Below are 115343 nucleotides of genomic sequence, written 5' to 3'. Positions count from 1 at the left end.
ACGCCAGAATTAATGCCATTGCCTATCGCGATGTCTCACCGCATCGCGCGTCGTTTGTCCGAAGTACGTAAAGATGGTACGCTTGATTATCTTCGTCCAGACGGTAAAACACAGGTGACGGTAGAATATCAGGATAATAAGCCTGTACGTATCGATGCGATCGTAGTATCCACTCAGCACGCAGAAGAAATTACGCTGGAGCAGATTCAAAAGGATATTCGTGAGCATGTTATTGCTCCTGTAGTGCCAGCGGATCTGTTGGATGCAGAAACAAAATACTTTATCAACCCAACTGGACGCTTTGTTATTGGTGGTCCTCAAGGGGATGCAGGTCTGACAGGTCGTAAAATCATCGTAGATACATATGGTGGTTATGCTCGTCATGGCGGCGGTGCTTTCTCAGGCAAAGATCCTACAAAAGTAGACCGTTCCGCAGCCTATGCTGCTCGTTATGTAGCAAAAAATATCGTTGCTGCGGGTCTTGCTGATAAATGTGAGATTCAGCTTGCTTATGCGATTGGTGTAGCTACGCCAGTATCGATCAATGTGGATACGTATGGCACAGGTAAAGTAAGTGAGGATAAACTGGTAGAATTGATCCGCAAGCATTTTGACCTGCGTCCTGCGGGTATCATTCGTATGCTGGATCTGCGTCGTCCAATTTATCGTCAGACAGCAGCTTATGGTCATTTTGGTCGTACCGATCTGGATGTGCCATGGGAGAGCACTGATAAAGCAGAGCTGCTGAGAACTGAAGCAGGTCTGTAAACTAGCGTTAAGGCAGAAGGTTACAATATTTTAGCTTGAGTGCGTAATGTGGGATTATACATTTGAATTCTATGTTACGAGATCATGCTGTGAGACTAAACGTTAGTCTTGTATAAGCTTGATTGATATAAGATAGTATGTATATGTTTGTACGGAAAACGTATCGTATACAAATCTACAATCATTATATCGATCGTAGCGATGCAATTAAATAGTTAGCGAGATGAATCATGGTATGATCCATGTTATACATCATTCCTACACACTAGCCGCCTGCAATATGCAGAGCGGCTTTTTGTGCAAGATACTATGATTGGTAAGGGTATAGTATAAAGCGTATACTATAAGGGTGAAAAACAGTGTATGATCATGCAAAACGAAATGTATAAAAACATATGCTAACCGTAACTTTTGTGCTAAAGAGTAGTCTAATTGTATAAGGTATTTTCATTGATGAATACGTAGGTTAGTCGCATATACAAACAAGCACCACACAGGCAGCTGGTAGTGATCCAGACTGCTCAAGGAATTTTAAGGATAGGGGCGTTTTATTAATGACTGGCAAAACAAAAACAATGCGCAGATGGATTGTATTCACTCTCGCAGGTACACTTTGGATTCAGCCTGTAGTGGAGTTGGGACTTCCAGCAAGCTCATTGTTGGCAACGCAAACAGCAGCGGCAGCATCGACCACCAAATTGGATGAAAGCTACATTACGTCCGGTGCCAAATTGCTGCAATATCGATATAAGACAACACGTTCTGGCAGAAGCGTTAATGTTCTAGCGGATGTCGTTCGAGTGGATTTGCAAAATCCTTATGTAAATCTCGATGTGATGACAGGTAAGGGTGGTAAATTTACGACCCGTCAATCGGTTGAAGGCATGGCGCAGGAGACCAAAGCAGTTGCGGGCGTGAATGGCGACTATTTCAATACAAGTGCAGAGGGCGTACCGATGGGAGCGCAGGTATCTGACGGTGTGCTGATGTCGAGTCCTTCGCAGTTAACAGGAATGTATGCATTTGGCGTGACGAAGAGCGGAACGCCGATGATCGAGCAATTTACATTTGAAGGTAAGGTGACGGCTCAGGATGGCTCAACCTTTGACCTAGCTGGTATTAATCAGGCCTCCTATATGACAGAGCCGGATAAAACCTACAGTCACATGAATAAAATGTATATTTATACTGATGCCTGGAAAGCGACAGAACGTCCAGCAAATAGCTCAACCACGCCAACAGAGGTGTTGGTAGAGAACGGCGTGATCACACAGATCTCTGCAAATAAAACGATTCAGGAAGCGGTGCCTACAGGTGCATATATTTTGCGTGCGCATGGAACAGCTGCGAAATACATTCAGCAGCATATGGCAGTCGGGCAAAAGGTGACAACCGATTATTCCCTACGGGTCAAATCAACTGGTAAAACGGTAGACCCGTCCGATCTGAAAATGATGATCGGTGGTCATACCATTCTGGTTGATGGCGGCAAGCCATCCTCGTTTTCTCGTAGTGTAAGCTCCATCGGTGGTAACCGTGCACGTACAGCTGTCGGTTATTCTCAGGATGGACGCTATGCGTATGTCATTGCTGTGGAGGATAATGACAATAGCGCAGGGATGTCGCTGTCTGAGCTGCAAGACTTTATGACATCGATCGGTGTATGGAAGGGTCTAAATCTCGATGGCGGTGGTTCAACGACGCTCGTAAGCCGTCCGCTTGGTGAAGATAAGGCTACACTGGCGTTTGAGACGGAATATGGCGGTACAACCCAGCGTAGTGTAGTAAATGGACTAGGTGTATACACAACAGCGCCTCAAGGCAGTGTGAAGGGCTTTAGTATTAGCGGTCCAAAGCAGCTATTACTTGGTCAAACAGCAACCTATTCGGCGAAGGGCTATGACACGTACTATAACCCGATCAAAAACGATGCAATCAAGCCAACCTGGAAAGCAGGCAATAGCAATATTAAATGGACAGGTGACCAGTTCCAGGCTGTAAAATCAGGTACTGCTAAGGTTACAGCGACAAGCAATGGTATCAGCACAAGTATGAATGTAGAGGTTGTAGGCGCAGAAGCGATTCAAAGTCTGACACCAGCCAGCAAAACCGCTTCATTACAAGCAGGAACAACGATTTCTGTACCGGTAACGGCGACATTGAAAAATGGTTCTAGTCTCACGATTGCGCCTGAAATGCTAAACTGGCAGTTCGTCGGCTTTAAAGGTACAGTTAAAGGTGATCAATTGACGATTAACTCGGTCGACAAGGATGCTACAGTGGGCTATGCGATTGCTCGCTATGATGGCTTTAGTACGATGATCGTACTGGGCACAGGTGGCGCACAGGCAAGCACATGGGAAGATTTCGAAAATACTGGCTACGATATTAGCTTCCTGGGCAATCCAAGCAATGTTACAGGCTCGGCTAGTATTGTACAGGGCGCAGATGATCATGCAAGCTCCAAAGTATTGCAGCTAAGCTATGATATGACAGCTGGAACAGCGAAGAAGTATGCTTACGCGCAATTCAACGGAACCTCCGGTAAAGCATTGACAGCAGGCTCGTCATCAATGTCCCTCGATGTATACAGCGATCAGAGCTATAACTGGCTGCGTGGCGAGGTTGCAGATGCAAATGGCAAAACCGTCTATATTGATATTGCCAAGAGTCTGAACTGGAAGGGCTGGAAGACACTCAATGTGGATCTGTCCGGACTGAATATTGCGTATCCAGCCAAGCTTAAACGTCTGTATGTGGTGAATGTAGAGGAGGGTCAGGATGAACGTGCAGCGACAGGCATGATCCAGATTGATAATATCAAGCTGACCGGTGCAACACAGGCGCCAAGCTTTACGAATCCAACGGGATCACTGGCGATGACAGTAGGCAAGAAGACCGCGACGTTGAATGGTCAGGCGCAATCGATTGATGCAGCGCCAATGCTCAAAGATAGTGCCACGTATATTCCGGTAAAATACATCGTAGATGCTTTTGGTGGACAGGCAAACTGGGATCAATCCAATCAACGAGTGACGATTTTACGTGCAGGACAATTGATCGATTTGACAGTTGGACAAAAAAATTATGTACAAAATGGTCGTTTGCAGAGTTCATCGGTTGCACCAGTTATTGTTTCGGGCAGGACTTTAGTCCCTCTTAGACTCGTATCTGAGCAGCTTGGATTGAATGTAAAATGGGATCAAACAACCAAGACGATTACTATCCAATCATGATAAGTTATAATATGATATAAAAGTATCATATAAATGACTTACAGAAATGGAGAAGATCAAGTGGAGTTCCACGCTGATGCGATAGATCACGTCATTAAGAACGCAACAAATGTAATGGAAAACAGCAAATATCAGATCTTCGAGATTTTGGACACTTCGCGGCGTGAGCTGTTGTCCCTGAATACTGAGCTTGAACTGGTATTGCGCGAGACAGCGGAGACGATCGAGAAGGTAGACAAGCTTGAGGTCGGTTATCGCAGTTCCCGAATCAGACTCACTGAAGTAAGTCGTGACTTTGTGCGGTATAATGAAGAAGATATCAAACAAGCCTACGAGAAGGCGACTCAGCTACAGCTTGATCTGATGATATATCGGGAAAAGGAAATGTATTTGAAGGCACGCCGTGACGATTTGCAGAAGCGAGTGAAAAACGTAGAAAACTCCATTGAGCGAGCTGAAACGATTGGCTCGCAAATGGGAGTTGTGCTCGAATATTTATCGGGTGAGCTGAATCAGGTCACCCGTATTATTGAATCTGCTAAAAATCGTCAGCTGATTGGCCTCAAAATTATTTTGGCGCAAGAGGATGAACGCAAGCGCATTTCCCGTGAAATTCATGATGGCCCTGCACAATTACTGGCAAATCTAGTTCTTAGGACCGAAATTGTAGAAAGAATGATCGCAAAGCAGGATTATGCGATGGTACGGGACGAAATAATAGATTTGAAGGGACAGGTGCGTTCCAGCCTGGAAGAAATGAGAAAAGTCATTTTCAATTTAAGACCTATGGCCCTCGATGATCTGGGGCTTATTCCAACTCTGCGGAAGTATGTGCAGGATTATGAGGAAAAAACTCGAATCCGTTCTATTTTTGAAACCAGAGGCAAGGAATACCGGCTCAGTTCCGCGATGGAGGCTGCCATCTACCGCCTGGTACAGGAGGCACTGACCAACGCAGCAAAACATGCCGAACCGACATATGTTACTGTCATCATTACGTTTCAGGCTCAGATTGTGAAGCTGACCGTAGAAGACAACGGCAAAGGCTTTAATCTGGAAAAGGTAGATCAGCGTACCAAAGACCATAATAACTTCGGTCTGATTGGCATGCGCGAACGAGTCGAATTGCTTGACGGCAGAATGGAAATTGAATCTGCTGAAAATCAGGGGACAAAAATTGTCATTCATATTCCAACGAATGTGGAAAAGTGAAAGGAGTAACAGGATGGAAAACCATGATTACGGCTCTAAAAAAATTAAAATACTGCTGGCCGATGATCATCAACTGTTCCGCGAAGGGCTAAAGCGCATCCTCAATATGGAGGATGATCTGGAGGTCATTGGCGAATGTGGAGATGGTATTCAGGTACTGGAGTTCTGCAATCATACTCCACCGGAAGTTGTATTGATGGATATCAATATGCCAGTTGAGAACGGGGTAGAAGCGACTGAGAAGCTACGCGAGCTTTTCCCTGACATTAAGGTTATCATTCTGTCGATTCATGATGATGAAAGCTATGTGTTTGAGACACTGCGCAAAGGCGCTTCGGGCTATCTGCTCAAAGACATGGAGGCAGAGTCTCTTGTTAATGCGATCCGCTCTGTAGTGGAAGGGCATGCTTACATCCATCCAAAAGTAACAGGGAAGCTCATTCAGCAGCTTCGCCGGATGACGTATGTAAACGAAACAGGCACGCTGGCTGATAACAATAATAACGGCGACACTGGTGTAAAATTTGTAGCCGGTGATGATAATCCACTGACACGACGCGAGGCTGAAGTGCTGCGTCTGATGGCAGAGGGCAAGAGCAACAAAATGATTGGTGAATACCTGTTCATTAGTGAGAAAACGGTTAAAAACCACGTGAGTAGCATTTTGCAAAAAATGGAGGTTGATGATCGTACACAAGCGGTTATCAACTCGATCAAGCATGGCTGGGTTACACTGTAACTCGAATTTTGATCTGAACTAGACGTGAGTGATATACTACAATAGTAAAGTCAAAGTGAAGCACACTTTCCCTCAAACGGATAAGTGTGCTTTTTTGTTTTGCGTACTTTATTATGACTGAACGTATCTAGCTTTATACGTAGAGCTTTTTAAAGTCCTATTCAGGAGCATATAGCGTAAAACAAACATACATCATAACGAGAGTAGACTATCCATTGCATTCATAGTATAGATTGGAGGAAATAGAGTGAAGGTAGATTTATATGCGACAGAGCATGAACAGGGCTGGAGACTACATGTATCGCTGGATATGCGTATTGATAGCTTATGGTGGACAGCTACAAATAAAAGAGGCTATTCATGTCGAAGCTTATGGCATATCGTTAGTGACTTGCCAGTGGGCTGGGCATTTGCTTGCGTACGCCATTTTAATGGTCGCTTACAGCATCAAAAAGAAGCAACTCATCCAGCCACATCCTTTGAGCAGAATAATAAAAGACATTATACCAGCGCAGCAGAAGCTACTATTGTAAATGCTTCTGCGATGATCGAGCAGATCAGACAGTGGTTGAGTGAATACATAACAGCAAGACAGTCCATTGCTAACGAGTTCTACAGTAGAGGTCATTCTTTCCTAACATCTTCAGTTGGCCCATTCGCCTCTTCCAAGTCTGCGCCGACAAGCACGCAATTACAGCTCGTCTTTCCATGTACATTATGGACGAGAGAAAGAGGCTGGACGGGCAGCGGTCAATATGTGCTATCGAATCAGGGAGGAGGCCAGCTTCAAGGCGATGTGCAGCAGATCGATCGTAAAAAGCAGCTCACCTGTGGAGCGATCGCGCTTACAGGCTTATTAAATGGTCGTTCGTTACTATTACCAGAACTGCATCATTTGATGGATGAACAGCAATCACCTTATACAGCAGGCTGGAGAAGCTATCTACAGCTAGCCTATCTGCAAAAGCATATTCGTTTGCTGGATAGTGTGTATGTTAGCAGTGAAGCCTCAACGGAGGATCAACAATCGGATAATAGCTGGTCTTTCTTGAATGCAGTTAAACATAGTATCGGATTATCTTCCCATCAGCATACAGCTTGTCGTCGCTGCGGAAGTACAAGCATTCGCTATACCTCGTGTGCAGGCTGCGGCTCGTCTGCCTGTGGATATTGCGAGGAATGCTTAATGATGGGCAGAAGCCGTGAATGCGGGCTATTATTGCAATCTGTCCGTCCACCTATTGCTGACCGAATAACGGAGCAAACAGAGCAGAAAAGGATCAGCCAGCGCAATGTAGCACAGCCATCGCGAACGGCACATGCACTTTTTGTAGTGGCGCCATTTGCTGCGCAATCGGCTAGTGCAGGTTTGCAGGGGAAACAGCAGAGTTCTCTACAGAGTTCTCTAGCATGTACAGAAGGAAAAAAGGATATACAGGCGCATTGGGGATTGAGTAATGCACAGACAGCCGCAGCTTTGCAGGCTCTCTCATTTTTACAGACAAAGGTGGAGGATGTTGCATCTCCGCAACTAACCCCGTCATTACTATGGCAGATAAGCAAAGCCTACTGGCACAGATGCCAAGCGACTTTAATGGAAGCAAAGGGTCATTTACAGCGGGGTTCAGATGATTCTACGAAGAGAACGAGAGCGAGTACAACGGAAATGTATCAAGAACACATTATAAACGATCCGTCTGCATACTCTACTTCCCATTCCTATTCTATAGAAGATGTTGATTCACCAGGTATTCAAGATGGTCTTAGGCAAATGGACAAGCTGCCACGCTCACGTCGATTTTTACTGTGGGCGGTGACTGGAGCTGGGAAGACAGAGATGATTTTCCCATTGATCGATTATATGCTTCAAAAAAAGCAACATGTTTTAATCGCAACACCAAGGCGTGATGTGGTGCTGGAGCTGGCTCCGCGACTACGACAGGCATTTCCAAGTGAGCAGGTCGTTGCTTTATATGGTGGGAGTGACGAGCAATGGACACAAGGAGCGATTACGATTGCTACAACACACCAGCTACTACGGTATCATGCTGCATTTGATCTCGTGATTATTGATGAGATTGATGCGTTCCCGTATGATGGAAATCCAATGCTAGCCTATGGAGCCTATACAGCCTGTCGTCCAGACGGGAAGTTTGTCTATTTATCTGCTACTCCCTCAGACGCGCTAAAACGGGCGATTCGTCAAGGACGACTGGCACATGCGAAGGTACCTGTACGTTTTCATGGGCATCCTTTACCTGTTCCTAAGCGCATGAAGACGCCATCCTTTGTAAGCTGGTATGGTAGCGGCAAGCTTCCTATAGAACTACTACAGCAGGTACAGCATTCGATTGAACGAGGCGCACAGCTATTTTGGTTTATGCCACGTATCGCATGGATTGAGCCGATGGTGACATTGTTAAAAGAGCATTTTCCCATGCTTCATATTGCCGGTACTTCTTCCGAGGATGAACAGCGTGCTCAGAAAGTAGTACAATTTCGCGAGCGCCGGATTCGTATTCTCGTAACGACTACGATATTAGAGCGTGGTGTGACGGTTCCCGGGAGCGATGTATACATTATTGATGCACATGACCATGTATATCATGCGTCTGCGCTTATTCAGATGGCAGGTCGAGCGGGTAGATCCAAGCAAGATCCGGCGGGAAAAGTTATCTTTACCGCATCTGAATACGGTCGTAGCCAGAAGCAGGCGATTGGACAGATTCGTTTAATGAACCGCATTGCACGTAAACAGAACTATATTGTATCGTCTGTGGAAAGGAACTGAGTCGATGAGTCACTTTCTTCATGCATCCAGTTGGAGCAAGCTATGGCGTTATCTGTACCCTCACCATCAGCAGTGTATCAGCTGTGCCCATACGATTATAGGCTTATCCGTTTATGAGGGGCTTTGCCATGCATGCGCTAGCCGTATTCCATGGATTATGAAGCCGCAGTGCAGGGTATGTGGACGAAGCATTCATTGTGAGGATTGTCAGCGGCAGGTAATGCAGCACCGTGGTTTTTTGCTTAATCGTAGTGCTGTTCGTTACAATACTGATATTCGTAGCTGGCTAGCAGCATATAAATATAGAGGTAATGAGCGGTATGAAGCTGTATTTGGGCAGCTAATGGTGGAGGGCTACTATCGTTTACAGGCGGAGCTAAGCACTCATTTCGGGTGTGAATGGTTTCCTGCCTGGATTACATCTGTACCAGCAAGCACGAATCGATTACAGGAACGCGGCTTTGATCAGGCAGCGCAGATGGCTCGGTGGCTGGCAGCGGATATAAAATTGCCGTATCTACCCTTATTAGAGCGTACCAGGCAAACGATGAAGCAAAGCGAGCAAGGAAGACAGGAACGCATTCGTAGTATGGCAGGAGTTTTTTCCTATTCGACTATGGCTGGCTCGCTTGTGCATGATGTGCTACAACGACATCATGAACCGTATGGATATAGAAATAGGATATCTTCCTATATAGCTGCTCCAGCTGTTCCTATGCAGGCATCATCGCTACAAACTAATCAGTCGCTTCGAGTATCTGGTCAGCTGGAGGATGAACGAAACGCTAATCGGGTGATTCCGATCCTGCTAATTGATGACATTTATACAACGGGAAGTACCATTCATAACTGTGCATTAGCCTTACATGAATTAGGCGCTCAATGTCGTGTACAATTTCAGGTGATCTCGCTTACCTGTGCACGCTCCTAATGCTCATATTACTAAATCAACGATCTATATGCTAAATACGCTGAAGGTAAAGCCAGATTGTTCATTAATATGACCTAATCATAAGCAAATTGTTAACAAAACGCTTAATTTATTAAGTAATGCTAACAAAATGCGTGTTTGTTTACGATATAAATAAAGACATCTTCATTTAAATAACCTTAGAGCTTGGACAACATAGATGGGATAACACTTACAGGAGGCGAGCAGTTTATGAATTTAGGAAATTGTCCTCAATGCGGGAAACTGTATGTACTTAATCTAAAAGGCATGTGCAGCGATTGTATCAAGGATATTGAAAGACAATATGAAGACTGTAATCACTATTTAAAAGAGAACAGAGGAACTACAATTACGGAATTGTCCGAAGTAACAGGAGTATCGATCAAGCAGATTACAACCTTCATTCGAGAAGGACGAATCTCCATCGCGAATGCACCAAATATGGGATATGCATGCGAGGTGTGCGGAACGCTTATTCGAGAAGGCAATATGTGTGATTCCTGTCGTTCGCGTTTAACAAAAGATATTCGTAACGCATATAACGATGGGGATGCTGGCAAAAGTAATCAAGCGGAGAAGACGCAGGGGGCCTATAGAATTGTCGACAAATTCCGGGATAACTAGGAACACTTCCTATTCCTAGTCAAATAACGACAATTCCTAGTACATTTTGAGTGTTAAAACTTGCATAGCTGTGCAGGTCTGGGACTTAAGGAACGAAAAAAATTACTACACAATTAACCACTTTAAGACTATAAAAATTAAGGAAAAAGTGGTCGATAATCTTAGTAACAACAATTCGGTTGCCTTAATGATACCAGGAAATGCAATATTCCGAATATCACCCAACATTCCTGTTATCTCAAAAAGGACTTCCTAATTTTGAAAAGACGATCTATCTTCCCGAAGCAAATGACTCTAAGGAGTAGGAACTCTTTCTCAAATTTACTAAGGAGTGTGTAAAAAACCATGAAAATTAACGATACACAACGTGTAGGCGCTGTTAACCCATACCAACGTACAAACGAAGCAAAGGCCGTAACTGGCGAAAAGAAAACAAGCCGTAAGGACGAAGTGTCCATCTCTCCAGAAGCTATGGAAATGCTGCAAGCGAACACTGCACAAGCAACTGCTGATGCAGAGCGCGCTCAAAAAATTCAAAGTCTGAAAGAGCAGGTAGCTGCAGGCACATACAAAGTCGACGCTGGTGCGCTGGCTGACAAGCTCCTGCCTTTCCTAAAAGGAACGGGGAATTAATAAATGAATGGAACTGTGCAGCCGCTGGTGGCTAAGCTAAATGAACTGAATGATAGCCATCTGCAATTAATCGAACTGGGCGAAAGCAAAAAGCGGGCCGTTATTGACAATCAAATCAATGAATTGATTGCCGTCATGAATCAGGAATCCAAGCTGGCCAAACTGGTTGAGCAATTGGAAAATGAGCGCGAGCAGCTCGTTTACGAATTCCTGCTGGAACGGGGCATCAAGTCCAAGCTGCGGCTTAATCTGACTGAGCTGGCGCGGCTGGTGTTTGATCCCGATGAGAAGCAGCAGTTGCTTGACGCTCGCTCTACGCTGTTCGATACACTGCAACGGTTCCAGCAACTTAATGACCTGAACAAACAGTTGATTCAACAGGCTTTGGAATACGTAGACTTTTCATTGGAAATGATGGCGCTTGTTCCAGAACAGGAAGCGACCTATCAACATCCGGCTGAGAAAGCTTACGGTTTTACTCGTTCCGGATTGTTTGATACAAGAGGCTAATATTTAGGAGGTTCCTATGACATCAACATTTCATTCCATTGAAACGGCTCGCCGGAGTCTGGCTACAAATACAACGTCACTGAGCACTGTCTCTCACAATATTGCTAATGCCAATACAGCAGGATACTCGCGCCAGGTGGTACATACCAGTGCCACGAATCCATTGGAAGCCGTGGCTTTTCGTAATTCGACAAACTCCGGACAACTGGGTACAGGCGTCGAGGCTACTTCGATCAAGCGTGTGCGTTCGATGTTTTTGGATACACAATATCGCGGTGAGAATTCTTCACTTGGAAGCTGGACAGTACGTTCAGACACCCTGGGCAAGCTGGAAAAAGTAATTAACGAGCCTTCCGATACAGGGATGCAGACCGTAATGAATAAGTTCTGGAGTGCATGGTCAAACCTGAGTAAAGATCCTCAGAGCACGACTAACCAGAAGGTCTTGAAAGAAACGACACTGGCATTAACTGATGCAATGAATCAGACCAGCCAGCAGCTGGATGCATTGAGCACGGATCTGACCTCCAGTGTCTCGTTGGATGTATCCACAGTAAACTCCTTGTTAAATACAGTAGGCACCTTAAACCAGAATATTATGAAGATCGAAGCACAGGGCAATGATGCGAATGACCTTCGCGATCAGCGCGATTATGCGATCGATCAGATTTCTAAATATGGTAATGTCACTGTGACTGAGCTGAATACAGGCTATCAAGTGAACTTTGGCGGTCAACAGGTCATTACTGGCGGTACCGTTACTCCTCTTACAGCTGCTGGCGTACAGACAGCATTTGAGGGTGGAACGTTGAACAGCGGAGAAATGTATGGTCTTATGTATTCCCGTGATGTTCATGTTGCAGGTCAAAAAGCACAGCTCGATCAGCTGGCGAATACACTCGCTAACGGCGAATTCAATGTCACATTGCCAGCCGGCTCAGTTATTCCAGAAGGAACCGTGTTAAACGGTGTAACCTACTCGGATGCCGCTGGTAATCGTACGTTAACGTCCGATCTGACCACAACCGTTAAAGGGATTAATGGTCTGCACAAGCTGGGCTACAATAGCTCCAGCCAGCAGGGCGGAGATTTCTTTGGTACGACAGATAATAGCGGCACGATTACAGCCGGCAATATTACACTGAACAAATCGTTACAGGATGATCCAAGTAAAATTGCATTCTCTTTGCGTACTTCCGGTAAAGGCAGTGATGAAAAGGTCGTAGCTGGTAACGGCGGACTTGCTCTGATCATGTCTGAATTGAAGGGTACAAAAATGGACTTTGGTGGAGTTGCGCCAACGACAGTTCAGGATTATTTTAACGGTATTGTCGGTCAGCTGGGTGTAAGCTCACAGGAAGCGAGCCGTCAAACAGATAACTCGCAGACACTTACAGATCAAGTGGAAGCGAACCGTCAGTCGGTAAGCGGCGTATCCCTTGATGAAGAGATGTCTGATCTTATCAAGTTTCAGCACGCCTATACTGCATCTTCCCGTTTCATGACTACGATGGATCAGTTGCTCGAACGTTTGATTAACAGCACAGGTCGTGTTGGACTCTGATAAATGAGGAGTAGATAATAATGGCAATTCGTATTACTTCAAATATGGTGTCCAATCAGACACTTAGCAACCTGAACAAAAATAGAAACACGATGAGTGACCTGAGCATGCAATCCTCTACAGGTCGCAAAATCAATAAAGCATCGGATGATCCAGTAGGAACAACGTATGCGCTCCGCTACCGTGCGGAGCTGGCTGCTACAGATCAATATAAATCGAATACAGACGCTGCACAAAGCTGGCTTGATTATTCGGACACTCTCATGCAACAATCAACAGATGTGATGAAACGTGTAAAAGAGTTAACGATTCAAGCGAGTACTGGTACAACAGATGGTAGTGGCCTAAAAGCGATTAAAGATGAATTAGATGAATTAAAAAAGCAACTGGCTGATGTGGGTAATAGTCAGTTGACTGGAAGATATGTTTTTAATGGCGAAAAGTTCGACGAAAGACCGTATCAATTGGATTCCAGTACAACAAAGTATTCAGATGTAGTCACGGATACTGGAAAAGTTACTTATGGAATCAGTGAGCAAATTTCTATTGGTGTTAGTACCGATGGTAATGAGTTTTTTGGTAAACCAGCAGAAAAAGATAATGCCTTCGCTATCCTCGAACGTTTATCGAGTGCTATTGACAATGTAATGACTACTGGAACTAGAGACTACTCAGCTATTAGTGGTGAATTGGAAAATATCGATTCACGTGCAAATGCGATGGGTGCGGTTCGATCAGAGGTTGGTGCAAAAACGAACCGTGTAGAGCTCGTTAGTAGTCGTTTGGATGAGCGTGAACTCAATGTTACCGATCTGCAATCTAAAGTAGAAGATGCTGATATTTCAGAAGTTATGATAAAAGCAACAACAGCACAAACGATTTATCAAGCAGCTCTGCAGACATCAGCATCAACAATGAAGTTGTCACTCGTCAACTTTTTGAATTAAAATAATAATATTCCATTATCTATTCTCAATGGGTAGTTGATGATGTATATTTGCATTATTGGTAATTAAAAGTACAAAGAAACAGTAGCTTTTTCTCAACCAAGAGGATGATTGGATATTTTTTAAAAGTATTATATATGTTTTAAATAACAAATTTAAAAGACTATGGACTACCTCTGTCCGTAGTCTTTTCTTGAAACTAGGGAGGAATTCATATCATGTCTGATTCACAACTTAATCCGTCTTCGATGTCTGATCAGAATGAGCACGTATTTACATTTGCTAAGGGGATTCCCGGATTCCCGGAAATTACTAGTTATACGTATACTCAACAGGTAGGTTCATTTAGCATTTTACAGCCTGTAGATCAGCCAGAGATTAGTTTTATTTTGTTAGATCCCTTTGCTTATTTCCCACAGTATGAAGTTGAAATTCCGGAAGATGTGATTGGAGAACTGCAAATCACAAATGAAGAGAAAGTAGTTGTACGCAATATTGTGTCTTGGAATAAATTACCGCAGCATCGTGCGGTTAATTTGGTCGCGCCAATTATTTTCAACTTAGATACAATGCAGGCGAAGCAAATTATTTTGCAAAATACAGATTATACGATTCGTCATCCACTGCAACCGAATAAGACAGAGGGGGATGAAGGCTAATGCTCGTTCTATCACGCAAAAAAGGCGAATCTATCATTATCGATGATCAAATCGAGGTGACTATTTTATCTACTGATGCAGATACGATCAAAATTGGAATTAGTGCTCCTAAAAACATAGATATTTATCGCAAAGAAGTTTATCATGCTATTCAGTTAAGCAACCAAAGTGCTGCGGTTAATGCCGAGTTGATTAAAGATTTCCTAAGTGAGAAGCAAGATGAAGGTAAATAATCGATAGATCTTATTATAAAATTAATTAAAAATTAGAAAAAGCTATAAAATAAACAGAGCCTAGCGTCGATATATATTTTAGAGCGGTACAGGTAATGAGTTTTATACGATTGCTTGTTAGTAGCTCAACCACCACATGGATGTGGGATAACTAACTTCAGGGAGGAAATAACAATGATTATCAATCACAACATTCCAGCGTTGAACACACAACGCAACTTGAATCTGAACAGTGCTTCAGCAAGCAAAAACATGGAGAAACTGTCTTCGGGTCTGCGTATCAACCGTGCAGCGGATGATGCAGCGGGACTGTCGATCTCCGAGAAAATGCGTGGACAGATTCGTGGTCTGGAACAAGCACAACGTAACGTGCAAGATGGTATCTCTTTTGCACAAACAGCAGAGGGTGCGATGAACGAAGTCAGCTCCATGCTGGGACGTATGAAAGAACTGAACGTACAAAAGTTGAACGGTACGTACAGCTCTGGCGACAAATCGAACATCAATGCTGAGTTGAAACAACTGGGTACGCAGATCGATAAGATCATGAGTAACACTACGTTCAACGGTATTCACATCACAAGTAGCGTTAAAGTTCAAGCTGACGATAAGTCTTTCTCTATCACAGTAACTGGTATCTCCACTACTGGCTTTAAAGGCTTGAGCGCAGGTACTGCACTTAGTGATATCAGCACTGCAATCGAGAAAGTAGCAACACAACGTGCGAACTTGGGTGCGGTACAAAACCGTCTGGAATACACGTCCAACAACTTAGGAACAACAGTAGAGAACCTGACAGCATCCGAATCCCGTATTCGTGATACTGACATGGCGAAAGAAATGGTAGCACTGTCCAAAAACAACATTTTGGTACAAGCAGCGCAATCGATGCTTTCCCAGGCAAACTCTTCACCACAGGGCGTTCTGTCCTTGCTGCGTTAATCTTCAAATTAAGTACTTCGGAAAAGACTCTGATCAGATCAGAGTCTTTTTCTATTGGATAAATGTATATGCAATAAATATTTAAGATTTAGCGCTACAAATTGAAAATAGCTATAACAAAGTAGAATCGGATATACGATATATATAGTAGAGCAGGACAAAGGATTATGAAATAATGGATTCTTCGAACTAGCTCAGCCACCACAAGGATGTGGGGAAAACCATTTCAGGGAGGAAATAACAATGATTATCAATCACAACATTCCAGCGTTGAACACACAACGCAACTTGAATCTGAACAGTGCTTCGGCAAGCAAAAACATGGAGAAACTGTCTTCGGGTCTGCGTATCAACCGTGCAGCGGATGATGCAGCGGGACTGTCGATCTCCGAGAAAATGCGTGGACAGATTCGTGGTCTGGAACAAGCACAACGTAACGTACAAGACGGTATCTCTTTCGCACAAACAGCAGAGGGTGCGATGAACGAAGTCAGCTCCATGCTGGGACGTATGAAAGAACTGAACGTACAAAAGCTGAACGGTACGTACAGCACGGGCGACAAATCGAACATCAATGCCGAGTTGAAACAACTGGGTACACAGATCGATAAGATCATGAGTAACACTACGTTCAACGGTATTCACATCACAAGTAGCGTTAAGGTTCAAGCCGACGATAAGTCCTTCTCTATTGATGTATCGGGTATCTCCACTAGTGGATTCAAAGGCTTGAGTGCAGGTACTTCTTTGACTAACATCAGCACTGCAATCGAGAAAGTAGCAAAACAACGTGCGAACTTGGGTGCGGTACAAAACCGTCTGGAATACACGTCCAACAACCTGGGAACAACAGTAGAGAACCTGACAGCATCCGAATCCCGTATTCGTGATACTGACATGGCGAAAGAAATGGTAGCACTGTCCAAAAACAACATTTTGGTACAAGCAGCGCAATCGATGCTTTCCCAAGCAAACTCTTCGCCACAGGGCGTTCTGTCCTTGCTGCGTTAATCTTCAAATTAAGTACTTCGGAAAAGACTCTGATCAGATCAGAGTCTTTTTCTATTGGATAAATGTATATGCAATAAATATTTAAGATTTAGCGCTACAAATTGAAAATAGCTATAACAAAGTAGAATCGGATATACGATATATATAGTAGAGCAGGACAAAGGATTATGAAATGATGGATTCTTCGAACTAGCTCAGCCACCACAAGGATGTGGGGAAAACCATTTCAGGGAGGAAATAACAATGATTATCAATCACAATATTCCAGCGTTGAACACACAACGCAACTTGAATCTGAACAGTGCTTCAGCAAGCAAAAACATGGAGAAACTGTCTTCGGGTCTGCGTATCAACCGTGCAGCGGATGATGCAGCGGGACTGTCGATCTCCGAGAAAATGCGTGGACAGATTCGTGGTCTGGAACAAGCACAACGTAACGTACAAGATGGTATCTCCTTTGCACAAACAGCAGAGGGTGCGATGAACGAAGTCAGCTCCATGCTGGGACGTATGAAAGAACTGAACGTACAAAAGCTGAACGGTACGTACAGCTCTGGCGACAAATCGAACATCAATGCCGAGTTGAAACAACTGGGTACACAGATCGATAAGATCATGAGTAACACTACGTTCAATGGTATCAAAATCACAAGTAGCGTTAAAGTTCAAGCCGACGATAAAGCATTCTCTATCACGGTATCCGGTATTAGCAGAACGGGCTTCTCTGGCTTAAATGCAAGCAGCACACTGACTAATATTAGTAATGCGATTGAAAAAGTATCCACACAACGTGCGAACTTGGGTGCGGTACAAAACCGTCTGGAATACACGTCCAACAACCTGGGAACAACAGTAGAGAACCTGACAGCATCCGAATCCCGTATTCGTGATACTGACATGGCGAAAGAAATGGTAGCACTGTCCAAAAACAACATTTTGGTACAAGCAGCGCAATCGATGCTTTCCCAAGCAAACTCTTCGCCACAGGGCGTTCTGTCCTTACTGCGTTAATTGTAACTTAGGTAGGTTTGCGAAAGACCCTGATTTTATCAGGGTCTTTTTGCTTATTTTAGGCGATAAAAGTTAAAGAAAGTATGGTAATAACCGATAATAGAAGTACATAGTTTATTTCTAGTATAATTTTTGCACCTAACATCCATAACGAATAATATTTTGAAACTTTAAGGAGGATATGAAATGAATCCTATTAACAATGCAATTAGTATTGCATCAACAAATTCATACTCCAACTCTCTAAAAGACAATACATCTAAAAATACAGACACCCCTGCTGAGCTGATTGCTGCTGCAAATACAGGCCCTCAGAAGATGGCTGATTCTCAAGTCATCCTACAAGAGTTTCAAAAAACGTTCAATGCTATTCAAGGACCCGCCAGATCTTTAGAAATTTCAATGCACGAAGAAACACACTCTATTATGATCAAAGTGAAAAATAAAGATACAGGCGAGCTAATTCGTGAAGCTCCTCCAGAAAAAGTTTTAGATGCTTTAGCGAAGCTTATGGAAATTACTGGCCTAATTGTCGATAAAAAAGTATAAGGGGATGAAAAAATGGCAGTTACAAGAATCTCGGGTTTAGCAAGTGGCTTGGATATTGATGCTACAGTCAAAAAATTAATGACAGCGGAAAGAATACCACTGGATAAGCTGAATCAACAGCGACAGCTCGTCTCATGGAAGCAAGAGGGGTATCGCGATGTCAGCTCACAGCTGGTTACTTTTCTAAATGATAAGCTTTCTAATTTGAGTTTGAGCGCTTCAATTAATGCTCAAAAAACATCAATTACTGGAGATACGTCATCTGTTTCTGCAACGGCTAACGGAGCTGCTGGTGGATCAACAATGAATGTTAAAGTTTCTCAATTGGCTACAGCAACGACTGTCATTTCTAGTGGTAGCTTAGATGCTAGTGGTGCAAAAGACGGTAAGGGCGGTAAAGACGGTTCATTACTTAAAATGTCAGACGTTACAGGTGGCGACGGTTCTGTCTCCATTTCGATAGGTAGTGGAACGGCTATAAACATTGATTATAAAGCAACCGATAGTGTAAATGACTTTGTACAGAAGATTAATATGAGCAAAGCAGGCGTCACAGCAATTTACGATTCCGGTAGTGGCACGATGTCAATTACTAGCAACTCTACAGGAAGCAGTGCTGTTACTTTAAAGGGAAATGCTTTTGAAAAATTCAAAATCGCAAGCGAAGTTACAAATCAAAGCGATACTAGCACTGCTGTTGGTACAGCTACAATCGGTAAGGATGCCAAAGTAAATATTAATGGATTAGATATGACACAGTCATCCAACCAATTTACCATTAATGGAGTTCAATTGACGTTAAACAGCGTTTCGCCGACTAATCAATCCTCGCAAATTACAGTAACCAGTGATAATGATAAGCTTGTAAGCTCAGTACAGAGCTTTGTGGATGCATATAATAGTGTGCTTTCTTTAATGAATGGTAAGGTAGGAGAAGAACGCTATAACAAATATCAACCACTAACCGATGAACAGAAAAAAGATATGAGTTCTGATGAAATTAAGTTGTGGGAAAGCAAAGCTAAAAGTGGTATGTTAAAAAATGACAGTATACTGGAGCAAACGATCTCCAATATGCGTACTGCTATGGTGCAGGGAGTAACATTGCCCGATGGGAAAAAAATCAGCTTTGCACAATTAGGAATTTCTACGGGGACGTACGAGACAAAAGGAAAGCTCTTCCTGGATACCGATAAGCTAAAGTCAGCGCTCGACACCAACCCTAATATTGTGAATGATTTCTTTGGTACTAATAATGCTGCAAGCACTCAAAATAATAAATTCACTGAAAACGACGGCGTTATTGCTAAAATGAAAAAAGTAACTCGTTCAGCGTTGGAGAATATGGCAAGTACAGCAGGTACTTCTAAAGTGAGCAGTGATACGAATGCTGCATTTTTAGTTAACAGTTTGCTTGGTACTCAATTAACCTCACTAGATCGTCAAATCAGTGATATGACTAGTCGGATCAACGATAAAGAGACGAATTACTACAAAAAATTCACTGCGATGGAAAGCGCTATGAACCGATACAATAATCAGGCATCGTCACTTGCGAGTTTTAGATAGTAATAAGGGGGCAATAAAGTGATTCAATCACCTTATCAAAAATATCAACAGGCACAGACACAGACTGCTTCTAAGCCAAAATTGCTTATTATGTTATATGACGGCGCTATTCGTTTTGTGAAAGCTGGAATGGAAGGCATTGAAGAAAAAAATTACGAAAAAGCTAATAATAATTTGTGTAAAGCTCAAGCTATTATTCATGAATTAATATCAGCTCTGAATTTTGATTTTCCAATCGCTCAGGATCTTCTTGTTATCTATGAATATGTGCTGCATTGTCTCATTGAAGCAAATATCAAAAAAGATATGAAGCTTACACAAGAAGTATTAGAGCATTTAAGTGAACTTCGTGAAAGCTGGCTACAAGTCAGTAAGCTTCCCGAAGCAGTTACAGGTACGTGATGAGTAAAGTGGATGAAACGATGTCTACTCTCCTTGCTGAGTTAAAGCAACTGACTATCGACTTAGTAAGTCGTCTCTCTTTTGCTAGTGAAGAAGAACTGATCGATTTTGTTGATCAACGCGGGCAGATCATTGAAAGAATGGAAAGTTATCGTTCTTCTGTAAATGATCAAGATCAACTTGTTTTAAAAGAACTAGCCGATATGGATCCTTTGATTCTACAAAAAATGAATCAGTTTAAAGAAGAAGCAGGAAACTGGTTAGAAAGACAAGGAGCTATTAAAGTTCAAAAGAATGCATATCATCAAAACTTTGTGACAGATAGCTTTTTTGTTGATCATCGTAACTAATTAAAAATCCACCTGTATACCAGCTACAGGTGGATTTTTCTGTTAAAATATTCATTACAATCTATATGATTCCGATATATTAGGTATGAACCACAATATTAAATATGATAGGTGGTATGATAGTGTCGATGTTAGAATTGAATCTAAGAGCTTTGCAGGAACGATTTCCTCATGTTTCTAATAAGTTACTTGTTCGTGATAAAGAAGTAGACGCGCCTCAGTTTTATACTGAAGCATGGGAAAAAGATATAGCATGGCTTGAAGCTGTTAAAGGTTCAGTAGAAGAATTGAACATTATCTTTGTTTATGGATTTGGACAGGGATTGGGAATTGCAGATTTATTAGAGATGTATCCTGATCGCTGGTTATTTATTTATGAAGAAGATGAACAATCTTTCCTCAATTCCATGGAGAAGTATGACTTTCGAGAATTGATAAATCATCCGAATATACAGTGGGTTTCTGTAGGTGAGAATCAGCTGAACATGTTATTTTATCTAGTATGTAGCTATATGCAGCAAGAAATGGCATTTGTAGCTTTGAGACACTATTTGGATCATCACTATGATGTATTAAAAGAAGTGCAAGATAAATTCAAAGAATATAATCTCGTATTTCAATCTAACAAAAGCACACAGGAACATTTTCAACAAAGATGGATTGAAAATAGCTTATATCAGATTGACGGGATGCTATCAACGCCACCAATTGAAAGATTTATCGATCGATTACCTGATTCTACAGCCATAGTAACGGGTTCAGGACCTTCTTTGCAAAAAGATATTGAATGGCTTAAAAAAATAAAGCCCCATGCTTTAATTATTGCAGCAGGTTCTAGCGTGCAAGCATTGGTGAAAAATGGTATTACTCCTCATATGGTTGTTTTAATGGATGGGGGCGAAATAAACAATAAAGTTTTCCAAAACCCTGAAACACTGCAGCCACCTTTATTGTTTACTTCTTCGGCTTACTATGAAATATCGAATCAGAAGCAAGATAATAAATTATTCGCTATTATGCGAAATGATCAAATTTCACAGTATTATATGGGTTTAGAGCAAGAGCAACTAGTTATTTCTTCTACTCCAACTGTTACAGGAACAGCGATGCAGGTTGCTATTCGCTTAGGTGCGCGGAGAATCATTATGATGGGACAGGATTTGTCTTTCCCTAATGATCAGTTTTATGCTGAAGGCGTGCTTCACTCCGATGCTGATATTATTGAATCTAGTATTAGAAATGCTCCATATGAAGTATTAAATGTACATGGAGGTCATAACCGAACGAATTCTAGCTTCCTTTTTATGAAAAATGCTCTGGAAGAATTGGTAGCAGCTTTTTCTGAAGTAGAATTTATCAACTCTACAAGAGATGGAGCAGCGATTGAAGGAGCAAATTGGAAGCCGATTGAAGAAGTATATGATATGCTCAAAACAAATAATGTTGAACCTAATGTAATTGAGGATATGATTAAGACAGAAAATAATGTTTATGATGGTCAAAAGGCTCAGATGGTAAAACAAAAAATTGTTATGAACAAAAACGATTTGATTATTTTAAAGAATGAGATTAAAGAGATTCAAAAAATGATTAATAAAATTCAAGAACTAAGCCGGACAAAACCGACTAAAGCACAAAAATCACTTGAAACAATTGAGCAATCATGGGGTGAGATCGTTAATCGGGATTGGTTTGAAACAGTATACGATACTATTCTTCCACAGAAGATGGTTCAATTTGATCAGCAATTACCTCAAATTGTTACGGAACGAAACTTAATTCAAAAATCCAATTTAATCTATCAACATCTAGGACATCTATTGAACGAGATTAATTTAAAAATTCCATATCTGGATGAATTATTTGAGAAAGCAATTCAAAGAATTGACAATTTAATTATACAGAGGAATGATAAAAGTGCAGACAGGATTCTATAAAGATAAAAAAATTTTAATTACAGGTGGAACCGGAACTATTGGAGTTCATCTTATCAAAAAATTACTTTTAGATGAGCCTCAAGTTATCCGTGTATTTAGCAGAGATGAATATAAACAATATGAACTGAGTCTGGCTTTAAAAGATCAAAGCTCTAAATTGCGTTTCCTGATTGGAGATGTTCGTGACTACCAAAGGTTGCTGCGCGCTATGGAAGATATTGATTATGTGTTTCATCTAGCTGCAATGAAACATGTACCTTTTTGTGAATATAATCCATTTGAAGCTGTACAAACCAATGTACTGGGTACTCAAAATATAATTCAAGCTTCCATTACGAACAATGTAAAAAGAGTATTATTTACTAGTACAGATAAAGCAATTTCGCCAACAAATACGTATGGAGCTACAAAGTTAACAGGAGAGCGTCTCATAGCTGCGGCAGAATCACAAAAAGGTTCAACACAGACCATATTTTCAGCCGTACGTTTTGGGAATGTAATGGGTTCGAGAGGTTCAGTTATTCCTCTATTTAAACAACAAGTTCTGGATCAAAAGTCTATTACTATTACTGATCCTAATATGCTTCGATATATGATGACTCCTAGCCAAGCTATTAATCTGATTTTAAAAGCGAACGAAATGGCTACAGGCGGAGAAGTATTTGTTCTTAAAATGCCTGTCGTGCGCATCGGCGATTTGGCAAATGCTCTGATTGAGCAAGCAGTAGAAAAGTATGATCTTACGCATCAAACAGAAATCCAGTATGTTGGCCTTCGTCCAGGTGAAAAGCAATTTGAAGAGCTTATGACTATGGATGAGCGTACTATTGCTGAAGAAAATGAAGATATGTACACCATCCCTTCTAGCTTCAAGCATCAATCTCATTTAGAGCGTCGTGAACCTCTTGATTTGCCAATGATTCCTGTAAGTGCGGAAGTTATAAAGCAATGGTTAAGAGAAGAAGAACTTATCTGAACTAAAAAGTTGTTCTTTGTAAAGGAGTTATGACGTTGGAATTCATTCCATTACATGAGGATCATTTAGAGCAGGTATTACGTTGGCGTATGCAACCTTGGGTGACACGCTATATGTTTACGGATTTGAAAGCAACAACAACAGTAGCCGACCAAAAAAAATGGTTTGAGCAAATTAGTCAGGATGACACACAACGTTATTGGATGATTTTAGCAAAAGGAAGACAGGTCGGTATTGTTTCTATTAATGATATCGATTATAAGAATCAGCGTTGTAGCTGGGCTTTTTATATTGGTGAGCAGGATGTCAGCATGTTAAGTATGTTGCTTGCTCCATATATATACCGATATGTGTTTGAAGTGTTAAAATTCAACAAAATAATCGGTGAAGTTATGGCTGATAATACTTCAGTTCGTAAAATGCATGCAAGATATGGATGCCAGGAAGCTGGTTGTTTGCGTGATCATATTTATAAATACGAAGATTTTCATGATGTGTACATTTATGAATTGCTTGCAAAGGAATGGTTTGCTAACAAAAGCAAGTATGGAAACAGAATGCTTGGCCTAGAATAATTAAATTGTAGGTATATAGTGGAGGATCAAGTATGAAAATGATCGTAATTATTCAGGCGAGAATGGGATCTACTCGATTGCCTGGTAAAGTACTGATGCCACTTGGTGATAGCTGTATTTTAAATTATGTTGTACAGCGGTGCAGTAAAATAAATCGGGTTGATCACATTATTGTGGCAACGTCAAATCTACAGCAAGATGATCCACTAGCAGCTTGGTGTAAAGAGCATCGAGTAACCTGTTATCGCGGATCAGAAACTGATGTACTTGCTCGTTACTATGAATGTGCACGTGAATATGAACCCGATTATGTTATTCGTGTCACTTCGGACTGTCCATTTGTAGATTATAATTTGGCTAATGAATCGGTACAACTTATGCTACAACAACCAGCAGATATTATCGTGAACAAACAACAAGAGAAACTTACGCGTGGTCTCGCTATTGAGCTGTTCACATTTGCTACACTTCAATGGATGTATGAATATACGACCGCTGAGCGCCATCGCGAACATGTTACGTATTATGCGTATGAACATAGCGAACGTTTTAAATATAGTATGCTGGATTTACCGTCAAAGCTCCTTCATCCGGAGCTACGTTTGACGGTAGATACACCTGAAGATTATGAGGTGTGTCGTCTGTTAGCAAGTGAGTTTAAGGAAAGTCTTGAGCTGCCTGCACAGGATATTATCGATTACTTGTTAACAAGACCTGATATTTATTCAATCAACGCTCATATTCAGCAAAAACCAGTTGTATAACATTAGAAGATATACATGAATGGTGCATTGGCTTGAAGCAGGAGGAGAAAATGTACAATATTGCTATTCGAGTAGATGCTTCGGTGCAAATTGGTATTGGTCATGTAATGCGTTGTTTAACACTTGCTCAAATGCTGAAACAATCACTTGATAGCCATATTATTTTTGTATGTGCGGAAGGTTTACCAGGCAAGGTGAATATAGCGATTCGTGAAGCAGGCCATGATCTGATATTGATATCAGCCCTTAAATCCATAAAAGTGGATTGGAATGAAGATGCACGTCAAACGATACAGCAACTTTGTAACTATAAGATACACTGGCTCATTGTTGACCATTACCAACTGGATTATCGCTGGGAGCAAATGTTGAAGCAGCATGTTAACCATATTTTGGTTATCGACGATCTTGCTAACCGAAAACATGATTGTACAGCATTAATTGATCAAAACCTTCATCCGGCGATGAATGAGCGATATAATAAGTGGGTACCGATGCAATGCCGTCTTTTTTTGGGGCCTGCTAATCTTTTGTTGCGCTCAGAATTTGCAAAGTTGCGTCAGCATCGCCAAACTGTTACGAAATTTCAGCATATTTTGCTTAATTTTGGCGGCAGTGATCCTACTCATGAAACCAAAAAATGGTTAAAGGTTTTATTAGATTATCCAACGATTATAAAGCAAGTCCATTTACACGTTGTGGCTGGACCAGCTAATACAGAAAAAGAAGTTATTCAGCAGTTGTGTATGTTATTTCCAAAAGCTGATTATTACGACCAGGCAGATATGGCAGCACTATTACTTGGGATGGACGCAGCGATTGGCGCCGGAGGCATTACCATGTGGGAACGATGCTTTATGGGTGTTCCTTCTGCTGTGATTAGTGTGGCTGATAATCAGCTAGAGTCAGTGTATGAAGCTGAGCGTTTAAAGTTGATTTGGAATTTGGGTAAAAGTGAATGTATAGAAGAGGAAAAGTTTATCGGATGGTTAAAAACAATCATGAATGATTTGAAACTACTTCGTATCTATCAACATCGTTGTTTAAATTATATGTCGTCTGCGCAGGCAGATATACATCCTGTAGTCGAATATATCAAGGGGGAACTGTAATGGAATTTCAAATCGGGGAACGATGGATCGGAAAAAATCATAAACCATTTATTATAGCTGAAATGTCCGGTAATCATAATCAATCATTAGAGCGTGCACTTCAAATTGTAGAGGCTGCTGCCGCATCTGGTGTGGATGCATTGAAGCTGCAAACCTACACAGCAGATACGATGACACTCGATATTCACGAAGGGGACTTTTTCATCGAGGATGCGAACAATCTGTGGAAGGGAAGCTCTCTATACAACCTATATCAGGAGGCATACACACCCTGGGAGTGGCACGAAACGATCTTTAAGCGCTGTGCTGAGCTGGGAATTCTTGTATTTAGCACACCTTTTGATGAAACAGCGGTTGATTTTCTGGAAAGCCTGAATGTTCCAGCTTACAAAATTGCTTCATTTGAAAATACAGATATTCAGCTTATTCGCAAAGTGGCAGCTACTGGAAAGCCTATGATTATCTCTACTGGAATGGCATCCATCGCAGAACTGGATGAAACGGTACGCGAGGCACGTCAGCACGGTTGTAAGGAGCTTGTATTATTGAAGTGTACGAGTACTTATCCAGCAACACCGGAGAATACAAATATTTTGACACTTCCCCATATGGAGCAGCTATTTGGATGTCCAGTGGGCATGTCAGATCATACGATGGGCGTCGGTGTATCCGTTGCAAGTATAGCGCTGGGTGCTACTGTGATCGAGAAGCACTTCACCCTGCGGCGTGCAGATGGTGGGGTTGATGCTACATTCTCGATGGAGCCAGAAGAAATGAAGTCGCTGGTTGTGGAAACAGAGCGCGCCTGGCAGGCACTTGGGCAGATTCGCTACGGAGCAACAGAGCGCGAGCAAGCTTCGCTCAAGCATCGTCGATCATTATATATTTCGCAGGATCTCAAAGCAGGCGATGTACTGACGCGTAATAATGTTAAAGCCATCCGACCCGGTCTGGGCTTGCCTACGAAATATCTGGATCAATTGCTTGGTCGTACCGTAACAGGTGATATTGCCAAAGGAACACCTTTGACATGGGAGGTTATATAATTGGAACAGGCACGTATTCTTTTAACAGGTGGAGCAGGTTTTATCGGACGCTGGGTAGCGAAAAGTCTACTTGATCAGGGGCATCAGGTATGGATACTGGATGATCTATCGAATGGTCGAGAATCGAATATTCAAGAGCATATGGAGCATCCGAATTTTCAGCAGTTTATTAAAGGAACGATTTTGGACGAGAAATTGTTGGCTGATCTTTTTGAAAAGCATCGGTTTACGATCTGCTATCATCTGGGAGCATCTATCAATGTGCAGGATTCGATTGATGATCCAAGAACAACATTCAATAATGACACGCTGGGAACTTTCTATATTTTGGAGCAGTGTCGTCAATATGCAACAAAGGTTGTGTTTATGAGCACCTGTATGGTCTATGATCGCTGTAATGATACGACAGGTATTCATGAAGGCCATCCGACAAAGCCAGCTTCTCCATATGCTGGCGCCAAGGTGGCAGCTGAAAATATGGTACTGTCTTACTATTATGCGTATGAATTGCCGACGGTCGTTATTCGTCCGTTTAATACCTACGGACCTTTTCAGAAAACCGGTGGCGAAGGTGGCGTAGTTGCTATTTTCTTAAAGAATGATCTGGATGGAAATGTACTTAACATTTATGGTGACGGGACACAAACGCGTGATCTGCTATATGTAGAGGACTGTGCACGCTTTGTCGTGGCAGCAGGCTTCAGTGATGAAGTAAATGGTGAGATTGTGAATGCTGGGCTTGGCAGAGACATCACGATCAACGATCTTGCACTGCAAATTACAGGCGATGCTGCTCGCATCAAGCATGTAGAGCATATTCATCCACAAAGTGAAATTCCAAAGCTACTGTGTGATTCTAGCAAAGCTGAGCGCTTATTAGGCTGGAAGCCAGAGGTATCTCTGGAAGAAGGAATTGCTCGTACGAGAGAATGGATTCGCCAGGGTGGATTAAACACTAACTCGTAAGCAGAAGGGACGGGTCGATATGGATCATAGTCATGATGCTCCAGCATCTTTAAAAAGAGATGCCATGCTGCCCTATGGACAGCAATGGCTGGATGATGCGGATATTGAAGCGGTTGTAAATGTACTGCGAGGTGACTTTATTACTCAGGGTCCATCGATTCTTGCATTTGAACAGAAGGTAGCTGATTATGCTGGCACCACCTATGCGGTAGCATTTACTAATGGTACAGCTGCTTTGCATGGAGCGTGTTTTGCAGCTAACATCGGGCCGGGCGATGAAGTAATCACTACTCCGCTTACGTTTATTGCAAGCAGCAATTGTGTCTTATATCAGGGAGGAACGCCAGTATTTGTGGATGTTGATCCACACACATACAATATTGATCCTGATCACATTGAGCAGCATATTAATGAGAAGACGCGAGCTATTATTGGCGTCGATTTTACAGGACAGCCTATCCAGGCAGATCGTATCAAGCAGCTTGCCGACACACATAATCTGGTATTTATTGAAGATGCTGCGCACTCACTGGGAGCAGAATATAAAGGGATTAAGATTGGGAAATGGGCACATATGACGATGTTCAGCTTTCATCCGGTTAAGCATGTGACTAGCGGTGAGGGTGGGATCATTGTTACAGATGACGAGCACTATTATCGCAAATTGCTGCACTTCCGTAATCATGGAATGACCCGAGATCCGGCTGAATTACAGCGTAATGATGGCCCATGGTATTATGAAATGCAATCTCTGGGCTATAATTACCGTATGACTGATTTGCAAGCGGCACTGGGTGCTTCGCAGATGGATAAGCTGGATTCATTTATTGAACGCCGCCGTGCAATTGTGGAGCAATACAACCATGAGCTGGCAGGGCTGGAGGGGGTTGTACTCCCTTATCAGGCGCCGGAAGCTCATTCCAGCTGGCATTTGTATGTAATTCGCTGGGAGCCGGAATACTTCTCCGTATCACGTCGAGAGTTGTTTGAACAATTCAGAGCTATGAATATCGGAGTGAATGTGCATTATATTCCTGTTTATTTGCAGCCTTATTATCAGGAAAAAGGGTACCGCCAGGGGCTGTGTCCCGTAGCCGAGCATTACTATGATACCTGTATCACATTACCACTGTTCCCGAAAATGACAGATGAAGATGTAAAGGATGTTTGCAATATTGTACGTTCTGTTTACGAGCAAAATCGAATAAATCGCTAAGGATGCGGAGGGACAATAATGAATAACGAACAAAAGCTAAAAGCAGCATTTATTGAAGCATTGGGCCTGAACGAAAGCACCAATGTGGAAGCATTAACCTATAACAGTATTCCAGAATGGGATTCGATCGCGCATATGGCGCTCGTCGCACAACTGGATGATCAATTTGATATCATGCTAGATACAGATGATATTATCGACATCAGCTCTTTTGAAAAGGCAAAAGAAGTATTGAGCAAATACGAGGTTGAGTTTGTATGATATCGCTGAAAGGCAAATGCATTTTCGTAACAGGAGCGTCGAGAGGAATCGGACGTCAGGCTGCGATTATGCTGGCAGCAGCCGGCGCCGATCTGGCTCTGGCTGCACGCGATCAGGAAGTACTCACTAGCTTGCAGCAGCATATCGAAGCGACATACGGCTCGCATGTGCTGACGCTTGCTTACGATATACAGGATGAACAGGCGACAAAGGAAGCCTTTCGTCAGATTAAAAAGCAATTTGGACGTCTAGATGGACTTGTGAACAATGCAGGCATACTGGAAAGCCGACTGCTGGGTATGATTGACGATTCTTCGATTCAACAGACATTATCTGTGAATCTCGCTGCTTCCATCATTCATCTACAATATGCTGCACGCTTAATGAAGCCACAGCGCAGTGGAAGTATTGTTAATCTGTCTTCGATCATGGGTACACACGGCAGCGAGGGACAGGTATTATACAGTGCAAGCAAAGCAGGCATTATTGGTGCTACACGCTCAGCCTCCAAAGAACTCGCTTCATATGGTATACGTGTCAATGCGATTGCACCGGGCTTTATTCGCACAGATTTGGCTACTGGTTTATCGGAAGAAAAATATAATGAGCGTCTGGATAGTATCAAAATGGGACGCATTGGTGAACCAGAGGATGTAGCTGGTACGATTCTATTTTTGTGCTCAGAGCTATCCACATATATAACCGGACAAATTATTGGAGTTGATGGGGGGATGGTCATCTAATGTTCTGGCAACTTCAGCATGGTGATACTCCTGCTCTGATTGAGCTTCAATCACAACGTACACTCACCTATCGTGAGCTTTCCGCCGAGGTGAGCGCATTTGCTAATCTTCTGCTATCGCATTCAGAGCAAAAGCGATTCGGCATTATCTATATGCGTAATTCGATCTCCTGTATGATTGCCTACCTCGGCGCTTTACAGAAGCAAGATGCTGTGTTGCTGCTGGATGCAGGCTTATCTGAGCCACTCAAGCAGCAATTTGTTCAGCATTATAAGCCAGATTGGATTTTCGATGGTGAATGGCTAGATATGGGGCAGGAGTCGCAGACACCCTGTCATGAACAGCTCGCAGTGTTGTTATCTACCTCCGGCTCGACGGGTAATCCCAAGCTCGTCCAGCTTTCCTATCAAAATATACAATCCAATGCTTCCTCAATTGCCCGTTATTTAAATATAACTGCGGCTGAACGTCCCATTACAACACTTTCGCCTGCCTATTCTTATGGACTGTCTGTACTAAACAGCCATTTATTACAGGGAGCAACGATCCTACTCACCGATGAATCGGTAATTAGCGGTGCATTCTGGAAGGCTTTTAAACAGTATGAAGCGACTTCGTTTGCAGGTGTCCCTTACATGTATCAGATGCTACATCGTCTCCGTTTTGCCAGTATGGAGCTATCTTCGCTTCGTTATTTTACCCAGGCGGGTGGACGATTATCTCAGTCATTAACGGCTTATTTTAGTGAATTTGCTAAAACACATCATATTCCGTTTGTTGTGATGTATGGTCAGACTGAAGCAACCGCACGAATTAGCTATGTACCACCAGATCAACTCGAAGCCAAGCAAGGTAGCATCGGTATTGCTATTCCAGACGGAGAGCTGGCAATTGATCCAGCTACAGAGGAGCTCGTGTATCGTGGTCCTAATGTGATGCTCGGCTATGCCGAAACGAGAGCTGACCTGGCACTTGGTGATCAGCAACACGGCATGTTAAAAACAGGGGATCTTGCCAGACAGGATGAGGACGGATATTTCTGGATTCTGGGACGTATGAAGAGATTCATTAAGCTATATGGTTTGAGGATGAATCTGGATGATCTGGAACGTTTCCTGGAGCAGTCTTTGGAGTTATCGGTGGCATGTAGTGGTCAGGATGAGCAGCTTCTAGTTGCGTTTGAAGCATCGCATGATGATGCAATCCTTCAAACGATCCGTCAGCAGTTAAAGCTTCGATATGGCATTCATCATACAAGTCTTCGAATTCGGTTTATGGACGAATTGCCTAGACTAAGTAGTGGGAAAATAGACTATATTCGATTAGCAAATGAGGTGAAGTAATGATTGAAGAGCTATTGTCCAGCGAAAATCCTTATCAGCAGCATCGACTAGCAAAGCAGTCGATGCTACTAGAGCAATTGAACGAGCTAACTTCATTTCATTATCAGCACTGCATTCCATATCAACGGATTATCGATAAAACGGCTACGCCCCAACAAGCTGCACGGCTAGAGGATATTCCTTACTTGCCTGTGCAGCTCTTTAAAATGCTGGATCTATTCTCGATGCCAGCCTCAGAGCATTTCAAAACGTTAAATTCTAGTGGTACTACAGGTCAACAGGTGTCACGAATTCATATTGATCGCACTACTTCGGTTTTACAGACGAAGGCTTTGAATACGATTGTACGTAGCTTTCTTGGCAAATCTAGATTACCGATGATTATTGTAGATAATAATTTCCTCAAAAATCGTCTTCAATTTAGTGCAAGATCGGCAGGGACGATTGGCTTTTCTCAATTTGGTCATCATCATTTGTATCTGTTAGATGATGAGATGAAAGTGCAGGAGCAGGAGCTGGAAGCATTTTTAGAGCGTTACAGTGGGCAGCCGATTTTCTTATTTGGTTTTACTTTTATTATATGGGAGTATCTGCTTCAATATTATCGCGCACGAAACCGTAAGCTGGATCTGTCAGGAAGCAAGCTAATTCATGGCGGAGGCTGGAAAAAGCTACAGGAGCAATCTGTATCAGATGCGGAATTCCGTCGCCTATTAAAAGAGCAGTTTGGACTTACAGAAGTGTACAACTATTACGGAATGGTAGAGCAAGTCGGATCGATTTATATGCAATGCGAGCAAGGACATTTGCATACGCCTGATTTTGCTGATGTGCTCGTTCGTGATCCAGATACGCTGGACGTCGTTCCATATGGACAGAAGGGTCTAATTCAGGTTCTGAGCATATTACCGCGTAGCTATCCTGGACATAGTTTGCTCACAGAGGATATGGGAACTATCGTAGGAGAGGATGATTGCCGCTGTGGTCGCAAAGGCAAATACTTTACGATCGAGGGACGATTGCCTAAAGCAGAGCTGCGTGGCTGTAGCGATACCTTTACGCTACAAACTTAATTTAGGATAGCGCTGGGATAGTGAATGGTCTGAAAAGAACATCTCGTTAAGTTTAGATCGCCCACTATATCGTTAACAAAGAATACAAGCTGGTGGCAAAAACAATCGGAACAGCTATTTTTGTACGTTCCGAGTTATGGAATTAATATGGATTCTGTAAAGTAATCCCTATCGATAGGGTCGATAACAGGTGGAGTAAGGTGGGTGAATCATGCAGATTATTGCTCCTAATCTAAGAGTGGAGACGATAGATTGGAAAACGGCTATTGACCATGTGGTGGATCAGTCTAGTCTTCATCCCTTCCAGGATACAGCCATTCAATTTCTGGAGGCACTGTCCAAGCATATTTTGCTGGATCGCTCCATGCGAGCATATCCGGAGCTGATGGCGATGGCGCATTGGCTACGTAAGGCACATATTTTTGAATTGAAAAGAGAATATGAGCAGCGTACGAGCGACAGATATGTGCTACCACGTGGGACGATTATTCATTTTGCGCCTGCTAATGTGGATTCTGTATTTATCTATTCATGGATTTTGTCGATGCTGGCGGGGAACAAAAATATTATTCGTCTATCTCGCCGTACGAATGAGCAGACCGATATATTGATGCGTAAGATCAATGATGTGATCACTCGTCCTGAGTTTACAGCTATAGCATCACGTACTTTGCTCGTCCGCTATGGATATGAGCAGGAATATACCGCTTATTTATCGGAGCATTGCGATGTTAGAGTACTATGGGGTGGCGACCAATCGGTGAGAACGATTCGGGCGATTCCACTCGCTCCTAACGCAGTAGAACTTGTATTTCCTAATCGCTATTCCAAATCGGTGTTGTCGGCTGATGCTGTTATACAAGCGGATGAGCAAGCTATGGCAGTGCTCGGCAAGCAGTTTTACAATGACGCTTTGTGGTATGGACAACTGGCATGCTCCTCTCCGCGTGAGCTATTTTGGGTAGGCACTTCGGAGTCGATTGCTACGGCTAAAGAACGCTTCTGGAATAGTCTGGAGCAAGCGCTGCATAAGGAGCACTATAAAAATGAGCCTGCGCTGAATATGCTGCGTCTGACAACCTCGGATTATTATGCGGCTCAGGAGCAAACGGGACAGGTCTCGGCCGGTTATGCATCTGCACCAATACGTGTAGAAGTGAAGGAAGCAGATTTCCAATTGCGTGATATGCATTGCGGGGGCGGATTGTTTCTGGAATATAGCCTGCCTGAGCTACAGCAGCTTCACCAGCATATTCATGAACGCGACCAGACGCTGAGCTATTTTGGCTTTGAGCGTCAGCAACTTGCAGTATGGGCGATGCAGATTCCCAACCGTGGAATTGATCGAATCGTTCCCGTTGGTCAGGCGCTTGATTTTGGATCGGTGTGGGATGGATATGATCTGTTCACCTACTTTTCCAGAGAGATTGCTATTTTATAAATGACAGATGGATAAGCGTAGATAGACATATTTACAAGAGGGTCATCGAGACCGAAAAGTGTCATCGATGATCCTTTTCTTTTTGCTCATTTCACACCATAAGTCAGACTTGATTATGCCAAAATCACTAGGTATATAATTATGATTCGAACCTGATAACAGTGGTTAAACAAGTAGCGATATTTGCTGACTAGCTCTGGGATAATAGCTGAAAAGATAGAGTGAAAAGGGAGAATTAATTACTTTTTCTTTTATGTAATATAATTACAGGAAAACCTTTACTTTTCCAATTGACAATTTCAAGCCAGAGATGGTATATTCAGAAATGTAGGCAATGTCTTACTTTATTTGATAACGAAGGGAATGTTATTGCATGCAAGGTAAAGTGAAATGGTTTAACGCAGAAAAAGGTTACGGCTTCATCGAAACTGAAGAAGGCGGCGACGTTTTTGTACACTTCTCCGCAATTCAGTCTGAAGGCTTCAAGACGCTTGAAGAAGGCCAATCCGTAGAATTCGACATCGTCGAAGGCGCACGTGGACCTCAGGCAGCTAACGTTATCAAATTATAATCATCCCTTGGCTATTGCCGGCCTTACATAGGTAATCTGATGGTTACATTTGAACAATTAGCTAAGACTCCGGAATGTTTTCCGGGGTCTTTTTCTGGTTAAAATTCATGTTTAGACAAGTAATCGGCTGTTGGTATCGAATAACGGACTGCTTTTTTGTAAGGCGTGATCGAGCGCTAAATCGCTTGTAGCAATTTAGTGTTATTTTACAGTCACTTTTCAATTGTGACTATTTATCGACTTACAATGATTGCGCTTTAAACATTTGTGGTAATCCGTTAACAGTCCTTTTACTTATACCTGACACCTATGTTATAATTCCATAAAGGAGGAATGCCACATGAATTTTGCCACTCGAGGTCAGCACTTTGAAGTAACAGATGCAATTAAAGATTATGTGGATAAAAAGCTAAGCAGACTGGAAAGATATTTTGATGCACCGCCCGTTTCTGACGGTATGGTGACACTTAGTTCCAATCGTGGACGCTTTACCGTAGAGGTAACCATTCCACTCCCAGGATTACTGCTGCGCGCAGAGGATCGCAGTGAAGATATGTATGCTTCTATCGACTCTGTGGTCGATAAGCTCGAGCGCCAGATCCGCAAGCATAAAACCAAGCTGAACCGCAAGTTCCGTCAAAACGACGAGAATTTGAAAGCATTTTTCGTGGAAGATCCAATCAGTGCAGCGCTTGCTGTAGATGAAGATGCGGATGTAGAAGTGGAAAATGACGAATACGAAATCGTCCGTAACAAACGCTTCCTCCTGAAGCCGATGGACGTCGAAGAAGCTATTTTACAAATGAATCTAATTGGGCATACGTTCTTCGTATTCTCCAATGTGAACACACAGCAGGTCAATGTCGTATATCGCCGTGATGACGGTAAATACGGTCTGATCGAGCAGGAATAATGATTCGCATCATTCCACTCGGCAATATGCTGTGATGGTCAGTAGATTAAGCATTTTGAACATCGTTCGTTTATACATGGAGTGTGTGAATCAACGATACTGAGATGAATGATTGAATTGAACAATGTAAGGTGAGCCCTATCCGTCATGGCGGGTAGGGCTTTTTTGATCCTCATTTGATCATAAGCTGTAGGTAAAATGGTATTCCATCGCTAATTTTAAAAGTGTCATTACATACATATTCTGTATTGCTACGGTGAATCCTAGAAAATGGAAGAAGCTTCAACAAACGAGTGCATTCCTATGTAAAGTAGAGTATACTGTTTAGAGTGCTACATATGTCTGTTTACTGCGTTATTTACCTTTATAACAAGCCTCTACAGCAGGTTGCCACATGTCCTGAGACAATGCAGTCGGCTGCCTACTTTTGCTATTGATCTGAACTCTATTCGGTAATGAATTTGGAATTTGTAGAAACATATCGGTCAGGTTATACGTATGTATACCAGAGTAGCTTATTTATAATAGGATGTATGCTGGTTTACACGGCTGATCTCCTGTAATGGAGAGGGATCGTTATAACCAACTTCATAAGTATAGATGAAGGCGCGGGAACTGATTTTCCTGGGCTGTATCGAGCTGATTACGACCAGTTACAGAAGCGTGAGCTTAGAGCCGCTTTGTTGCGGGGCTTCTGGGAAACTGGTACAATTTATTGCAACTGAGATTATTGAATAATCCCCCGGAAGCGTCGTGTGAATTCCATTATTCAATAATCTATCTCTTTAATTGCGCGAAAGGGGTTAACCATGCTAGGACTCGTTAAGAAAATTTTTGGTGATTCAAATGACCGTGATGTCAAACGGATCATGAAAACCGTGGACATCATCAATAATATGGAAGCGGAATTTGAGGCTTTGTCCCACGATGAGCTTCAAGGGAAGACAGCCGAGTTCCGCGAACGTCTTGAGAAAGGTGAGACGCTTGAGCAGTTGCTGCCGGAAGCTTTTGCCACTGTGCGCGAAGCATCCAAACGCCAACTGGGCATGCGTCATTTTGACGTTCAGATGATCGGTGGTATCGCTCTGCACGAGGGTAAAATCGCAGAGATGAGAACCGGTGAAGGTAAAACGCTGGTAGGTACACTGCCGGTATACCTGAACGCTCTTGAAGGTAAAGGCGCGCACGTCGTCACAGTCAATGACTATCTGGCACAGCGCGATAGCTTGCAAATGAGCCGTATTTATAACTACCTCGGTATGACGGTCGGCATCAACCTGAGCGGCATGCAGCATGAGGAGAAGCAAGCGGCTTACGCTTGTGATATCACATACGGTACGAACAATGAATTTGGCTTTGACTATCTGCGTGACAATATGGTGCTGTACAAGGAACAAATGGTACAGCGTCCACTGCACTTCTGTATCATTGACGAGGTGGACTCGATTCTGATTGACGAAGCGCGTACACCGCTGATCATTTCCGGTCAGGCTCAAAAATCGACGGAGCTGTATTTTGCAGCTGATCGTTTTGTAAAGAGCTTGAAGGCAGAAGATGATTACAGCGTCGATATCAAAGTAAAATCCGTAGCACTGACTGAAGCAGGTGTGGAAAAGGCAGAGAACTTCTTCGGCCTTGAAAACCTGTATGATAATAAAAATGTCACGATCAACCACCACGTGGTACAGGCGCTTAAAGCGAATGTAATCATGCACCGTGACGTTGATTATGTGGTATCCGAAGGCGAAGTACTGATCGTCGACGAATTCACTGGACGTCTGATGTCCGGTCGTCGTTATAGCGACGGTCTGCACCAGGCGATCGAAGCAAAAGAAGACCTCAAGGTACAAAACGAAAGTATGACGCTGGCAACGATCACGTTCCAGAACTACTTCCGTATGTATCGCAAGCTGGCGGGTATGACTGGTACAGCGAAAACAGAGGAAGAAGAATTCAAAAAGATCTACGGTCTGGAAGTGCTGCAAATTCCAACAAACCGTGTGAATCAACGTCAAGATGCACCTGACGTTGTGTATAAGAGCGTACAGAGCAAATTCCGTGCGGTAGTGAAAGAGATCGAAGAGCGCCATGCGAACAACCAGCCGGTGCTCGTTGGTACGGTATCGATCGAGAACTCCGAGTTGCTGTCCGAAATGCTGAAGCGCAAAGGCATCAAGCACCAGGTTCTGAACGCGAAATACCATGCCGAAGAAGCGGAAATTATCGCACGTGCGGGTCAACCGGGTACGGTAACGATCGCTACGAACATGGCGGGTCGCGGTACGGATATTATTCTGGGTGAAGGCGTCGCTGAAGTGGGCGGTCTGCACATTATTGGTACAGAGCGTCACGAATCTCGCCGAATCGATAACCAGCTTCGCGGTCGTGCTGGTCGTCAGGGTGACCCGGGTTCTACGCAATTTTACCTGTCACTGGGCGATGAGCTGATGAAGCGCTTTGGTGCGGATAACGTGATGAATATGATGGAGAAGCTGGGCTTTGAAGAAGATCAGCCAATCGAAAGCCGTATGATCACACGTGCTGTAGAATCTGCACAGCGCCGTGTCGAAGGTAGTAACTTTGATATGCGTAAAATCGTCCTGCAATATGACGATGTTATGAATAAGCAGCGTGAGATCATTTACAAGCAGCGCCGTGAGGTACTGGAGTCCGACAACATTCGTGAAGTTGTCCTGCAAATGATCAAGCCTTGTATCGAGCGTGTTGTTGAGGTTCACTGCGGCGACGATATTCCTGAGAACTGGGAGCTGCAAGAGGTTGCTGATTACGTGAACAACAATTTCCTGGTCGAAGCGAAGCATGTGTCCAAGCAAGAGCTGGAAGAGAAAGAAAAAGAAGAGATGATCAACTATCTGTTTGAGCGCGTTGAGCTGTACTATCTGCAACGCGAAAAAGAAATCGGCGAAGTTACGATCCGTGAGTTTGAAAAAGTCGTTGTGCTTCGTGCGGTTGACCGCAAATGGATGGATCATATCGATGCGATGGAGCAGCTGCGTCAAGGTATCCACCTGCGCGCTTACGGCGGTACTGACCCACTGCGCGAGTATCAATTCGAAGGCTTTGAAATGTTCAATCAGATGGTTGCCGACATTCAAGAAGAAGTTGCTGGCTATGTGATGAGAGCACAAATTCAAAGTGAGAGCCAACAGGAGCGTCAAGCTGTTGTAGATACAAGCAAAGTGAGCACCAACAGCTCCGAAACGGCTGAGAAGCGTCCTTCCCGTGAAGAACGTCGTCGCAGACGGAAATAAGTACAGTGGAGTAAGGTTGGATGCCTGTTGTTAGGATGCTATATGTTATATGGTATCCGATGAGTATCGTTTATCTGTAATGATCCTCATTCGCTTGTAAGGTACGTACACGATAGAACTTGCCTTAATGATATGTTATCCAGGGCAAATACATTGCCAGGAATGTCATGTATAGCGAATAACGTAGTGCGAACGAGCAGGCATTCACTAATATGTTATATAGTAATCCAAGCAAGACACTCACAGACGACAAGCGTCCCTGTGGGTGTCTTTTCGCGGATAACGGTTCTCCACTGTTGGTAACGGTTATGGTAAAGTATAATAAGCAAATGGCTCGGCTATTCCGCTGGAGCTGTATATTTTAAATGAGGTGACGTTCATGATCGAACCAAATGTAAAGCACGATCTGCGCGAAATGGCGCAGAAACTATCAAATCTTAGGGGGTCTCTTTGACTTAGATCTCAAAAATGAGATGATCGAGAACTTTGAGGTGAAAATGTCCGCACCGGATTTCTGGGACGACAATGAAGCCGCACAGGCGGTCATCGCTGAGATGAATGCAGTCAAAGGATCTGTAGATCAGTATAATAAGCTCCAGCAGGAGTATGATGATGTGAGCCTGATGGCGGAGCTGGCCGATGAGGAGCAGGACGCTGATCTGGCACAGGAAGTGACCGCAGGTGTAGAAGCACTGGTGAAGAAGATCGAGGAGTTCGAGCTGCAATTGCTGTTGAACGAGCCGTATGATAAGCTGAACGCGATTTTGGAGCTTCATCCGGGTGCCGGCGGTACAGAGTCCCAGGACTGGGCATCGATGCTGCTGCGTATGTATACACGCTGGGCAGAGAAAAGCGGCTTTAAGGTTGAGGTTATGGACTATCTGCCAGGCGATGAGGCTGGTGTGAAGAGTGTAACACTGTTGATCAAGGGCTATAATGCCTATGGTTACTTGAAGGCGGAAAAGGGCGTACACCGTCTGGTGCGTATTTCACCATTTGATTCGTCCGGTCGTCGTCATACGTCGTTCGTATCCTGTGACGTGGTTCCAGAGATTACGAATGATGCTGAGATCGAGATCCGTACAGAGGATCTGAAGGTCGATACGTACCGCGCGAGTGGTGCGGGTGGTCAGCACATCAATACAACGGATTCCGCGGTTCGGATTACGCATATTCCAAGTGGCGTGGTTGTAAGCTGTCAGACCGAGCGTTCCCAGATCAAAAACCGTGAGCGTGCGATGACGATGCTTCGTTCCAAACTGTATGAGCGGAAGATCGAAGAAGAGCGCAAGCAATTGGAAGAAATTCGTGGTGAGCAATCGGATATCGCATGGGGTAGCCAGATTCGCTCGTACGTTTTCCATCCGTACAGCATGGTGAAAGACCATCGTACACAGGTAGAGACGGGTAATATTGGTGCGGTGATGGATGGCGATCTGGATTCGTTTATCGATGGTTATCTGCGTAGCCAGTTGAAGATTGAAGTGGAATAATGAATGACGAGCCTATAGGTGGCTCGTTTGAAATACATGTTGTGCATCATACGATGGCACGATTGAAATTAAATGGTATGGATCATGTTATGAGCCGAATAGGCACCAACCATGTATCCATAAGAGCAGGCGCTATATAAGCGACTGTGCTATCGTGTAGGAACCCTGAGACTTGCTTCTTCTGCGAAGTAGGGCTCAGGGTTCTTTATTATGTGGATATTGTAAATGATACGGTATAATGGTTGGATGCTTTCATAGCAGATAGAACCTCAGGATAGGAATAACAATGGTATCGCGGTGATGTTACGTTGCAATTCAGAGCATAGGAGCGGATAATGATTCTAATTTTATAGAGATAGGAGTGCAAGCATATGAGAGGAAAACCATCATTACATAGACAAAAAATGCGTCCAAACAGTATTCGTAAAATCATGGTGGAGGCAACGCAATATGAAGATGTTATCTCAATGCAAATTGGTGAGCCAGAGGTGGATACGGCTGCACATATTGTTGCTGCCGGGCAACTGGCAATGGCGCAAGGCTATACTCATTATACGTCGAATGCAGGTCTGCCTGAATTAAGAGAGGCGATCGCCGGGCGTATGAAGCGTAAATATGATATCGATATATCTCCTGCACGCATCGTGGTCACATCGGGAGCAGTAAGTGCATTACATACGATTTTGCTCGCTCTGATCGATAGCGGGGAAGAGGTGCTCATTCCTGACCCGGGTTACCCGAACTATGAAGGCATGCTCATCATGCAGCATGCGGAGCCGGTATATTACAAAACCGATGCAGAGCGGCAATATATACCGGATATGCAGGATATCGAATCCAAAATTACGCCAGCGACCAAAGCGATCATCGTCAATTCACCTTGTAATCCGACTGGCGCGGTATATGCATGGAAGGTATGGGGAGAATTGCTGCAATTGGCGGAGCGGCATGATCTGTTTGTCATTTCGGATGAAATTTATGATGAGCTTGTATATGAAGGCGAGGTCTGTTGCCCATTACAGGTGAGACCTGATCTGGCACATCGGATTGTAAGTGTGAATGGATTTTCCAAAGGCTATGCCATGACCGGCTGGCGTCTCGGTTATATGATCGTGCCCGAGGAGTTGATCGAGCTGACCTGGAAGCTGCTGGAGCCGACAACGACCTGTGCGGCAGAGTTTACGCAAAAAGCAGGCATTGCTGCATTGACCGGGGATCAGACTCATATCGAAGAGGAGCGCTTGCGTTATCAACATAAGCGAGATCGTGCCTGCGCGCTGCTGACGCAATATGGCATCCCTCATTCGCGTCCACAGGGTGCTTTTTATATTATGGCAGATATTTCGGCGACAGGCAGAACATCAGAGCCTTTTGCATTGGAGCTGCTGCATCGATATCAGGTCATTGTTGCGCCAGGTGAAGGCTTTGGGCCAGCAGGCTTGTATAGTGTACGTATTTGTTTTGCAGGCAAGCTGGAGCAGTTGGAAGAGGGGATTCATCGTTTGGGACGTTATTATGGGGAGTTGGTTGGACGATCCAGTGAGGTGCTAGGGGAGTCTACGTTGCTGTGAAGGTAGGAGAATGATGTTTATGATTTTTATAGTTGGAGAAAATGGATAAGTGCATAGAAGGTTTGAAGCTTTAGTTTGCAGAGGTCATACTGATACTTTGCGAATTAAGGCTTTTTCTTGATTTATTATCGATAACTACTGTAGCTAATTAAACGTCTGTTGTAGCAGGCTTTACGAAGTTATATATGCAATATCGATGTATTGTGATTTCAGTGTGATTGCGCCGCTGTGGTCCTCTCCCGGGTTAAAGTGTCACCCGTTTGCCGCGTGTTCTTTCGCGAATAGCCATTTTACACTACAATAAAAGCCGCGATGTCACACAGAATGATGGATCTACGATAAGTAGTGCAGGGATGCTATACGTTCTAGCCAGGCTATACCTATCCGTGAAGCTCTAGATACAAATATAGTTATAGCTGTACATACGAATTTCATTCGCAGTATACGTACATCATCGCTATGTGACGAAATGAAGTGTGAATATGAAGGGTATGGGTGATGAAGTAATGGTAGGTTCTTCAATGACGGCAGGACGCAGGCGGAAGCCGCCGATGATTCCGCTAACCGGGCCGATTCGTAATGTGTGGGATATGGCGCTGATTGTAACGGGAGCGTTTGTGATGGCGCTGGCGTTTAATTTATTTTTGCTGCCCAATCATATTGCGTCGGGCGGTGTAGCCGGAATTTCGATTATTGCGGCGCAGGTGCTTGGCATTGAACCGGCATATACACAGTGGGTGCTGAATATTCCACTGTTTATCGCTGGGTATTTGCTGCTGGGTCGACAATCGAGTATACGTTCTTTGTTAGGGACGATTGTGCTGCCGTTGTTCATTTATATTACGCGTGATATTCCGGCACCAACGACCAATCCACTGCTGGGTGCATTATATGGCGGGATTGGTGTGGGACTGGGACTTGGCATTGTCTTTCGCGGACGTGGTTCGACGGGTGGACTGGCAATTCTGGCGCAGATTATTCATAAGCTGACCGGGTTTAGTATGTCGGTCTGTGTGAGCTTGACCGATGGTACGGTAATTTTGCTGGCAGGTATTTTGCTCAAGCCAGAGCAGGCGCTATATGCGCTGATTGGTTTATTTGTTACGAGCAAAATGATCGATGCGGTTGAGCTTGGATTTAGTAATTCTAAGGTGGCTTACATTATCTCTGAGGAGATTGAGCCGATGCGGCAGGCGATTTTGAATGATATGGATCGTGGACTGACCAAGCTGAATGCAGAAGGCGGCTATACTGGAGATGAACGAACGGTATTTATGGTTGTCGTCGGGCAAAACGAAGCGAGTCGACTCAAGACGATTGTCCGATCGGTCGATCCAGAAGCTTTCGTCGTGATCAGTAATGCGCATGAGGTATTGGGGAAAGGGTTTAAGCTGCCGGGATAATAGAGTAGCTATAGGCCGTGAAATGTGTGGATGGAGGCACGATAAAAGGTTAGGTATGAAGATAAAATGCCTATCATCGGCTGTATAGTTCGTTTTATAAAATAGGCTATGTATGCTGTTCGCTTGGCATAGGGTAACGCTGTAGTTTTAAAAATAAGATTGTGAACCCAACGCGCATCGTAATTCTAAACGTGTAATATAACCCTAAAAACAAAAGAAAATTGCAAAAGAGCACTGTACTTCGATATGGAGTGCCTGTACAAATAGACATTACAACATCCCTTGGATGTACGAATGAGTATTTGAGGCAACCTACGAGGTACAGTGCTCTTTTATATGCAACTGCGATATTTTCATGTATTCCCAGCGAATCCAGAAGCGTTAAACTAACAGTAGTCGAAATACGTAGGGGGATAGTATAGCAGCTATTCCTATGCCAGCTGTTACATAGAGTGGACACATCATAGTTATACATCATAAGCAGAGATCAACATAAGCATCGATTAACCACACTAATGAAATAAACTATAGGCGCAATCGTTGCTCGAATGAATTCATCTGAACTGTGCCCTGCTCGGAGGCATCAGCTACATGTTGCTCAGAGTGAGATTGCTGCCAATCTATGGGAGTCGCTGCCAGCCATTGCAGGGCAAGCTGGATCGTCTGTTGTTGCAGGGACACCTGTAGTGCATATACACCTGGCTCTACCGTCCACAATTGACCGGAGACCACTCCAGAATCATCGGGTTCTAGATCGCCACCTGTGGTGTCCTCTGCTGCACCGATAAATAGCTGACCGGAAGGAGCATAGAGTAGACATTGCACTTGCGCTTGCTCGATGGCCTTCATAATATGCACATCATATGTACCATCGTCTTCTACATGTAGCAGAGCGATGTGACCGTTATTTATCTCCTCTAGCTCATCCTCTTCAAGCGTCCACCAGTCGGGAGTATCGTCCAGTCGATGACGAATGGCCTGTAGATCAAAGATCGATAAGGCTGCTGTATCGGTTGTAAATGAAAATGAAGCTTGCATGCGATGATTCCTCCAGTATGAATAGGATGATACGAATAAAGTAATCACAATTTACAGTAAAGTAGTGTAACGGATGATAGTACGGAAGCCAATTTTTCAAGGAAAGACTGAATACAGATAGCATAAAATCGGATGAATACTCATAAAAGTAAAATGAACTATCATTTATCTTAACATAACATCGTCCTATCATTCGAGTTACACCGAGCCGCATGGAAGCTCAGTATGTAGCTTCAATGCGCTTAAAATAATGTTTGTATTCAAGGTTGTATTTATATTACATCGGATGTATAATAATACACAGATTATTCATCGGACAAAACAATGTATCGCAGCAGACCATCACCTTTATCCTCCGAATACAGGAGAAGGATATAATCACAACAGATGCTGTTGCCAGGGTACTGAACAGGGGGAAATGCACGTGAGTTCACATCAACTAAAAGTTGCTATCGTAGGTTCCACTGGCTACGGCGGGGTGGAACTGATTCGTTTTTTACAGCATCATCCGAATGTAACGATTACATCCGTTATTTCGGCTTCCAGTAGTGGCAAGCCGATCTCAGAGCAATTCCCGCATCTGAACGGTATGCTGGATATGGTGCTGGATGGTGTCGATCCACAGGAAACGGCAAGTAAGGCGGATCTGGTCTTTCTCGCTACGCCATCTGGTGTGAGCAGTGAGCTTGTGCCGCAGTATCTGGAAGCGGGTCTGAAAGTGATCGATCTATCGGGTGACTACCGCTTAAAGGATACGAATCAATATGAAAAATGGTATAAGCATAAGCCAGCGCCAGCGGATGTACTTGCTGAGGCAGTATACGGATTGTGCGAGCTAAAGGATAACGATGTACGTGATGTACGACTGATATCGAATCCAGGCTGCTATTCGACTGCATCGCTGCTCGGTTTGTTGCCCGCTGTAGAAGCAGGTTGGGTCAACACCGATACGATTATTATCGATGCCAAGTCCGGCGTATCCGGTGCAGGTCGTGGTACAAGCCTGACGTCCCATTATGCGGAAATGAACGAAAACTTCAAAGCCTACAAGGTTAACAAGCATCAGCATATTCCTGAAATTGAGCAGGTACTCAGTGAGGTAGCGAATAAACCGGTACAGGTGACCTTCACTACGCATCTGGTGCCGATGACACGTGGAATTATGAGCACGATGTATATGAAAACAGACGGTGGTCATTCCGAGCAGGAATGGATTGATTTGTACCGTAATTATTATAAAGAGCGCCCGTTTGTACGTGTGCGTTCCGCAGGACAATGGCCAGCGACCAAAGAAGTCACAGGCTCAAACTATTGCGATATCGGATTTGCACTGGATGAGCGTACAGGACGGATGACGGTGATCTCAGTCATCGATAATCTGGTTAAAGGAGCAGCCGGTCAGGCGATCCAGAACCTGAATCTAATGATGGGCTGGGAGGAAAACCTCGGTCTGAATATGGTTCCAGTGTACCCGTAAGCAGCTCGTTTTATTGTAGAACGGTTCAAGATGTAAAGCTTTCTAAAGTATAAAAACTGTCTGTAAAAGGAATACGTCATTCCATCTATCTACAAAGTATATCCACATCGTCGACCAGGAAGTGAGAGGAGATATCATGTCAGATCAATTGTTCAAACCGATTCAAGGTGGCTCTGTAACTACACCGTCAGGATTCCAAGCAGCAGGTCTGCATTGCGGACTGAAAAAAACAGAGCGTAATGATCTGGGCGTTATTGTATGTGATGTTCCAGCAACAGCGGCTGCTGTGTATACAACGAATCTGTTTCAAGCGGCACCGCTACAGGTGACACGCGATAGCCTATCCAATGGCACACTGCGCGCGGTTGTCGTGAATAGCGGTAATGCAAATGCCTGCACAGGGCAGCAAGGGGAGCAGGATGCGTATGCGATGCGTGCGGAAACCGCGCGTCAGCTTGGTCTGGATGAACAGGATGTGGCAGTAGCCTCTACAGGTGTAATCGGCGAATTGTTGAAAATGGATCGTGTGATTGCTGGAATCGAACGGCTGCCGGAGCAGCTTGGTTATGAGCCGAATCATGCGGAAGCCTTTTGCCAGTCGATCTTGACGACCGATCTGGTGAAAAAGGAAATCTGCGTGCAGGTGGAAGTGAATGGTATTGAAGTGAATATTGCTGGTGCAGCCAAAGGCTCGGGCATGATTCATCCGAATATGGCGACGATGCTGGCATTTATGACAACCGATGCGGTCATTCCAGCCGATGCGCTACAGCTGCTACTACGCGATACGACAGATCGTACATTTAATATGATTACGGTTGATGGTGATACAAGTACAAATGATATGCTCGTTGTGATGGCGAGTGGACATGCAGGTAATCTGGAGTTGACACCAGAGCATGAAGATTGGGCAGCTTTTGCCGCAGCATTTCGTCATGTGTGTGAGCATCTAGCACAGGCGATTGCTCGCGATGGAGAAGGAGCAACCAAGCTGGTTGAGGTGGAAGTGACCGGAGCGGTAAGCGACCTGTCTGCACGAGCGATTGCGAAGACGGTTATTGGCTCCAGTCTGGTGAAATCGGCAATGTTTGGTGCAGATGCGAACTGGGGACGCGTCATTGCCGCGGTAGGACGTGCGGGTGAACCGGTTGATGTGAATACAGTCGATATTCGCTTGGGCGATATTGTTGTGCTGACGGCATCACGTCCGGTGCCTTTTGATGAAGAAGCAGCGCTGGAGTATCTTAAAGGAGATACGGTACGTATTACGGTAGATTTGCATTATGGTGAGGGTCAGGCCATCGCATGGGGCTGTGACCTCACATATGATTATGTGCGTATTAATGCTGCTTACCGTACATAAATGAAGCGGTGAGATGGATAGTTGGATTAGATGTAATGATAGTGCTGTAGCTTGGTTGTAAAAATGTTGGTGCGCGATGGATTAGGATATGTTGTGAAGTTAAGTTGTATTTTATGGGATATCGCGTTAGGAATGCGTTAACGCTAAATGTAAGATATTTTGCGGTCGCAAAAATCACTTTTGTATTGAACCTCGCGTTAGAAATGCGCTAACGCTAGAAATATAAGATATTTTGCTATCGCAAAAATCATGTTTGTATTGAACCTCGCGTTAGAAATTCGCTAACGCTAGAAACGGAGGGGAAGCGATGACTGGACAAGCGGGGCAGACCTTTGTTATGAAATGCGGAGGCAGCACGTTGGCTGCGTTGCCGGATTCGTTTTTTGAAGACTTGCAGCAGATTCAGGAATCCGGCGTTCAGCCGGTAATTGTACATGGTGGCGGTCCGGCGATTTCGGACAATCTAGCGAAGCTGGGGATTGAGACGGAATTTGTGGGCGGCTTACGTAAGACAACCGAAGAGGTGCTGGATGTGGTAGAGATGGTGCTTTCGGGCAGCATCAACAAGCAGATCGTCCGACGAATTCAGGGCAGCCGGGCAAAAGCGATCGGCATCTCTGGTGTCGACGGCGGTCTGATCCAGGCCAAACCGGTTGCCAATTCTGCGGAGGTTGGACTGGTCGGGGATGTTACGTATGTAGAAGCCACGATTATTCGAGCGATTACGAATCTGGGCTATATGCCAGTCATCGCCCCTGTCGGGGTAGATGCTACAGGGCAGCGGTACAATATTAATGCCGATACGGCAGCAGGTGCGGTTGCTTCGCATCTGGGCGTACCACGTATGATCGTAGTGACGGATGTGCCCGGTATTATGCGTACAGTCGAGGGTGAGAAGGTTGTATTACCTCAGGTCACGATTGAGGATACGCAGCATATGATCGAGACGGGCGAAATTTATGGAGGTATGATCCCGAAGGTGAAGGCGGCAGTTGCTTGCATTCAGGGAGACGTGCAGGAGGTTATTATTGTCGACGGAAGCGAGCCGGGTATTCTCAGCCGCGTGCTGAATGGAGACGCAGTTGGAACACGTATTGTACGCCAGACGGTGCTGTAGCAGCATTGTAACGATAAATAGAGTAGATGGATGTTGTGAGTCAAGGTAGAGGCGAGTAGAGGCTTACAGGAGCTGTATTTTAAAATCAATTATTTAAGGAGCGTGACCAGCATGACGAATCCGATGAGCAATGAGCCATCAGCAACAAATGAAAGTGCATTATTTCCTTCTTATGCGCGCTATCCGCTTGCATTTGTAAAAGGAAAAGGCAGTTATCTGTGGGATGCCGAAGGAAACAAATATCTCGATTTCATGTGCGGTCTGGCGGTTACGAATCTGGGGCATGCTCCTGAGCCTGTGGCTGCTAAGCTAAAAGAGCAACTGGATCAGCTATGGCACACATCGAATCTATTCCAGATTCCGAATCAGGAAAAGGCAGCTCAGATGCTGACGTCAATCACCTCCGGTGATGCGGTATTTTTCTGTAATAGCGGAGCGGAAGCGAATGAAGCAGCGATCAAGCTGGCACGTAAATATCAGCAGAAGATTAAGGGCGAAGAGCGCTACGAAATCATTACCTTTACCCAATCCTTCCATGGACGGACGCTCGCAACACTGACAGCGACAGGGCAGGACAAGGTAAAAGAAGGATTCCACCCGTTGCCAGCTGGCTTTATCACAGTGCCGCTGAATGATCTGGATGCATTGCAAAAGGTGATCGGTCCTCATACTGCCGCCATTATGCTGGAAATGATTCAAGCCGAGGGTGGCGTCTATCCGGCAGAGGTTGCTTATGTGCAAGCCGTAGCCGAGCTGTGCAAGCAGCATGGCGTGTTGCTGATCATTGACGAGATTCAAACAGGCATGGGACGTACAGGTAAGCTGCTCGCATCCGAGCATTATGGTATTGAACCGGATATTTTCACACTGGCAAAAGGTCTGGCTAGCGGCTTCCCAGTTGGCGCGATGGTAGGTAAAGCGTATTTGAAGGAAGCCTTTACCGCAGGCAGTCATGGCTCTACATTTGGCGGTACACCACTTGCGACAGCAGCAGTGATAGCTACACTAGAAACGATGCAGGAGCAAAACGTCGTTCAGCACGCAGCAGAGATGGGCGACTATCTGATGCAGCAGCTGGAAGACAAGCTGAGCAGCCATCCATTTGTCATCGAGATTCGTGGTAAAGGTCTGATGATCGGAATCGAATGTACGGCTCCAATTAATGAGTTGATTCTTGCTGGACAGAAAAAGGGACTGCTGTTCGTAAGCGCGGGGCCTAACGTCATTCGTCTGCTGCCGAACCTGCTCATTACGAAGGAAGAGATCGATCATGCGGTAACGATTCTGAGCGAGCTTATTCAGGAGCATGCGCCGGTTGTTGGAACGGCTGGAGCTAATAGTAACTGAACAGCGGAGCGTGATCAGACGAGCTAGCAGCCAAGAAATCGAGCATCGTGTTCTTTATCCGCGAATGCAAGTATAGGCTGCTATTACAAACGATGAACCAGGCGAACACCAATCCTAGCTACGGAATGCCTCATGGGATTCCGTACTACACATAGAACAGAGTAGCTATCCACAAGGGAGGAATACCATTGGCAGATACAGCACAGACGGGCAAGCTGGAACTGAGCCATTTTAAAGGCAAAGACTTTATCGAACTAAGTGACTTTACAGCGGAGGAGATTGAATTTCTGATCGACTTTGCTATCGAACTCAAGCGTAAACAGAAAGCAGGCGAAGCGTATCGTCCGCTGGAAGGTAAGACGGTCGGGCTTATTTTTGAAAAATCGTCCACACGGACACGGGTATCGTTCGAGGTAGGTACGTATCAGCTTGGTGGACATGCACTGTTCCTGAGCAAAAACGATATCCAGATGGGACGCGGTGAAACGATTGCCGATACCGCACAGGTCATGTCGCGTTATCTGGATGGCATCATGATCCGTACATTCGGACATGAAAATGTAACCGAACTAGCCAAATATGCAGACATCCCGGTAATTAACGGACTGAGCGATCTGGGACATCCATGTCAGGTACTGGCGGATTTCCAAACGATTGTTGAGCATAAAGGTAAGCTGAAAGGCTTGAAGCTCGCTTACGTCGGTGATGGTAACAATATGGCGCATTCGCTCATGATCGGCGGCGCACGTGTAGGGCTGGATGTGTACGTGGCGAGTCCAGAAGGCTATGAGCCAGATGCCGAGGTATTGAAGCAATGTCAGGAGCTGGCGGCAGAGAGCGGTGCGACGATCAAGGTCGTGCGTGATCCGAAGGAAGCGGTGGAGAACGCAGATGTGATCTATACCGATGTATGGGCAAGCATGGGCTTTGAAGAGGAGCAAAAGGTACGCGAGCAAGCCTTTGCCGATTACCAGGTGAACGAGCAGCTCGTAAGTCACGCGAAGTCGGATTATATTTTCCTGCACTGTCTACCAGCACACCGCGGCGAGGAAGTAAGCGCGGGCGTGATTGATGGTGGCAACAGCGTTATTTTCGATGAAGCGGAAAATCGTCTGCATGCGCAGAAAGCGATTATGGCGGCATTGATCGGCTAAATGGATGGACGGCGAACGAGTCGCCTGTGTGGCGGCTGAATCGTGTATAATGACTACATCAGACCAAAACCTTTTGACCGTATGCGGATGAAGCCTGCCTGGAATGCTACATTCCGGCTTCACTGCACGGTGTCAAAAGGTTTTATATTGGAGGGCATATTAGCAATGGCAAAAGACAAAATCGTTCTAGCATACTCCGGTGGATTGGATACATCCATCATTCTGAAATGGCTGAAAGAAACATACGATGCTGAGATTATCACATTCACAGCAGATATCGGACAGGCTGACGAGCTGGATGGTCTGGAAGAAAAAGCACTCGCTACGGGCGCATCCAAAGTATATATCGATGATCTGCGTGCTGAATTTGCAGAGGACTTCATTTATCCAATGTTCCAGGCTGGCGCATTGTATGAAGGACAATACCTGCTCGGTACCAGTATTGCACGTCCACTGATCGCGAAGCGTATGGTCGAGATTGCTCGCGCAGAAGGCGCAATTGCCATTGCTCACGGTGCAACAGGTAAAGGGAATGACCAGGTTCGTTTTGAGCTGAACGCAGCTGCACTGGCACCGGAAATTAAAGTTATCGCACCATGGCGTCTGGAGCAATTCCGCGCTGACTTCCCGGGTCGCGCTGAGATGATCGCTTATGCAGAATCTCATGACATTCCCGTAACTGCATCGGCAGCGAAGCCTTATTCAACTGACCGTAACCTGCTGCATATCAGCTACGAGAGCGGCGTGCTGGAAGATCCAAACTTCGACGCAAGTGCAGAGGACAACAAAGACATGTTCCTGCTGAGCGTATCGCCAGAGGATGCACCGGATCAACCGGAAATGCTGGAGCTGGAATTTGAAAAAGGTAACTGTGTTGCATTGAACGGTCAAAAGCTAACTCCACTGGAAGCAATGGAGAAGCTGAATGAGCTGGGCGGCAAGCATGGTATCGGTCGTGTCGATATGGTCGAAAACCGTTTTGTCGGCATGAAGAGTCGTGGCGTGTATGAGACACCGGGTGGAACCATTCTGTTCACTGCACACCGTAAAATGGAATCCCTCACGATGGATCGCGAAGTAATGAGCCTGCGTGACTCGCTGATTACACGTTATGCGAATCTGGTGTACAACGGTTTCTGGTTCGCTCCGGAGCGTCTTGCCCTGCAAGCACTCGTAACCGAAAGTCAGAAAAACGTAACCGGTACGGTACGTGTGAAGCTGTACAAAGGCAATGTAATCGCAGCTGGACTGAGCAGCCCATACAGTCTGTACAACCCGGATATCGCGACAATGGAAGCTGATCCAACAAATGCTTACGATCAAGGCGATGCAGCAGGCTTTATCCAGCTGAACGCACTGCGTCTGAAAGTTAATGCAGGTGTACAGCAAGCAGCAAGCCAAGCGAAGCAAGGAGTGTGACCAGCAGCATGAGCAAACTTTGGGGTGGACGGTTTACCAAACAAACGAATCATCTGGTCGAGGAATATACCGCCTCGATCCATTTCGATAAAGCATTAGCAGAAGAAGATATTCAAGGGAGTCTGGCGCATGTAACGATGCTGGGCAAATGCGGCATCGTACCCGCTGAAGATGTGGAGACGATCAAGGCAGGTCTGAACAAGGTACTGGACAAAATCCGTGCAGGTCAGGTCGAGTTCTCCGTTTCCGATGAAGATATTCATATGAATATTGAAAAGCATCTGATCGAAGAGATCGGCGCGGTGGGTGGTAAGCTACACACCGGACGTAGCCGGAACGATCAGGTGGCTACCGATATGCATCTATACTTACGTAATCGTGCGGTAGAGCTAGTTGGTCTGCTGCATGCATTGCAGGAATCCCTGATCAATCAGGCGAAAAATAATCTGGATACGATCATTCCAGGCTACACACATCTACAGCGTGCCCAGCCGATCCTGTTCGCGCATCATCTGATGGCATATGTATCGATGTTCGAGCGCGATATCGATCGCCTGAAGGATAGCTACAAGCGTATCAATGTACTGCCACTGGGCGCAGGCGCACTGGCAGGAACGACATTCCCAATTGATCGCCATTTTGTAGCCGAGCAGCTTGGCTTTGATGGTGTATACGAAAATAGTCTGGATGCTGTAAGTGATCGCGACTTTATCGTCGAGTTCCTTGCAGGTGCTTCGCTGATCATGACACATCTGTCTCGTCTGAGCGAAGAGCTGGTACTGTGGAGCAGCACCGAGTTTAATTTTATCGAGCTAGACGATGCTTTCTGCACAGGCAGCAGCATCATGCCACAAAAGAAAAACCCGGACGTAGCCGAACTCGTACGCGGTAAAACCGGTCGTGTTTACGGTAACCTGATCGGTCTGCTGACTGTACTCAAGTCGCTTCCATTGGCGTACAACAAAGACATGCAGGAAGACAAAGAGGGCATGTTCGATACCGTTGCTACCTTGGAAGGCGCATTACAGCTATTCGCACCGATGATCGCAACGATGAAGGTCAACACCGGACGCATGCGCGAAGCCGTAAACAAAGACTTCTCCAACGCAACCGACATCGCTGACTTCCTCGTCGGAAAAGGACTCCCTTTCCGCCAAGCGCATGAAGTGATCGGTAAAACTGTCCTGTACTGCATTCAGGAAGGCAAATACCTGCTCGACCTGAGCCTGGAAGAATTCCAACAATTCTCTCCCCTGTTCGACGACACCATCTACCACGTCCTGCAACCGGAAACCGTCGTTAACGCCCGCAACGTCTACGGCGGCACAGCAACCGTACAGGTCGAACAAGCCATCGAACGCGCAGGCAGCAAGCTTCAACACACCACAACATGGTTAGAGCAACACGCTTAATTCCTAAGCCAGGCATGTCGCATAGTTGCAGGATGTATCTGCAAAGCAAATACATTGGCTACACAGCCCATACCCAGCAGCTGCTCTAAAACCAACATAAATTAAAACCTGAAAAGCTCATGCCTCACTTTTCGCAAGATAAGTGTGCATGAGCTTTTTTGCTGTACTTACCACCTTTCAAGTATGAGCAAGCTTCATTAGTGTTGCTGTAGTTTATTATTGCTGCATTAATGAATGATTATTGTACTTATAGTTGAAGGGTTAATTATTGCGGTCGTTCACCATTAAAAGCGAGCTTTCTCATCATAGCAGTTGTATCAAGGCTTGAAGTGCTGTACTTAAAGTACGCTCAAAGATTGAAGATTATGTAGGTGAATCCGACATGTTTAAGTGACATATTATTATCTCCATTCGATTAAAAACTCTATTAAGTTCTACATATTATGGAGTGAACGAATATAGCAATTACAGCGTACACTTGAGACTAAAAGAACTAAAAGAACTAAAAGAACTAAAAGAACTAAAAGAACTAAAAGAACTAAAAGAACTAAAAGAACTAAAAGAACTAAAAGAACTAAAAGAACTAAAAGAACTAAAAGAACTTAAAGAACTTAAAGAACTTAAAGAACTTAAAAAAATCCCCTAAACGCTGCTATGCTTATATTTTTTGCAACTTCGTAGATTGCGATAATTACGGAACGGAGGGAAGGAAATAAGGGAAAAGGACGACTTTGGAGGGGCGGGAATCTACCTTTACTCCCAATCCAGTAGATTCCCGCGGCTCCACCCGAGTCCGTTCCCTTATTCCTTACCGCAAGTGATGGATGCCTCAGCACTACGACTCTTAAAAGCTCTAAAAGCTCTAAAAGCTCTAAAAGCTCTAAAAGCTCTAAAAGCTCTACTAACGCTCCTCTAAGCTCAATCTCATCTCCCAAATCAATTCCCCCTTGCGTAATATCTGAAAACGTATACAATAAAACTATAAAAAATGTTCACGTTAACAAAATCCATCATCAGCCCGATGCGAAAGGAATGAAGAGGTATGGCCCGTAAGTTTCTGGATGAGAACTTTTTGCTGAATAGTGAAACAGCGATCCGCCTGTATCATGAAACCGCCAAGGATATGCCGATTATTGACTACCATTGTCACCTTAGCCCGCAGGAGATTCGCGATAACAAAACATTTAAAAACATCACCGAGGCATGGCTGTATGGCGATCACTACAAATGGAGAGTGATGCGCGCCAACGGCGTAGACGAGCGATACATCACAGGCGATGCCGATGATTATGATAAATTTCTTGCCTGGGCGCGTACGGTGCCGCAATTAATCGGTAATCCGCTTCATCACTGGACGCATCTGGAGCTGCAACGCTTTTTTGGCGTATATGAGCTGCTGAATGAGCAGACTGCACCTGCAATCTGGGAAAAGGTGAACAAGCAGCTACAGGGCGAAGGCTTTGGTGCACGCGATCTGATTACCAGATCCAAGGTAACGGTAGTGTGTACAACCGATGATCCGGTTGATTCCTTAGAGCATCATACGGCTATTCGGGAATTAAGCGATTTTCATACACTTGTGCTGCCAAGCTTTCGTCCAGACAAGGCGCTGGAAATCAATCGGGATACGTTCCGTCCGTGGCTGGATCAGCTGAGCAAGGTGCATGGACGTGAAGTGAATAGCTATGATGAATTTTTACAGGCGTTGGAGCAACGTGTGCGCTTTTTCCATGACGCAGGTGGACGAGTATCGGATCATGCGCTTGATGTGCTGGTGTATGCAGATACGACGCGTGAGGAAGCAAGCCGTATTTTTGCCAAAGCATTACAGGAAGGTCGTGTAACTGCCGAGGAAGAAGCCAAGCACAAATCGTATACGCTTGTATTTCTGGCAGGACTGTATCGCGAGCTAGATTGGGCGATGCAGCTTCATATTCATGCGCTGCGTAACAACAATACGCCGATGTTTCGCCGTCTTGGCCCGGATACTGGCTATGATGCCGTCAACGATGGGGCAATCGCTGTTCCGCTGAGAGGACTACTGGACGGGATGGAGACCGCAGGCGGCTTACCGAAAACGATTCTCTACTCGCTCAATCCGAACGATTACCAGGTGCTTGCCAGTGTGGCTGGTAGCTTCCAGGGCGGTGGTATCGCGGGTAAAATTCAGTTCGGTACAGCATGGTGGTTCAATGATCACCGGGATGGCATGCTGGAGCAGATGCGTATTCTGGCTAACTACGGTGTGCTGGCACGCTTTGTCGGTATGCTGACCGATTCGCGCAGCTTCCTGTCGTATACACGGCATGAGTACTTCCGTCGTCTGCTCTGTGATCTGCTCGGAAGCTGGGTCGAACGAGGCGAAGCACCGGATGACGATGAGTTACTGCGTGAGATGGTCGCTAATATTTGCTATCACAATGCAGAGCAGTATTTTGGCTTTCCAGCGGTTGTACCGGTGTCCTAATTGTTAATTTGTAATTGGTAACTACCTGTGAATGGATGGATTTGATGAGCAATCATGAATGATCGAACTACATTCCTAATTTCAAGCATAGTTTAAGCGCCAGTGTATACAGAGTCTTCCTGTTGCCGTGTATGATGAAGTAGCGGCAGGGAAGACTCTGTTTGCATATTTGCATAGACGAATAGAATTGAAGCATGGAACCATAATAATAGCGCTAACATGCGGCAGAAATAATATGGTATGGTTAGGTGTAGATTAGCAGGTTAACCATATTGAGGTGAAACGATTGTCGATTAAAGGTATTAATCACTTACTATTTTCCGTATCCGATCTGGAGCGGTCGATTACCTTTTACGAGCAGGTACTGGGTGCCAGGCTACTGGTTAAAGGCAGAACAACCGCCTATCTTGACGTAAATGGAATCTGGCTCGCACTCAATCTGGAAACGGATATCCCGCGTACGGAAATTCAATATTCGTATACGCATCTCGCTTTCTCTGTGGATGAAGCAGAGCTGGATCAGTTATATGATCAATTGGTCACTTTGAAGGTGAATATATTGTCGGGTCGTCCGCGGGATGAGCGGGATAAGCAATCGATCTATTTTACAGACCCGGATGGTCATAAATTTGAATTTCATACAGGCACCTTGCAGGATCGCCTCGAATACTATAAGCAGGAAAAAACACATATGGAGTTTTTCGATTAATGATGCTTGGGAACGATGCAGGTCGAACATCTCCAGTACAAGTGACGATAAAAGGAAGGTATGCATATGGCATCTACCATTAAAGATATTGCCAGGCTGGCTAATGTGTCGCATACGACCGTATCCAGAGCGCTCAACAATAGTCCATTAATTAAAGAAGTCACCAAGCGCAAAATTGTTGAAATTGCACGTCAGCTGAATTATACGCCGAACTATAACGCAAAAAGTCTTGTATTGCAGCGTTCGCATACGATTGGACTGTTTTTCACCAGTCTATCGCATGGAACGAGTAGCAGCTTTTTTGCGGATACGATTCGGGGTGTGAATTCGGTGATCGGAATTGAGTATAATCTGTTCGTGCGTGGGATTGATGATTATGAGGATTACAGCACGATTCATCCGAAGCGATTTGATGGCATTATTTTAATGAGTCAGAGCGATGATGATAATGCGTTTATTGAGCACGTTGTCGGTCAGGAGATTCCACTGGTGGTGCTGAACCGTCTTATTCCTGATGGTAGCTTTGTGAATATTGTATCGAATGACCGTGAGGGCGCGCAGCATGCAGGAGAATACCTGATTAAGCAGGGCCACCGCCGCATTGCGCTTATTGAAGGAATGAAGGGCTTCAAGTCTGCGGAGCAGCGTCGTACCGGCTTTTTGGATGCAATGAAAACAGCAGGGATTACGATTCCAGCGAGCTATATTGTACCCGGTCGCTATAGCACGGAAAGTGGCTATCAGGCGATGGATGCATTGCTACAGCTCGATTCACCACCAACAGCCGTCTTTTGTTCGAATGATGATATGGCAATTGGTGCGATGAATGCTGCATTTGAGATGGGAATCAAGGTGCCAGAGGAGCTGTCGATTGTTGGATTCGATGATATTAACTTTTCGATGTATACCAACCCAGCGTTAACAACCGTGAAGCGTCCGATTGAGCAAATTAGTGCGCATGGTGCGACGAAGATTTTGGAGCGTATTAGCGAGCAGTGTGCTGGCGAGGAATTGATCTTCCTCGGAACGGAGCTAGTTGAGCGACGTTCAGTGGCAGCGCGTTCGGAGTAAAGTAAGCTTAGGATTGGCGAGTAGCGTGTTGGGATACGGATAAAAGCATCCTTTGAAAAGATCACATTGCAGTTGGAAAACTTGAAAGGGTGATATGCGGAGCAATGAATTTCTGTTTTTCATTGAGCATGTTCAAAACGCTTCTTCAAAATGATTTCTTCCAAAATCCTTACTGCTCGTGTATTCCAGTCATTCATCATTATTCGTGTATAGTCAATGAGTTACAGTCAGTTCGGAATGAAATATGTGTCTCTTCGGATCGTATTGATCGAGGGAACGCTCTTCATGCCGGGCTGGCTTTTTTATGATGCGTATTCTGGTAACATCGTTCGCGTTTCCGCACTAGCAGCGGCAGGCTGTGGGCGAGTTATTTTTAAAGAAGAAGACGCGGAACTGTAAGAGATGGAAATATACTTTTCATTTCATATTCACTGCTCCAATTGAATATTCCAATCCACTGCTCAAAAATAATTCAAAATTCTATAATGACCAATGGGTCATTCACGTGATAATGTGTTAATAGTAACGTATGACGCATTTTGCGGAGCATGAATTTAGAGCAGGGAGTGACCATCATGAATGGAATGGCGGCGCAGGCCGGGAAGAAAAATGCAACAGGCTGGATCATAGCCGGACTGCTGCTGGGTATATTTATCGCTTCGATTGATAACACGATCGTCGCAACCTCGATTGCGACCATTGTTGGCGATCTGGGTGGATTTGATCAGTTTGTATGGGTAACGTCGGCCTATCTGGTCGCTTCACTGGCAGGCACACCGATCTTTGGTAAGCTGTCCGATATGTATGGACGTAAACGATTTTTTATATTCGGTCTGATTATGTTTATGCTCGGTTCGATTCTGTGCGGTACGGCACAGTCGATTGTGCAGCTTAGTCTATATCGAGCTATTCAAGGGATTGGCGGCGGTGCGCTGGTACCGATTGCGTTTACGATCGTATTTGATTCCTTTCCACCGGAAAAGCGTGGTAAGATGACGGGATTGCTTGGAGCGGTATTTGGCATGTCCAGCTTATTTGGGCCGCTGCTGGGTGCGTATATTACCGAATATGCTAGCTGGCGCTGGGTCTTTTACATTAATGTACCGCTGGGCATTTTGTCGTTGCTGCTAATCGCGATCTTTTATCGTGAATCGCTGGAGCGTTCACGTCAGCGCATCGACTGGACAGGTGCGACACTGCTTGTAGGTGCGGTCGTATCGCTTATGTTTGCACTGGAGCTAGGTGGCGGCACGTATGCATGGAGCTCGCCATTCATATTAGGCTTGCTGGCATGCTTTGTCGTGCTATCGATTGGCTTTGTTTTTGCGGAGCGGAAAGCGGCTGAGCCGATTGTATCCTTTCCGATGTTCCGTCAGCGTCTGTTTGCAGGGAGTGTCGCTGCTGGATTTTTCTATGGGGCGGCATTTATTACGGTTACTCTGTATATCCCGATCTATGTGCAGGGGGTAACTGGCGGTACAGCTGTCAATTCGGGTCTGACGCTGATGCCGATGACGATTGGCTCGGTGATTGCAGCGATGGTCGGTGGGATTCTGGTTAATAAAATGACCTTCCGCCGCATTATGATGTTCTCTGCCATCGTCTTTATTATCGGAATGGTGCTACTGAGTCAGCTCAAGGCCGATACGCCAAGCTGGCTGCTGGTGCTGGATCTGATCATTACGGGCTTTGGAATCGGCTTCTCGTTCTCCGTACTGGGGATTAGTGGGATTCAGGAGTTCGATGTTCGCCAGCGTGGTGCGGCGAACTCGACACTATCGTTTGTCCGCTCGCTGGGGATGTCGGTCGGCGTGACTATTTTCGGTCTAATTCAGCGCAGTCTGCTAAACGGACAATTGCAGCAACAGCTTGGTGGAGGTGCACTGCCAGCAGGCATGGATCTGTCACAGGTGGATCCACGTGCATTATTATCGGAGCAGATGCAATCGCAGATTCCAGCCGGTGTGCTGGATGTGATTCGGCAGGCGTTGACGCATTCAGTAGCGGGTACATTTGGCTGGGCAATCGTGCCTGCGGTCTGTGCGCTTGTTGCCGTTTCGCTCATGGGAAGTGCGCGAGCGGTAACCAGCTCTCGTCAAAGCGGCAAGCGAGCTGCTGGAGAACAGACCTCTTCATAAGTTGTATCAACAAGCGGCAAGCCGCACTATAACAGGAACGATCGATTTCATGACAAAAATGAAATCGATCGTTTTTTGATTCTACGGATATTTTCAGGTTATTATAGTACCCAGCAGGTAACGAATTTGTTACAATAGAGATTGTGGAATTATGTCATGCCTGCTGAAATTGGGCGATACATAGGCCAGCTACAAAGCCTGATCACCTGGCCTTGCACATTGGCCCTGAACCTGTAATTAGGAAGTGATGAATTGATCGAGATGCAGGACGTATGGAAAACGTATGCGAATGGTGCACATGCGCTACAAGGCGTTTCCGTCAAAATTGACCGTAATGAATTTGTATATGTAGTCGGCCCCTCTGGAGCAGGGAAATCGACATTTATGAAGCTGATGTATCGAGAGGAAAAGCCGACCAAGGGGCAGATTTCTGTCAATGGATTCAATCTTGGCAAGCTCAAGCAGCGTAAGATTCCTTTGCTGCGCCGTAACATCGGTGTGGTGTTTCAGGATTTCCGTCTGTTGCCGAAGCTAACGGCTTATGAAAATATCGCTTTTGCTATGGAAGTTATTGAAGCGCCGCGCAAGCAGATGAAGAAGCGCGTGATGGAAGTGCTGGAGCTGGTAGGCTTGCAAAGCAAAGCGAATCGCTATCCCGATCATCTGTCTGGCGGTGAGCAGCAGCGGATTGCGATTGCGCGCGCGATCGTGAACAACCCGTCCGTCATTATTGCCGATGAGCCGACAGGTAACCTGGACCCGGAGACATCGTTTGGCATTATGCAATTGCTGGATGAGATTAATTTCCGCGGTACGACCATTATTATGGCCACTCATAACAAGGATATCGTTAACTCGATGCGTCGCCGCGTGCTCGCGATCGAGAATGGACAGATTGTACGAGATCAGATCAGAGGGGAGTACGGTTATGAATTTTAGTACCTTCTTGCGACACTTGCGGGAAGGTTTTCGAAGCGTGTTCCGCAACGGATGGATGTCGGTGGCATCCATTACCTCCATTATTGTGTCTTTATTAATTTTGGGCGTGTTCATTTTACTCGTCTACAATGTGAATCAGTTGACCGATAAGGCAGACAGCCAGGTCGAGATCAATGTATTTTTAGAGCTGAATGTCAGCCAGTCGCTGCGTGAGCAGCTGCAAAGCGAGATCAGCAAAATGCCAGAGGTTAGCAACATCACCTACATTCCGAAAAATGAAGGCTTGAAGGAGCTGCGTCAAAACCTCGGCGAAGGCGGCGAGAACTTCCTGGAAGGCTATGCCGAAAATAACAACCCGTTACCTGATGCACTGCGTGTACAGGTTGTCGAAGCGAGCACGGTGCCATTTGTCGCACAGAAGATCGAAGCCCTCAACAATGAGCATGTTGAGAAGCCGATCCTCAAAGTACGCTATGGTGGTGAGACGATTGAGACCCTGTTTAAGGTAACTGATCTGATCCGCAATATCGGTCTGGTACTGGTTGCTGCACTGGCATTGATGGCGATGTTCCTCATTGCTAACACGATTCGGGTTACGATTCTGGCACGTCGTCGTGAGATTAGTATTATGAAGCTGGTTGGGGCGACCAATCAATTTATCCGCTGGCCATTCTTCATTGAAGGTGCACTGCTGGGTGGAATTGGAGCACTCGTTACGATTGCGATTCTGTTCGTCGGATATCAGCAGCTGGTTCATGCAGCACAGTCTTCACTCAGTCTCGGAACGCTCATTACGCTGGTGCCATTACAGAAGGTATGGCTATGGCTCGGCGGATTACTGCTCGTTCTGGGCGTCTTGATTGGCATCTGGGGAAGTACGGTATCGATTCGTCGCTTCCTGAAAGTTTAATTTTTAAAAATAGTCCTAATTTTTACCAAAAAGGACTGTAGACCTATAACAGATCACTTAAAGTTGCCGATAAATGAAAATGACGTAATTGCTGAGCGCCGGAAACGACTATTTAAAATAACCTACTGGATATAAAGGATGGGAATAAAAGTTGAAAAAAGCCGCATCAATTATGGCCGCCATCTTATTGGCCGCTGCATTACTTCCGCCTGCACAGGCATCCGCAGCCAAATCATCGAGTGACATTCAGCAGGAATTGAAAGCTGTCGAGAAACAGGCACGAGAAGCGAAACAGCAACAGAAAGCTGCTGAGGCACAGCGCGAGAAGTCTTCTGCATTGCGAAAAGCTGCCAAGCATGATCTGGGTATTGTGCTGAACGCCATCAATGAAGTAAATAGTCAGATTGCCCGCGTGTCCAATGACATCACGAAAACCGAAACAGGGTTGAGACAGGCGAAAAAGGATCTGACTGAAGCTCAAGAGCGGATCAAAGCAAGAGAAGGCATGATTGATACAAGAGTACGTATGATGTACACCGATGGTATGGTTTCGTATCTGGATGTGTTGATGTCTGCGAACAGCTTTTCCGACTTTGTCGAGCGTGCAGATTCCCTGCGTATGATCGTGGATCAGGATCAGGACATTCTGGCACAGCATGAAAAAGATAAACAATTCGTCATTGTGACGCAAAATAAATTAAAAGCAGACTATGCGCTGGCAAAAGGATTATATGCCGAAAAAGCGAAGCGTAAGGGCGAGCTGGATGCAAAAGAAAACGAAAAGCAACGCCTGATTGCTAAATACGATCTACAAATTCAAAATGCCGAAGATACGACAGCAGAGCAAGAGCAAGCGTTGTGGGATCTGGCAGACAAACGTGCCGCTCTATATCGCGAGAAAACTTCAATCGAAGCACAGGAGCGTGCCGCAGCGGAAGCACGTGCGGCGGCTGAAGCAGCAGCGCGCAGCGCAGCTAGCGGTGGTGGCGGTAGCTCCTCCGGTGGCGGAGGCGGCGGTGGTTATCAAGGTAGCGGAAGCGGTACGCTGAGCGTGCCAGTATCTGGCGCACGCTTGTCTTCACCATTCGGCTATCGTACAAATCCAGTAACCGGTATTTATAAGCTACATGCAGGTGTCGACTTTGCGGCTCCGCAAGGAACAGACATTACCGCAGCAGATGGCGGTACGGTCGTGGTTGCTGGTGCGATGAGCGGATATGGTAATGCAGTTATTATCGATCACGGTAATGGCATCCAGACGCTGTACGGTCATATTCGCAATGGCGGTGTGATGGTACAGGTTGGACAAAGCGTCAGCCGCGGACAAAAGATTGCTGAGGTCGGTTCCACAGGGAATTCAACCGGTCCTCACTGTCACTTTGAAGTACGTGTAAATGGATCGCCTGTAGATCCAATGGGATACCTGTAATACGATTGCGATTCCGGCTGTTCATCGTCCTTCCCTTTAGGTGGAGGATGATGGACAAGCCGGTTTTAGCTTAGAAAGGCGGTCTTACATGATGAGAAAACGCACGGTAGCTCTGCTTGTGGTTGCCATGATGGTACTCAGCAGCGTGCTGACGCTGGCTGTAGTGAATTTGCCATCCTTTGTGCAGAGAGCCTCGATGGGTCAGGGCGTACTGGGCGCACTCAGCGGTGGTGGTCTGAACGATCAGGAGAAAAGTAAGTTAAGTACAGTCGCTAGCCTGATCGAGAGCAATTATTATCAGAATGTGGATGAAAGCAAGCTGGTCGATGGTGCGATCAACGGCATGATGGAAGCGCTGGGTGATCCGTATTCTAGCTATATGGATACCGATACAGCGAGCCAGTTCAGCGAATCGATCGCAGGTTCATTTACCGGTATCGGCGCGGAGGTATCGCAGGATAACGGAAATGTCGTTATCGTTGCACCGATTAAGGGCTCCCCTGCGGAAAAAGCAGGTCTGCGTGCGAAGGATATTATCGTTTCCGTGAATGGCGAGAAGCTGTCTGGTAGCGATCTGAATGCCGCAGTGGCTAAAATTCGCGGCGAAAAAGGCTCGGTTGCTCAGCTGGAGGTTCAGCGTGCTGGCAGCAAGGAAACGATGACTTTTAAAATTACACGCGACGATATCGCAATGGAAACCGTCTATGCGCGCATGACAGGCGATAAGATCGGCGTTATCGAGATTACGCAGTTCTCGCTCAATACAGCCGAGCGCTTCAAGCAAGAGCTGACCAAGCTGCAATCGCAGGGGATGAAGGGTCTTGTGATCGACGTGCGTAACAATCCAGGCGGCGTATTGTCTGTTGTGGAAGATATGGCATCTCAATTAATCGCCAAGGGCAAGCCGATCGTTCAGATCGAAGACCGCAAAGGACAGCGTCAGGTTGCGAATTCTAGCGGTCAGAGCGTGGATTATCCAATTGCAGTCGTAACCAATGGTGGCAGTGCCAGTGCGTCGGAGATTCTTGCCGGAGCACTCAAGCAGTCCGCAGGTGCGACATTGTATGGCGAAACGACGTATGGTAAAGGAACCGTACAGACGAGCATGGACAATCTGTTCAATGATGGTAGCCTGATCAAAATCACCATCGCCAAATGGCTCACACCAAACGGCGACTGGATTCACAAAAAAGGCATCAAGCCTGACGTCGCGGTAGCACCACCGGATTACTATACGGTGACACCAATCAATACCGATACCGTGCTTGCCTACGACATGAACAATGACAATGTAAAAAATGCACAGATCATGTTAGCAGGTCTTGGCTACAAGGTCGATCGTAAAGACGGCTACTTTGACCGGAGTACCGAAACGGAGGTTCGTGCATTCCAGGCAGAGCAAAAGCTGGAGCAAACAGGCAAGATCGATGCGAAAACAGCCGCGGCATTGGAAGCAGCACTGATCAAGCATATTCAAGACCCGCAATATGATGTTCAACTGAACAAAGCGATTGCAGGTGTGGAAAAGCAGGTTAGCGCAGCCAAGTAAGCGCAACTTTTGAGATCGATTCACGTTAATACAAATGATTCCAGAGAAGGCTGTGCGCAGCCTTCTTTTTTTGGATACATTTCGATACAATAGAATGGATTGAATCATCACGCCGATTACTTGACACGATGTATATCGATGACTGGAATGGGAACACAAAGGGGAGTGAGCCGTAGTGGAGATACTGGGCACAACGCTGCACATTGTACTGGAAATCATCGTATCGCTACTTACGCAACCGTTTTATTATATATTTTTACTGTCTGTACTGCTGCATTATCGGCGGCAGGGGCTATTGGAAAGGCGATTGTTTAACATTCGCGTGCATATTTACGCCGGGCGCGTGCTGCGCACGGTAGGAGCCGGCTTGCTCGTTGGCGTACTGATCTCACTGCTAATGACGGGTGTAGGTATACATACACAGCCGCAGCTATTATGGGGTATTGCTGGGCTGATCGTGCTCTTATCGTTATTCCGTCTGCGTCTTGCTCATCTGCTGGATGCGCTGGCATTACTCAGTATCGTGTATATGGTGCTGTGGTTCATACCGGACACGCCAGCAGCTGGATGGCTCGGAACTATGATTGATGCTATTCGTCAAACGGATTGGATGGGATTATTCGCGCTGGCTGTATTGCTGCATATTGCAGAAGCCGTGCTGTTTCGCATGCAGGCGCCAGGTCTGTCTTCGCCAGTGGCAATTGAAGGGAAACGAGGCAAGCCTGTAGGCGGATATACACTGGATGCGTTCTGGCCGATTCCAGTCTGGCTACTCGTGCCAGCGGCTGGCGGCTGGCTGTTGCCATGGCAGCCGCTGCATGGCGGCGAAGCCTGGAGTGCAGGTGTAACGCTGGCTGTATTGCCTGTCATGATCGGTACGAGTGTGCTGACACAGAGTGATTTGCCACAGACCAAAGCTCGCATCATTTCCAAGCAGCTCTGGCAGAGCAGTGCGGTGCTGATCATTCTGGCTGTTGCTGCTTACTGGTGGCAGCCGCTGGCACTGCTGGGTATCTGGATCGGTGTGATCTGGCGCGAATATATCGCCTATAGCAGCCGCCGTCAGGAGGCGGAGCGGATGCCGATGTACACCCATTCCCTGCGTGGTCTGCGCATACTGGCTGTCATTCCAGGCAGCCCTGCCGATGAGCTAGGTATCCAATCAGCCGAGACGATGTTTAAGGCGAATGGGGTTCAAGTGCACAGCCCGCAATCGCTACATGAAGCACTACGGATGAATCCAGCTTTTTGTAAGCTGGAGGTACTGAATCGGGATGGAGAGAGTAAGTTTTTACAACGTGCAATCTATGCTGGCGAGCATCATCAGCTAGGTATGATCTTCGTACCGGAAGATGATGCTGTAGTAACAAGGGAAGTCCAGCGCTTGAATGCCTTTCATTTGCTTCGTAAGCCTGTCGTGAGTAAAGGCGGAGCACGGAGCCAAATGATGCTTACAGCAGGCGATGAGAGTCTGGCTACTCCATCCAGACAGGCTGTAGGCGATTCTAACCGCAATTCGAAGCGTATTCAGACAAGGAAGAGTACTAGCAAGCAAGCGGAGCAGACGCAGTCTGAGGACGTGACACAGCGTATTGAAGAGAAGGCACCCGTATCTTTAACAAAGACGGTGCCTACATCCAATCCAGACGATGCTAACAGATCCACAGCGCCGTCTGATATGGAATCGGAATCTGTATTGCCAGAAGCTACACAGCCACGATCCTCTACAGAGCCAACAGCGGCTGCTGATGGATGGGTCGGCTTACCCAAACGTAGTCGTAAAAGGGATCATTGATCCCAAATCAAAAGGGAAGGCACTCATTAGTGAGTGCCTTCTCTTTTATTATAACCAATCTATTCTTGTAGCTGACGCAGTACAATAATCTCTACCCGCCGATTTTTTTGCCGTCCAGCTGGTGTGGAGTTATCTGCGGTTGGACGTGTAGCTCCATAGCCGGCATATTGAAACTTCGATTGATCCAGCTTCTTCACATCGATAAAATAGCGCAGCACGGATAGCGCCCGTGCACCTGACAACTCCCAGTTATCCTTGTAGCGAGACGCATACACAATCGGCAAATTATCCGTATGTCCCTCAATGCTGATCGTGGTGTTAATCGATTGGAACAGACTAGCTAATCGAGCAAGCGTTCCAAGCGAGCCTGACTTCAGATCGGCTTTCCCTTCATCAAATAAAAACTGATCGCTCAGTGTAATCGAGATGCCCTGCGGCTTGTCCACGACAGACACCTGCCCTTGCAGATTGTTCGTTTGTACATAGTTTTGAATGACTTGCATCAGGTTAGCGAGCTCGCGCTCCTGTTCACGAAACGCTTGCTCGCGATTGGTGAGTGTCTCCTGTCCAGAGCTATTTTGCTGTCCTTGGGGAGTTTGTCCGTTTTGCCCTTGTTGATTGCCTTTACCGCCATTATTAACACTTTGTCCAGCAGTTCCCGTTACGCCTTTGCCGCCATCGAGAATTGAGTTTTGACTCTGAAACGTAAGCTGTAGCGATTCGGTCAGTACTTTATATTTGTCTGAGTCAATCTGACTAACCGAATACATAACGACAAAGAAGATCAGCAGCAGTGTGATCAGATCGGCGTACGTGATCAACCAGCGATCCTTATGATCATGTCCGGTTGACTTGGATTGGCGGCGAGAATAACGTCCCATCGTTATTCCTCCTTCATGGATGCCGGGCTGTTATCATACCCGTTATCTTGTCCGGTCACAAATGTCTCCAGTTTACGACGAACAAGCTGTGGATTTTCACCATTTTGAATAGATAGGATACCTTCCAGCAGCATTTCCATCGTTTGAATCTCTAATTCGGCACGTGCGCGAATTTTGGAGGCGAGCGGCAGGAAGATCAGATTGGCGCTGGCTACCCCATAAAGTGTTGCTGTAAACGCAACTGCAATCGAAGCGCCCAGCCCTGTCGGTTCATTGAGACTGCTGAGTACTTGGATGAGACCCATAACGGTACCGATGATCCCCATCGTAGGTGCATATCCACCCGCAGAGTCAAAGATTTTGGCATACTGCTCATATTCCTGCTCCGTCTTGCCCATCTCCAGCTCCAAAATCTGACGAATCACATCACGATCGGTTCCATCTACAACTTGCTGCAAGCCTTCACGTAAGAAAGCATTCTCATGTGAAACTGCCTGTGGCTCCAGTGCCAGTACACCAGCACGGCGCGCATGCATCGACATATTGACCACATCCTCGATCAATTGCTCATTATCTGTGCGCGCTGGAATGAATACCGTCATGATGGCCTGCGGAACCTTTTTAAGACGAGATGCCGGAAAGCTGATCACCACAGCTGCCGCAGTTCCCCCAAATACGATTAATGCGGCAGCACCTTGAATCAAGCCACCAGCGTCGCCGCCTTCCCATAAAAACCCCCCGATCAATGCAGCAATACCTGCAATAATTCCAATAATTGTTGTCAAATCCATGTATCCATCTCCTGTTCTGCATGCGGGAAGCGAAGTCTGTACTGGAACGTGAGTATCGATGAAGGGACAGTGGTGTATATGCTGTATCTTCATCTGATTCATATGAAAATAATTGAAAAAAGTGTTGTTTACAGACGCTGTTTCAATTGCATAAATAGGTTTCGAAGAGTATAATAGAAGGGAACAAACATTCCTATTCCGGTGCTCGTACTGTTAAATCCTGAGAGGATTTTCAGGGCTACGACACGGTCGGGACAGAACGTTGCTATATCATTATTTAACCATTTGGAGCGTTTGGCAATATCCATCATTTTGCAAATCTTTGCGCGGATATGTTGATTCATGTACTGCATATGTCAAATGATTCATGCAGTGCGCTTCAAGGGACGGATGGCATGGTGAATATGTACCATTAACGAGATTCGTTCATTCGGGATGTGCCGCTTCAGCGAACGCTGGGTAAAGTATACTGTACCGGGCATTCCCATGTACGGTCTCTTTTGTTATTATCGGGCACGCGTAATTTATATTTTAGACGATAGGGTGATGCAGGGCAATGAACGATATTGTTGTCAGCTCCAAAAAATTTGAGATACAGTCGGAATTTTCCCCGCAGGGCGATCAGCCTAGAGCGATTGAGGAATTAGTCGAAGGCGTACACGAGGGCAGAAAGTTTCAAACGCTGCTCGGTGCGACCGGTACAGGTAAGACCTTTACGATCGCGCAGACGATCGAACGTTTACAGCGACCAACCTTGGTCATTGCACACAATAAGACACTGGCTGCGCAGCTGGCGAGCGAGTTCAAAGAATTTTTCCCGAATAACTCGGTCGATTATTTTGTCAGCTATTATGATTATTATCAGCCTGAGGCGTATATTCCATCCTCAGACACGTATATCGAAAAAGACTCCAGTATTAACGAAGAGATCGATAAACTGCGCCACTCGGCGACCAGTTCGCTGTTTGAACGTCGCGACGTGATTATCGTAGCCAGTGTATCGTGTATTTATGGTCTCGGTTCTCCGCAGGACTACGGTGGTTTGTTACTATCGTTACGAGTAGGCATGGAAAAGTCGCGTAACGAAATTTTGTCGCGACTGGTTGATATTCAGTATCAGCGTAATGATATTAACTTTGTACGTGGTACATTCCGTGTACGCGGTGATGTGATTGAGATTTTCCCGGCTTCACGCGGTGAACAGGCGGTTCGTGTGGAGCTGTTTGGTGACGAGATCGAACGTATTACCGAGATCGATGTACTGACTGGTGAGCTGGTCGGTGAACGTGATCATATTGCGATTTTCCCAGCGTCTCACTTTGTTACCAAAGAAGAGACGATGCGTGTAGCGATTGGCAATATCGAGCGTGAGCTGGAGCAGCAACTGGCTCTGTTCCGTGAGCAAGGCAAGCTGCTGGAAGCGCAGCGTTTGGAACAACGTACACGTTATGATCTGGAGATGATGAAGGAGATTGGTTTCTGTTCCGGTATCGAGAACTACTCGGGACCACTCACCTTCCGCGAGCGCGGCGAAACGCCGTATACGCTGCTTGATTATTTTCCAGACGATATGCTTGTCGTGATTGACGAGTCGCACGTGACCTTGCCACAGATTCGTGCCATGTACAATGGTGACCAGGCGCGTAAAAATGTACTGGTCGATCACGGTTTCCGTTTACCATCTGCACTGGATAACCGCCCGCTCAAGTTTGAAGAATTTGAGCAAAAGGTTGGTCAGATGATTTTTGTTTCCGCGACTCCAGGGCCGTATGAGCTGGAACATTGCGATACGATGGCGCAGCAGATTATCCGTCCGACTGGTTTGCTTGATCCGATCATTGAGGTACGACCAACGAAAGGTCAGATCGATGATATGATCGGTGAGATCAGACAGCGGATTGAGCGCGACGAGCGTGTGCTTGTGACGACACTCACGAAGAAGATGGCGGAAGACCTCACCGACTATTTAAAAGAAGTCGGTATTAAGGTCAGGTATATGCACTCTGATATCAAGACACTGGAGCGGATGGCGATTCTACGCGATCTTCGTCTGGGTACGTTCCATGTACTCGTCGGGATCAACTTACTTCGGGAAGGTTTGGACTTGCCTGAAGTATCGCTGGTGACCATTCTGGATGCCGATAAAGAGGGATTCCTGCGTTCTGAACGTTCATTGATTCAGACGATCGGTCGTGCGGCACGTAACTCCGAAGGTCGCGTTATCATGTATGGTGATAAGATTACGGATTCCATGGCGAGGGCGATGCAGGAAACCGAGCGCCGCCGTAGCGTTCAGGTGGCTTACAATGAGAAGCATGGCATTACACCACAGACGATTCGCAAAAAGGTACGCGATGTGATCGAAGCCACCAAGGTTGCCGAGGGCAAAGCCGATTATATGGCAGAAGCATCCAAGGCGAAAATGTCCAAGCGCGAACGCGTTGCTCTCATCGAGCGTTTAGAAGGCGAGATGAAGGCAGCTGCGAAGGACTTGCAGTTTGAACGTGCAGCTGAGCTGCGCGATGCGGTGCTTGAACTACGCGCAGAGATGAGCTAGACACACTCAACATGAACAGACTTACATCAAAGGTTGTCGGACAATCCTTCCTGTTATTTAGGAAGGATTCCTGACAACCTTTATCATAGATAAACCATAAAGAATAAATGACGAATACTAGATGCATTTTAATATGTATCTTATATGTTACTAAATAGCTTATGCGGAGCATTTCGTCATACCTGTTCATCAGGCATGTAGATTCGCATATTGATTCTTCCGGAAGCACCGGAGTTGGAGGTTGGAGCTTTGCTGAACAAATTTATTGAGATCAAGGGTGCCCGCGCGCACAATCTTAAAAATATCGATATTCAGATTCCGCGCGACAGCTTTGTCGTATTAACCGGTTTGAGCGGATCGGGCAAGTCCTCGCTCGCGTTTGACACGATCTATGCGGAAGGACAGCGCCGTTACGTAGAATCGCTGTCTGCCTATGCACGACAGTTCCTCGGTCAAATGGACAAGCCGGATGTGGATTCGATTGATGGATTATCGCCAGCGATTTCCATTGACCAGAAAACAACAAGCCGTAACCCGCGTTCTACTGTCGGTACGGTAACGGAAATTTATGATTACCTGCGTCTCTTATTTGCACGTGTAGGACATCCACATTGTCCAGATCATGGCGTTGAAATCACGTCTCAGACCGTAGAGCAAATGGTCGATCGGATTATGGAATATCCAGAGCGTACTCGTCTACAGATTCTGGCGCCTATCATTTCCGGTCGTAAAGGCGAGCACAAAAGTGTATTTGCCGAGATTTCCAAGCAGGGCTTTGTACGGGTTCGCGTCGATGGTGAACTGCGCGATCTGTCTGAGGATATCCAGCTGGAGAAAAATAAAAAGCATACGATCGAGGTCGTCGTTGACCGGATCGTGATCAAGGAAGATGTTACAGCACGTCTTGCCGATTCGATCGAGATGGCACTGAAAATGTCGGGTGGCCAATTACTGGTCGACATTATCGGTCAGGAGGAGCTACGCTTTAGCTCGAATTTTGCCTGCCCGATCTGTGGATTCAGCATTGAAGAGCTGTCACCACGTATGTTCTCATTTAACAGTCCATTCGGTGCTTGCCCGGAATGTGATGGTCTCGGGATTCGGATGGTCGTTGACCCGGATCTGCTCATTCCTGACAAAAGTAAAACGATTGAAGAAGGTGCTTTTCAGGCGTGGAGCGGTGGTCTATCGAATTACTATCCACAATTCCTCAAATCTGTCTGCGAGCATTATAAAATTCCGATGGATATTCCTGTATCCGAATTGACAGCCGATCAGATGAATTTGATCCTGAATGGCTCTGATGGACAAAAGATTCGTTTCCGCTATGAAAGTGACTTTGGACGAATTAAAGAAGCTCAGGTTGTATTCGAAGGAATTATTCCTAATCTGGAGCGTCGTTATAAGGATACGTCATCAGACAGTATGCGCGAATATATCGAAGGCTATATGAGTGCGAAGCCATGCCCGGTATGTAAAGGCAAGCGTCTGAAACGCGAAATTCTAGCAGTAAGCGTTGATGGTAAAAATATTTCCGATACGACAGAGCTGCCGATTCATGATGCGCTTCATTTCTTCCAAAATATCCAATTGAGCGAAAAGGAATTCAGCATTGCTCGTCTGATCCTCAAAGAGATCGTCAGTCGTCTTGGCTTCCTCGTCAATGTCGGTCTGGATTATCTGACGATGGCGCGTGCAGCAGGTACATTGTCCGGTGGTGAAGCGCAGCGTATTCGTCTGGCAACACAGATCGGTTCCAGTCTGACAGGCGTATTGTACATTTTGGATGAACCGAGTATCGGTCTGCATCAACGTGACAATGATCGTCTGATCAAGACGCTGGAGCATATGCGTGATCTGGGCAATACATTGATCGTCGTAGAGCATGACGAGGATACGATGATGGCTGCGGATCATATTATCGATATTGGCCCGGGTGCGGGCATTCATGGTGGACAGGTCATTGCAGCCGGTACACCAGCCGAAGTGATGGATCATCCGGACTCACTGACCGGACAATATTTGAGCGGACGTAAGTTCATTCCGGTACCGCTAGAGCGTCGTCAGCCTGGTGAGCGCTGGCTCGAAATACGCGGCGCAAAGGAAAATAACCTCAAAAACGTGAATGTGAAGATTCCAATCGGTCTGTTTACAGCTGTAACCGGTGTATCCGGCTCCGGTAAGTCGACGCTGGTAAATGAAATTTTATACAAAACGCTGGCTCGTGATCTGAACAAAGCACGCGTGATTCCAGGACAATACCGTGAGATTCGCGGTCTGGAGCATATCGACAAGGTCATCGATATCGACCAATCGCCAATCGGGCGTACACCACGTTCCAATCCGGCAACCTATACCGGTGTATTCGATGATATCCGTGATTTGTTCGCTCAGACGAATGAAGCCAAAGTACGCGGCTACAAAAAAGGGCGCTTCAGCTTCAATATTAAGGGTGGACGCTGTGAAGCCTGCCGTGGTGACGGTATTATCAAGATCGAGATGCACTTCTTACCGGACGTGTATGTACCTTGCGAAATCTGTAAAGGTCAACGCTATAACCGTGAGACACTGGAAGTAAAATATAAAAATCGTACGATCGCTGATGTACTCGATATGACGATTGAGGATGCAGTTGAATTTTTCCAAAACATGCCTCGTATTCATCGCAAGCTGCAAACGCTGCTTGATGTAGGTCTTGGCTATGTGAAGCTCGGTCAACCGGCAACAACATTGTCCGGTGGTGAGGCGCAGCGTGTGAAGCTGGCTTCTGAGCTGCATCGTCGCAGTACAGGGAAGACGATGTACATTTTGGATGAGCCAACAACTGGCTTGCATGTGGATGATATTGCGCGTCTGCTGCAAGTGTTGCAGCGTCTGGTTGATTCCGGTGAATCGGTTCTCGTTATCGAGCACAATCTGGATGTGATCAAAACAGCCGACTATCTGATCGACCTTGGGCCAGAAGGCGGTAGCGGCGGTGGAACGATTCTAGCATCCGGCTCACCAGAGCATATCGCAGGTGTGGAGAATTCCTACACTGGTCGTTATTTGAAGCCGGTATTGGAACGCGATACGGTGCGTAGTCGTGAGCTTGAAAGTAGTCAGGTATAATCGTCTATAGCAGACCCGATAGCATTTAAATGAGTGCCCGAAGTGATCGATCGCGTCAAAGGGATCACTTCGGGTTTACATAATGAATAATTGCCAATGTAAGAGCTACCAATAGTGTCAAAACTGTATCCATTTGAGTACATCCAGCAGATTGTTAGCGATCTAGCATATATGTTACATTTGAAATACAAGTTTTTACAGAATCGCGTCAGTGTGCAGTTTTACGTCTACATCGGTTTGGATCCTGATTCAGGATGAATAATAGATAAGCAAGCAACTACAGAAAGGCTGGATGAATTTGAAAAAACTCCATATCCCCGTAACCGCACTTGTTATCGCCGGCGTCACTTTAATTGGCTCTGTACCTCTAGCTACCTTTGCTTCGGCAGCAGCATCCGGCTATACATATACTGCACCGCATTTGCGTGCGTCCTCAACCAGTGCCGGCTACACAAAAGTCATTGCCCGCATCTCACCTTCGGTTGTAGGGATTGTTGGTGTACCTACAAAAGAAGCTTATATGGCAGAAAGCGCTGCAAGTGGCGATGATTCGCAGTACAATCCGGATGATCCAGGTATTGCTTTTGGCTCAGGCGTGATCATCTCCAAGGATGGCTGGATTGTAACCAATGCTCATGTTATCGCTAACATGGAGGATGGAGCAAAGGTAATCACATCCGATGCGAGCGGACATAACAAGACGTATATCGTGCAGGAATTTTACAGCGATACCGTCAGCGATCTGGCGCTCGTTAAAATCAATGCTACTGGCTTGAAAACAGCCTCTTTTGTATCCTCGTCTCAAAAGCCTGAGGTAGGCGAGCAGGTAATCGCGATCGGTACTCCGCTGTCTCTGTCGCTACGTAATACAGCTACATCAGGCATCATTAGCGGTGTGAACCGTGCTGTAGATGCGTCCTACTACCTGCTGCAAACCGATGCGGCGATCAACCCGGGAAACAGTGGTGGACCGCTGATCAATATGGACGGAAAAGTAGTAGGCATTAACACAATGAAATACGAAGCGGTAGGTGTCGATAATCTTGGATTTACGATTCCGGCAGATACCGTACAATATATCATCAAACAATTATTCGCTTATGGAGAAGTACGCCGCGCATCGATCGGACTGGAGCTAAAAGAAAGCGATGATGCACTGATCGGACTACCAACGAATGATGCACTCACTGTCGCTGCGGTTCATTCCGCAGGTGCGAAAAAGGCAGGCATCAAGGAAGGCGATATTCTGTATAGCGTGAACGGCACGCGTGTACACACTGTAGTAGACCTGAATGAGCTATTCCGTTCCTACAAGCCGGGCGATAAGGTGAAGCTTATGATGCAATCGGCGGGTGATATTGTGACGCGTACCGTTCAGCTTACCCAATCCCAGACAACGGATGCTGTCGTATCCACTGACGAAGAAGCTGGCGGAGAATAATCATCAGCGTTTCACTTCCATTCCGCAACATCCACTTTTGACTATAGAAATGAGGAACTGAAATGAATAAATGGATGCGTATTACTGCGACAGGGATGCTGACTGCGGTAATGACCGCCACAACAGCTTATGCTGGAGCAGGCTTTGCTTCGGCAGCTGAGATGCTGGAGCTGAAAATTAAAAAAGGCAGTACGGCGGCTACGATCAATGGCGACAAGCAGACGATCATTAAGCCTTATGAAGCGGCGGGCGCAACGATGGTTCAGCTCGGGTTGTTCTCGCGTGCATTTGGCGCTACAGTTGAGCTGCACGAGAACAATACCGTTCAGTTAATTTCCGGCAAGCATACGATTGCGATGACAATCGGTAGCAAATCGGCAACAGTGAACGGGAAAAAGATTGCTCTGCCTGCGGCACCAGTTATGCGCGGTGGTACGCTGATGGTTCCACTTCGTCCGCTCGTGGAAGGGATCGGCGGTAAAATGAAGGTCGTATCCGGGCAGATTGTGATCACACTGTCTTCTGCGGAAACACAAGCTGGTAGCGGTGATACTGCAAGCGAGCATGCGGATAAAACACGTGTCGGTAGCAGCAAGTACCAATGGTCGGTAAAATATCCAGACGATCTCGTCTATCTTGGTAGCTCGGACGCAACGATATCGAACTTTATGAATAAAGAAAGTACGTATTTGCTACAGGTTGTTGTACAGCCAGATACGGTTACAAGCTCGGTCTATACGCAACCAGACCCGGATGATCTGCTGAATGAGCTGCTTAACCATATACAGGTACTCGGTGATACCGTACTGGATCAACAGATCGTGAATGGAGCAAACGGTACGTATGCTCGTGTAGTCAGCAAAACAGATGAAGGCTATCTGTCCGAGACACGTTTATATGCAGGCAATGGCAATCTGTATTATGTGCTGTATGCCGATTCCGAAGCGTTTACGTATAAAGATTTTAAAGATAATCATGCGTTATTGGATTCGTTCCAGATGTCCTTTAATACAAATGATAGCAAGTCAGAAGACCTGACAGAGGGCAGCGAGTCAGAGGAGGAAGGACAGGCATTTGAAAATGCTGATTACGGCATTTCGGTCAACCTGCCATCGGATTGGACGATCAGCGATGATTCCAACGAAGCTTCCAGCAAAGACGGCGCTTATGCCAAGTTCGGAGCATACGGAGTACCGGCTGGACAATCGCTACAAGATTGGGCAAAGGATATCCGTACCTGGTTTGGCGATAGCTTTGCTGCCGATCATTATCGTTATGTGAGCACAACGGAGCGTCAGATTGATGGTCAAGCAGCGCTCGTGAACGAGATGCAATATCGCTACAATGATGACCAGTGGTTTACCGAGTATGAAGTATTACTGCAAAAGGACGACTATCGTTATTACTTTGAATACAGCGGTCATTCCGATGATCCACTGGTTCAATCTCAATTTGAACAGATTGCTAAATCTATGAAGGTTGATTTTGAGACGCTATCCAGCAATTTTGGTCATCTGCCAGCAGATTATTATTCCACCGATCGTACGAAGACCATCACGCGTACATCGTCAACCTATAATTACAGCTTGCAGGTACCGCGTTACTGGACAGATAATGGCAATGATTACACATCGTCTAGCGTATCGTTCTACTACACAGGTGGTAGCTTCAATGTGAATATCCGAAATACAAGCTCGCTGGAAAAAGCAGTAGCCGATGCGAAGGCGACACTGCAATCTGCCAGCAGTAGCGTGAAGCCTGTTTTGTCTGAAGGACAGGCAACTACAATCGCAGGGGTACCGGCGTATACCTTCACTGCTACGTATGCGGATAGCGAAACGCCGTACACAGGCAGCTATACTATTTTCACTAAAGGCAAACGCACTTTTATTTTGACCAATGAAGTGAACGATGCGAACAATACGAGTACGCATCAGGCAGAGGTAGCGAAGGTACTGTCTTCGTTCCAATGGATCGGTCAATAATCGTATAGACATACGGCTACATGATACTGTATTGCTTAGTATGAGCTATTACGAGCTATACGTACTCACTCGTACGCATAATCTGCATTTCTGACGATCCATCCTAGCCAAATCGTTCAAATCATACCATTCAAGCCATCGGAGTCAAGCCAAAAAGCTGACGATACAGAAGTTATCCCTTCTGCATCGTCAGCTTTCTTCATATGATCAAATCAAATGCAAATTGCCTGTAAATTTTCATACAAATTTAAAGGATACGGTAGATACCAGCATACAGGTCTGGTACACTGGATTAGAATCATTATAAAGTGTGTGACGTATGTGCTGCCTTTGCGCAGATATTCCATTTTATTATGAAAACGGACGATGGGCCGTGAATATAGCAGTGCCCTTAACAGGGACAATTCGGGAGGAAATTAACCTACATGACGGATACAGTATTACAAAGACAGGACGTGGAGCTTCTAGCGCCAGCTGGCGACTGGGACTGCATGCGGGCGGCGGTAGCGAATGGGGCGGACGCAGTCTTTTTTGGCGTGGAAAAATTTAATGCACGTGCACGTGCGAATAACTTTCGGATGGATGAATTGCCAGAGATTATGGCATTTTTGCATAGCTATGGGGTAAAGGGCTTTTTGACGTTTAACATTCTCGTATTTGAAAATGAACTGGAAGATGCGCGTGAGCTGATCGATGCTTGCGTGGATGCGGGTGTGGATGCGGTGATCGTACAGGATCTTGGTCTGGTGAAAATGATCCGCGAAATTTCGCCGGATTTCCCAATCCACGGTTCGACGCAAATGACGATTACTTCGCCGGAAGCGGTAGAATTCACGAAGCCATTTAATATGGAGCGTGTCGTACTGGGACGCGAGAACAATTTGAAGCAAATTCAAAAGATTGGTGAGCAAGCACGTTTGCCGATGGAAGTATTTGTTCACGGCGCATTGTGTGTATCATACTCCGGACAATGCTTGACTTCGGAAATGTGGGGCGGACGCTCTGCTAACCGTGGTGAATGTGCGCAGGCATGCCGTTTGCCATACGATCTGATCGTAGACGGTGAACAGAAAATTATGGGTGATGTAACGTACCTGCTGTCTCCAAAAGACCTGGCAGCAATCGATATTATGCCACAGCTGATCGAAGCAGGCGTAACCTCTTTCAAAATCGAAGGTCGTCTCAAATCACCGACCTATGTAGCGAATGTGGTTAGCAAATACCGCAAAGCGATCGATCGTTATTTTGACGGTGATGCAACACCGATCAGCAATGAAGATATTCGCGAGCTGCAACAAAGCTTCTCACGCGGCTTCACACATGGCTTCCTGGAAGGTACGAACAATAAGCAGCTCGTAGATGGAACCTTCCCGAAAAGCCGTGGAGTGTATCTGGGACGTGTAGAGAAGATTTTGCGTGACGGCGTCGTTTGCCGACTGGAAGCTCCGCTCAAGCGCGGTGACGGTATCGTATTCGATGCTGGCGATCCAACGCAAAAAGAAGAAGGCGGTCGTGTATACGATCTGCGCCGTCAAGGTGTGAAGCTCGAAGGCGAAGCAGATGAGACCTGGATCGTAGATATCGTAGCTGGACGTAACGATGTGAACCTGAAGCGTGTGCATGTTGGCGATAAAATCTGGAAAACGAATGACCCTGCACTGGATAAGCGGATGCGTCAAACGTATGAAACAGACAAGCCATACCGTGTATTCCCGGTTCATGTCAAAGCGATCGGTCATGCAGGCCAGCCGCTCGTAACCTACTGGACGGATGTGCAAAAGGGTGTAACAATCCGTGTAGATTCCGAGATGGAGCTGGAAATCGCAGCGAAGCGTCCGATGAATGCCGAGCTGCTGCAAGAGCAATTTGGTCGTCTTGGCGGTACCATCTTCCAACTGGATGAGCTGGATGCACAACTACATGGCGATATCATTATTCCAATGCGTGAGCTGAATGCGATTCGTCGTCAGGCTGTTGAGCAGCTGGAAGGTGAGCGTCCAAAGCCACCGGTGTATATCAAGCGTGATATTTCGGTGATGAACGATATCGCTTCTGCTGCTCCATCGGTAAAAGGTAGCGAAGCGATGCTGACGGTACTGTGCCGTAATCTGGATCAGGTACATGCTGCGCTGGAAGCCAACGTGGACATGATCTATGCTGACTTTGAATTCATCAAGCAATTCCCAGCAGCGGTTGAAGCCGTTCGTGCAGCAGGCAAAAAGATCGCACTGGCGACACCACGCATTCATATGCCAGGCGAAAATGGCTATCATGCTAACATTTTACGTCTACAACCAGATGCAGTGCTCGTGCGTAATACCGGTGCACTGTACTACTATCTGGCACGTCGTCAAAGTCATCCGAACGAGACACATCCTGAGCTGATCGGCGACTTCTCCCTGAACGTAGCGAATCACAAGACTGTCGATCTGTTCCTGGAAGCCGGCCTGGATATGGTTACACCATCTTATGACCTGAACATTCAGCAAATGGTCGATCTGCTTGGCAGAAGTCGTACCGACAAGCTCGAAGTCGTGATTCATCAGCATATGCCGATGTTCCATACCGAGCACTGTGTATACTGCACATTCCTGAGCGAAGGTACAGATTACACTAACTGTGGTCGTCCATGTGAAGACAGCCGTGTTTCTCTGCAAGACCGCATCGGTATGTCTCACCCGGTACGTGTCGATGAAGGCTGCCGTAACACGGTGTATAACGCGATCGAGCAATCCGGTGCGGAATACCTGAACAACTTCTTGGAGCTGGGCGTTCCAAGCTATCGCATTGAGTTCCTGGAAGAAACGCCAGAGCAGGTACGTAAAGTTATCGAGCTGTACAGTCAGGCACTGCACGGTGAGATCAGCGGTACACAGGTCTGGAAAACACTCAAAGCAACGAACCAGCTTGGCGTTACTCGTGGTCAACTGGTGAAGTAAGACTGGAGCTTGTAATGACTATCTTGCAACGTCTAACGACATGACTGGATATAAAGCACGGTTTAGATAATGCTCTGATCATGGGCTAGATGTATAGAAACTTTCATGCTGCTCGATATTGGCAGTGGCAGTTTAGAAAACGGTATAATCCTGAACTCTGAGCGAACGACGTTAACGTTAGCTCATGATCATCTACACTATACGCAAAGAATGATACAAGCTTTTTTTAATATTCCCCTACAGGGTCCCTTCCGGTGCAACGTGACAAATGAGGATAGTGTATATCGTCCTCATACGCGCGCTACTGGAAGGGATTTTTTTATATGTATTGGGGTGAGACTTAAACTTAGGCTATGATGCTTCAACTACTGTATATACGAGTTTAGGTTTACACCGTGCAGCTAATTAGGAAAGGTCATGTCACGCTATGTACATATTCACGTTACTTCATCTAATTAGAGATGTATTCGCTTTCCTAAAATCTGACATCGTTTTGCTGGGTAAATTGATTCATTATTGGTTAAAATATATCGTGGCCGTATGCAGGCTAATGGAACACTGCCTCATGCCCGGTTATACATATGACCATGAGACAGCCCCATCACGTACAACACAATACACGTATTCATATTAGAAAATGGAGGAATCAATGCCATGAAAATACGTAAAGCGATTATTCCCGCCGCTGGACTCGGAACCCGTTTCCTGCCAGCAACTAAAGCGATGCCGAAAGAAATGCTACCGATTGTAGATAAGCCAACCATTCAATATATTATCGAAGAAGCCGTTTCATCCGGTATCGAGGATATCATCATCGTTACAGGTAAAGGCAAACGTGCGATTGAGGATCACTTTGACTATTCGTTTGAGCTGGAGCAAAATCTGGAGGAAAAAGAAAAGTGGAAGCTACTGGATGCGGTACGTCAGCCATCTGAAATGGCAGACATTCACTATATCCGTCAAAAAGAACCGAAAGGTCTGGGACATGCGATCTGGTGCGCGCGTAAATTCATCGGTGATGAGCCATTTGCAGTACTGCTCGGTGATGATATCGTCGAATCGGATGTGCCTTGTCTGAAGCAGATGATGGATGTGTATGAAGAGCATGAAGCATCTGTAGTCGGTGTCAAAGAAGTACCGTGGGAACACGTATCCCGTTATGGTCTGGTTGCTGCCGAATCGATGCCAGATTCGGATCGTCTATACAAAGCAACCGGATTGGTCGAGAAGCCACCACGCGAAGAAGCACCGTCCAATCTGGCGATCATGGGACGCTACATCCTCACGCCAGAAATCTTCGATATTCTGGGTAGCCAGGATGCAGGAGCAGGGGGCGAAATCCAGCTGACCGATGCGATCTCCAAGCTGGGCGAATCTCAGGACATTCTGGCGTATCAGTTTGAAGGACTGCGTCATGATGTAGGGGAGAAGAGCGGGTTTATTCAAACGACAGTACATTATGCGCTCAAGCACCCGGAGCTGCGTGATTCGACGCTGGAATATCTGCGTGAAGTGCTGGCAGAAGAGGATAAGAAATAAATAGCGCAACATTGTAGTAGAGATATCATTTAGGATATGGATGATAGAAGTAATACTGAATGATATCTACAATTTAAATGCCTTTATTATGTACACAACTATATTCGATTTCAATGAGTTTAATTTATAAAAAGAGCATGTCTATAGGGGCACATATTCCGCCTCTATAGATATGCTTTTTATTTTTATATGCAAAATAAGGGCTTACTATAATTAGCATTTTACGTAGGAGTTAGTTATTTACACATATAAAGATGCAGAATCAACAAAAAATATAGTATATTTAATGCATTATATGAATATTAACGATTTGTAGAAAGGATACTTATGAAAATACGTAAAGCGATTATTCCCGCCGCTGGACTCGGAACCCGCTTCCTACCAGCAACCAAAGCGATGCCAAAAGAAATGCTACCGATTGTGGATAAGCCAACCATTCAATACATAATTGAAGAGGCTGTAGCATCGGGTATTGAAGATATCATCATTGTTACAGGTAAAGGCAAACGTGCGATTGAGGATCATTTTGATTACTCGTTCGAGTTAGAGCATAACTTAACTGAAAAAGAAAAGTGGAAGCTGCTGGATGCGGTACGTCAGCCATCCGAAATGGCAGACATTCACTATATCCGTCAAAAAGAACCGAAAGGTCTGGGACACGCGATCTGGTGCGCACGTAAGTTCATCGGTGACGAGCCATTTGCAGTACTGCTCGGTGATGATATCGTCGAATCGGATGTGCCTTGTCTGAAGCAGATGATGGATGTGTATGAAGAGCATGAAGCATCTGTAGTCGGTGTGAAAGAAGTACCGTGGGAACACGTATCCCGTTACGGTCTGGTCGCGGCGGAATCGATGACAGATTCGGATCGTCTATACAAAGCAACCGGATTGGTCGAGAAGCCACCACGCGAAGAAGCACCGTCCAATCTTGCGATCATGGGACGTTATATCCTCACGCCAGAAATCTTTGATGTTCTGGGTAGCCAGGATGCAGGAGCAGGGGGCGAGATCCAGCTGACCGATGCGATCTCCAAGCTGGGCGAATCTCAGGACATTCTGGCGTATCAGTTTGAAGGACTACGTCATGATGTAGGCGAGAAGAGCGGGTTTATTCAAACGACAGTACATTATGCGCTCAAGCATCCAGAGCTACGTGATTCGACGCTAACGTATCTGCGCGAAGTGCTGGCGGAAGAGGATAAGAAATAAACAAGACTCTATATAACAGCTCGATATGTAGCTCTCAATTAAAAAAGCCGTGCATTTCCTTATTTCTAAGGAAGCGCACGGCTTTTTGTTACTTATTACATTGAGTATTACATTCTGAATCATCTACTTTAGATCATTCGTTGCTCATGTATTGGTGTATCGAACAGATCACTTATCCTACATTCAGATAAGCATCCAGAACCAGCTTGATCATCGATTACTTTGTTGCCGTATACTTCTGGCTAGCAATCGCATCGATCTGTTCTTTCGCTTTAGGATCAGCTGCAATCACTTTGTCATAGACAGCCTTGTCAGCCTGACCTTCTTGTTTCAGTGCAGCCAGATAGTAGATTGCTGCCTGTTTGTTCGTTGCATCGCTCAGATCATCACGTACACCTTTTTTCAGTACATCTACGGCTTGGGCGGTTTCACCTTGCATCAGATAGATTTCACCTACACCAAGTGCAATTTTAGGAGTAACGTCGAATTCACGACCCTGTAACTGACCTTCTGGCAATGTAGTCAGATACTGAATACCGTCCAGCACCTGCTGATATGCATTCAGACCTGCTTGGAAATACTTCTGTTCTGCCGCAGTATCCTTGCTCTGGTAAGCCTGATTACCCAGAACATATGCCTGTGCAATGACACCTTCATACCAGCTAATATCCCATTTGTATTTCGGAGTACTATCTACGAGTAAAGCGAATGCTTTATCGCTTTCACCATGAACCTGATACAGTGTGATCATTTGCTTAACAATGTCCTTATTGTAAGGCTCACGATCATGCGCTTTATTTAGCAGAGCAAGATCTTCATTGTAAAATTGCTCATTTTTCGTTTGCTGATACCCTTGTGTCAGCAGTGAACTCAAGTATACGACAGCCTCTGGATACGTACTACGAATCGATAGCACATCATCCAGCAACGTACGATATTGTTCGTAAGTAGCATTCTTGCTACTTGCTAGCTCTGCAACCTTTACAACATCCCCCGCTGCCTGTGAAAAGCGCAAGGATGTGAAGGAGATGATCAATGCAGCCAGACCAATCAGTGTTATATAAATACCACGCATCAGACCTGCTTGAAGCTTCAAATATTTGAGCGGCTGTGCATCCATCGCAGCGGTCATACCGCCGAGACCAAGGAAAACCAGAATGCCCATGTATGCATAACTCAAGTTGAAGTCGAGCAAGCTGTGCATCAGAATCGAAACTGCAATGATGAAGTACAGGAAATGTCCTTCACGCGCTTCACGTTCTGATTTGATATAGCCACGAATATATTTGTAGAAAATAAACCCGATAAACAGAATGAAAATAATAAAGCCGATCGCACCAACCTCAACCAGGTACTGGAAGAAGAAGTTGTGGACCTGACGGCTGACATAAGGGTTGTTCTGATACGCTTCAAAGGAAGCACCCCATGCGCCACCGCCACCGCCAAAGAACGGATAATCACGGAACAGCTTCAGAGCATCACGGTAGAACGTGAAACGCTCCAATACACTACTTTGCTGGAAGTTAATATTTTCAAAACGCACACGGATGTTAGCTGGCAGCAGATTACGCAGGTTCGTTGCAATCAGCAACACTAAAATAACGCCACCCAGTACAGCCGAGCCAATCGGTAACCATACACTCGCAAAGCGACGTGCGCCCCAGCCTTCGGTTTTGTCTTCGAGCTTCGGAGCGACGAAGCGTCCGATCGCCATCGCCAGCAGACCGACGATCAGCGAAGTGATCAGTACATATCCCCAGCCCTTAGCAGCTGTCACACCATCATACTTGGCAATCATTTGTAAACCAATATTCGTCACTGGATTCAAGATGATCGCCGTAGCCGCGCCTGCAATCACCATATAGATGATCCACAAAATTTGCTGTGCCGGACGTAGCATCAGCAGCAGTACAAGCAGCACGAACGGCAGTACAACCAGACCACCACGAGACAATGTCAAAATCAGTGACAGAATGATCGGTACTAGCATAAAGCCATGCAGCAGGTGGTCATACCACTTTTTCAGACGGCTCACATTGAATAAGCCCGCAAACAGCATAGCCATCAAGAAAGCTGCATATGTATTCGCATACTGGAATACCGAGGTTAGACGCCAGCCGTTGGAGTCACTCATCACAGCATCGGTATAGATGCCGTTTTGTACGCCGCTTGCGAACCAGCCTACAAGCTTGCCACCCAGTGGAGCCTGTCCAAACCAGTTAATAAAGCCAAACATAATAATAAGGTAGGCAGAGCCCATAATCGTCATTTGAATGATTCGGTTAGACAGACGATCTCGTAGCATATAGGCGCCCAGGATGAAAATAAATGCGTACATCCATTGAATTAGCACCATATTTACGGCATAATGCCAAGAGGCGGCACCAAACATGGAAATCATGTACGAGATGGGCAGCAAAATGATCAATAGTGAGATCATATCCCGCTGGTCGTCCAATTTTACCTGCTTGTAAAAATAGATCATTCCTAAAATGACAAGTACACCGGACAGCAGCACCGCCCAGAAAATCACTTTTTCAAACGTAAAGCTCAAACCATTAAATAATGCAATTTGAAATGGGGTCCACAACAGAAATAAAATAAGACAGATGTTAACGACCCAGAACATGCCATTTCGTTTTCCGTCCTCGGTGGACGCTTTAAACTGTTTGCCGTATACTGGATTAGCCAATGTTTTAAACTCCTTTTCGTAAGAGGTACTAGGACATTTTAGCATATTTTTTATGGTGGCACTAACTCTTAAAAATGCTGTTAATAAAATAAATAAAGGAGTTAAGTATCAATGAAAATATTAGTAACAGGAGGAGCAGGCTTTATTGGCTCGCATATTGTGGATGAGTTACTGCTTCAAGGGAATGAAGTAGCGATAGTGGATAATTTATCCACTGGAAAGTCTGTAAATCTTAACGAGCAGGCAAAATTTTACCATATAGACATTGTAAGTGATCAGTTGCAGGACGTTTTTACGGACTTCCAACCAGAAGTGGTCTTTCATTTGGCTGCTCAGGTTGATGTAAATCGATCTTTAGAAAATCCAATTTTAGATCAGCAATATAACATTGGTGGATGTGTAAACCTTTTAGAGTGTTGCAGACGTAGCGGTGTGAAAAAAATAGTTTATTCCTCTTCAGCTGCTGTTTATGGTGTACCACAATATAGCCCAATAGATGAATCTCATCCAATTACGCCGATCTCGTTTTATGGAATTTCTAAATTCACTCCTGAAATGTATATCAAGACGTACTCTGACTTGTATAATATAGACTATGCTGTTTTAAGATATTCTAATGCTTATGGTCCTCGTCAATCATCTGAAGGTGAAGGCGGAGTCATTTCTATTTTTGTAGATCAAATGTTAGCTAATAATGATGTTAAAATTTTCGGCGATGGGTCTCAAACAAGAGATTTTATTTTTGTTAAAGATATTGTTACTGCTAATTTGGCTGCACTAGATATACAGACTAATATTATTGTGAACATTAGTACGAATCAAAAAATTTCGTTGAATGATTTGTTTATTACAATCAAAAGATTGACGGATTATCCTAAAGAAGTGATCTATTGTGATAAGCGAGCAGGAGATATTCAGGAAAGTTGTTTAGCTAATGAGGAAGCTGGGCGTCTATTAGGCTGGTCTCCATCATTTAATTTGGAATCAGGTTTGAGTGAAACGATAGAATATAATAAATGTTTAAGTAAATGAGGAGAATAGTATGAATTTTTCAATTAAAAGATACACTCATAACTTTTTAAAGTATCGCTTTCTTTTAAAAGAACTTGTCGTACGCGATATTAAAGTTAAATACAAAAGATCAGTATTAGGGATATTATGGACTATCTTGAGTCCATTATTAACGATGGTGATTCTAACTATTGTTTTCTCTACTTTATTTAAATCCAATATTCCTAACTTCCCAGTATATTTCTTATGCGGTTCGATCATGTTTCAATTTTTTGCTGAATCTACTAACTTGGCTATGAATTCAATCTATACTAATTCTTCTTTAATTAGGAAAGTGTATATTCCTAAATATATGTTTCCTGGATCAAAACTTGTTTTCTCATTAGTGAATTTGGGTTTCTCTTTCATCGCAACATTTATTGTGATGTTAGTTACACATGCAGATTTTCATTGGAGAATTATATTTTTATTTATTCCAGTTATTTATATTTTTATATTCTCTTTTGGTATTGGATTAATTATGTCTTGTGTAGCTGTATTTTTTAGAGATATGGCTCATCTTTACGGAATTTTAATTACAGCAGTAAATTATTTGACTCCTATTTTTTATCCTATTGATATTTTGCCGGATAATGTAAGAAGTATTATTGAATATAATCCTCTTTATCAAATGATCTATATGCTTAGACAATTTCTACTTTATAATACTGTTCCTACCCTTGGTCAGCATATTTATCTATTAGTTTGTTGTGTAGTAACGTTATTAATCGGATTATTCGTTTTTTATAAAAAGCAAGATAAGTTCGTATTATACATTTAAAGTTGGTGAAACCTTGGAAAAGTATGCAGTAGAAGTAAGTAATGTTTCAATGAAGTTTAATTTGCAAACTGAGCGTATTGATGGTTTAAAAGAATTTCTAATTAAATTTTTGAAAAACGAGATTAAATATCAAGAATTCTGGGCGCTTGATGAAGTGTCGTTCTCGATCAAAAAAGGCGAAGTATTTGGATTAGTCGGCTTAAATGGAGCAGGTAAAAGCACGTTACTAAAACTGATAGCAGGTATTTACAAGCCAACTAAAGGAGCTGTTAAAGCAGAGGGTGTAATAGCACCACTTATCGAATTGGGTGCTGGTTTTGATATGGAGTTGACAGCCAGAGAAAATATATATCTGAACGGCTCTGTATTAGGCTATAACAAAGAATTTCTAAATAGTAAATTTAATGAGATTGTAGAATTTTCTGAAATGCAGGATTTTTTAGACGTTCCATTAAAAAATTACTCATCTGGTATGGTAGCACGAATTGCATTTGCTATTTCAACAATTGTTGAGCCTGACATCTTGATTGTGGATGAGATTTTATCCGTAGGAGACTTTAAATTCCAAGAAAAATGTATCAAGAAAATTTCAAGTATGATTGATAATGGAGTTACTATCATTATGGTGTCTCATAGTACGCATCAAATCAAACAATTGTGCAACAGAGTCGCTTATTTAGAAAAAGGTAAATTGATTGAAGTAGGAGAAACAGCAACCGTGTTAAAAAAATATTTAAATGATTAAGGAGGTAATACTTTGTTCATTGAAAGATTAGAATTTGATAACTCAAAGGCATACAGCGCTATAGAGTCTGCAATTCATATGGGTCGATATCAAGCTGTGCGTGAATTGTGCAAAGGAAAGCGAGTGCTGGATATTGCTTGCGGCGAAGGATATGGCTCTTATGCAATGGCTCATTATTGGGGAGCAGAAGAAGTAATTGGAGTGGATATTTCTCAAAAGGCAATTGAATCGGCTAAGCTTCATTTTTCGGCTTCTAACATTACATTTATTTGTGGAGAAGCAGATGAAGTTATGAGTGGTTGGGCTGCAGATCGTTTTGATTTAATTGTTTCTTTTGAAACAATAGAGCATATCGAAAAATCCCAACAATTTTTACAAGAGTTAAAAAGATTATCCACTCCCAATGGTATGATTTTTATCTCATGTCCTAACGATCACTGGTATTATCCATCTCCTGAACAATCTAATCCTTATCATATAAGAAAATATACATTTGACGAATTTAAAATGTTAACAGAGAATATTCTTGGTTCATCAACGAACTACATGTTAGGATTGCCTATTTCAGGTTTTTGCAACATTGATTTAAATTCTAATCTCATAAATGAGGAAGATAAATCTATGGTTACAATGTTTGAAATGGATCAAGAACCTATTTCACTGCTTCTTCCAGCTACTGTTAATCCTACTCCAGAAAATTGTTCATATTTTTTAGGGGTTTGGAATTATGGAGAAGATAAACAAGTTAAAAATTCTTTGTCTGTACACCCTACATCTATGGATCATACAGATTATAAAGCTGTATTGTATTTAAGAGGTGAAGTAGAGCGGTTACAATCTGCTAGCAATCTGGAAAACAAAAATAACCTGCACTCTCAGGAACTTCTTAAAGATGCAACAGAACAAAGCAAACATTTAACTAGCTCTTTATTAGAGCATCAAGATAAAATTAAGCAACTAGAGTCTGATATCGAACATTTGATTCGCGTAAATGAGACTAAAACCAAAGAACTTGAGACTATTTTAAGCTCGAAGAGCTGGAAAATAACAAGTCCTTTAAGAAAAATAATGAGAAACTTAAAGTAAGCAATATAAAGGGTGACTTTATTCGATTAACAATAGATAATGTATATATTTTATAATAAAGGCTAAGTTTTTAAGGGGAGTGGGTAACATGGAAACAAAATTGGGTAGGAATAATTTATCGGGGGAAGAAAGAGAAAGTGAAGCAAACAAACTGCAAGGAATGGAAGAAGAAAATAAGTTTTTGAGAAAAAATCTTGAGATTTTGTTCAGAGAAAATGAGGCTATTGAGAAATTTAGAGACCAAGAAATACTGCTTCACTTGCTACAGTATATTAAAGACAATGGTGGGGTTACAGAAGCCTCTGCTCAACAAGAGTTGAAGATGTTGCGGAGAAAATTGGAAATCGCGCATAATCGAGTTGAAGTGGCTTTTAACCGAATGGATACAATACATGCACAGTTAGAAGAATCACGAAATGAGAATAGAAAATTGCATAATGAAATTGAAAATTATCAGCGGATCATTTTAGAAAAAGAAGCAACGATTATGAGTTTGTTAAACTCATCCAGTTGGAAAATAACTTCTCCTTTGCGTGCCGTATTTAACAAGCTTAGGGGAAAGTAATCTCCATATTTACAGTGCAAGACTTGATTATAAGGAGGTTTCATCTTGACAACAAGTGGAAAAATCAAGATTGCATTAATAACAGATGTTAACAACTGGGCTCTAGGTAATATTGCTCGTCAATTAAGAAAGCATTTAAGCGATGACTTCGATTTCACTATGATTAGCTTAGAAGAATGTGACTGGAATGGAGTGAAATTGCTATTTAGAGTAAAAGATTGCGATGTGCTACATTTCTTCTGGCGTGATTGTATTGCCCTGATTAATGAAGAAAATTATACTGCTTATTTTGGATCACTCCCCGTCACAGCCTCACAGTTTTTTGAAGAATATTATTTCAATAAAATTTTATCCACTGCAGTGTATGATCATCTTTTCCTAACACCGAAAGAAATCATGGAACGAAAATATGTTTTTGATCGGTTTCAATATTATGTGTCTTCAGAAAAGTTATATCATATCTATTCTAATATTCAACAATATCCTAATCCTGTTGGAATTGTTGAGGATGGTGTTGATCCAGAGCTATTTTATCCCCTTCATATTGAACGATTGAAGAATGAAGAACGCACACTGAAAGTAGGATGGGTCGGAAACAGTAAGTGGGGCCAAAATTTAGGAGAGGATTTTAAAGGATTTCATTCTATTTTAAAGCCCGCCATTGATGAATTACAGGTTGCAACAGATGGAAAAGTTATTGGTTTTTATGCTGATAAAAATGAACGCTTTATATCTCATGAAGATATGGTGAAGTACTATTCCGAAATTGATGTACTGGTATGTGTATCAAAAATAGAAGGAACGCCTAATCCTGTTTTGGAAGCAATGGCTTGTGGAGTTCCAGTCATTTCTACTGATGTAGGTATCGTAAATCAAGTATTTGGAAATAAACAAAAACAGTTTATTTTATCTGAACGAAATCCGGCCGAATTGCAAACATTGATATATTTTATATTGGATAACAGAAATATATTAGAAGAGCTTTCTAAGGAAAATTTGACTCAAATTAAAAATTGGCATTGGGAAAAACAAGCTCAAAAATTCAAATATTATATAAATGCTATTACTGCAAATAAAATTGATCAAACGGAGAGAGTATATTAATGAATATTTGGTTTTTAACAAGTGAGTTTCCGCCCGATTATGGCGGTGGAATTGGTATGTATGTAGATAATGCAGCAAGAATGATGGCTGAAGCAGGTCATAAGGTGAAAGTAATTGTACGTGACGCTAAAGAAACAATGACAGAGACGGTAAATCCAAATTTGGAAATCTATCGGTTTTTGCATATGCAGGGTTCTGTATACGAAACTTTGGGCTATTGGACTGCACTATCTTATCAGTACGCAGAAGAAGTTATTCATTTAATAAATACAACAGAAGAAAAACCAGACATTATTGAAGTTCAGGACTATAATGCTATTGGTTACTACTTAATGTTGAAAAAATGGCAACATGAACCATCATTGAAAGATATTCCTATCGTTATGCATTTGCATACACCTACGTTCGAACTGGATAAAGTGAACCAGGCACCACGATTCAAATTTCCAAATTATTGGATCGGTCAGATGGAGAAGTTTTGTATGGTTGCGGCAGATGCTTTATTATCGCCAAGTCAATTTCTCAAAGATCAAATCCAGCATATTTCTCCTAATAATCAAATTCGGGTCATCAATCTTCCTTATGAGCTTGATGATTATCAAGAAGGATATACAAGAAATTTTGATGATAACACATTCTTATACTTTGGTCGCAGCGAATATCGTAAAGGTGTACAGCAAATGATTAAAGGTGCAGCAAGATTGTGGGATCAAGGTTATGAATTCAAATTAAAACTCATCGGTGGGGATACATATTTCCATCCAAGAGCAAGAAACCTTGGAGAGTTTTTGCAAGAAAGGTATAAAAAATATATAGATCAAGGAAAATTGATTTTCAAAGCAGCTATTCCGCCTAAAGATTTGAATCCTGAGATCTTAAAAGCTAAAGCTGTGATTATTCCTTCTTTATATGAGAACTTTCCCTATTCTTGTTTGACATCTATGTGGTTAGGAGCTCCAATGCTGGTATCTAAGTCTGGTGGACAAGCTGAGATGGTTGGGGAAGAACAAAAAGCAGGACTTATTTTTGATTGGGGCAAAGAAGGAGACTTTGAAAATAAACTGCTTGAGTATATCAAAATGGATCAGGCCAGCCTTATATCAAAAAGCCAACATTCTCATGAACGAATCAGACAATTATGTAATGTAGAAGCTAACCTAGAAATGCGTATTAATTACTTTAAAGAGGTTATTGCTCAGCATAAATTAGCACCTAAAGAAGTATTCCCTACACTTTTACAGGTACCTAAAAAACCTATTCATAAGGAGATAACTTCTGAAAAAGGTCTATTGTCTATTATTATTCCTTATTATAATCTCGGAAAACATTTGGAAGAAACGCTTGATAGTGCTTTGAAAAATGATTATCAAAATTTTGAAATTATCATTGTTAACGATGGGACGAATGACGAATATAGTTTAGAAGTATTAAATAGATATCGTCATAGTGAGTTGATTCGTATTATTGATATCCCTAATGGAGGCTTAGCTAATGCTCGTAACGTAGGAGCACTAGAATCTAAAGGTGAGTATATTACATTTCTTGATGCAGACGACCTAATAGAAAACTCCTTTTATGAGCGGTCTGTTAAATTGCTCGATAGCTATAAAAATGTCTCATTTGTATATTGCTGGCTTCAATATTTTGAAAATTCGACTTTTGTTTGGCCTACGTTTAATACAGAATTACCTTATTTCTTAGGAGCTAATATGCTTTCGGCGTTTGCAGTCGTAAGAAGAGAAGAATTCTTAAACTTTGGTTTAAATATGGATAAGATGGAATATGGATTAGAAGACTATGCGGGCTGGCTGTCGATGGTCATGAACGGTTGTGTAGGTATAAGTATTCCTGAAAAACTAGTTCGCTACAGAGTTCGAAGTGATTCTATGTCCCGCCAATTTAATCCAGATATGCTTTTATATTTGAGAGATTATATGTCTCATCAGCATAAGGAGTTATATGATAAGCACAGTGTAGAATTGTTTAACCTTATTGATGCTAATGGACCAGGATATTTGTGGAACAATCCGAGTTTGAGCTATCCTCCAGTTGGCTATACCTACCCTAATGCCACTTTAAACTCTACTGTAACTGATCCGACAGCTCAAAAACAAGAATTAATGAGAATTGCGAATTCTAAGTGGGGACAACGTTTAATTCGTATTGTATTCAAACTACGTTTGCATAGAATTTTTAAATAAATAATTCAGTGAAAATTGTACTGTTTCTATTAGTAAACAACGTGGTTAGAACCTAACAATTTATTATCTAAAATATAAATTTCATGATTTATTAAATTTTGTAAATGCACACTATGTTATTTAACAGTTTTGTCTTAGATGTTAATTAACATAGTGGGCTATGCATATTTATTGTATTGATTTGCAAGAGGAGTGGGGTAAATTTGAATAAAAGAAATATTCTGTGTGTTTTTTTTCTGACAGTTTTAATTTTTTTATTCTCATTCGTTACAGAGAAAAGCTTTGCTGGAGAAATAAAAAGCGAAGCAGGTTATATTACTTCAAAAATCGCATACTTTATATTTGTTTATTTTTCTATTTATTTTTTAAGTAGCTTTATCATCAATATAAAGCAAAATAAAAAATGGGTAATTAATTTTTTGTGGTTTTTTATACCGTTATGTTTATGGTTAATTGCAACTTGGCCAGGAATTTATACATGGGATGAATTTTTTGTATACGATTCTGCTACACACTTCATAATTGAAAATTGGCAATCTTATTTCACTTCTTATTTTTATATCATATGTATGTATATTTTCCCTTCAGTAGCAATGATACAATTGGTGCAAATTTTAATTATGTCATTCGTTTGTTCATGGATTGTTACTAAATTAGAAGAAAGATTTAAAATAAAAAAGATAAAATACGTAATTATTATTTTTACTGTTCTTTGGCCTCCTATCGTATTTAGTACATTAATTACATTTAGAAGCACATTGCTTGCTGTTTTTGAGCTTTGGCTTATTGCTTATATTTATTTTTTAAAACCTCAAGAGAAGCTTACAATAAATTCTTTATTTATAATGGGTTTTTTAACAATACTTTTGAGTATGTGGAGAACAGAAGGTATATATCATTTGATAATCGTTTCCATATATCTTTTGCTTTTTTATGGAAGACAACAAAAAAAAATAATTATTCAATTTATAGTTGCAATTTTTTTATGCACTTTTATTTTGCAAAATGCATATAGTTTTCTCAAGCATGATGACTTCAACGATATGAGATATGAATTGACAGCTTATATGAATCCTATTTCAATTATTTTAAGCGATAAAAATGTTAATTTAGAAAATGTAGATTTAAATAAAATAAATAAAGTCATTAATATAGAAAATACTAAAAGCAATATCTCTTATTACGAAACTCCTAGTTTTTGGAGTAATGGTGTTCAGCCCAATTTTACAAAATCTGATTTGCAAGCATTCAAAAAAGAATATACAAAATTAGTTCTTAAAAACATAGATATATTTATGGGGGCTAGAACAAGAACTTTTGTAGCAGCTTCTGGATTTTCGTTGAATGGTTATTATGTATCAGATTATATTGATGCTTATTTGAATGGCCAAGCTAATAATCCTTCTGTAACTTTAATGATGAGTAAAAAATTCAATAACCCTATTAATAGCGAACTCAGGCATTATATTATCCAATATATGAATTTTACAAAAAATTCTATAGGTCTAGTTAATGGAATTTTGATTTTTTGGAATTTTATTCCTTTAGTCTTATGCTTAATCTTTATTGGAATACGGCTACGTAGTTGGAGAGATCCATTATTATATATGATTCTTTTATGTATTTTGCGTGTGCCTTTATTGTTTTTAGTAGAGCCAGGTAGCTACTTTATGTATTATTATCCTCTTTATTTAGCTTCTGGATTTATTATTATCGTTTACTTTTTAAGTCGAGCAAAGAAGCTTAAAAGCAATTCAGATATTAAAGCCATATATTGATTTTGATGAGAGGGGCAAGTTAATGATCAAGGATAGAATTCTTGTGTTTATTCCTATGTACAATTGCGAACCACAGATCACTAGAGTTTTAAATCAATTTAATGAGGAAGTCAGCGACTATATCGAAGAGGTCATTATTGTAAATAATAGAAGCACTGATAAGGGGGAAGAAACTGCGATAAATTACGCAAAACAAATGAAAAATGTGAAGGTGAATGTTCTAAGGAATGATAATAATTATGGATTAGGCGGTTCACATAAAGTGGCTTTTAACTATGCTTTAGATAATAGATTTGATTATGTAATTGTATTACATGGAGATGATCAAGGTAACATTCATGATATTTTACCTTTATTGAAATCAAAAGATTATCAAAACTACGATTGTTGTCTAGGAGCTCGGTTTATGAAAGGCTCAAAGTTAAGTGGCTATTCTAAATTCCGGACTTTTGGTAATAGAGTATATAATTGGGTTTTCACTCTGGCGACAAAAAAAAGAATATATGATTTAGGTGCAGGATTAAATTTGTATAAAACTAAGATGCTAAAAAGTAGATTTTATTTAAAATTCTCTGATAATTTAATGTTTAACTGTTATATGTTGTTGGCTAATGCAACATATAAATTTAATGTGAAATTCTTACCTATAACTTGGCGGGAAGATGATCAGGTTTCTAATGTTCGTCTTTTTAGTCAAGCATTTCGAACTTTAAAAATCGCATTATTTTACTTTTTATCATTTAGAAAACATGAGTTTTTGGAAAAAGATTTTAGAGATAATACACAAATTAATGATTATACAGCGAAAGTTATAAATAAATAATCTTCGACTGAAAAAGGAGTGAGCATATTGTCAAAAAGTATTCATTTAATTATGCCTATGGCAGGGAGTGGCTCTCGATTTTTTAATCAGGGGTATGCGATCCCAAAACCATTAATCCCTATTAATAATAAGCCTTTTTTTTATTGGGCTACGATGTCCATAGCCAAATTTGTCGAATTACGTAGTCTAACATTTGTAGTATTACAAGAACATATTGAAAAGTTTCAAATTGATACTACTATTTTAGAATACTTTCCTACTGCCAAAATAAGGATATTGCAGGAAGTACTTAATGGTGCGGTTCTTACAAGCACAGAAGGAACTAAAGATATTACGGACGATGCTCCTATTGTTTTTAATGATTGTGATCACATGTTCCAATGTAATTCATTCGTTCAATTCTGTAATAAGGGTAAGTTTGATACACCCGACGGAGCTTTGCTTACTTTTGAGTCGAATGATCCTAAATTCAGCTTCTTAGCCTATGATGAAGCTGGTAATGTAATAAAAACAGTGGAGAAACAGGTTATTAGCAATGATGCAATTTGTGGAGCTTATTATTTTAAAAATAGAGCTATTTTTGCTGAGGCAGTACAAAAATATCTTAGAGTTTGTGAGTATAAAGAGTTTTTTATGAGCGGTGTTTACAATATCATGGCTGAAGAACAAAAGAAAATTTCTAGTTTCAGAGTGGACTGGCACTTGCCATATGGAACACCAGAAGAATACGAAGTAGCAAAAGATTCACAATTATTTAGGGTGGTAGAATAATGGACGTTTTTTTATTTATCGCTGCTATTTTTCTTTTATTGATTGGACATTATTTTAAAATGCTACGATGGAAACAGTTTGTTGAGATATACGAGAGTCCCAATGAGCAAATTCTTCTACGTTCTCTTACAATTGGATATTTAATTAATTTTTGTTTGCCTTTTCGAATTGGAGAATTAATACGTATTATTTTGTCTGGCAGAAAAATGAAAAATGGAATTTCATTTGCTTTTTCTACTGTTCTAGTAGATAGATGCTTGGATATTATTGTAGTAAGTATATTATTTTCTTTATTCGCTATAAGTAGAATAAATGAAGATCTATTTCTTAATTCTGCTATATTTTATGGAACAATGGCTATAAGCTTGATTATCCTCTCTATTATTTCCGTTAAATACAGCAGATTAATCAAAATATTCTTAAGGAAAATTTGCTCGATTTTTAATCCTAAATTGCAATTGAATATGCTGTTTTTTTGTTGGTCTATTATTACTTCTTTTAAAGATATTTTTCGCAAAGTCAATAAATTTGACCTAATTAAATATAGTTCTATAATCTGGATTTCCTATCTCAGTTCTTACTTTATGCTAGGTTTGTTTCTAGCAAAAGAAATGCATAAAAACGAATTTTTTGGTATATTTTCTACATTGTTTTCTAGAAGTAGTTTAGATTCGGGTACCTCCAATTTATTTACTACTGTACAAACTATGTCATTAAGTCCACAAATATGGTTTGCTTCCTATTTGCTTATTCCCTTACTAGTGTTATGGGTGATTTCTTATTTGCCTACTAATCTAAAAAATGCTGTGTTTTCTGGCAAAGTGGCGAGTAGTGGAGCAACTTTAAACTTACTCCCACAAGTAAGTGAAGAAGATCGTTTGAATTTTTTGGAGGCTTACTTTTCGGGGAATGGAAGAGAGTACCTTGCTAAATATATTGAATTAAATCAGAATGTTAGTATTTTGCAAGACTATTCTGCAGGTTCAAATGCTACAGTTATGCTTTGTATAGATGAAAATAAATCTTTTTATCGGAAATACGCATTTGGAGAAGATGGGGATAAGCTTTATGAGCAACTAGAATGGCTTAGAAAATATGAAAATAGGTTACCGTTACCTAAAATATTAAGTGAGCAACATGGCGATGGGTACTGTAGTTACGATATGGAATACAGTGTTTCAGCATCTGGTTTTTTTAATTACATGCATTCGCGGCCTATAGAGAAAACCAAGTCTATATTACGGCATTCGTTAGATACATTAGCGGAGAGCTTATATAATTGCAATTCTATAAAGGCTGATAATCAAACTATCCTAAAGTATATTGATGGAAAAGTTAAATCAAATTTAGAAAAGATTAAAAATGCAAAAGAGATTAAGCATTTATATGAATTTGATGAGCTAATAATCAATGGTCGCTGTTATAAAAATTTAAAGTTATTGGAACAATATTTAGAAGTTGATTATCTTATAGAAGTATTTAAAGATGATATATATACAGAAATTCATGGGGATTTAACTATTGAGAATATTATATGCACTGAAGAAGAAAATGACCAATGTGATTTTTATTTAATAGATCCTAATACTGGTAATATTCATAATTCGCCCAATTTGGATTATGCCAAATTATTACAATCATTACATGGAGGATACGAGTTTTTGATGAAAACACAAACCGTATCTGTAAATAAAAATGAGATCAAATTTTTGTTTACTCGCTCCCAAATCTATGATCAAATCTTTGCTTTTTACTTGAGTTATCTTCAAGAAAAATTTGATGAGCAAAAAATTCGAAGTATATTTTTTCATGAAGTAATTCACTGGTTAAGATTAATGCCATATAAAATAGAAAAAAATGGAAAAAGATCTTTGCTATTTTATGCAGGCTTTATCATGGTATTGAATGATGTGATTGAATGGTATAGTCAAGTAGACACCAATCAGTCTAATCGGCTCCAAAAACTAGAACAATCACAAAATGTTTTTGCCTAGAAAGGACTTATAAGATGAGTAAAAAATTAGCAATTTTTGATTTGGATGGAACGCTATTTGACACAAGAGAAGTAAATTATCTTTCTTATAAACATGCATTAGCAAACCAAGGATTTGATTTGGATTATAATTTTTATACAGAGCAATGCAATGGAAAGTACTATAAAGAGTATCTACCCCTCATCATTCCAAATATTACTGAAGAGATGATGGAGGATATTCATCACGATAAAAAAAATGCTTATTTTAATAATCTAGGAGTCAGCAAAGTTAATGAGCATTTATTTAATATAATAAGTAATTTAAAGACAGACTATCATATAGCCCTTGTCACCACAGCTTCTAAAACTAATTGTATGGATATTTTAAATTATTTTTCAAAAACAAATGAGTTTGAGTTAATTATAACGCATAATGATGTCGAAAAAGTAAAACCTGATCCTGAAGGATTTTTTAAAGCTATGTCTTATTATAATATGTCAGCAGAGAATACAATTATTTTTGAAGACTCTGAAATTGGAATTGAGGCTGCTATAAGAACTGGAGCAACAGTGTTTACAATAACTAAGTTTTAATAAATAACTCTATTTCAGAATATAGGTGAGTAGGTAGATGTTTCATCATATATTGTCATCAGTCAATAAAAATAGAAAAGGTATTATTTTAATACTCTGTTCTTCATTTTGCACTTCGCTAGGTCAAGCTTTCTGGAAACTATTTGACCACGATCAAATACTATTTCTTATTTTGGGTTTTCTTCTTTACGGGTGTGGTGCAATATTGATGATTTTAGCATTTCGTTTCGGTTCATTATCAGTATTGCATCCCTTATTAAGTATGGGATATTTATTTGCTTTGTTTGTAGGAGTATTTATACTAGGCGAAGTTATATCTTATAAAGAAATTATAGCTATTTTTATTATTTTGATAGGTGTTTTATTTGTTGGAGGTGGCGATCATTAAACAAGAATTTATGCTCGCCATCTTATTTCTGGGTATGACTTTATTTGGCGCTTTTGGAGGATTTTCTTTTAAAAGGCTTTCTGATTATCCAATAGGGTTCAATAAAGGGTTTCTATTGTTTTTTATGTTAGGTGGAAGCTTATATTTTTTAGGTGCCATTTTTAATATCATTTTGTTAAGGTATCTTCCATATACGTTAGTATATCCTCTATCTTCTATAACCTATGTATGGACTACTATTCTTGCTTATTTTCTTTTAGCAGAAAAAATGACTTTACGAAAAATTGTGGGTATACTTCTTATTATAATGGGTGCCCTATTGCTAATTAAATGATACTCCAATATTTCAAAATAAGTTGCTACCTACGTACTTAACAAAGAAATATAATTTGAATAATAAGGAGGAACATTTATGAAAGGGATTATTTTAGCTGGCGGAACTGGGACGCGTCTGTATCCTTTGACTAAAGTGACAAATAAACACCTACTTCCAGTTGGTAAATATCCTATGATTTTTCATCCGATATTCAAGTTGAAACAAGCGGGTATCCTCGACATATTAATTGTTACTGGAAAAGAACATATGGGCGATGTTGTTAATTTGCTCGGGAGTGGCAAAGAAATGGGAGTCACCTTTACATATAAGGTGCAAGATGAAGCTGGCGGTATTGCTGAAGCACTTGATCTGGCAGAGCATTTTGTGAATGGTGATCAAATGGTTGTGATTCTTGGAGATAATGTATTTGAAGATGATATCACCGAATTTGTACAAAACTTTGTTCAACAGTCTTCTGGAGCTAAGCTCCTTTTACAGCAGGTAAATGATCCACAGCGATATGGTGTGGCAGAACTTGAGGATAATCGCATTATTTCAATTGAAGAAAAGCCTCAACAACCGAAAAGTGATTTTGCTGTAACAGGTATTTATATGTTCGACAGTCAGGTATTTAGTATGATTAAAACATTAACGCCATCTGCACGAGGAGAATTGGAAATCACAGATGTTAATAATATGTATATTGAGCGTTCGGAATTATCTTTTGATATCCTTAAAGGTTGGTGGACAGATGCTGGAACGCATGTTTCACTAGCTAAAGCCAATGAACTTGCACAACATATCCTATATGGTGAACAATTTGGTAAGTTAAAACTATAGGAGGATTCAATGAAAGTCACATCGTTAAGATTAGAAAATGCGAAACTGCTAACTCCTACTATCTATGGAGATTCTAGAGGTCATTTTATGGAAAGTTATAATATGAGAAGGCTGTATGAAATTGGGATTGAGCATGATTTTGTACAAGATAACGAATCGCTATCGGTTAAACAAGGTGTGTTACGTGGGTTGCATTACCAGCTTGCTCCTAAGGCTCAAGCTAAGTTAGTTCGTGTGACTGCCGGAGCTATTTATGATGTTATTGTCGATATCCGCCCTGATTCGACCACATTTGGTCAGTGGCAGGGATTTATTTTAAGTCAGTATAATCAACGTCAGTTATATGTTCCGCATGGATTCGCCCATGGCTTTTGTACACTGGTGCCCAATACACAAGTATTTTATAAAGTAGATGAATATTATTCGCCTGAGTATGATCGAGGAATACGCTGGGATGATCCTTATTTAAATATAGATTGGCCTGTTGATACTCCTATTTTGTCCGATAAAGATCAGACACATCCATCACTCAAGGAAGCTGAATTAAATTAGTGTTCAAGGTTATCGTAAACAAGATTCAGCATGAGCTGAGTCTTGTTTCATTTAAAGGAGGAACATTTATGAAATTACTCGTTACCGGTGGTGCCGGCTTTATCGGTAGTAACTTTGTACTGTACATGCTGCGTGAGTATCCAGAATACCAGATCGTTAATGTAGATGCATTAACATACGCAGGTAATCTGGAAAACCTTAAGGCGATTGAAGGCAATCCGAACCATACCTTTGTGAAAGCAGATATCGGCGATAGTGCCAAAATGGATGAGCTGGTAGCGCAAGGCGTAGACATTATCGTTAACTTTGCAGCTGAGTCTCACGTGGATCGCAGTATTTTGGAGCCAGACGTATTTGTAAAAACAAACGTACTGGGCACACAAGTATTGCTTGATGTAGCGAAAAAGCATAACATTACTAAATTTGTGCAAGTATCTACAGACGAAGTATATGGAACACTGGGCGAAACAGGGTTGTTTACAGAAGAAACACCTTTGACACCAAACAGTCCATATTCCGCAAGTAAAGCCGGCGGCGATTTACTCGTTCGTGCCTATCATGAAACATTCGGTTTACCGGTGAACATTACACGTTGTTCGAACAACTACGGTCCATTCCAGTTCCCAGAGAAATTGATTCCACTCATTATTTCTCGTGCACTGGCAGACGAAGCATTGCCGGTATATGGTGACGGTCTGAATATCCGTGACTGGCTGTATGTTGAAGATCATTGTAGCGCGATTGATCTGGTCATCCATGAAGGCAAAAATGGTGAAGTGTACAATATCGGTGGCAACAACGAACGTACCAATATCCATATCGTGAAAACGATTTTGGAGCAACTCGGTAAACCTGAAACGCTGATCAAATACGTAGAAGATCGTCCGGGTCATGATCGTCGTTATGGCATCGATCCAACAAAAACGATGAACGAATTGGGTTGGAAGCCAAAACATAATTTCGAATCTGGCATCAAAGCAACGATTCAATGGTATCTTGATAACAAAGACTGGTGGACTCGAATCGCTTCTGGTGAATATCAGGCTTATTATCAGCAACAATACGGTAGTCGTTTGGGTGAGAAGTAATGAAAGTTCTTGTTACTGGTGCATCCGGTCAGCTTGGGATGGATATGGTCGCTGTATTGCATCGTAAAGGCCATGATGTCATGGGCTGTAATCGTCAGCAACTGGATATTACAAATCTGGAGCAGTGCCAGCAGGTGGTGGGTGAGTTTGCTCCTGCTGTTATCGTTCATTGTGCAGCCTATACAGCGGTAGATGCTGCAGAAACTGATGTCGATGGCGCGTACCTGGTGAATGCAACAGGTAGCCGCAATATGGCGGTTGCAGCTGAAGCAGTAGGCGCGAAAATCATTTATGTTAGTACGGATTATGTATTCGATGGTCAGGGCGAAAGTCCGTATTACGAATACGATAATACCGATCCGCAGGGCATCTATGGCAAGTCAAAGCGTGCAGGCGAGCAGCTGACGCAAACGTTATCCAGCCGCTATTTTATCGTGCGTACGTCATGGGTGTATGGACTGCACGGCAATAACTTTGTGAAGACGATGTTGAAACTGGGGCAGGAAAAGCCTGAACTTAAGGTCGTTCATGACCAGAAGGGCACGCCTACATACACGGTCGATCTGGCAGAATTTGTGTCCGAGTTGATGTTGACCGAGAAGTACGGCATTTACCATGCTTCCAATAGCGGAGCTTGCACATGGTATGAGTTTACACAGGAAATTTTTAGTCAGGCGAAGCAGGTACTTGAGGCATCGATTACTGCCAGTCTGGAGCCGTGCACAACAGCCGATTTCCCGCGTCCAGCACCACGTCCAGCTAATTCGGTCATGGAGCATATGTCGATTCGTACAAATGGATTTCAGGATATTCGCGATTGGCGTGAAGGGTTGACTGCATTTTTACAGGAGTATAAGGTAGCGCAATCCGATATAAAATAAAACTAAAATCCGTACTTGAAAAGTGTAATCCATAGACGTAATCAAAATTCGCAACAAAGAATCACAACAAAGAAGGAGTCTGATCTTGTATAGGATCCGGCTCCCTTTTGCTGCGTCTTTGTCTACATCGTGCATATTGATTGAATTTATGCTAACTTTAAGCATGAATATAGCGTACAAGTGAACAAGATCATCGATTGATTAATTTTGAAGATACAATGAGGGAAAAACATGCATACACCGGGTACATTGCAAGTGCTTATGTCTACATACAATGGGGCAAAGTATATTTCAGCTCAGCTTGATAGTATATTTTCTCAACCTTATAAACCTATTCATATTTTGATTCGGGATGATGGTTCCAGTGATGAAACGATCTCCATCATCGAAAAGTATCAGACTCATTATCCGAACCGTATCAAATTACTAAAAGGGGCTAATATAGGTGTGATTCCAAGCTTCTGGTCATTATTACAGCATGCCGATCGTCAGGCGGCTTATTATAGTTTTTGTGATCAGGATGACGTCTGGATGACTCATAAAGTAGAGACTTCGGTTCGTTTGCTCCAGAGCTTGGAGACAGACAAACAACAGCCTACACACGCTACGTCTTTTGATGAAGATAATAATGATGGTTTCCGGCAGAAGTTCATTCCCACTCTGGTTTGTACGGATACGCAATTAACAGATGGCGATTTGAATCCTACAGTTATTTGGCCAGGAATGCCTCATTTAAAGCCATCTTTTTACAATGCATTAATTCAAAATATTGCTGTAGGTGCTACCGTTTCTTTTAATGCGGAAGCTTTAGCATTATTGATGGATACCAAGCAAAAAGTCAATATATCGGCTATCCAAATGCATGATTGGTGGGCATATCTGGTTATATCGTGTTTTGGAAAGGTTCATTTTGAGCATCAGCCAACGATTTATTACCGACAACATGGAGGAAATGCGGTTGGAGGCGAAGCAAACGCTTATCAGAAAATTAAAAAGAAATGGAATAGTTTTCTTAAGCATCGAGGAGATAAAAAGCTGCTTGTGCAACAAGCGAAAGAGTTTTATCGTATATATGGCAGTCAAATGACCGATGCACAGATGATCGACCAATTAGAAAAGTTTATTGCACCACGAACGAATTTACGTGCTCGATTTCGATATCTTAGAACATGTAAATTGTTCCGGCAGTCCCTAACTGAGCAATTATTATTTAGAGTTTTGATTTTAGTCGGGTATATCTAGATCAGATGGATGTACTATTTATGGGAAAAATTGTAGTTTACATGGCGAAGTTCACCTTTGTTGAATGATCTATGCTATAATCCGTTTAGAATAAGTCATTTGAAAGTATGGCTTTAATTTCAAGGCAGGAGCGTTACTAATGGATGTTAGTGTTTTAATTCTTAACTATAATACATGTCAGCTTACACTGGATTGCATCGCCTCGGTATATCGTTCAGCAACAAAGTATACTTACGAGATTATCGTTGTCGACAATCATTCTACCGACGATTCCACCGTACGTATTCCAGCGACCTATCCGAATGTTGTCTTTATTGCGAATCCCGATAATGGTGGATTTGCCAAGGGCAATAACATTGGTATGAAGCTGGCGCAGGGACGATATACATTGCTGCTTAATTCTGACACCATCGTAGAACCGGACACACTGGAGACGATGGTGTCTTTTATGGACAGCCATCCGCGTGCAGGTGCAGCTGGATGCAAAATTATTTTGCCGGACGGTTCGCTGGATAAGGCGTGCAAGCGTGGATTCCCGACGCCATCGGCCTCCTTTTACTATGCCTTCGGATTATCGAAGCTGTTTCCAGACAATCCGAAGTTCAACGGGTATCAGCTGGGCTACCTGAGCCCGGATGAGTGCTACCAGGTCGACTCGCTGGTCGGTGCATTCATGCTGGTGCGTCGGGAGGTCATCGAGCAGATCGGTGGGCTGGATGAAGAGTTTTTTATGTATGGTGAAGATATTGACTGGTGCTACCGCATTAAGGAAGCGGGCTGGGAGATTCATTACCGCGGAGATACCTTCATCGTGCATTATAAAGGGGCAAGTAGTCGCCGTAAGCCATTTAAAATCATCTATGAGTTTCATCGGGCAATGTGGCTATTCCACCGTAAGCATTATTACAAACGGTATTCATTTATTACCAATGGCGCTGTCTATGCAGGGATCGGCGTGAAGCTGACCTTATCGCTTATTCAAAATAAACTATTACGCCCGGCAAAAGCGTCGGCAGCCGAAACGGAAAGGAGAGTTCATTCGTGATCCGCAAAAATCAGCGATTTTTGACCCGTTTATACATTTTGGCGGATTTCTCGGTGATTCAGATTTCCTTTTTGGCAGCCTGGTTGCTCAAGTTTCAATTCGATATTTTCCCGTATGATAATTCACCAGAAGGATACGGCGCACTGCCGATTGAAACGTACTGGATGTGGAGCTTAATCTATGCCGTTATCGCGGTATTGATTGGGACGATGAGTAGCTTATATTCACCTAAGCGTAAAAAGCGCTTTGCAGATGAGCTGCTCAAAATTACACAGACGCATGCCGTCAGCATCTTTGTACTGCTTGGTGCGTTATTCTTCGTAAAAGAAGTTAATATTTCGCGTTACTATCTGTTAACGTTTATGATTTTGAATCTGTTGTTCATTATGGCCTATCGTTATGTGATTAAGCTTGGATTGAAGCGTGCACGTCAGAAGGGCTTCAACAAGCAGTTTGTGCTCATTCTGGGTGCGGGCTCACTGGGTAAACGTTTCTACGACAATCTGATGCAGTATCCTGAAATGGGCTATGAAATTGTCGGCTTTCTCGATGACTATCGGAAATTCGATAATATTGAGCTGCGCAAATATAAGCCTGTGCTGGGGAAGATTGACGAGCTGGGACAAAAGCTACAATCGATGATGATCGATGAGGTCATTCTCGCGCTACCTTTAGATGCTCATGATAAGTATCCATGGATTATTGCAGAGTGTGAAAAAGCAGGTGTGCGTACGCTGATTATCCCTGACTTTTTCGATTATTTGCCAGCACGTCCTTACTTCGATAATTTTGCCGGTATGCCCATGATCAATGTACGCGATATTCCACTGGATATTGCAGCGAATCGCATTTTCAAGCGTGCATTCGATATTGCCTTCTCTTTAGTCGCGATTGCGATTACGTCTCCGATCATGCTGGTAGTCGCGATCGGTGTAAAGCTAACCTCGCCAGGACCTATCATTTTCAAGCAGGAGCGAGTCGGGCTGAATCGTCGGAATTTTATGATGTTCAAGTTTCGCTCCATGCGTGTCATTCCTGAGGGACAGATCGACACCGGCTGGACAACCGTTAATGATCCGCGTAAGACTGCTTTTGGCTCCTTTATCCGCCGTACGAGTCTGGATGAGCTGCCACAGTTCTTCAATGTACTGATTGGTGATATGAGCGTCGTCGGGCCACGCCCGGAGCGTCCATACTATGTGGAGCAATTCCGTGAGGAAATTCCTAAATATATGGTCAAGCACCATGTACGTCCAGGTATTACCGGTTGGGCGCAAAGCAATGGCTTACGTGGTGACACCTCCATCGAGGATCGAATCAATCATGATATTTTCTATATTGAGAACTGGTCGCTATTATTCGATATCAAAATTATTTTCAAAACGATCCGCAACGGTTTCGTTAATAAAAACGCATATTGATTGCTCAACATAATAAAAATGTCCTGCTTGCTCAAGTAGGGCATTTTTATTTGTTCGCATAATATACGAACAGAACATTGACACTCTACACTGCCTATCATAGACTTAATTTGAAGGTTGTAGAAAAGACGGAGGAATACCATTGAGAGACGAAATAATAGCGTGGCGCCACGTATTCAAGCTTGACCCGGATCGGTTCATATCAGATGAGGATCTGGACCAGATTTGTATGTCTGGAACCGATGCGATTATGATCGGTGGATCATCTGGTGTGACGTATGATAATACTGTAGACTTGATGTCACGTGTACGTCGCTATGAGCTTCCGTGCGTGCTAGAAGTATCTGATCTGGAGGCGGTTGTACCTGGCTTTGATCTGTATATGATCCCACTCGTATTGAATACAGAGGATAGTCGCTGGATGATTGGGCAGCATGTACAGGCGATCGAGCAGTATAGCCACTTGATTCCATGGGAATTGATCGTGCCAGAAGGGTATATTGTGTTACATGCGGATTCTACCGTAGCACGGTTAACTGGAGCACTTACTGAGCTAGAAGCTGATCGAGCTGCTGCCTATGCGCAGGCGGCAGAGCATTTATTGCGTTTGCCAATTGTATATATTGAATATAGTGGTCGTTTTGGCGATATGGAGCTAGTTGCTGATATTCGTAGAGTGACTCGTGAAGCGCGTGTTTTTTATGGCGGCGGAATTACAGATGCCGAGACTGCACGTCTAGCGGCAAGCCATTGCGATACGATTATTGTAGGCAACAGCCTGTATAGCGATCTGAAGCAAGCTCTTACAACAGTGGCTGCTGTGAAAGGCTGAATAAGCGTCTACAGATGAATCCGATTATTCTTTTTGCAAATTAGCAATATCTTCAACGCTCGAACTATTTTCAGGATATGTATCCATTCTAATTTAATTACTCTATTCATCATTATACTATGATCCATTCCAGACAGACATGTACTTAGCTGATGCCTGTGTGCTAGTCTGACTTTTCCTGCATAAGACTGATCGACTTTACCGAATTTATGGGTTTGATTTGAAAGGAGCAATACAACACAATGACGATGATTAACATCAAGGACGCGATTAACCGTCTAAATCCAAGACAGAAAGAGGCGGCACTGGCAACAGACGGCCCCCTCCTGATTATGGCTGGTGCAGGTAGTGGGAAGACACGTGTGCTTACACACCGCATTGCTCATATTATTGATGCTCGCAAGTCAGCACCATGGGGCATTTTGGCGATTACGTTTACGAACAAAGCGGCGCGTGAGATGCAGGAGCGTGTATCTCAGCTGGTCGGTCCAGAGGGACGCGAGATCTGGGTATCCACATTTCACTCGATGTGTGTGCGCATTTTGCGCCGTGATATCGAACGCATCGGCTTCACGTCCAGTTTTTCGATTCTTGATTCCGGGGATCAGCTATCTGTTATTCGTTCCTGCATGAAGGATCTGAATATGGATACGAAAAAGTTTGAACCGAAGACCGTACAATCGATGATCAGCGCAGCCAAAAATGAACTGGTCACTCCTGAGCAATACGAGCGCAAAATCGGCGATTATTTTGAAGGTATTGCCGCTAAAGTATATACGATGTATCAGCGTCGTCTACGTGCGAATAACTCACTGGATTTTGATGATCTGATCATGACGACGATTCAGCTGTTCAAGGAAGTACCAGAGGTACTGGAATTTTATCAGAAGAAATTCCGCTATATTCATGTCGATGAGTATCAGGATACGAACCGTGCACAATATATGCTCTGTAAAATGCTGGCGGATGCTCATCACAATATTTGCGTTGTCGGTGATAGCGATCAGTCGATCTATCGCTGGCGTGGGGCGGATATTACCAATATTCTTAATTTTGAAGAGGACTATCCCGAAGCGAAAACAATTCTGCTGGAGCAAAACTATCGTTCCACCTCGAATATTTTGAGTGCTGCCAATGAAGTTATCGGTAACAATAGCGGTCGTAAGCCGAAGAAGCTGTGGACGGATAAAGAAGGCGGCGCCAAGATCAAAGTCTATCGTGCAGATTCGGAGCATGATGAAGCTTATTTTGTAAGCTCCGAAATTCATAAAAGTGTGAAAACAGGACGTCCTTATCAGGATCATGCCATTTTGTATCGTACGAATGCACAGTCACGGGTTATAGAGGAAGTGCTGATCAAATCGGATATCCCTTACCAGATTGTCGGCGGTATCAAGTTCTATGATCGTAAAGAGATCAAGGACCTGCTCGCCTATCTGCGTCTGCTATCCAATCCAGACGATGATATTAGCCTCACGCGTATTATCAATGTGCCAAAACGCGGTATCGGTGATACGAGTGTAGCGAAGCTTGCTGCGGCAGCGGGTGAACGTGGAATTTCAATTTTCAAAGTGCTGGAGATCGTGGATGATCTGGGCTTTGCTGGGCGTACACGCAATGCGATGGTGGAGTTTTACGATATGATCGCTGCATTGCATCAGATGGTAGACTATCTCTCTGTTACCGAGCTGACGGAAAAGATTCTGGAAATGTCTGAATATCGCGTAGAGCTGCAACGTGAGAATACACTCGAATCCAAAGCGCGTGTGGAGAATATCGAGGAGTTCCAATCGGTAACGATGGAGTTTGAGAAAAATAATGAAGACAAATCGCTAATTGCCTTCCTGACCGATCTGGCGCTGATTGCAGATATCGATACGATGGGTGACAAGCCTGAGGAACAAGAGGATGCAGTTGTATTGATGACGATGCACAGTGCCAAAGGATTGGAGTTCCCAACCGTGTTTATTATCGGTATGGAGGAAGGTGTCTTCCCGCATAGCCGTGCATTCATGGACAATGATGAGCTGGAGGAAGAACGTCGCCTTGCTTATGTAGGGATTACGCGGGCAGAGAAGCAGCTATTTCTGTCCTGTGCGCAGATGCGGACACTGTTTGGTCGTACAACAGCGAATCCACCGTCACGTTTCCTGGAAGAAATTCCAGACGAATATAAAGAAGACACACGTGTAGCAACGAATAACTTTAGACGTGGCGCTTCTGGCAATAGCTATGGTAATGGTTCACGCGGTTTTGCTGGCGGTGGTAGTAACTTTGGCAATCGGCGCGAATCGTCGGCAGCGTTTGGTAGTGGTTCCTCTGCGCGCGCTGTACCTCGTAGCACACCAGCTTCGTCTGGCGTTACGGTGACTACAGGCAAAGGAACACCAACTCCAGCTGCGAGTGGAGATGGTAGCTATCAGGCAGGTGATAAAGTTTCACATGGTAAATGGGGAATCGGCACCATTGTAGCTGTCAAAGGCACAGGAAATGATATGGAGCTGCAAATTGCCTTCCCTGCACCTGTAGGCTTGAAGCGTCTACTGGCAGGCTTTGCACCGATCACCAAGGTCGAGTAATGATGCGCAGCAACATGAATACATGAAGCTAGATAGTCTGGTGAGTTTGCCGGATAAACCAGCTTCGTTTATATGAATGAATACTATAGGCGGCTGATGATACAGCCGCCTTACATACCAAGAACGGGAGAGATGCGCATGGATCCGATGAAGGAAATGGAGAAGCTGGTCGCTGATCTGAATAATTACAACTATCATTACTATACACTGGACGAGCCGTTAGTTGAGGACAAAGACTATGATGCTCAATACGATCGTTTGCTACAGCTGGAGCAGGAAAGTGGCATCGTATTGCCTGATTCGCCTACTCAGCGTGTCGGCGGTGAGCTACTCAAGGGATTCACCCCGCATCGTCATCTGGCGCCATTGTGGAGTCTGGATAAAGCGCAAAATCTCGAAAAGCTATCCAGCTGGCATACACGTGCTCGCAAGCTAATCGGTGATTATAACGAAAAGAATCCAGATCAGCCGCTACCCGAGCCTTCCTATGCCGTAGAATTGAAGTTTGATGGACTCACCCTTAATTTGACTTATGAAAATGGTCGACTCGTACAGGCATCCACACGCGGAAATGGTGTCGTCGGCGAAGGGATTTTAGAGCAGGTGAAGACGATTCGCTCTGTACCACTATCGATTCCATTTACAGAAGGCAAGCTTGAGGTGCAGGGAGAGGGGATTATGCACCTGTCTGTACTTGAAGCCTATAATGCTGCTGCAACTGAAAAAGATAAGCTCAAAAATGCGCGTAATGCTGCCGCTGGGGCACTACGCAATCTGGATCCGCGTACGACAGCCAAGCGCAAACTGAATGCTTATTTTTATAACATCGGCTATACAGAAGGAGTTCGTTTTGAGAATCAGCAGGAGATGATGCAATTTTTACGTGATAATCATTTCCGTGTGAATCCGGCTGTATCCTATTTCGATAATTTTGATGATGTGATTGCTCGCTTGGAAGAGATTCAGCAGGAGCGTAGCGGTTTGGATTATCTGATCGACGGAGCTGTTGTGAAGCTGACCGATATGCGTACCCGTGAGGTACTGGGGTATACAGATAAGTTCCCTCGCTGGGCAATCGCGTATAAATTCGAAGCTGAAGAAACGAGTACCATTTTGGAGTCGGTATCCTGGAATGTTGGACGTACAGGAAAAATTACACCGTTAGCACGCGTGGAGGCAGTCGAACTAGCAGGGGTAACGGTTCAGAACTGTACACTCAACAATATCGGCGATATTGAACGTAAAAATCTAAAATTCGCTCTTGGCACAAGAGTCTATATTCGACGCTCCAACGATGTAATCCCAGAGATTCTGGGTAAAGTGTCAGAGGAAAATGACGGAGAAGAGATTATCTTCCCGGAACAATGTCCATCCTGCGGCTTCCCGCTAGAGCAGCGTGGTGCTCATCTGTTCTGTAACAATCGCTTTGGCTGTGAGCCGCAAATCGTAGCTCGCATTACGCATTTTGCTTCGCGAGATGCGATGGATATCGAGACCTTTAGCATTAAGACAGCAACGCAGCTGCATAATGAGCTGAATGTGCGTGAACCAGCCGATCTGTACACGCTGCAATTTGACGATCTATCCAAGCTGGAGCGCTTTGGCGAGCGCAAGGCTAACAATTTATTACAAGCGATCGAAGATAGCAAAACCCGTGATCTCGCTTCGTTCCTGTATGCATTGGGAATTCCGAATACAGGTAAAACGACAACGCGAATGCTAGCAGAGCATTATCGTGATCTGGATAAAATCCGTACAGCTACTGTAGAGGAGCTAGTTGAGCTACCGGATGTAGGCTCGATTGTAGCGGAGAGTATTGTTGAGTTTTTCGCTGATCCATTTATGCAGGCAGGCATTGATAAAATGCTGAATCTTGGCGTACAGCCTCAGGTGCCAGAAGCACCTGCTGTTGTCGTGAGCGAGGACTCCTATTTTAATGGCAAAACCGTAGTGCTAACCGGCACATTGCAGACGATGACGCGCGATGAGGCAGCATTACGTCTGGAACAGCTCGGTGCCAAAGTAACCGGCAGTGTATCCAAAAAGACCGATATCGTTATCGCTGGCGAAAAAGCAGGCAGCAAGCTGACGAAAGCACAGGAGCTCGGTCTTGAGATCATTCAAGACGAGGAGCAACTGAAACGACTATTGGAGCTGGAGTAAGGGTAAGGAAGAATGCAGTACGCTATTTCGGAACTAGCATAATATCAGGACTCGCATTCCTAAAATAAAAAAGGACGAGGAATTCTACATGTGTAGATATTCTCGTCCTTTTCTAATATATACTCACTTGAAGATGAACATGTATTCAATATACTACATATCCAGTATATGACATCCCCAGTGCAGAGCCAGACTTAACTCAAATTATCTGGTAACCATGCATCCTTATCATAACCACGTAATTCCCAATAGCCGGTATGATCCTCAGCGATCAATTCAATTCGATTGAGCCATTTGACTGATTTATAAGCGTACATTTTTGGAATAACGAGACGTACCGGCCCGCCCAGATCGGCAGGAATGATATTACCGTCATGAAGTAGCGCGACCATAATATCCTTCAGCTGTGCTTGCTCCAACGTAATAGAATCGGTATACACGCCATCACCGGAATAGAACTTGATCGTTTTCGCTTCAGGCTTTACACCTGCCATGCTAAGAAAGTCGAGCAGCGGAATACCTTCCCAGGTGTTTTTGTATACCGACCATCCGGTGACACAGTGGAAGTCACTGACCTGCACCTTCCGTTTGATTTTTAAAAACTGCTCCCAATTCCAGGTTTGCGGCTTGTCGACCAGTCCATCGATTGTAAATGACCAGTTGCTATTATCAAACGAAGGAATAGGCGTCACCGTATAAACGCGGAATTCGCCCTGCGCGCCACCACCGATAGGAGGCTTTGAATCCGAGAGTGGAGTCGGATTAGGTATCATTTTATTGGGATTGCTAGCAGCGACCTCTTCCCAGCTTCCGCCGCTCGTTAGCGAACTACCTAACCAGCGCAGAAAGGTAGGTCCCACCGAGATCGCCAGACCGACCCCGATAGCGGTACGTAAAAAAGCACGCCGTGTATAAAAGGGAGTCGCCTCCTGTGGAGTAGCTGTTCGATTGGGCTTGATTACGGTAGTCGAGCCTTCTGGAGCTGTCGTCTGTGCCACATTCGTATCAGGCTGTAGCTTGATCGAACGCTTTTTGGGATCCTTCAGCCATGCGGTACGTGTAATCGAATGATAGATAATATAAGGTAAACCGATCCAGGTTAGCAGATCATGTACAAATAAAGCAGTATTGGCAACTGTAGGGCCGACCTGACGGAGTAGCCATAACAGAATCCCGGAAACAATCCAGCCAATCAGCAAAATCATAACTAGAATCACATTCATTTTTTGAGCAGGCTTCTCGCGAATCTGCTTCCAATGCTTGGAGGCAAGAAACAGATAATAAATGACAGGCACAAGCAATGCCAGACCTCCAATAATGTGCACCCAACGAATCCATACACGAACCTCGCCCAGCACCTCACGCCAAAAGCCGCCTAACAAAATCAATCCGGTAATCGCAAGCAGCGCGACTAACCATGCATTCCAGGCATGGATACGAATAAGCTTTTTGCCAAAGCTCTTTTGAATAGAAGCCAGCAATCGACCCATAGCAACCTCCTCCTCATGTGTAAACACATCTGTATAATGGATGATAAGATACTTTGCTTCTGCAAAAATCCCTTTTGTATTCAACGTCGTGTTCAAAGATCGCTAACATCAGAAATAGATAGTTTTTCGCTCAAAATAATATCCGGCGCAATATCTACTATGAATGATTCGCAAATATAACGCATTTGGATTGCCATAAGTGTTACTTACTTTTATATATACACTCTTTAAAATGATTATAATGCAGAACAGTAACAGAGTGCGAGCGAGTTATAAGAAAGATTTAAAAAGCAATCCTCTAATGATGTGATTGCTAACGAGGCGATTAATGTACAAAACGCATAACCATTCTTCGTATAGAAGTGCGCTTCAGCTTAATTATACTCACTTCTTCTTTAAAACATTATCAATATGTCATTAAATCAAAAGAGCATAAAATCAACAGAGTATACATAGGTAAAAAACCTATTTATCCTTAATAAGGTAGAGCACAAAGCCACATACATAGACGGTACAGTATATAAAAGATAGACATTAAAGTATTGACGTAGAAACAAGAAAACGAAGTTCAGTAAGGAAGAACCAACAGTAAACTTAGCAACGATACATAATACAAAAGTAGACGATTTAAGCACATGTATGCTGGCTCGCGTGTTCTCGCGTGTTAAGGATAAAAAAGTTTGAAAAAATACTTGCTAACTTTTAAAATACATGATATATTATTCAAGTCGCCTCGAGCGGCACAATAGTTTTACGAAAAACAAATTAAAAAAAGTTGTTGACTAACAATTCTAAACATGATATTATATAAGAGTTGTTGCGAAACAAATAAACAAGTTCCTTGAAAACTGAACAAATAGGATTTGAATCATAACTTCGGGAAACCGAATGTCAGCAAGAAATGAGCAAGTCAAACACTTTATTGGAGAGTTTGATCCTGGCTCAGGACGAACGCTGGCGGCGTGCCTAATACATGCAAGTCGAGCGGAGTTAATAAGAAGCTTGCTTCTTTGAGACTTAGCGGCGGACGGGTGAGTAACACGTAGGCAACCTGCCCTTTAGCCTGGGATAACTACCGGAAACGGTAGCTAATACCGGATACTTTCTTTTTCCGCATGGGAGAAGAACGAAAGACGGAGCAATCTGTCACTGAAGGATGGGCCTGCGGCGCAT

Annotated in this window: 94 protein-coding genes and 1 rRNA gene (1 of these 95 running past the window's edge); 89 read left to right on the top strand and 6 right to left on the bottom strand. The window is 43.6% G+C overall.

The window, feature by feature from the left end; translation table 11 throughout:
- The 39 genes from metK to IEX62_RS03825 all read left to right on the top strand — a co-directional run.
- On the top strand, positions 1-768 hold the 3' portion of the coding sequence (gene metK / locus IEX62_RS04015) for a methionine adenosyltransferase (RefSeq protein ID WP_308422626.1). The gene continues 435 nt to the left of window position 1, outside the view; only the last 768 of its 1203 coding nucleotides appear in the window; the start codon falls outside the window, past its left edge; it ends in the stop codon at positions 766-768.
- A 554-nt stretch (positions 769-1322) separates the two neighbouring features.
- On the top strand, positions 1323-4004 hold the full coding sequence (locus IEX62_RS04010) for a stalk domain-containing protein (protein WP_188774142.1): 2682 nt from the start codon (positions 1323-1325) through the stop codon (positions 4002-4004).
- Between the two features lie 60 nt (positions 4005-4064).
- Positions 4065-5216, top strand: coding sequence for a sensor histidine kinase (locus IEX62_RS04005; protein ID WP_188774141.1), 1152 nt, complete (start codon positions 4065-4067; stop codon positions 5214-5216).
- A 13-nt stretch (positions 5217-5229) separates the two neighbouring features.
- Positions 5230-5955 (top strand): response regulator, encoded by a 726-nt coding sequence (locus tag IEX62_RS04000; RefSeq protein WP_188774140.1) that lies wholly within the window; start codon positions 5230-5232, stop codon positions 5953-5955.
- A 247-nt stretch (positions 5956-6202) separates the two neighbouring features.
- Positions 6203-8746: a helicase-related protein gene (locus IEX62_RS03995; RefSeq protein WP_229685607.1), complete on the top strand. Its 2544-nt coding sequence runs from the start codon at positions 6203-6205 to the stop codon at positions 8744-8746.
- Between the two features lie 4 nt (positions 8747-8750).
- Positions 8751-9677: a ComFC family protein gene (locus tag IEX62_RS03990; RefSeq protein ID WP_188774139.1), complete on the top strand. Its 927-nt coding sequence runs from the start codon at positions 8751-8753 to the stop codon at positions 9675-9677.
- A 231-nt stretch (positions 9678-9908) separates the two neighbouring features.
- The gene (locus IEX62_RS03985; protein WP_188774138.1) at positions 9909-10322 is read left to right on the top strand and encodes a TIGR03826 family flagellar region protein; all 414 of its coding nucleotides are present in this window, start codon (positions 9909-9911) and stop codon (positions 10320-10322) included.
- Positions 10323-10667: 345 nt separating this feature from the next.
- On the top strand, positions 10668-10955 hold the full coding sequence (flgM, locus tag IEX62_RS03980; RefSeq protein ID WP_188774137.1) for a flagellar biosynthesis anti-sigma factor FlgM: 288 nt from the start codon (positions 10668-10670) through the stop codon (positions 10953-10955).
- A gap of 3 nt (positions 10956-10958) precedes the next feature.
- Positions 10959-11465, top strand: a complete 507-nt coding sequence (locus IEX62_RS03975) for a flagellar protein FlgN (RefSeq protein WP_188774136.1) — start codon at positions 10959-10961, stop codon at positions 11463-11465.
- A gap of 16 nt (positions 11466-11481) precedes the next feature.
- Positions 11482-13029: a flagellar hook-associated protein FlgK gene (flgK, locus tag IEX62_RS03970; RefSeq protein ID WP_188774135.1), complete on the top strand. Its 1548-nt coding sequence runs from the start codon at positions 11482-11484 to the stop codon at positions 13027-13029.
- A gap of 20 nt (positions 13030-13049) precedes the next feature.
- On the top strand, positions 13050-13976 hold the full coding sequence (flgL, locus tag IEX62_RS03965) for a flagellar hook-associated protein FlgL (RefSeq protein WP_188774134.1): 927 nt from the start codon (positions 13050-13052) through the stop codon (positions 13974-13976).
- A gap of 218 nt (positions 13977-14194) precedes the next feature.
- Positions 14195-14635, top strand: coding sequence for a flagellar assembly protein FliW (fliW, locus tag IEX62_RS03960; RefSeq protein WP_188774133.1), 441 nt, complete (start codon positions 14195-14197; stop codon positions 14633-14635).
- Positions 14635-14868: a carbon storage regulator CsrA gene (gene csrA / locus IEX62_RS03955; RefSeq protein ID WP_188774132.1), complete on the top strand. Its 234-nt coding sequence runs from the start codon at positions 14635-14637 to the stop codon at positions 14866-14868. Before fliW ends, csrA begins: the two co-directional genes overlap by 1 nt.
- 174 nt (positions 14869-15042) lie before the next feature.
- Positions 15043-15810: a flagellin N-terminal helical domain-containing protein gene (locus tag IEX62_RS03950; protein ID WP_188774131.1), complete on the top strand. Its 768-nt coding sequence runs from the start codon at positions 15043-15045 to the stop codon at positions 15808-15810.
- Between the two features lie 243 nt (positions 15811-16053).
- Positions 16054-16821, top strand: a complete 768-nt coding sequence (locus tag IEX62_RS03945; RefSeq protein WP_188774130.1) for a flagellin N-terminal helical domain-containing protein — start codon at positions 16054-16056, stop codon at positions 16819-16821.
- Between the two features lie 243 nt (positions 16822-17064).
- Positions 17065-17832, top strand: a complete 768-nt coding sequence (locus tag IEX62_RS03940) for a flagellin N-terminal helical domain-containing protein (RefSeq protein ID WP_188774129.1) — start codon at positions 17065-17067, stop codon at positions 17830-17832.
- Between the two features lie 186 nt (positions 17833-18018).
- Positions 18019-18381 carry a flagellar protein FlaG gene (locus IEX62_RS03935; protein WP_188774128.1) on the top strand — a complete coding sequence of 121 codons (363 nt, stop codon included), beginning with the start codon at positions 18019-18021 and terminating at the stop codon, positions 18379-18381.
- A 12-nt stretch (positions 18382-18393) separates the two neighbouring features.
- Positions 18394-19950, top strand: coding sequence for a flagellar filament capping protein FliD (fliD, locus tag IEX62_RS03930; RefSeq protein WP_188774127.1), 1557 nt, complete (start codon positions 18394-18396; stop codon positions 19948-19950).
- A gap of 18 nt (positions 19951-19968) precedes the next feature.
- Positions 19969-20352 (top strand): flagellar export chaperone FliS, encoded by a 384-nt coding sequence (gene fliS / locus IEX62_RS03925; RefSeq protein WP_188774126.1) that lies wholly within the window; start codon positions 19969-19971, stop codon positions 20350-20352.
- Positions 20352-20702, top strand: coding sequence for a hypothetical protein (locus IEX62_RS03920; RefSeq protein ID WP_188774125.1), 351 nt, complete (start codon positions 20352-20354; stop codon positions 20700-20702). Before fliS ends, IEX62_RS03920 begins: the two co-directional genes overlap by 1 nt.
- A gap of 128 nt (positions 20703-20830) precedes the next feature.
- Positions 20831-22639 (top strand): motility associated factor glycosyltransferase family protein, encoded by a 1809-nt coding sequence (locus IEX62_RS03915; RefSeq protein ID WP_229685606.1) that lies wholly within the window; start codon positions 20831-20833, stop codon positions 22637-22639.
- A complete protein-coding gene (locus IEX62_RS03910; RefSeq protein WP_229685605.1) occupies positions 22620-23615 on the top strand; it encodes a UDP-N-acetylglucosamine 4,6-dehydratase family protein in 996 nt (331 codons plus the stop codon). The genes IEX62_RS03915 and IEX62_RS03910 overlap by 20 nt, the downstream gene beginning before the upstream one ends.
- 35 nt (positions 23616-23650) lie before the next feature.
- Positions 23651-24190, top strand: a complete 540-nt coding sequence (pseH, locus tag IEX62_RS03905) for a UDP-4-amino-4,6-dideoxy-N-acetyl-beta-L-altrosamine N-acetyltransferase (RefSeq protein WP_188774122.1) — start codon at positions 23651-23653, stop codon at positions 24188-24190.
- Positions 24191-24222: 32 nt separating this feature from the next.
- Complete coding sequence (locus tag IEX62_RS03900) at positions 24223-24954, top strand: cytidylyltransferase domain-containing protein (protein WP_188774121.1); 732 nt, start codon at positions 24223-24225, stop codon at positions 24952-24954.
- 50 nt (positions 24955-25004) lie between these two features.
- Positions 25005-26066, top strand: coding sequence for a UDP-2,4-diacetamido-2,4,6-trideoxy-beta-L-altropyranose hydrolase (gene pseG, locus IEX62_RS03895; RefSeq protein WP_188774120.1), 1062 nt, complete (start codon positions 25005-25007; stop codon positions 26064-26066).
- Positions 26066-27112, top strand: a complete 1047-nt coding sequence (pseI, locus tag IEX62_RS03890; RefSeq protein ID WP_188774119.1) for a pseudaminic acid synthase — start codon at positions 26066-26068, stop codon at positions 27110-27112. Before pseG ends, pseI begins: the two co-directional genes overlap by 1 nt.
- Positions 27113-28078, top strand: coding sequence for a dTDP-glucose 4,6-dehydratase (locus IEX62_RS03885; protein WP_188774118.1), 966 nt, complete (start codon positions 27113-27115; stop codon positions 28076-28078).
- Between the two features lie 19 nt (positions 28079-28097).
- Complete coding sequence (gene pseC / locus IEX62_RS03880; RefSeq protein ID WP_188774117.1) at positions 28098-29294, top strand: UDP-4-amino-4,6-dideoxy-N-acetyl-beta-L-altrosamine transaminase; 1197 nt, start codon at positions 28098-28100, stop codon at positions 29292-29294.
- A gap of 18 nt (positions 29295-29312) precedes the next feature.
- Positions 29313-29555 carry an acyl carrier protein gene (locus IEX62_RS03875; protein ID WP_188774116.1) on the top strand — a complete coding sequence of 81 codons (243 nt, stop codon included), beginning with the start codon at positions 29313-29315 and terminating at the stop codon, positions 29553-29555.
- Complete coding sequence (locus tag IEX62_RS03870) at positions 29552-30298, top strand: SDR family NAD(P)-dependent oxidoreductase (protein WP_188774115.1); 747 nt, start codon at positions 29552-29554, stop codon at positions 30296-30298. Before IEX62_RS03875 ends, IEX62_RS03870 begins: the two co-directional genes overlap by 4 nt.
- Positions 30298-31641: an AMP-binding protein gene (locus tag IEX62_RS03865; RefSeq protein WP_188774114.1), complete on the top strand. Its 1344-nt coding sequence runs from the start codon at positions 30298-30300 to the stop codon at positions 31639-31641. Before IEX62_RS03870 ends, IEX62_RS03865 begins: the two co-directional genes overlap by 1 nt.
- Complete coding sequence (locus tag IEX62_RS03860; RefSeq protein ID WP_188774113.1) at positions 31641-32714, top strand: LuxE/PaaK family acyltransferase; 1074 nt, start codon at positions 31641-31643, stop codon at positions 32712-32714. Before IEX62_RS03865 ends, IEX62_RS03860 begins: the two co-directional genes overlap by 1 nt.
- Before the next feature lie 211 nt (positions 32715-32925).
- A complete protein-coding gene (locus IEX62_RS03855) occupies positions 32926-34155 on the top strand; it encodes an acyl-CoA reductase (RefSeq protein ID WP_188774112.1) in 1230 nt (409 codons plus the stop codon).
- Positions 34156-34528: 373 nt separating this feature from the next.
- Positions 34529-34726, top strand: coding sequence for a cold shock domain-containing protein (locus IEX62_RS03850; protein WP_046216421.1), 198 nt, complete (start codon positions 34529-34531; stop codon positions 34724-34726).
- Positions 34727-35066: 340 nt separating this feature from the next.
- On the top strand, positions 35067-35639 hold the full coding sequence (hpf, locus tag IEX62_RS03845; RefSeq protein ID WP_188774111.1) for a ribosome hibernation-promoting factor, HPF/YfiA family: 573 nt from the start codon (positions 35067-35069) through the stop codon (positions 35637-35639).
- A gap of 809 nt (positions 35640-36448) precedes the next feature.
- Positions 36449-38911, top strand: coding sequence for a preprotein translocase subunit SecA (secA, locus tag IEX62_RS03840; protein WP_188774110.1), 2463 nt, complete (start codon positions 36449-36451; stop codon positions 38909-38911).
- Positions 38912-39290: 379 nt separating this feature from the next.
- A protein-coding gene (prfB, locus tag IEX62_RS03835; RefSeq protein WP_188774109.1) for a peptide chain release factor 2 occupies positions 39291-40404 on the top strand; the annotation gives its coding sequence in 2 pieces (ribosomal slippage) (positions 39291-39362 and positions 39364-40404; 1113 coding nt in all).
- A gap of 371 nt (positions 40405-40775) precedes the next feature.
- On the top strand, positions 40776-41975 hold the full coding sequence (locus IEX62_RS03830; RefSeq protein WP_188774108.1) for a pyridoxal phosphate-dependent aminotransferase: 1200 nt from the start codon (positions 40776-40778) through the stop codon (positions 41973-41975).
- Between the two features lie 491 nt (positions 41976-42466).
- A complete protein-coding gene (locus IEX62_RS03825; protein WP_373289094.1) occupies positions 42467-43378 on the top strand; it encodes a YitT family protein in 912 nt (303 codons plus the stop codon).
- A gap of 525 nt (positions 43379-43903) precedes the next feature.
- Here IEX62_RS03825 and IEX62_RS03820 read toward each other — a convergent pair.
- Positions 43904-44416: a DUF6386 family protein gene (locus IEX62_RS03820; RefSeq protein ID WP_188774107.1), complete on the bottom strand. Its 513-nt coding sequence runs from the start codon at positions 44414-44416 to the stop codon at positions 43904-43906.
- Positions 44417-44834: 418 nt separating this feature from the next.
- On the opposite strand from IEX62_RS03820, the gene argC reads away from it, so the two are divergent.
- From argC to IEX62_RS03780, 8 genes are all read left to right on the top strand, one after another.
- A complete protein-coding gene (argC, locus tag IEX62_RS03815; protein WP_188774106.1) occupies positions 44835-45893 on the top strand; it encodes an N-acetyl-gamma-glutamyl-phosphate reductase in 1059 nt (352 codons plus the stop codon).
- A 136-nt stretch (positions 45894-46029) separates the two neighbouring features.
- Positions 46030-47256, top strand: coding sequence for a bifunctional glutamate N-acetyltransferase/amino-acid acetyltransferase ArgJ (gene argJ / locus IEX62_RS03810; RefSeq protein ID WP_188774105.1), 1227 nt, complete (start codon positions 46030-46032; stop codon positions 47254-47256).
- Between the two features lie 307 nt (positions 47257-47563).
- Positions 47564-48373, top strand: coding sequence for an acetylglutamate kinase (gene argB, locus IEX62_RS03805; RefSeq protein ID WP_188774104.1), 810 nt, complete (start codon positions 47564-47566; stop codon positions 48371-48373).
- Between the two features lie 111 nt (positions 48374-48484).
- Entirely contained in the window at positions 48485-49720 is a 1236-nt protein-coding gene (gene argD, locus IEX62_RS03800; protein ID WP_188774103.1) for an acetylornithine transaminase, read from the top strand.
- Positions 49721-49908: 188 nt separating this feature from the next.
- On the top strand, positions 49909-50874 hold the full coding sequence (gene argF, locus IEX62_RS03795; RefSeq protein WP_188774102.1) for an ornithine carbamoyltransferase: 966 nt from the start codon (positions 49909-49911) through the stop codon (positions 50872-50874).
- Between the two features lie 165 nt (positions 50875-51039).
- On the top strand, positions 51040-52293 hold the full coding sequence (locus IEX62_RS03790) for an argininosuccinate synthase (protein WP_188774101.1): 1254 nt from the start codon (positions 51040-51042) through the stop codon (positions 52291-52293).
- Positions 52294-52301: 8 nt separating this feature from the next.
- On the top strand, positions 52302-53705 hold the full coding sequence (gene argH, locus IEX62_RS03785; protein WP_188774100.1) for an argininosuccinate lyase: 1404 nt from the start codon (positions 52302-52304) through the stop codon (positions 53703-53705).
- A 478-nt stretch (positions 53706-54183) separates the two neighbouring features.
- On the top strand, positions 54184-54351 hold the full coding sequence (locus tag IEX62_RS03780) for a hypothetical protein (protein ID WP_188774099.1): 168 nt from the start codon (positions 54184-54186) through the stop codon (positions 54349-54351).
- Here IEX62_RS03780 and IEX62_RS03775 read toward each other — a convergent pair.
- Positions 54335-54640, bottom strand: a complete 306-nt coding sequence (locus IEX62_RS03775; protein WP_188774098.1) for a hypothetical protein — start codon at positions 54638-54640, stop codon at positions 54335-54337. The genes IEX62_RS03780 and IEX62_RS03775 overlap by 17 nt on opposite strands.
- Before the next feature lie 107 nt (positions 54641-54747).
- On the opposite strand from IEX62_RS03775, the gene uxaC reads away from it, so the two are divergent.
- The 10 genes from uxaC to IEX62_RS03725 all read left to right on the top strand — a co-directional run bounded on the left by uxaC (position 54748) and on the right by IEX62_RS03725 (position 66712).
- Complete coding sequence (uxaC, locus tag IEX62_RS03770; protein ID WP_188774097.1) at positions 54748-56172, top strand: glucuronate isomerase; 1425 nt, start codon at positions 54748-54750, stop codon at positions 56170-56172.
- A 286-nt stretch (positions 56173-56458) separates the two neighbouring features.
- Complete coding sequence (gene fosM / locus IEX62_RS03765; protein ID WP_188774096.1) at positions 56459-56881, top strand: FosM family fosfomycin resistance protein; 423 nt, start codon at positions 56459-56461, stop codon at positions 56879-56881.
- Between the two features lie 66 nt (positions 56882-56947).
- A complete protein-coding gene (locus IEX62_RS03760; RefSeq protein ID WP_188774095.1) occupies positions 56948-57952 on the top strand; it encodes a LacI family DNA-binding transcriptional regulator in 1005 nt (334 codons plus the stop codon).
- A gap of 246 nt (positions 57953-58198) precedes the next feature.
- On the top strand, positions 58199-58351 hold the full coding sequence (locus IEX62_RS03755) for a hypothetical protein (protein WP_188774094.1): 153 nt from the start codon (positions 58199-58201) through the stop codon (positions 58349-58351).
- Between the two features lie 185 nt (positions 58352-58536).
- Complete coding sequence (locus IEX62_RS03750) at positions 58537-60090, top strand: MDR family MFS transporter (RefSeq protein ID WP_188774563.1); 1554 nt, start codon at positions 58537-58539, stop codon at positions 60088-60090.
- Between the two features lie 252 nt (positions 60091-60342).
- Complete coding sequence (gene ftsE / locus IEX62_RS03745) at positions 60343-61029, top strand: cell division ATP-binding protein FtsE (protein WP_188774093.1); 687 nt, start codon at positions 60343-60345, stop codon at positions 61027-61029.
- A complete protein-coding gene (ftsX, locus tag IEX62_RS03740; protein WP_188774092.1) occupies positions 61019-61939 on the top strand; it encodes a permease-like cell division protein FtsX in 921 nt (306 codons plus the stop codon). The genes ftsE and ftsX overlap by 11 nt, the downstream gene beginning before the upstream one ends.
- 151 nt (positions 61940-62090) lie before the next feature.
- Positions 62091-63368: a murein hydrolase activator EnvC family protein gene (locus tag IEX62_RS03735; protein WP_188774091.1), complete on the top strand. Its 1278-nt coding sequence runs from the start codon at positions 62091-62093 to the stop codon at positions 63366-63368.
- Positions 63369-63456: 88 nt separating this feature from the next.
- Positions 63457-64917 (top strand): S41 family peptidase, encoded by a 1461-nt coding sequence (locus tag IEX62_RS03730; RefSeq protein ID WP_188774090.1) that lies wholly within the window; start codon positions 63457-63459, stop codon positions 64915-64917.
- A gap of 175 nt (positions 64918-65092) precedes the next feature.
- Positions 65093-66712: a PDZ domain-containing protein gene (locus tag IEX62_RS03725; protein ID WP_188774089.1), complete on the top strand. Its 1620-nt coding sequence runs from the start codon at positions 65093-65095 to the stop codon at positions 66710-66712.
- A 59-nt stretch (positions 66713-66771) separates the two neighbouring features.
- On the opposite strand, the gene IEX62_RS03720 is transcribed toward IEX62_RS03725, so the two are convergent.
- Positions 66772-67593, bottom strand: a complete 822-nt coding sequence (locus IEX62_RS03720) for a flagellar motor protein MotB (protein WP_188774088.1) — start codon at positions 67591-67593, stop codon at positions 66772-66774.
- A gap of 2 nt (positions 67594-67595) precedes the next feature.
- A complete protein-coding gene (locus tag IEX62_RS03715) occupies positions 67596-68384 on the bottom strand; it encodes a flagellar motor protein (protein WP_188774087.1) in 789 nt (262 codons plus the stop codon).
- A gap of 556 nt (positions 68385-68940) precedes the next feature.
- Here IEX62_RS03715 and uvrB point away from each other — a divergent pair.
- From uvrB to galU (IEX62_RS03680), 7 genes are all read left to right on the top strand, one after another.
- Entirely contained in the window at positions 68941-70941 is a 2001-nt protein-coding gene (gene uvrB, locus IEX62_RS03710) for an excinuclease ABC subunit UvrB (protein WP_188774086.1), read from the top strand.
- A 249-nt stretch (positions 70942-71190) separates the two neighbouring features.
- Positions 71191-74052, top strand: a complete 2862-nt coding sequence (uvrA, locus tag IEX62_RS03705) for an excinuclease ABC subunit UvrA (protein WP_188774085.1) — start codon at positions 71191-71193, stop codon at positions 74050-74052.
- 298 nt (positions 74053-74350) lie between these two features.
- Positions 74351-75493, top strand: a complete 1143-nt coding sequence (locus IEX62_RS03700; RefSeq protein ID WP_250345294.1) for a S1C family serine protease — start codon at positions 74351-74353, stop codon at positions 75491-75493.
- Positions 75494-75555: 62 nt separating this feature from the next.
- Positions 75556-77478 carry a copper amine oxidase N-terminal domain-containing protein gene (locus tag IEX62_RS03695; RefSeq protein ID WP_188774083.1) on the top strand — a complete coding sequence of 641 codons (1923 nt, stop codon included), beginning with the start codon at positions 75556-75558 and terminating at the stop codon, positions 77476-77478.
- Positions 77479-77903: 425 nt separating this feature from the next.
- A complete protein-coding gene (locus IEX62_RS03690; RefSeq protein WP_188774082.1) occupies positions 77904-80417 on the top strand; it encodes a U32 family peptidase in 2514 nt (837 codons plus the stop codon).
- Positions 80418-81071: 654 nt separating this feature from the next.
- A complete protein-coding gene (gene galU / locus IEX62_RS03685; protein ID WP_188774081.1) occupies positions 81072-81956 on the top strand; it encodes a UTP--glucose-1-phosphate uridylyltransferase GalU in 885 nt (294 codons plus the stop codon).
- Between the two features lie 327 nt (positions 81957-82283).
- Positions 82284-83168 (top strand): UTP--glucose-1-phosphate uridylyltransferase GalU, encoded by an 885-nt coding sequence (galU, locus tag IEX62_RS03680; RefSeq protein WP_188774080.1) that lies wholly within the window; start codon positions 82284-82286, stop codon positions 83166-83168.
- Positions 83169-83385: 217 nt separating this feature from the next.
- Here galU (IEX62_RS03680) and IEX62_RS03675 read toward each other — a convergent pair whose 3' ends face one another.
- Positions 83386-85860: an O-antigen ligase family protein gene (locus tag IEX62_RS03675; RefSeq protein ID WP_188774079.1), complete on the bottom strand. Its 2475-nt coding sequence runs from the start codon at positions 85858-85860 to the stop codon at positions 83386-83388.
- A 111-nt stretch (positions 85861-85971) separates the two neighbouring features.
- Here IEX62_RS03675 and IEX62_RS03670 point away from each other — a divergent pair, with 111 nt between their 5' ends.
- The 24 genes from IEX62_RS03670 to ligA all read left to right on the top strand — a co-directional run bounded on the left by IEX62_RS03670 (position 85972) and on the right by ligA (position 112680).
- Positions 85972-86892 carry an NAD-dependent epimerase/dehydratase family protein gene (locus IEX62_RS03670; protein ID WP_188774078.1) on the top strand — a complete coding sequence of 307 codons (921 nt, stop codon included), beginning with the start codon at positions 85972-85974 and terminating at the stop codon, positions 86890-86892.
- A 10-nt stretch (positions 86893-86902) separates the two neighbouring features.
- On the top strand, positions 86903-87691 hold the full coding sequence (locus IEX62_RS03665) for an ABC transporter permease (protein WP_188774077.1): 789 nt from the start codon (positions 86903-86905) through the stop codon (positions 87689-87691).
- Positions 87692-87704: 13 nt separating this feature from the next.
- On the top strand, positions 87705-88436 hold the full coding sequence (locus tag IEX62_RS03660) for an ABC transporter ATP-binding protein (RefSeq protein WP_229685603.1): 732 nt from the start codon (positions 87705-87707) through the stop codon (positions 88434-88436).
- Between the two features lie 12 nt (positions 88437-88448).
- Complete coding sequence (locus tag IEX62_RS03655) at positions 88449-89522, top strand: class I SAM-dependent methyltransferase (RefSeq protein ID WP_188774076.1); 1074 nt, start codon at positions 88449-88451, stop codon at positions 89520-89522.
- A gap of 88 nt (positions 89523-89610) precedes the next feature.
- Positions 89611-90087: a hypothetical protein gene (locus IEX62_RS03650; RefSeq protein ID WP_188774075.1), complete on the top strand. Its 477-nt coding sequence runs from the start codon at positions 89611-89613 to the stop codon at positions 90085-90087.
- 45 nt (positions 90088-90132) lie between these two features.
- Positions 90133-91191: a glycosyltransferase family 4 protein gene (locus IEX62_RS03645; RefSeq protein ID WP_188774074.1), complete on the top strand. Its 1059-nt coding sequence runs from the start codon at positions 90133-90135 to the stop codon at positions 91189-91191.
- Positions 91191-93392, top strand: a complete 2202-nt coding sequence (locus IEX62_RS03640) for a glycosyltransferase (protein ID WP_188774073.1) — start codon at positions 91191-91193, stop codon at positions 93390-93392. Before IEX62_RS03645 ends, IEX62_RS03640 begins: the two co-directional genes overlap by 1 nt.
- A gap of 203 nt (positions 93393-93595) precedes the next feature.
- Positions 93596-95170, top strand: a complete 1575-nt coding sequence (locus IEX62_RS03635) for a DUF6020 family protein (protein ID WP_188774072.1) — start codon at positions 93596-93598, stop codon at positions 95168-95170.
- 22 nt (positions 95171-95192) lie between these two features.
- Positions 95193-95993: a glycosyltransferase family 2 protein gene (locus tag IEX62_RS03630; protein ID WP_229685602.1), complete on the top strand. Its 801-nt coding sequence runs from the start codon at positions 95193-95195 to the stop codon at positions 95991-95993.
- A 27-nt stretch (positions 95994-96020) separates the two neighbouring features.
- Positions 96021-96764, top strand: a complete 744-nt coding sequence (locus IEX62_RS03625) for a sugar phosphate nucleotidyltransferase (RefSeq protein ID WP_229685601.1) — start codon at positions 96021-96023, stop codon at positions 96762-96764.
- Positions 96764-98758 carry a lysylphosphatidylglycerol synthase transmembrane domain-containing protein gene (locus IEX62_RS03620; RefSeq protein ID WP_188774071.1) on the top strand — a complete coding sequence of 665 codons (1995 nt, stop codon included), beginning with the start codon at positions 96764-96766 and terminating at the stop codon, positions 98756-98758. Before IEX62_RS03625 ends, IEX62_RS03620 begins: the two co-directional genes overlap by 1 nt.
- A gap of 14 nt (positions 98759-98772) precedes the next feature.
- Positions 98773-99333 carry an HAD family hydrolase gene (locus tag IEX62_RS03615; RefSeq protein ID WP_188774070.1) on the top strand — a complete coding sequence of 187 codons (561 nt, stop codon included), beginning with the start codon at positions 98773-98775 and terminating at the stop codon, positions 99331-99333.
- Positions 99334-99370: 37 nt separating this feature from the next.
- Positions 99371-99721, top strand: a complete 351-nt coding sequence (locus IEX62_RS03610) for an EamA/RhaT family transporter (RefSeq protein WP_188774069.1) — start codon at positions 99371-99373, stop codon at positions 99719-99721.
- Positions 99708-100055, top strand: a complete 348-nt coding sequence (locus IEX62_RS03605; RefSeq protein WP_229685638.1) for an EamA family transporter — start codon at positions 99708-99710, stop codon at positions 100053-100055. Before IEX62_RS03610 ends, IEX62_RS03605 begins: the two co-directional genes overlap by 14 nt.
- Positions 100056-100133: 78 nt before the next feature.
- Complete coding sequence (locus tag IEX62_RS03600) at positions 100134-100877, top strand: sugar phosphate nucleotidyltransferase (RefSeq protein WP_188774068.1); 744 nt, start codon at positions 100134-100136, stop codon at positions 100875-100877.
- 9 nt (positions 100878-100886) lie between these two features.
- Positions 100887-101429, top strand: coding sequence for a dTDP-4-dehydrorhamnose 3,5-epimerase (rfbC, locus tag IEX62_RS03595; protein WP_188774067.1), 543 nt, complete (start codon positions 100887-100889; stop codon positions 101427-101429).
- Positions 101430-101497: 68 nt separating this feature from the next.
- Positions 101498-102517, top strand: coding sequence for a dTDP-glucose 4,6-dehydratase (rfbB, locus tag IEX62_RS03590; RefSeq protein WP_188774066.1), 1020 nt, complete (start codon positions 101498-101500; stop codon positions 102515-102517).
- Positions 102517-103398, top strand: a complete 882-nt coding sequence (rfbD, locus tag IEX62_RS03585) for a dTDP-4-dehydrorhamnose reductase (RefSeq protein WP_188774065.1) — start codon at positions 102517-102519, stop codon at positions 103396-103398. Before rfbB ends, rfbD begins: the two co-directional genes overlap by 1 nt.
- Positions 103399-103629: 231 nt before the next feature.
- Positions 103630-104640, top strand: a complete 1011-nt coding sequence (locus tag IEX62_RS03580; RefSeq protein WP_188774064.1) for a glycosyltransferase family 2 protein — start codon at positions 103630-103632, stop codon at positions 104638-104640.
- A gap of 139 nt (positions 104641-104779) precedes the next feature.
- A complete protein-coding gene (locus IEX62_RS03575) occupies positions 104780-105685 on the top strand; it encodes a glycosyltransferase family 2 protein (protein ID WP_188774063.1) in 906 nt (301 codons plus the stop codon).
- The gene (locus IEX62_RS03570) at positions 105682-107106 is read left to right on the top strand and encodes an undecaprenyl-phosphate glucose phosphotransferase (RefSeq protein ID WP_188774062.1); all 1425 of its coding nucleotides are present in this window, start codon (positions 105682-105684) and stop codon (positions 107104-107106) included. Before IEX62_RS03575 ends, IEX62_RS03570 begins: the two co-directional genes overlap by 4 nt.
- Positions 107107-107248: 142 nt before the next feature.
- Positions 107249-107938, top strand: coding sequence for a heptaprenylglyceryl phosphate synthase (gene pcrB, locus IEX62_RS03565; protein WP_188774061.1), 690 nt, complete (start codon positions 107249-107251; stop codon positions 107936-107938).
- Positions 107939-108180: 242 nt separating this feature from the next.
- On the top strand, positions 108181-110517 hold the full coding sequence (pcrA, locus tag IEX62_RS03560) for a DNA helicase PcrA (RefSeq protein WP_188774060.1): 2337 nt from the start codon (positions 108181-108183) through the stop codon (positions 110515-110517).
- Positions 110518-110655: 138 nt separating this feature from the next.
- The gene (gene ligA, locus IEX62_RS03555; RefSeq protein ID WP_188774059.1) at positions 110656-112680 is read left to right on the top strand and encodes an NAD-dependent DNA ligase LigA; all 2025 of its coding nucleotides are present in this window, start codon (positions 110656-110658) and stop codon (positions 112678-112680) included.
- Positions 112681-112874: 194 nt separating this feature from the next.
- Here the strand turns inward: ligA and IEX62_RS03550 are convergent, their stop codons facing one another.
- Entirely contained in the window at positions 112875-114170 is a 1296-nt protein-coding gene (locus tag IEX62_RS03550) for a molybdopterin-dependent oxidoreductase (RefSeq protein WP_188774058.1), read from the bottom strand.
- Between the two features lie 919 nt (positions 114171-115089).
- On the opposite strand from IEX62_RS03550, the gene IEX62_RS03545 reads away from it, so the two are divergent.
- Positions 115090-115343, top strand: a 16S ribosomal RNA gene (locus IEX62_RS03545); the annotation flags it as partial.

It is taken from the genome of Paenibacillus hunanensis (assembly GCF_014645615.1).
GTDB lineage: Bacteria > Bacillota > Bacilli > Paenibacillales > Paenibacillaceae > Saccharibacillus > Saccharibacillus hunanensis.
This window is presented reverse-complemented; position numbering and strand designations above follow the sequence as displayed.

Excerpts from the sequence above, each read along its gene's own strand:
- pcrA (WP_188774060.1), top strand. The coding sequence starts at position 108,181 with ATGACGATGATTAACATCAAGGACGCGATTAACCGTCTAAATCCAAGA.
- IEX62_RS03550 (WP_188774058.1), bottom strand. The coding sequence starts at position 114,170 with ATGGGTCGATTGCTGGCTTCTATTCAAAAGAGCTTTGGCAAAAAGCTT.
- IEX62_RS03990 (WP_188774139.1), top strand. The coding sequence starts at position 8,751 with ATGAGTCACTTTCTTCATGCATCCAGTTGGAGCAAGCTATGGCGTTAT.
- secA (WP_188774110.1), top strand. The coding sequence starts at position 36,449 with ATGCTAGGACTCGTTAAGAAAATTTTTGGTGATTCAAATGACCGTGAT.
- pseC (WP_188774117.1), top strand. The coding sequence starts at position 28,098 with ATGGATCATAGTCATGATGCTCCAGCATCTTTAAAAAGAGATGCCATG.
- IEX62_RS03875 (WP_188774116.1), top strand. The coding sequence starts at position 29,313 with ATGAATAACGAACAAAAGCTAAAAGCAGCATTTATTGAAGCATTGGGC.
- IEX62_RS03630 (WP_229685602.1), top strand. The coding sequence starts at position 95,193 with ATGATCAAGGATAGAATTCTTGTGTTTATTCCTATGTACAATTGCGAA.
- fliW (WP_188774133.1), top strand. The coding sequence starts at position 14,195 with ATGTCTGATTCACAACTTAATCCGTCTTCGATGTCTGATCAGAATGAG.
- IEX62_RS03650 (WP_188774075.1), top strand. The coding sequence starts at position 89,611 with ATGGAAACAAAATTGGGTAGGAATAATTTATCGGGGGAAGAAAGAGAA.
- rfbC (WP_188774067.1), top strand. The coding sequence starts at position 100,887 with ATGAAAGTCACATCGTTAAGATTAGAAAATGCGAAACTGCTAACTCCT.
- pseG (WP_188774120.1), top strand. The coding sequence starts at position 25,005 with ATGTACAATATTGCTATTCGAGTAGATGCTTCGGTGCAAATTGGTATT.
- argD (WP_188774103.1), top strand. The coding sequence starts at position 48,485 with ATGACGAATCCGATGAGCAATGAGCCATCAGCAACAAATGAAAGTGCA.
- flgM (WP_188774137.1), top strand. The coding sequence starts at position 10,668 with ATGAAAATTAACGATACACAACGTGTAGGCGCTGTTAACCCATACCAA.
- IEX62_RS03720 (WP_188774088.1), bottom strand. The coding sequence starts at position 67,593 with ATGGGACGTTATTCTCGCCGCCAATCCAAGTCAACCGGACATGATCAT.
- IEX62_RS03870 (WP_188774115.1), top strand. The coding sequence starts at position 29,552 with ATGATATCGCTGAAAGGCAAATGCATTTTCGTAACAGGAGCGTCGAGA.
- uvrB (WP_188774086.1), top strand. The coding sequence starts at position 68,941 with ATGAACGATATTGTTGTCAGCTCCAAAAAATTTGAGATACAGTCGGAA.
- IEX62_RS03610 (WP_188774069.1), top strand. The coding sequence starts at position 99,371 with ATGTTTCATCATATATTGTCATCAGTCAATAAAAATAGAAAAGGTATT.
- IEX62_RS03695 (WP_188774083.1), top strand. The coding sequence starts at position 75,556 with ATGAATAAATGGATGCGTATTACTGCGACAGGGATGCTGACTGCGGTA.
- IEX62_RS03760 (WP_188774095.1), top strand. The coding sequence starts at position 56,948 with ATGGCATCTACCATTAAAGATATTGCCAGGCTGGCTAATGTGTCGCAT.
- galU (WP_188774081.1), top strand. The coding sequence starts at position 81,072 with ATGAAAATACGTAAAGCGATTATTCCCGCCGCTGGACTCGGAACCCGT.
- IEX62_RS03920 (WP_188774125.1), top strand. The coding sequence starts at position 20,352 with ATGAGTAAAGTGGATGAAACGATGTCTACTCTCCTTGCTGAGTTAAAG.
- IEX62_RS03670 (WP_188774078.1), top strand. The coding sequence starts at position 85,972 with ATGAAAATATTAGTAACAGGAGGAGCAGGCTTTATTGGCTCGCATATT.
- IEX62_RS03820 (WP_188774107.1), bottom strand. The coding sequence starts at position 44,416 with ATGCAAGCTTCATTTTCATTTACAACCGATACAGCAGCCTTATCGATC.
- IEX62_RS03790 (WP_188774101.1), top strand. The coding sequence starts at position 51,040 with ATGGCAAAAGACAAAATCGTTCTAGCATACTCCGGTGGATTGGATACA.
- hpf (WP_188774111.1), top strand. The coding sequence starts at position 35,067 with ATGAATTTTGCCACTCGAGGTCAGCACTTTGAAGTAACAGATGCAATT.
- IEX62_RS03985 (WP_188774138.1), top strand. The coding sequence starts at position 9,909 with ATGAATTTAGGAAATTGTCCTCAATGCGGGAAACTGTATGTACTTAAT.
- ligA (WP_188774059.1), top strand. The coding sequence starts at position 110,656 with ATGGATCCGATGAAGGAAATGGAGAAGCTGGTCGCTGATCTGAATAAT.
- IEX62_RS03950 (WP_188774131.1), top strand. The coding sequence starts at position 15,043 with ATGATTATCAATCACAACATTCCAGCGTTGAACACACAACGCAACTTG.
- IEX62_RS03665 (WP_188774077.1), top strand. The coding sequence starts at position 86,903 with ATGAATTTTTCAATTAAAAGATACACTCATAACTTTTTAAAGTATCGC.
- pseI (WP_188774119.1), top strand. The coding sequence starts at position 26,066 with ATGGAATTTCAAATCGGGGAACGATGGATCGGAAAAAATCATAAACCA.
- IEX62_RS03615 (WP_188774070.1), top strand. The coding sequence starts at position 98,773 with ATGAGTAAAAAATTAGCAATTTTTGATTTGGATGGAACGCTATTTGAC.
- IEX62_RS03715 (WP_188774087.1), bottom strand. The coding sequence starts at position 68,384 with ATGGATTTGACAACAATTATTGGAATTATTGCAGGTATTGCTGCATTG.
- IEX62_RS04000 (WP_188774140.1), top strand. The coding sequence starts at position 5,230 with ATGGAAAACCATGATTACGGCTCTAAAAAAATTAAAATACTGCTGGCC.
- csrA (WP_188774132.1), top strand. The coding sequence starts at position 14,635 with ATGCTCGTTCTATCACGCAAAAAAGGCGAATCTATCATTATCGATGAT.
- IEX62_RS03750 (WP_188774563.1), top strand. The coding sequence starts at position 58,537 with ATGGCGGCGCAGGCCGGGAAGAAAAATGCAACAGGCTGGATCATAGCC.
- IEX62_RS03690 (WP_188774082.1), top strand. The coding sequence starts at position 77,904 with ATGACGGATACAGTATTACAAAGACAGGACGTGGAGCTTCTAGCGCCA.
- IEX62_RS03865 (WP_188774114.1), top strand. The coding sequence starts at position 30,298 with ATGTTCTGGCAACTTCAGCATGGTGATACTCCTGCTCTGATTGAGCTT.
- IEX62_RS03940 (WP_188774129.1), top strand. The coding sequence starts at position 17,065 with ATGATTATCAATCACAATATTCCAGCGTTGAACACACAACGCAACTTG.
- IEX62_RS03935 (WP_188774128.1), top strand. The coding sequence starts at position 18,019 with ATGAATCCTATTAACAATGCAATTAGTATTGCATCAACAAATTCATAC.
- uxaC (WP_188774097.1), top strand. The coding sequence starts at position 54,748 with ATGGCCCGTAAGTTTCTGGATGAGAACTTTTTGCTGAATAGTGAAACA.
- IEX62_RS03730 (WP_188774090.1), top strand. The coding sequence starts at position 63,457 with ATGATGAGAAAACGCACGGTAGCTCTGCTTGTGGTTGCCATGATGGTA.
- IEX62_RS03830 (WP_188774108.1), top strand. The coding sequence starts at position 40,776 with ATGAGAGGAAAACCATCATTACATAGACAAAAAATGCGTCCAAACAGT.
- IEX62_RS03855 (WP_188774112.1), top strand. The coding sequence starts at position 32,926 with ATGCAGATTATTGCTCCTAATCTAAGAGTGGAGACGATAGATTGGAAA.
- IEX62_RS03850 (WP_046216421.1), top strand. The coding sequence starts at position 34,529 with ATGCAAGGTAAAGTGAAATGGTTTAACGCAGAAAAAGGTTACGGCTTC.
- flgK (WP_188774135.1), top strand. The coding sequence starts at position 11,482 with ATGACATCAACATTTCATTCCATTGAAACGGCTCGCCGGAGTCTGGCT.
- galU (WP_188774080.1), top strand. The coding sequence starts at position 82,284 with ATGAAAATACGTAAAGCGATTATTCCCGCCGCTGGACTCGGAACCCGC.
- IEX62_RS03640 (WP_188774073.1), top strand. The coding sequence starts at position 91,191 with ATGAATATTTGGTTTTTAACAAGTGAGTTTCCGCCCGATTATGGCGGT.
- flgL (WP_188774134.1), top strand. The coding sequence starts at position 13,050 with ATGGCAATTCGTATTACTTCAAATATGGTGTCCAATCAGACACTTAGC.
- IEX62_RS03945 (WP_188774130.1), top strand. The coding sequence starts at position 16,054 with ATGATTATCAATCACAACATTCCAGCGTTGAACACACAACGCAACTTG.
- fliD (WP_188774127.1), top strand. The coding sequence starts at position 18,394 with ATGGCAGTTACAAGAATCTCGGGTTTAGCAAGTGGCTTGGATATTGAT.
- argC (WP_188774106.1), top strand. The coding sequence starts at position 44,835 with ATGCACGTGAGTTCACATCAACTAAAAGTTGCTATCGTAGGTTCCACT.
- rfbD (WP_188774065.1), top strand. The coding sequence starts at position 102,517 with ATGAAAGTTCTTGTTACTGGTGCATCCGGTCAGCTTGGGATGGATATG.
- IEX62_RS03915 (WP_229685606.1), top strand. The coding sequence starts at position 20,831 with ATGTTAGAATTGAATCTAAGAGCTTTGCAGGAACGATTTCCTCATGTT.
- IEX62_RS03900 (WP_188774121.1), top strand. The coding sequence starts at position 24,223 with ATGAAAATGATCGTAATTATTCAGGCGAGAATGGGATCTACTCGATTG.
- IEX62_RS03620 (WP_188774071.1), top strand. The coding sequence starts at position 96,764 with ATGGACGTTTTTTTATTTATCGCTGCTATTTTTCTTTTATTGATTGGA.
- IEX62_RS03600 (WP_188774068.1), top strand. The coding sequence starts at position 100,134 with ATGAAAGGGATTATTTTAGCTGGCGGAACTGGGACGCGTCTGTATCCT.
- IEX62_RS03825 (WP_373289094.1), top strand. The coding sequence starts at position 42,467 with ATGGGTGATGAAGTAATGGTAGGTTCTTCAATGACGGCAGGACGCAGG.
- IEX62_RS03860 (WP_188774113.1), top strand. The coding sequence starts at position 31,641 with ATGATTGAAGAGCTATTGTCCAGCGAAAATCCTTATCAGCAGCATCGA.
- argB (WP_188774104.1), top strand. The coding sequence starts at position 47,564 with ATGACTGGACAAGCGGGGCAGACCTTTGTTATGAAATGCGGAGGCAGC.
- ftsX (WP_188774092.1), top strand. The coding sequence starts at position 61,019 with ATGAATTTTAGTACCTTCTTGCGACACTTGCGGGAAGGTTTTCGAAGC.
- argH (WP_188774100.1), top strand. The coding sequence starts at position 52,302 with ATGAGCAAACTTTGGGGTGGACGGTTTACCAAACAAACGAATCATCTG.
- IEX62_RS03975 (WP_188774136.1), top strand. The coding sequence starts at position 10,959 with ATGAATGGAACTGTGCAGCCGCTGGTGGCTAAGCTAAATGAACTGAAT.
- IEX62_RS04010 (WP_188774142.1), top strand. The coding sequence starts at position 1,323 with ATGACTGGCAAAACAAAAACAATGCGCAGATGGATTGTATTCACTCTC.
- IEX62_RS03580 (WP_188774064.1), top strand. The coding sequence starts at position 103,630 with ATGCATACACCGGGTACATTGCAAGTGCTTATGTCTACATACAATGGG.
- rfbB (WP_188774066.1), top strand. The coding sequence starts at position 101,498 with ATGAAATTACTCGTTACCGGTGGTGCCGGCTTTATCGGTAGTAACTTT.
- argJ (WP_188774105.1), top strand. The coding sequence starts at position 46,030 with ATGTCAGATCAATTGTTCAAACCGATTCAAGGTGGCTCTGTAACTACA.
- IEX62_RS03575 (WP_188774063.1), top strand. The coding sequence starts at position 104,780 with ATGGATGTTAGTGTTTTAATTCTTAACTATAATACATGTCAGCTTACA.